General features: G+C 71.3%; 105 protein-coding genes, 2 tRNA genes and 2 pseudogenes (1 of these 109 only partly in view). 58 read left to right on the plus strand and 51 right to left on the minus strand.

Features of this window, described 5'->3' with window-relative positions:
* Both BM085_RS24770 and BM085_RS24775 read right to left on the minus strand, forming a co-directional pair.
* Positions 1-711 carry the beginning of a serine hydrolase gene (locus BM085_RS24770; RefSeq protein ID WP_093889318.1) on the minus strand. The gene continues 723 nt to the left of window position 1, outside the view, so only the first 711 of its 1434 coding nucleotides appear in the window; its start codon is at positions 709-711; the stop codon falls past the left edge of the window.
* Between the two features lie 193 nt (positions 712-904).
* Positions 905-3448, minus strand: coding sequence for a penicillin acylase family protein (locus BM085_RS24775; protein WP_093889319.1), 2544 nt, complete (start codon positions 3446-3448; stop codon positions 905-907).
* A gap of 110 nt (positions 3449-3558) precedes the next feature.
* On the opposite strand from BM085_RS24775, the gene rraA reads away from it, so the two are divergent.
* Positions 3559-4038, plus strand: coding sequence for a ribonuclease E activity regulator RraA (gene rraA / locus BM085_RS24780; RefSeq protein ID WP_093889320.1), 480 nt, complete (start codon positions 3559-3561; stop codon positions 4036-4038).
* 51 nt (positions 4039-4089) lie between these two features.
* Here rraA and BM085_RS24785 read toward each other — a convergent pair whose 3' ends face one another.
* The 8 genes from BM085_RS24785 to BM085_RS47470 all read right to left on the minus strand — a co-directional run bounded on the left by BM085_RS24785 (position 4090) and on the right by BM085_RS47470 (position 14615).
* Positions 4090-4566, minus strand: coding sequence for a GNAT family N-acetyltransferase (locus tag BM085_RS24785; protein ID WP_143121060.1), 477 nt, complete (start codon positions 4564-4566; stop codon positions 4090-4092).
* A 117-nt stretch (positions 4567-4683) separates the two neighbouring features.
* The gene (gene cysS / locus BM085_RS24790; protein ID WP_093889322.1) at positions 4684-6063 is read right to left on the minus strand and encodes a cysteine--tRNA ligase; all 1380 of its coding nucleotides are present in this window, start codon (positions 6061-6063) and stop codon (positions 4684-4686) included.
* A gap of 18 nt (positions 6064-6081) precedes the next feature.
* Positions 6082-7929, minus strand: a complete 1848-nt coding sequence (locus tag BM085_RS24795) for a sigma factor-like helix-turn-helix DNA-binding protein (RefSeq protein WP_093889323.1) — start codon at positions 7927-7929, stop codon at positions 6082-6084.
* Between the two features lie 49 nt (positions 7930-7978).
* Positions 7979-10036, minus strand: a complete 2058-nt coding sequence (locus BM085_RS24800) for a UvrD-helicase domain-containing protein (RefSeq protein ID WP_093889324.1) — start codon at positions 10034-10036, stop codon at positions 7979-7981.
* Positions 10037-10039: 3 nt separating this feature from the next.
* A complete protein-coding gene (locus tag BM085_RS24805; RefSeq protein ID WP_093889325.1) occupies positions 10040-12253 on the minus strand; it encodes a hypothetical protein in 2214 nt (737 codons plus the stop codon).
* Between the two features lie 111 nt (positions 12254-12364).
* Positions 12365-13141, minus strand: a complete 777-nt coding sequence (locus tag BM085_RS24810; RefSeq protein WP_093889326.1) for a class I SAM-dependent methyltransferase — start codon at positions 13139-13141, stop codon at positions 12365-12367.
* Positions 13142-13246: 105 nt separating this feature from the next.
* Positions 13247-14305: an ABC transporter substrate-binding protein gene (locus BM085_RS24815; protein ID WP_386445510.1), complete on the minus strand. Its 1059-nt coding sequence runs from the start codon at positions 14303-14305 to the stop codon at positions 13247-13249.
* Positions 14306-14396: 91 nt separating this feature from the next.
* Positions 14397-14615, minus strand: a complete 219-nt coding sequence (locus BM085_RS47470; RefSeq protein ID WP_051865014.1) for a putative acetyltransferase — start codon at positions 14613-14615, stop codon at positions 14397-14399.
* A gap of 109 nt (positions 14616-14724) precedes the next feature.
* On the opposite strand from BM085_RS47470, the gene fdxA reads away from it, so the two are divergent.
* From fdxA to BM085_RS24835, 3 genes are all read left to right on the plus strand, one after another.
* Positions 14725-15051 (plus strand): ferredoxin, encoded by a 327-nt coding sequence (gene fdxA, locus BM085_RS24825; RefSeq protein ID WP_031166663.1) that lies wholly within the window; start codon positions 14725-14727, stop codon positions 15049-15051.
* A 117-nt stretch (positions 15052-15168) separates the two neighbouring features.
* Positions 15169-16248 (plus strand): succinyldiaminopimelate transaminase, encoded by a 1080-nt coding sequence (dapC, locus tag BM085_RS24830; protein ID WP_093889328.1) that lies wholly within the window; start codon positions 15169-15171, stop codon positions 16246-16248.
* Positions 16249-16259: 11 nt separating this feature from the next.
* Entirely contained in the window at positions 16260-16928 is a 669-nt protein-coding gene (locus BM085_RS24835; RefSeq protein ID WP_093889329.1) for a DUF4178 domain-containing protein, read from the plus strand.
* Positions 16929-17033: 105 nt separating this feature from the next.
* Here the strand turns inward: BM085_RS24835 and BM085_RS24840 are convergent, their stop codons facing one another.
* On the minus strand, positions 17034-17858 hold the full coding sequence (locus BM085_RS24840; RefSeq protein WP_093889330.1) for a hypothetical protein: 825 nt from the start codon (positions 17856-17858) through the stop codon (positions 17034-17036).
* Between the two features lie 201 nt (positions 17859-18059).
* Between BM085_RS24840 and BM085_RS24845 the strand changes: the two genes are divergently transcribed.
* A complete protein-coding gene (locus BM085_RS24845) occupies positions 18060-18890 on the plus strand; it encodes a 2,3,4,5-tetrahydropyridine-2,6-dicarboxylate N-succinyltransferase (protein WP_093889331.1) in 831 nt (276 codons plus the stop codon).
* A 128-nt stretch (positions 18891-19018) separates the two neighbouring features.
* Here the strand turns inward: BM085_RS24845 and BM085_RS24850 are convergent, their stop codons facing one another.
* Positions 19019-19774: a MerR family transcriptional regulator gene (locus BM085_RS24850; RefSeq protein WP_093889332.1), complete on the minus strand. Its 756-nt coding sequence runs from the start codon at positions 19772-19774 to the stop codon at positions 19019-19021.
* 41 nt (positions 19775-19815) lie between these two features.
* On the opposite strand from BM085_RS24850, the gene dapE reads away from it, so the two are divergent.
* The 3 genes from dapE (at position 19816) to BM085_RS24865 (ending at position 22461) form a co-directional block, all read left to right on the plus strand.
* On the plus strand, positions 19816-20877 hold the full coding sequence (dapE, locus tag BM085_RS24855) for a succinyl-diaminopimelate desuccinylase (protein ID WP_093889333.1): 1062 nt from the start codon (positions 19816-19818) through the stop codon (positions 20875-20877).
* Positions 20878-21069: 192 nt separating this feature from the next.
* Positions 21070-21864 (plus strand): LOG family protein, encoded by a 795-nt coding sequence (locus BM085_RS24860; RefSeq protein WP_093889411.1) that lies wholly within the window; start codon positions 21070-21072, stop codon positions 21862-21864.
* 9 nt (positions 21865-21873) lie between these two features.
* A complete protein-coding gene (locus BM085_RS24865; RefSeq protein WP_093889334.1) occupies positions 21874-22461 on the plus strand; it encodes an LOG family protein in 588 nt (195 codons plus the stop codon).
* Here the strand turns inward: BM085_RS24865 and BM085_RS24870 are convergent.
* Complete coding sequence (locus BM085_RS24870) at positions 22438-22737, minus strand: hypothetical protein (RefSeq protein WP_143121061.1); 300 nt, start codon at positions 22735-22737, stop codon at positions 22438-22440. The two genes, BM085_RS24865 and BM085_RS24870, sit on opposite strands and share 24 nt — an antisense overlap.
* A 41-nt stretch (positions 22738-22778) precedes the next feature.
* On the opposite strand from BM085_RS24870, the gene BM085_RS24875 reads away from it, so the two are divergent.
* Positions 22779-23477 (plus strand): hypothetical protein, encoded by a 699-nt coding sequence (locus BM085_RS24875; RefSeq protein ID WP_093889336.1) that lies wholly within the window; start codon positions 22779-22781, stop codon positions 23475-23477.
* Complete coding sequence (locus BM085_RS24880) at positions 23474-24031, plus strand: DNA-3-methyladenine glycosylase I (protein ID WP_093889337.1); 558 nt, start codon at positions 23474-23476, stop codon at positions 24029-24031. Before BM085_RS24875 ends, BM085_RS24880 begins: the two co-directional genes overlap by 4 nt.
* Positions 24032-24218: 187 nt before the next feature.
* On the opposite strand, the gene BM085_RS24885 is transcribed toward BM085_RS24880, so the two are convergent.
* Together BM085_RS24885 and BM085_RS24890 are read right to left on the minus strand one after the other, a co-directional pair.
* Positions 24219-25004 carry an enoyl-CoA hydratase-related protein gene (locus BM085_RS24885; RefSeq protein WP_093889338.1) on the minus strand — a complete coding sequence of 262 codons (786 nt, stop codon included), beginning with the start codon at positions 25002-25004 and terminating at the stop codon, positions 24219-24221.
* Positions 25001-25801, minus strand: a complete 801-nt coding sequence (locus BM085_RS24890; protein ID WP_093889412.1) for a PaaX family transcriptional regulator — start codon at positions 25799-25801, stop codon at positions 25001-25003. Before BM085_RS24890 ends, BM085_RS24885 begins: the two co-directional genes overlap by 4 nt.
* A gap of 189 nt (positions 25802-25990) precedes the next feature.
* On the opposite strand from BM085_RS24890, the gene BM085_RS24895 reads away from it, so the two are divergent.
* Complete coding sequence (locus BM085_RS24895; protein ID WP_012894793.1) at positions 25991-26158, plus strand: DUF3117 domain-containing protein; 168 nt, start codon at positions 25991-25993, stop codon at positions 26156-26158.
* A gap of 176 nt (positions 26159-26334) precedes the next feature.
* Positions 26335-27810 carry a leucyl aminopeptidase family protein gene (locus BM085_RS24900; protein ID WP_093889339.1) on the plus strand — a complete coding sequence of 492 codons (1476 nt, stop codon included), beginning with the start codon at positions 26335-26337 and terminating at the stop codon, positions 27808-27810.
* Here the strand turns inward: BM085_RS24900 and BM085_RS24905 are convergent.
* Positions 27800-28450 carry an O-methyltransferase gene (locus BM085_RS24905; RefSeq protein ID WP_093889340.1) on the minus strand — a complete coding sequence of 217 codons (651 nt, stop codon included), beginning with the start codon at positions 28448-28450 and terminating at the stop codon, positions 27800-27802. The two genes, BM085_RS24900 and BM085_RS24905, sit on opposite strands and share 11 nt — an antisense overlap.
* 171 nt (positions 28451-28621) lie before the next feature.
* Here BM085_RS24905 and sigE point away from each other — a divergent pair, with 171 nt between their 5' ends.
* The 5 genes from sigE to BM085_RS24930 all read left to right on the plus strand — a co-directional run bounded on the left by sigE (position 28622) and on the right by BM085_RS24930 (position 33033).
* Positions 28622-29254 carry an RNA polymerase sigma factor SigE gene (gene sigE, locus BM085_RS24910; protein WP_031166687.1) on the plus strand — a complete coding sequence of 211 codons (633 nt, stop codon included), beginning with the start codon at positions 28622-28624 and terminating at the stop codon, positions 29252-29254.
* Between the two features lie 52 nt (positions 29255-29306).
* Positions 29307-29849, plus strand: a complete 543-nt coding sequence (locus BM085_RS24915; protein WP_093889341.1) for an anti-sigma factor family protein — start codon at positions 29307-29309, stop codon at positions 29847-29849.
* The gene (locus BM085_RS24920; protein ID WP_093889342.1) at positions 29846-30871 is read left to right on the plus strand and encodes a sigma-E factor regulatory protein RseB domain-containing protein; all 1026 of its coding nucleotides are present in this window, start codon (positions 29846-29848) and stop codon (positions 30869-30871) included. The genes BM085_RS24915 and BM085_RS24920 overlap by 4 nt, the downstream gene beginning before the upstream one ends.
* 96 nt (positions 30872-30967) lie before the next feature.
* The gene (locus BM085_RS24925; RefSeq protein ID WP_093889343.1) at positions 30968-32554 is read left to right on the plus strand and encodes a S1C family serine protease; all 1587 of its coding nucleotides are present in this window, start codon (positions 30968-30970) and stop codon (positions 32552-32554) included.
* 107 nt (positions 32555-32661) lie between these two features.
* The gene (locus BM085_RS24930; RefSeq protein ID WP_086578466.1) at positions 32662-33033 is read left to right on the plus strand and encodes a sec-independent translocase; all 372 of its coding nucleotides are present in this window, start codon (positions 32662-32664) and stop codon (positions 33031-33033) included.
* 141 nt (positions 33034-33174) lie between these two features.
* Here BM085_RS24930 and BM085_RS24935 read toward each other — a convergent pair whose 3' ends face one another.
* A complete protein-coding gene (locus tag BM085_RS24935; RefSeq protein WP_086578465.1) occupies positions 33175-34317 on the minus strand; it encodes an Mrp/NBP35 family ATP-binding protein in 1143 nt (380 codons plus the stop codon).
* A gap of 267 nt (positions 34318-34584) precedes the next feature.
* Between BM085_RS24935 and BM085_RS24940 the strand changes: the two genes are divergently transcribed.
* Positions 34585-35076, plus strand: a complete 492-nt coding sequence (locus BM085_RS24940) for a MarR family winged helix-turn-helix transcriptional regulator (protein ID WP_093889344.1) — start codon at positions 34585-34587, stop codon at positions 35074-35076.
* A 21-nt stretch (positions 35077-35097) separates the two neighbouring features.
* Here the strand turns inward: BM085_RS24940 and BM085_RS47475 are convergent.
* From BM085_RS47475 to BM085_RS24960, 5 genes and pseudogenes are all read right to left on the minus strand, one after another.
* A pseudogene (locus BM085_RS47475) lies at positions 35098-35235 on the minus strand (IS701 family transposase); the annotation flags it as partial.
* 58 nt (positions 35236-35293) lie between these two features.
* Positions 35294-35761 (minus strand): hypothetical protein, encoded by a 468-nt coding sequence (locus BM085_RS24945; RefSeq protein ID WP_093889345.1) that lies wholly within the window; start codon positions 35759-35761, stop codon positions 35294-35296.
* Positions 35762-35884: 123 nt separating this feature from the next.
* Positions 35885-36508 (minus strand): annotated as a pseudogene (locus BM085_RS24950) (transposase); the annotation flags it as partial.
* Between the two features lie 34 nt (positions 36509-36542).
* Positions 36543-37043 (minus strand): DUF1003 domain-containing protein, encoded by a 501-nt coding sequence (locus BM085_RS24955; RefSeq protein ID WP_093889347.1) that lies wholly within the window; start codon positions 37041-37043, stop codon positions 36543-36545.
* Positions 37036-38277: a magnesium transporter MgtE N-terminal domain-containing protein gene (locus BM085_RS24960; RefSeq protein WP_245789657.1), complete on the minus strand. Its 1242-nt coding sequence runs from the start codon at positions 38275-38277 to the stop codon at positions 37036-37038. Before BM085_RS24960 ends, BM085_RS24955 begins: the two co-directional genes overlap by 8 nt.
* A gap of 132 nt (positions 38278-38409) precedes the next feature.
* Between BM085_RS24960 and BM085_RS24965 the strand changes: the two genes are divergently transcribed.
* The gene (locus BM085_RS24965; protein WP_093889349.1) at positions 38410-39354 is read left to right on the plus strand and encodes an EamA family transporter; all 945 of its coding nucleotides are present in this window, start codon (positions 38410-38412) and stop codon (positions 39352-39354) included.
* Here BM085_RS24965 and BM085_RS24970 read toward each other — a convergent pair.
* Entirely contained in the window at positions 39329-39694 is a 366-nt protein-coding gene (locus BM085_RS24970) for a hypothetical protein (protein WP_093889350.1), read from the minus strand. The two genes, BM085_RS24965 and BM085_RS24970, sit on opposite strands and share 26 nt — an antisense overlap.
* 185 nt (positions 39695-39879) lie before the next feature.
* Between BM085_RS24970 and BM085_RS24975 the strand changes: the two genes are divergently transcribed.
* The gene (locus BM085_RS24975) at positions 39880-40821 is read left to right on the plus strand and encodes an HpcH/HpaI aldolase/citrate lyase family protein (protein ID WP_093889351.1); all 942 of its coding nucleotides are present in this window, start codon (positions 39880-39882) and stop codon (positions 40819-40821) included.
* Here the strand turns inward: BM085_RS24975 and BM085_RS24980 are convergent.
* The gene (locus BM085_RS24980) at positions 40811-41371 is read right to left on the minus strand and encodes a DUF6529 family protein (RefSeq protein ID WP_093889352.1); all 561 of its coding nucleotides are present in this window, start codon (positions 41369-41371) and stop codon (positions 40811-40813) included. The genes BM085_RS24975 and BM085_RS24980 overlap by 11 nt on opposite strands.
* The gene (locus tag BM085_RS24985; protein ID WP_093889353.1) at positions 41371-42048 is read right to left on the minus strand and encodes a hypothetical protein; all 678 of its coding nucleotides are present in this window, start codon (positions 42046-42048) and stop codon (positions 41371-41373) included. Before BM085_RS24985 ends, BM085_RS24980 begins: the two co-directional genes overlap by 1 nt.
* A gap of 415 nt (positions 42049-42463) precedes the next feature.
* Here BM085_RS24985 and BM085_RS44615 point away from each other — a divergent pair, with 415 nt between their 5' ends.
* The gene (locus BM085_RS44615; RefSeq protein ID WP_177245254.1) at positions 42464-45580 is read left to right on the plus strand and encodes a hypothetical protein; all 3117 of its coding nucleotides are present in this window, start codon (positions 42464-42466) and stop codon (positions 45578-45580) included.
* Here the strand turns inward: BM085_RS44615 and BM085_RS24995 are convergent.
* Entirely contained in the window at positions 45543-45947 is a 405-nt protein-coding gene (locus tag BM085_RS24995; protein WP_245789659.1) for an NUDIX hydrolase, read from the minus strand. The genes BM085_RS44615 and BM085_RS24995 overlap by 38 nt on opposite strands.
* Positions 45948-46036: 89 nt before the next feature.
* Between BM085_RS24995 and BM085_RS25000 the strand changes: the two genes are divergently transcribed.
* From BM085_RS25000 to BM085_RS25015, 4 genes are all read left to right on the plus strand, one after another.
* Positions 46037-46678 carry a DUF6758 family protein gene (locus tag BM085_RS25000; RefSeq protein ID WP_093889356.1) on the plus strand — a complete coding sequence of 214 codons (642 nt, stop codon included), beginning with the start codon at positions 46037-46039 and terminating at the stop codon, positions 46676-46678.
* 46 nt (positions 46679-46724) lie between these two features.
* Positions 46725-47336, plus strand: a complete 612-nt coding sequence (locus tag BM085_RS25005) for a MarC family protein (protein ID WP_086569763.1) — start codon at positions 46725-46727, stop codon at positions 47334-47336.
* Positions 47337-47468: 132 nt separating this feature from the next.
* Positions 47469-48185, plus strand: a complete 717-nt coding sequence (locus tag BM085_RS25010) for an MBL fold metallo-hydrolase (protein WP_093889357.1) — start codon at positions 47469-47471, stop codon at positions 48183-48185.
* Between the two features lie 6 nt (positions 48186-48191).
* Entirely contained in the window at positions 48192-49073 is an 882-nt protein-coding gene (locus BM085_RS25015; protein WP_093889358.1) for a RecB family exonuclease, read from the plus strand.
* 18 nt (positions 49074-49091) lie between these two features.
* Here the strand turns inward: BM085_RS25015 and BM085_RS25020 are convergent, their stop codons facing one another.
* From BM085_RS25020 to BM085_RS25030, 3 genes are all read right to left on the minus strand, one after another.
* Complete coding sequence (locus BM085_RS25020; protein ID WP_093889359.1) at positions 49092-50009, minus strand: oxygenase MpaB family protein; 918 nt, start codon at positions 50007-50009, stop codon at positions 49092-49094.
* A 101-nt stretch (positions 50010-50110) separates the two neighbouring features.
* Complete coding sequence (locus BM085_RS25025; protein ID WP_093889360.1) at positions 50111-50983, minus strand: alpha/beta fold hydrolase; 873 nt, start codon at positions 50981-50983, stop codon at positions 50111-50113.
* 120 nt (positions 50984-51103) lie between these two features.
* On the minus strand, positions 51104-52996 hold the full coding sequence (locus tag BM085_RS25030; protein ID WP_093889361.1) for a DEAD/DEAH box helicase: 1893 nt from the start codon (positions 52994-52996) through the stop codon (positions 51104-51106).
* Positions 52997-53365: 369 nt separating this feature from the next.
* Between BM085_RS25030 and BM085_RS25035 the strand changes: the two genes are divergently transcribed.
* Entirely contained in the window at positions 53366-54016 is a 651-nt protein-coding gene (locus BM085_RS25035; protein ID WP_031166731.1) for a ferritin-like fold-containing protein, read from the plus strand.
* Between the two features lie 517 nt (positions 54017-54533).
* On the opposite strand, the gene BM085_RS25040 is transcribed toward BM085_RS25035, so the two are convergent.
* The 3 genes from BM085_RS25040 to BM085_RS25050 form a co-directional block, all read right to left on the minus strand.
* Positions 54534-54764: a DUF3107 domain-containing protein gene (locus BM085_RS25040; RefSeq protein WP_086569751.1), complete on the minus strand. Its 231-nt coding sequence runs from the start codon at positions 54762-54764 to the stop codon at positions 54534-54536.
* A gap of 90 nt (positions 54765-54854) precedes the next feature.
* Positions 54855-55484, minus strand: coding sequence for a TetR/AcrR family transcriptional regulator (locus BM085_RS25045; protein WP_177245255.1), 630 nt, complete (start codon positions 55482-55484; stop codon positions 54855-54857).
* 60 nt (positions 55485-55544) lie between these two features.
* Complete coding sequence (locus BM085_RS25050; RefSeq protein ID WP_245789661.1) at positions 55545-55832, minus strand: hypothetical protein; 288 nt, start codon at positions 55830-55832, stop codon at positions 55545-55547.
* A 218-nt stretch (positions 55833-56050) separates the two neighbouring features.
* Here BM085_RS25050 and ku point away from each other — a divergent pair, with 218 nt between their 5' ends.
* Positions 56051-56932: a non-homologous end joining protein Ku gene (gene ku, locus BM085_RS25055; protein ID WP_093889363.1), complete on the plus strand. Its 882-nt coding sequence runs from the start codon at positions 56051-56053 to the stop codon at positions 56930-56932.
* A 350-nt stretch (positions 56933-57282) separates the two neighbouring features.
* On the opposite strand, the gene BM085_RS44620 is transcribed toward ku, so the two are convergent.
* Positions 57283-57612: a hypothetical protein gene (locus BM085_RS44620; RefSeq protein WP_093889364.1), complete on the minus strand. Its 330-nt coding sequence runs from the start codon at positions 57610-57612 to the stop codon at positions 57283-57285.
* A 291-nt stretch (positions 57613-57903) separates the two neighbouring features.
* Here BM085_RS44620 and BM085_RS25065 point away from each other — a divergent pair, with 291 nt between their 5' ends.
* From BM085_RS25065 to qcrB, 12 genes are all read left to right on the plus strand, one after another.
* Entirely contained in the window at positions 57904-58818 is a 915-nt protein-coding gene (locus BM085_RS25065; RefSeq protein ID WP_093889365.1) for an alpha/beta fold hydrolase, read from the plus strand.
* Positions 58819-58895: 77 nt separating this feature from the next.
* Complete coding sequence (moeZ, locus tag BM085_RS25070) at positions 58896-60077, plus strand: adenylyltransferase/sulfurtransferase MoeZ (RefSeq protein ID WP_093889366.1); 1182 nt, start codon at positions 58896-58898, stop codon at positions 60075-60077.
* 225 nt (positions 60078-60302) lie between these two features.
* Positions 60303-61037 (plus strand): hypothetical protein, encoded by a 735-nt coding sequence (locus BM085_RS25075; RefSeq protein ID WP_245789662.1) that lies wholly within the window; start codon positions 60303-60305, stop codon positions 61035-61037.
* Positions 61031-62353: a S8 family serine peptidase gene (locus tag BM085_RS25080; RefSeq protein WP_093889368.1), complete on the plus strand. Its 1323-nt coding sequence runs from the start codon at positions 61031-61033 to the stop codon at positions 62351-62353. Before BM085_RS25075 ends, BM085_RS25080 begins: the two co-directional genes overlap by 7 nt.
* A gap of 104 nt (positions 62354-62457) precedes the next feature.
* Positions 62458-63417, plus strand: coding sequence for a hypothetical protein (locus BM085_RS25085; protein WP_245789674.1), 960 nt, complete (start codon positions 62458-62460; stop codon positions 63415-63417).
* Entirely contained in the window at positions 63411-64643 is a 1233-nt protein-coding gene (locus tag BM085_RS25090) for a S8 family serine peptidase (RefSeq protein WP_093889370.1), read from the plus strand. Before BM085_RS25085 ends, BM085_RS25090 begins: the two co-directional genes overlap by 7 nt.
* 133 nt (positions 64644-64776) lie before the next feature.
* Positions 64777-65148, plus strand: coding sequence for a hypothetical protein (locus tag BM085_RS25095; protein ID WP_031166756.1), 372 nt, complete (start codon positions 64777-64779; stop codon positions 65146-65148).
* Positions 65136-65456 carry an MGMT family protein gene (locus BM085_RS25100; protein WP_093889371.1) on the plus strand — a complete coding sequence of 107 codons (321 nt, stop codon included), beginning with the start codon at positions 65136-65138 and terminating at the stop codon, positions 65454-65456. Before BM085_RS25095 ends, BM085_RS25100 begins: the two co-directional genes overlap by 13 nt.
* 172 nt (positions 65457-65628) lie before the next feature.
* Entirely contained in the window at positions 65629-68430 is a 2802-nt protein-coding gene (locus tag BM085_RS25105) for a CDP-glycerol glycerophosphotransferase family protein (protein WP_093889372.1), read from the plus strand.
* A gap of 328 nt (positions 68431-68758) precedes the next feature.
* Positions 68759-71914, plus strand: coding sequence for an ATP-dependent helicase (locus tag BM085_RS25110; RefSeq protein WP_093889373.1), 3156 nt, complete (start codon positions 68759-68761; stop codon positions 71912-71914).
* A 28-nt stretch (positions 71915-71942) separates the two neighbouring features.
* Positions 71943-75617, plus strand: coding sequence for an ATP-dependent helicase (locus BM085_RS25115; protein WP_093889374.1), 3675 nt, complete (start codon positions 71943-71945; stop codon positions 75615-75617).
* 239 nt (positions 75618-75856) lie between these two features.
* Entirely contained in the window at positions 75857-77488 is a 1632-nt protein-coding gene (gene qcrB / locus BM085_RS25120) for a cytochrome bc1 complex cytochrome b subunit (protein WP_093889375.1), read from the plus strand.
* A gap of 170 nt (positions 77489-77658) precedes the next feature.
* On the opposite strand, the gene BM085_RS25125 is transcribed toward qcrB, so the two are convergent.
* The gene (locus tag BM085_RS25125) at positions 77659-78513 is read right to left on the minus strand and encodes an alpha/beta fold hydrolase (protein ID WP_093889376.1); all 855 of its coding nucleotides are present in this window, start codon (positions 78511-78513) and stop codon (positions 77659-77661) included.
* A gap of 339 nt (positions 78514-78852) precedes the next feature.
* Here BM085_RS25125 and BM085_RS45330 point away from each other — a divergent pair, with 339 nt between their 5' ends.
* Together BM085_RS45330 and BM085_RS25135 are read left to right on the plus strand one after the other, a co-directional pair.
* On the plus strand, positions 78853-79233 hold the full coding sequence (locus BM085_RS45330; protein ID WP_218158815.1) for a PIN domain-containing protein: 381 nt from the start codon (positions 78853-78855) through the stop codon (positions 79231-79233).
* Positions 79234-79768: 535 nt separating this feature from the next.
* Positions 79769-80329 carry a hypothetical protein gene (locus BM085_RS25135; RefSeq protein ID WP_143121063.1) on the plus strand — a complete coding sequence of 187 codons (561 nt, stop codon included), beginning with the start codon at positions 79769-79771 and terminating at the stop codon, positions 80327-80329.
* A gap of 142 nt (positions 80330-80471) precedes the next feature.
* On the opposite strand, the gene BM085_RS25140 is transcribed toward BM085_RS25135, so the two are convergent.
* Positions 80472-81629 (minus strand): CU044_5270 family protein, encoded by a 1158-nt coding sequence (locus BM085_RS25140; RefSeq protein WP_093889378.1) that lies wholly within the window; start codon positions 81627-81629, stop codon positions 80472-80474.
* Positions 81626-82159: an RNA polymerase sigma factor gene (locus BM085_RS25145; RefSeq protein WP_093889379.1), complete on the minus strand. Its 534-nt coding sequence runs from the start codon at positions 82157-82159 to the stop codon at positions 81626-81628. Before BM085_RS25145 ends, BM085_RS25140 begins: the two co-directional genes overlap by 4 nt.
* Positions 82160-82291: 132 nt before the next feature.
* Here BM085_RS25145 and BM085_RS25150 point away from each other — a divergent pair, with 132 nt between their 5' ends.
* Positions 82292-82564: a hypothetical protein gene (locus BM085_RS25150; protein WP_218158816.1), complete on the plus strand. Its 273-nt coding sequence runs from the start codon at positions 82292-82294 to the stop codon at positions 82562-82564.
* Positions 82565-82669: 105 nt separating this feature from the next.
* On the opposite strand, the gene BM085_RS25155 is transcribed toward BM085_RS25150, so the two are convergent.
* From BM085_RS25155 to BM085_RS25170, 4 genes are all read right to left on the minus strand, one after another.
* Positions 82670-83194 (minus strand): DinB family protein, encoded by a 525-nt coding sequence (locus BM085_RS25155; RefSeq protein ID WP_093889380.1) that lies wholly within the window; start codon positions 83192-83194, stop codon positions 82670-82672.
* Between the two features lie 163 nt (positions 83195-83357).
* Positions 83358-83561, minus strand: a complete 204-nt coding sequence (locus BM085_RS25160) for a DUF397 domain-containing protein (protein WP_093889381.1) — start codon at positions 83559-83561, stop codon at positions 83358-83360.
* A 73-nt stretch (positions 83562-83634) separates the two neighbouring features.
* The gene (locus BM085_RS25165) at positions 83635-83838 is read right to left on the minus strand and encodes a DUF397 domain-containing protein (protein WP_093889382.1); all 204 of its coding nucleotides are present in this window, start codon (positions 83836-83838) and stop codon (positions 83635-83637) included.
* Positions 83839-83869: 31 nt separating this feature from the next.
* Positions 83870-84676 (minus strand): helix-turn-helix domain-containing protein, encoded by an 807-nt coding sequence (locus BM085_RS25170; RefSeq protein WP_245789664.1) that lies wholly within the window; start codon positions 84674-84676, stop codon positions 83870-83872.
* 849 nt (positions 84677-85525) lie between these two features.
* Here BM085_RS25170 and BM085_RS25175 point away from each other — a divergent pair.
* Positions 85526-86284, plus strand: a complete 759-nt coding sequence (locus tag BM085_RS25175; protein WP_093889383.1) for an ATP-binding protein — start codon at positions 85526-85528, stop codon at positions 86282-86284.
* Between the two features lie 142 nt (positions 86285-86426).
* Here BM085_RS25175 and BM085_RS25180 read toward each other — a convergent pair whose 3' ends face one another.
* Genes BM085_RS25180 through BM085_RS25195 form a run of 4 tightly spaced genes read right to left on the minus strand, consistent with a single transcriptional unit; the run spans position 86427 to position 92087 of the window.
* Entirely contained in the window at positions 86427-87560 is a 1134-nt protein-coding gene (locus BM085_RS25180; protein WP_093889384.1) for an alanine racemase, read from the minus strand.
* Complete coding sequence (locus tag BM085_RS25185; protein ID WP_093889385.1) at positions 87557-89182, minus strand: IucA/IucC family protein; 1626 nt, start codon at positions 89180-89182, stop codon at positions 87557-87559. Before BM085_RS25185 ends, BM085_RS25180 begins: the two co-directional genes overlap by 4 nt.
* The gene (locus tag BM085_RS25190; RefSeq protein ID WP_093889386.1) at positions 89179-90897 is read right to left on the minus strand and encodes an IucA/IucC family protein; all 1719 of its coding nucleotides are present in this window, start codon (positions 90895-90897) and stop codon (positions 89179-89181) included. The genes BM085_RS25185 and BM085_RS25190 overlap by 4 nt, the downstream gene beginning before the upstream one ends.
* The gene (locus BM085_RS25195; protein WP_093889387.1) at positions 90894-92087 is read right to left on the minus strand and encodes an ATP-grasp domain-containing protein; all 1194 of its coding nucleotides are present in this window, start codon (positions 92085-92087) and stop codon (positions 90894-90896) included. Before BM085_RS25195 ends, BM085_RS25190 begins: the two co-directional genes overlap by 4 nt.
* A 271-nt stretch (positions 92088-92358) precedes the next feature.
* Between BM085_RS25195 and nudC the strand changes: the two genes are divergently transcribed.
* Positions 92359-93336, plus strand: a complete 978-nt coding sequence (nudC, locus tag BM085_RS25200; RefSeq protein ID WP_093889388.1) for an NAD(+) diphosphatase — start codon at positions 92359-92361, stop codon at positions 93334-93336.
* Here the strand turns inward: nudC and BM085_RS25205 are convergent, their stop codons facing one another.
* The gene (locus BM085_RS25205) at positions 93337-93573 is read right to left on the minus strand and encodes a mycoredoxin (RefSeq protein WP_093889389.1); all 237 of its coding nucleotides are present in this window, start codon (positions 93571-93573) and stop codon (positions 93337-93339) included.
* 141 nt (positions 93574-93714) lie between these two features.
* Positions 93715-94800, minus strand: a complete 1086-nt coding sequence (locus BM085_RS25210) for an alpha/beta hydrolase (protein ID WP_093889390.1) — start codon at positions 94798-94800, stop codon at positions 93715-93717.
* A 179-nt stretch (positions 94801-94979) separates the two neighbouring features.
* Here BM085_RS25210 and BM085_RS25215 point away from each other — a divergent pair, with 179 nt between their 5' ends.
* The 5 genes from BM085_RS25215 to BM085_RS25235 all read left to right on the plus strand — a co-directional run bounded on the left by BM085_RS25215 (position 94980) and on the right by BM085_RS25235 (position 98969).
* The gene (locus tag BM085_RS25215; protein ID WP_093889391.1) at positions 94980-97049 is read left to right on the plus strand and encodes an ATP-dependent DNA helicase UvrD2; all 2070 of its coding nucleotides are present in this window, start codon (positions 94980-94982) and stop codon (positions 97047-97049) included.
* On the plus strand, positions 97046-97912 hold the full coding sequence (locus tag BM085_RS25220; RefSeq protein ID WP_031171313.1) for an acyl-CoA thioesterase: 867 nt from the start codon (positions 97046-97048) through the stop codon (positions 97910-97912). The genes BM085_RS25215 and BM085_RS25220 overlap by 4 nt, the downstream gene beginning before the upstream one ends.
* 114 nt (positions 97913-98026) lie before the next feature.
* Complete coding sequence (locus BM085_RS25225; RefSeq protein WP_093889392.1) at positions 98027-98326, plus strand: hypothetical protein; 300 nt, start codon at positions 98027-98029, stop codon at positions 98324-98326.
* A gap of 127 nt (positions 98327-98453) precedes the next feature.
* Positions 98454-98723: a WhiB family transcriptional regulator gene (locus BM085_RS25230; RefSeq protein WP_093889393.1), complete on the plus strand. Its 270-nt coding sequence runs from the start codon at positions 98454-98456 to the stop codon at positions 98721-98723.
* Positions 98724-98813: 90 nt separating this feature from the next.
* Positions 98814-98969, plus strand: coding sequence for a hypothetical protein (locus BM085_RS25235; RefSeq protein ID WP_177245249.1), 156 nt, complete (start codon positions 98814-98816; stop codon positions 98967-98969).
* A 202-nt stretch (positions 98970-99171) separates the two neighbouring features.
* On the opposite strand, the gene BM085_RS25240 is transcribed toward BM085_RS25235, so the two are convergent.
* Entirely contained in the window at positions 99172-100509 is a 1338-nt protein-coding gene (locus BM085_RS25240; RefSeq protein ID WP_093889395.1) for an ABC1 kinase family protein, read from the minus strand.
* A 64-nt stretch (positions 100510-100573) separates the two neighbouring features.
* A complete protein-coding gene (locus BM085_RS25245; protein WP_093889396.1) occupies positions 100574-101674 on the minus strand; it encodes a ThiF family adenylyltransferase in 1101 nt (366 codons plus the stop codon).
* Positions 101675-101858: 184 nt separating this feature from the next.
* Between BM085_RS25245 and BM085_RS25250 the strand changes: the two genes are divergently transcribed.
* The 3 genes from BM085_RS25250 (at position 101859) to BM085_RS25260 (ending at position 103897) form a co-directional block, all read left to right on the plus strand.
* Positions 101859-102644, plus strand: coding sequence for an enoyl-CoA hydratase/isomerase family protein (locus tag BM085_RS25250; RefSeq protein WP_093889416.1), 786 nt, complete (start codon positions 101859-101861; stop codon positions 102642-102644).
* A 141-nt stretch (positions 102645-102785) separates the two neighbouring features.
* Entirely contained in the window at positions 102786-103301 is a 516-nt protein-coding gene (locus BM085_RS25255; protein WP_012894728.1) for a M48 metallopeptidase family protein, read from the plus strand.
* A 14-nt stretch (positions 103302-103315) separates the two neighbouring features.
* Complete coding sequence (locus BM085_RS25260; RefSeq protein WP_245789666.1) at positions 103316-103897, plus strand: DUF2064 domain-containing protein; 582 nt, start codon at positions 103316-103318, stop codon at positions 103895-103897.
* A gap of 138 nt (positions 103898-104035) precedes the next feature.
* Here the strand turns inward: BM085_RS25260 and BM085_RS25265 are convergent, their stop codons facing one another.
* The 3 genes from BM085_RS25265 to BM085_RS25275 all read right to left on the minus strand — a co-directional run bounded on the left by BM085_RS25265 (position 104036) and on the right by BM085_RS25275 (position 106964).
* Positions 104036-105031, minus strand: a complete 996-nt coding sequence (locus BM085_RS25265) for an endonuclease/exonuclease/phosphatase family protein (protein WP_245789668.1) — start codon at positions 105029-105031, stop codon at positions 104036-104038.
* 83 nt (positions 105032-105114) lie between these two features.
* Positions 105115-105660 carry an NUDIX hydrolase gene (locus tag BM085_RS25270; RefSeq protein WP_093889399.1) on the minus strand — a complete coding sequence of 182 codons (546 nt, stop codon included), beginning with the start codon at positions 105658-105660 and terminating at the stop codon, positions 105115-105117.
* Entirely contained in the window at positions 105657-106964 is a 1308-nt protein-coding gene (locus BM085_RS25275) for a zinc-dependent metalloprotease (RefSeq protein WP_093889400.1), read from the minus strand. Before BM085_RS25275 ends, BM085_RS25270 begins: the two co-directional genes overlap by 4 nt.
* A gap of 79 nt (positions 106965-107043) precedes the next feature.
* On the opposite strand from BM085_RS25275, the gene BM085_RS25280 reads away from it, so the two are divergent.
* The 6 genes from BM085_RS25280 (at position 107044) to BM085_RS25305 (ending at position 113601) form a co-directional block, all read left to right on the plus strand.
* Positions 107044-108117, plus strand: a complete 1074-nt coding sequence (locus tag BM085_RS25280) for an NAD-dependent epimerase/dehydratase family protein (protein ID WP_093889401.1) — start codon at positions 107044-107046, stop codon at positions 108115-108117.
* A gap of 130 nt (positions 108118-108247) precedes the next feature.
* Positions 108248-108673: a molybdenum cofactor biosynthesis protein MoaE gene (locus tag BM085_RS25285; RefSeq protein WP_093889402.1), complete on the plus strand. Its 426-nt coding sequence runs from the start codon at positions 108248-108250 to the stop codon at positions 108671-108673.
* A gap of 83 nt (positions 108674-108756) precedes the next feature.
* A complete protein-coding gene (locus tag BM085_RS25290) occupies positions 108757-109803 on the plus strand; it encodes a YlbL family protein (RefSeq protein WP_093889403.1) in 1047 nt (348 codons plus the stop codon).
* A 409-nt stretch (positions 109804-110212) separates the two neighbouring features.
* Entirely contained in the window at positions 110213-113131 is a 2919-nt protein-coding gene (locus BM085_RS25295; RefSeq protein ID WP_245789670.1) for a UPF0182 family protein, read from the plus strand.
* A gap of 74 nt (positions 113132-113205) precedes the next feature.
* Positions 113206-113279, plus strand: a tRNA-Met gene (locus BM085_RS25300).
* A gap of 248 nt (positions 113280-113527) precedes the next feature.
* Positions 113528-113601 (plus strand) — tRNA-Met (locus BM085_RS25305).
* Positions 113602-113620: the final 19 nt, after the last annotated feature.

Consider the following 113620-nt stretch of genomic DNA (forward strand, 5'->3'; position numbering starts at 1 on the left):
CGAGGAGGTGATCGAGGCGTCCATGTAGGCGCCGACGGTGTTGCTGCTCGGGCCACCGCACAGCGAGCTGATCGCCGTGGGCTGGTAGTCGTAGGTGTCCTCAAGCTTGATCTCGCCCTTGTCCACCAGCCGCAGCACCCCGAAGTTGACCATCAGCTTCAGGACGGAGGCCGGGTAAGGGAGCATGAAGTCGATTGGCGCGTGCTCCCGTGCCGGCACCACGTCGACGGTTCCCTTGCCCTGGTTGGCATACCATCCGGCGTCGTCCCACTGCCGCCATCGCACTTGGTCGGTGTGGAAGTTCTCGTCCACCGGCACGACGATCCCGCGCGGATACTGCGGGCTCATCAGCACGGTGCCTGACGACACCGGCCGGCCCCGCCGGTCCAGCTCCAGCACCGTCACGTCGAGCTGCGGCTGCTGGACGATCGGCTTGGGGTCGGCGGCCTCCGCGAACAACCGGGCATAGTCGCCGGCTGTCTTCGCATCCTTGTCGACCACGTCAGCGAGCGTCCGGGCCTGCGGGGATCCCGGCGGGGCCAGGTCGAGGACCTGCTCGAAGCGCAGCTCGGTCATGACGTTCTGCAGGAAGCCGGCCACCTCGCCGCCGTCGGTGGCCTGAGCGGGCGGCATCGCGGCGCCCAACAGCATCGAGGTGGCGGCCAGTGCGATGGCAGCGCGTTTACTCGTTGTAGATCGGAAAATTGACATGCTCCAAGATCATAGTCAGCGGAAGCTCCGCATTTCAGGCATTTTGATCTTCTGGGCCTCAAATAGGTTCATCGGGCCGGATGTCTGTCGAGGGGGCGTTCGTGCCGGTGGAACAGGCCCGCGCGGTCTGGGCGGGGGCCGGCCGGGACCGCGCGGACCCGCGGGACCTCGCCGTCGGCGAGGTCCCGCACCCTCAAGGCCTGAGGACCAGGGTGTTCCTGGCGGCCTTCTTGATCGACTCCTCCCGGGCGAGCATGGGGGTGGTCCTCCCGCCCGCCCAGAGCGGGGCCTGGTCCCAGTAGTTGTCGTGGAAGGCGTGACCCGACGCGCCGGTCAGGTTGATCCACTGGGACCTGTCCGGGTCCGCCAGGTCGACCACCATCCGCATGGACGGCAGCCAGCCCACGGCGTAGTCCTCCTGGACGTCCCAGCCCGCGGCGTTGACCGCGTCGTCGTTGCCGCTCACCGGGAGCGGGCCCCGGTTGAACAGCCACTCGACCGGGCCGATCCCGGAGGTGCCGAAGGTCTGGTTGGTGAGCGTCAGCGCGTGCAGGTCGCCCCAGCGCCAGGCCTTGACATCCGGGCCGAGGCGGGCGTTCAGCTCGTCGTAGGCCATGGCCATGGCCCGCCGCAGCATGTCGTCGCGGGTCTCCGTCCCCGAGGTCCGCGCGTCGTCCCAGAAGGGGTCGCCGGGGTTGTCGAGCATGACGCGGACCACCTCGAACCAGCGGTCGCCGCCGGTCGGCCAGGCGCTCTCCGGCAGGTCGTCGTTGAAGGTCTCGACGAGCAGGTGCCGCCAGACGGCGTTGAAGTACATCGCCGGGCTCGACCCCGCGCCCTGGGAGTAGTCCCAGGTGCGCAGCAGCTCGCGGGCGTCCCCGGAGGCCCCGGCGACCTTGAGGGCCATCAGCTTGGGCACCAGGAACTGGGCGAAGCCGTTGTGGGTGTCCTGCTGCACCTCGCCCATCGTCTCCGCGTCGACCTTGCCCTTCCTCAGCTCGGTCTGGAGGCGGTCCAGGATGCGCTGGGAGCGGTAGCCGTACGCCCAGTCCTTGGTGAGCATGTGCGGGTAGCGCTCGGGGTCGATGGCCGCGTTGTTGGCGGTCACGATGTAGCCCTCGGGCGGGTTGTAGACGCTGGGCAGCTCGTTGAAGGGGATGTTCGACTGCCAGGAGTACTCGCCGGTCCAGCCCGGCACCGGCCAGGTGCCGTCGCCCCGGGTCCGCACCGGGATCCGGCCCGGTGCCTGGTAGCCGATGTTGCCCTTGGTGTCGGCGTAGATCAGGTTCTGCGCGGGCACGTCGAACCTGCTCGCCGCCGCCCGGAACTCCTGCCAGTCCTGCGCGGCGTCGAGGGCGAAGATCGCGTCGGCGCTCCTGCCGGGATCCAGCGCCGTCCACTTCAGCGCGACCGCGTCGGCCTTCTCCTGGAAGGCCGTCGCCGCGCCGGGCAGGGTGTCCTTCACGTTCTCCATGACGTCGGAGAGGATCGGGCCGTGCATGGTCTCCCGGACCGTGAGCCGGACCGGGTCGCCTCCCGCCACCTCGATTGTCTCGGTCCTGGTGGTGAGCGGCTTCCAGTTGCCCATGAACAGGTAGGAGTCGTCCTTCACCCGCTCCAGATACAGGTCGGCGACATCGGGACCGAGGTTGGTGAAGCCCCAGGCGATCTTGTCGTTGCGCCCGATGATCACGCCGGGCACCCCGGAGAAGGTGAACCCGGTGACGTCGAACGGGCACTCGGCGCTCTTGGTGCGACAGTGCAGCCCGGCCTGGTACCAGACCGAGGGCATGTTCGCCGACAGGTGCGGGTCGTTGGCGAGCAGCGGCTTGCCCGAGCCGGTGTGCTTGCCGCCGACCACCCAGGAGTTCGAGCCGATGCCGTTGCCGCCCTTGGGGTCGCCCATCAGGCTCGGCACCGCCCGCAGGGCCTCGGCCGTCCGGGTCAGCGCGCCCGTGTCCGGCCGTCCGGTGCCGGTGTCCACCTGGCCGGTGTCCGCGCCGGGCTCGACGTCCTGGTCGAAGCCGCGCCGGGTGACCGACCCCTGGGTGACGATCGGCTGGTGGGTGTCGAAGGGGTAGCCGGGCCAGAGCTGTTCGACCCGCTCGCGGGGCAGCATGCTCGCCGCGAGCGCCCGGCCGATCTCGTCGGACATGTTGGAGCGCAGGTCCCAGGCCATGGCCTTGAGCCAGGACAGGGAGTCGACCGGAGTCCACGGCTCGGGTTCGTAGCCGAAGTTGGTGAGCTTGAGGACCGCGTAGTCCAGGCTCTTGGCGGTGAAGCCCTGGTTCTGGTCCATCCAGGAGTTCACGCCCTTGGCGTAGGCGTCGAGGTAGTGCCGGGTCTGTTCGGTGAGCATCGGCAGCTCGGCCTCGGCGACCCTGCGCCAGCCCATGGTCCGGATGACCTTGTCCTCGACGAGCGTCGCGGCGCCGAACATCTCCGACAGCCGCCCGGCCGTCACATGCCGGCGGAAGTCCATCTCGAAGAACCGGTCCTGGGCGTGCACGTAGCCCTGGGCGAGGAACAGGTCGTCGGAAGAGTCCGCGTAGATATGTGGAATACCTGTTTTATCGCGATATACAGTGACTTTTCCTGTCAGACCATCCACTTTGAGCTCGCCCGCGAGCTGCGGGAAAGAGGCGCGCACCGTCCACACGCCCACCCCGGCGAGAACCAGCCCGAGCACCACGAGGACGGTGAACGCCCGTGCGAGCCATTTGAGCGGCCGGGGCATCCAGGCATACGGCCGGAACCTCACAAAGACCTCCTATGCGACGTGATCGAACAAGTTTGGCAGCACCCCGGAGGCGAAACGCCGATTGCGCGTTCGTCAGAATGCGACGCATGGAGTTCACGACCGCCGATCTCATCGACGCCCACGGCGACGTCCTCGACAGCTGCCTGACGCAGTTCCGCTCATACGGCCTGCGTCCGCGCTTCGCCGGGCCGATCGCGACCATCCGCTGCCTGGAGGACAACGCCCTGGTCAAGCAGGTCCTGGCCGCGCCGGGTGAGGGACGCGTGCTGGTCGTGGACGGCGCGGGTTCCCTGCGCACCGCCCTGATGGGCGACCTGATCGCCGCCTCCGCCGTCTCGTCCGGCTGGTCCGGCGTCGTCGTCAACGGGGCAGTCCGTGACACGGTCGCCCTGGGCGGCCTGGACCTGGGCGTCAAAGCCCTCGGCTCCAACCCCCGTAAGAGCGCCAAGGAGGGCGCCGGCGACCTCGGCGTCCCCGTCACCTTCGGTGAGGTCACCTTCGTCCCGGGCGCATGGCTCTACAGCGACGAGGACGGCCTCGTCGTCAGCCCGCGTGCCCTGCTCTGAGCCCGCGAGCCCCGGCGGGACGGCGCTGTCCCGCCGTACACGGGCCGGAGGCTACAGGGCGGTCTCCAGCACCACCGACCGCGCGGCGAAGCCGTTGCGCTCGTAGAAACGCACGGCCGCCTCGTTGCTCGCGTACGCCGTCACCCCGGCGTACCGCGCCCCGTGGTGGCGGGCCCACGCCCTGAACTCCTCCACCAGGTCGGCCCCGATCTTCCGGCCGCGGTGGGCGGGCCGCACGTAGATGCTGCCCAGCGTCGCCACCGTGATCGGACGCATCGGGGTGGGCCCGGACAGCCGGCCGGACAGGTGGCCGATGATCCGGCCGCCGGCCTCGGCGACCATCACCAGGCGGTCGGGGTCGTCCAGCGCGCCGGCGAACCAGGCCGGGCCGTGCTCCGCGGGCCAGCTCGGGTCGAGGGTGAGGTCACGGGCTCCGGCGTCCTCGGCGAACAGCGCGGAACTGCAGGCCACTACCCCCTCCAGATCCGCAACCGTGGCAGGCCGTACGACAACGCCAGTCTCACTCATGATCGGGACGGTATCGGCCGCCACCGACATTAAACGCGATCCGCCCCTACGTCCTGCTGAAACATGACCATTCCATGCTGGATCGGCGAGGCCGGCGCCCGCCCGCCGGGGCGGGGACTACGACCAGGTCTGGCCCTCGGGGGTGTCGGCCACCCGCACGCCCAGGGCGGCCAGCTCGTCGCGGAGGCGGTCGGAGACGGCCCAGTCCCTGGCGTCGCGTGCCCGCAGGCGCCGCTCCAGCAGCTCGGCGGCGCCCGGCGGCAGGCTCCTGGCTCTGCCGATGTCGGCTGACAGGTCCAGCCCGAGGATCTGGTCCAGATGCAGGAACGCCTCGAACCGGGAGCCGGGCGCGATCGAGTCGTCGCGTTCCAGCTCCCGCAGGAGGCGCAGGGCCAGTGGGGTGTCGAGGTCGTCGTCGAAGGCGGCCTCGATCCGCGCGACCCGCTCGGCGGGCATCGGACGGCTCGGCGTCTCCGACCACTCGGCGACGTGGGAGCGCCAGCGCCGCAGGGTCCTGTCGGCGGCCCGGAGCGTGTCCCAGGTGAGGTTCATCTGCTGGCGGTAGCGGTGCTCCAGCAGCGCCAGCCGTACGGCCAGCGGATCCAGACCCGCGTCCACCACGTCCTGGAGCAGCACCACGTTGCCGGTGGACTTGGCCATCTTGCGCCCGTCGAACAGCAGGTGCTCCCCGTGGACCCAGTGCCTGACCACCTCGTGGCCGGCGGTGGCGTCGGACTGGGCGCGCTCGTCCTCGTGGTGCGGGAAGCGCAGGTCGATGCCGCCGGTGTGCACGTCGACGCGCTCGCCGAGGAACCGCAGCGACATGGCCGAGCACTCGATGTGCCAGCCGGGGAAGCCGCGGCCCCAGGGAGCCTCCCAGGTCATCTCGTGGTCCGAGGGCTTCCACAGGGCCCAGTCGGCGTGGAAGCGCTTGCGGGGGTCGACGCCTTCGAGCCGGTGGCCGGGCTTCAGCCGGTCGAGCCGGTTGCCGGAGATCTCGCCGTAGGTCGGGAAGGAGGCCGCGTCGAAGAAGACCGACCCGTCGGGGGTCGGGTAGGCGTGCCCCTTCTCGATCAGCTTGGCGATCATCTCGATCATCAGGTCGATCGTCTCGGTGGCCCTGGGGGAGTGCTCGGGCGGCCGGATGTTCAGCGTGGCGGTGTCGGACAGGAAGGCCGTCTCGTAGAACCGCGCGATCTCCAGCCCGGTCCGCCCCTCGGCCCGCGCCTGGAGCAGGATCTTGTCCTCACCGCCGGGGTCGATCTCGGCGTCGTCCACCAGATGCCCGACATCGGTGATGTTCCGGCAGGCGACCACCCGGATCCGCTGCCGCTCGCTGACCCGCCTGATCAGGTCGGCCAGCACGTACGACCGGAAATTGCCGACATGGGCGTAGCGGTAGACGGTGGGCCCGCAGGTGTACATCCGCATGGACCGGGCCCCTTCGGGGAGGACCGGTCCGACCTGGCGGTTCCGTGTGTCATACAGCCGTAGCATGCCTCGACCCTATTCTCCTCAGCCGGAGCCCTCCAGGAAGGCGAGGATCTCGCGGTCGCCGCGGTCGCGCAGGCGGGCGATGACCTCCTCGCGGGTGCAGCCGTCGGCGAGGCCGATCCGGGCGCCGATCAGGCGGAGACCCTCGGCCTCGGAGGCGACCGGGGCGGTGTAGCCGATCAGGTAGAGGGCCCGGTTCAGGGCCGGGAGGCCCGGGGACGCGGCGGGGAGGTAACGGGTCAGCAGCTCGCCGCCGTCGGAGACCGTCAGGAAGACGTGGTCGCCCTCGGAGGCGTTGGAGGCGACCAGGATCGGCCGGATGGACCCCATGGTCGGCTGGTTGTGCCAGCTGATCACCACGTCGCCGGACGGGGTGGAGGCGGTGAGCTGGCCCCCGGGGGCCATGCCCAGGTGCGCGGCGAAGCCGGTGGGCAGGGGGGAGCCCGAACCGCGCAGGTGCTCGGCGTTGACGTCCACCCGGTGCCACCAGCGCCCGTCGCGGCTGCGGAAGCAGCGGCGGGTCGCCGAGACGTCGCGGCGGGGCTGGTAGTCGGCCTGCTCGGCCCCGGCGACCCGGATCCACCCGCGCTGCGTGCGCTCGAAGCCGGGCCCGCCCGCGTAGGCGCGGACCGAGCTCTCGCTCACGTCGTAGCGCGCGGTGAGGTTCGTCACGATCGTGTTGACCGACGCCTCGCCGTTGGACCGCTCGATCTCCCGGACGATCATCTCCCTGATGCCGAGGTACTGCTCGCCGCCCCAGCGGGACAGCCCGTACTTGTTGCGGTCCAGCCGCAGGAACCGGTCGTCGGCGGTGAGCTGGTTGCGGATGCCGACGAGGCTGTAGTCCTCGCCGATGCGCTCCTGGATCTCCTCGGGGGTCAGCGCGTTCCCGGCCACCGCGAGCACGGCCTCGGCCTTGTCGTTGACGCTGCGCGGCCAGGGCACCACGTGGCCTTCGAGGACCCGGAGCTGGGGCACCGCGATGAGCCACCGCTCGGCCACGTCCTCGCGGATCCCGAGCTGGCTGACCAGCGTGACGGCCTCGTCGAGGGGACGCGGCCCGTCGGTGAAGAGCTGCCGGGTCTTCTCCCGCAGCTCGTCGGAGCCGCCGGCCACCAGCCAGCCGTCCACCTGGTCGTAGCCGCTCAGCAGGGTCCGCACGAACCGCCAGGCCGGGATGCCCAGCGTGGCCATGTCGGTGCGGTGCCACGGCACCGCCGCGGCCAGGTCGTCGGCCGGCACCGCGGAGCCGAGCCGGCCCCGCAGCCAGGAGACGTGGGCGACCAGCGGCGCGGCGTCCTCACTCGCCAGCCAGGCCTCGACGTGGTCGCGCAGGTCGCGCTCGATCTGCCGGATGCGTTCCCTGGTCACCGAGAACCGCTGGGCCAGGTCGTCGAGCGTGGCCCGCTGCGAGGCGTAGAGGCGGTCCCTGGCGATGGCGCGCTGGCGCTCGTCCAGGGTGGCGAAGACCTCGTCGATCAGCTCGGGCAGCGGCCGGTCCGGCCGGGAGGGACGGACCGGGGCGACGCTCTCCTCGGTGACGGGTTCGAGCAGCCGCTCCAGCACGCCGGTGAACAGCTTGTGCACCACTTCCCGGCCGAGCCCCTCGGGGGTGCGGACACTCTCCGCCGGGTCGGCGAACCTGAGCAGGGGCAGGATGTCGCCGAGCATCAGATGACCCCAGCACGCCAGGGCGAGATCGGCGAGACGTCCGGCGACCTCTGAGGTCCCGATGGTGGAGCAGGCCCGGTCCAGCGTAAGTGCCTGCCACCACGCCTCTGGGAGACGGGGGTCGGTTGCGATCGGCGCTACCTGGCCGGGAGAGGTCCAGCGCAGGGGTGGCGCGATGTCGCTCAGGCTGAGGTTCATTGAGGTCCAACCGGCAAAGGGGAATATATCCGCAGTTCAGAGTATGTGATCAGGTGGGAAGGAAGGGACTGGCTCGCCCGGAGTAGGAGACATAGAGCAGCTCCCTCGCCCGGGTGCAGGCCACGTACAGCAGGCCGCGCTCACGCTGGAGGTCGTGTGCCCGGGCCGAGGGATCCTCGCCGGCGGGGGTCAGCGATTCCGGGGGCGGCACGATCCCGTCGGCCACGCCGATCACGGCGACCCGCCGGAACTCCAGTCCCTTCATGCCGTGCAACGTCGTCACTCTCACCCCCAACTCGCGCAGGGCGGACCGGGCATCGCGCACGAGGCCGGCGGTCCTGGCGGCCACCCCGATCTCGCGCGGCGGCACGCCGTCCTCCACCCACTGTCCCACTTGTGCGACCAGACCGGTCAGCTCTTCCTCCGGTGAATCGTAGGCTCGGACCATCGGACGGTGCCCGTGCCGGGTGGCGTGGAAGCCGTACAGTTCCTGGACTCCCTTCACCAGTCCGTCGGCGGGTCCGCCCCCGCGCAGCCGTACCCCCCAGGAGAGGATCTCCTGAGGAAGCCGGTATGACACCTGAAGTCGCCGCTGGATCGCGTCGATTCCCACGGAGCTCAGTGTGACCCGCGTGTCGAAGATGCGCTGGTGCGGGTCGCCCACGATGAACAGGTCGTCGCGGGCGTGCGGCACCGCCGCGCGCAGCAGCCGCCACTGCGCGGGGTGCAGGTCCTGCGCCTCGTCCACCACGATGTGCCGGTACGGCTCCCGCCTGGGCGCCGTCTCCTCCAGCAGGTCGCCCGTCGTCTGGCCCAGGAGCAGCGACGCCTCGGCCGCCAGCTGGAGCAGGGTGCGCTTGCCGCGCTCCCGCAGCTCCCCGGTGACGTGCTCGACGGCCCGCCAGACCGCGGTCCGCTCCGGGGCCGTGAGTTCGACGCTGCGGCCGGGACGCGGGGCGCTCAGATACTCCTCCAGGGTCCGGAGGTTCTGCGCCAGCACCACCTGCTCCCACTCGCGCAGCAGGAACGCCGGGCTGTGGCCGCTCTCCGTCTCCCGCCAGAGCTCGGTCATCTCGGTGGCGCCGACCAGCGCGGGCGAGCGCCCCTCGGACTCGGAGACGATGCGGTGGGCCAGCCGGTCGACGTTGCCGACCTCGACCCGCCCGCGTGCCGCCTCGTCCTCGATCAGCAGGTCGAGCCGGGCGGCGAGGTCGGCGCTCAGCCCCTGGGAGAAGGTGACGAGCAGGACCTGGCCGGTGGCGCGCCCGGCCAGGAAGGCCGAGCGCTGGAGGGCGACGAGGGTCTTGCCGGTGCCCGCGCCGCCGGTGACCAGCATCGGCTGCTCGTAGGACTCCCAGCGGGCCAGCCGGTGCTGGGGCGGGTGCAGGAACACGCACCAGCCGGGCGCGTCGAGCACGTGGTTCAGCTCGCGCGGGCTGCCGACGAAGACGGCCCGGTCCGGACTGCGCAGCAGCGCGGCGGCGAAGTCCTCGGGGTCGACCGGGTCCCCGGTGGCGGCGACCGCGCGGCAGGCCTCCAGCTCCCGCCAGGCCCCGGTCATCGACTCGCCCCTGGCCAGCGCGGCCAGCGGCGCGTACTGCGTCGGAGGCAGCAGCGGCTCCAGCGCCGCCAGGATCAGCTCGTCGGTGATCTGCCGGGCGAGCGGCAGGAACCGCCTGTCGATCCCCAGCTCGGCCAGGTCGGTGTCACAGGTGTCGGCGAACAGCCGCGCCGGGGAGGACTCGGCCGCCCTGCGTACGGCGGGCTCCACCCGGTCGAGCGCCTCGGCGTCCCACATCTCGATCACGCCCAGCGCGGTGTTGACGCCGAACCGGTACCGCCGTGCGTAGGCCCACGCCTCGGCGTCCGGCAGCACGGTCAGCAGCCAGTAGACGTCCCGCTGCTTGACCACGACACCGCGATGGCCCGCGCCCAGCCGGAGGGTGACGGTCCGGGGGTCCCTGGCCCCCCTGACCCGCTCGGGGTGCGGCGCGCCCGCCACGTTCTGCATGAACCGGCGTACGGCGACGACGGCGTCCCGGCGCACCGGCTGGGCCAGGGCGCCGAGTTCCACCGGGAACTCCGGGGCGATCGCGAGTCGGGGCATCGGCTAGGCCAGCAGGGACAGCAGATCGCGGTCCCCGCGCTCTCGCAGCCGGCTGAGGAGGTCGGGCAGGCTCACCTGGCCGGTCATGCCGACCCGGGTGGCGATGACCCGGCCGGCCTGCTCCGGGGTGCCGCCCGGCGCGGTGTAGCCGACCAGCCGCAGCGCCTGCGCCGTCGCCTCCACCCCCTTGCCCGCGGCCGGCAGGTGCCTGGCGCGCAGCACCCCCTCGTCGGACAGCGTCAGGAACAGGTAGCTCCCCTGTTTGGCGCCCACGTCCGTGAGGAGCGTCCTGAGCGACTCCACCACAGGCCGCTCCTGCCAGCTCAGGGTGAGCTCGCCCACCGCGCTGTTGACCGTACGGCTGCCGCCGGGCGACATGCCGAGGTAGGCGGCGAACCCGCTGGGCAGCGGGCACTCGGCTCCCTGGATGTGCTCGGGGGTGACGTCGATCCTGAGCCACCACCGGCCGTCCGGCTGCCGGAAGCAGCGCCGGGTCAGCGAGACGTCCTTGAGCGGCCGGAACGGGCTCTTGCCCGGCTCCCCGTCCGGCCCCCCGCCGCGGGCGCCGGCCGCCGGCCGCTCGGCCTTCCCCGGCTTCTCCGCCTTCTCGGTCTTCTCGGCCCTGTCGGCGCTCTTGGCCCGCTCGGACCCCTTGGCCTTGGTCGCCGAGCCGTTCGCCCGCTGGGGTGGTCGCTGGGGTGGTCGCTGGCCGGCGCCCAGGATGCGGAGCTGGGGGACGTTCTCCAGCCACTCCTTCGAGACCTCGGGGTGGATGCCGAGGGAGGTGACCAGGGCGAGGGCCTTGGTCATCGTCAGCGGCGGCTTGGCGCCGCTGATCACGTCACGCGTGTGGTGGCGCAGCTCGGCGATGTCACCCTCCACCAGCCACTCGTCGACCAGGTGGTACTCGGGGAGGCTGGCCAGCACGAACTGCCAGGCGGGCACGTCGAGGGAGTGGAGCTCAAGGGAGTGCCAGTCGGCGGCCGTGATCAGGCGCGCCTTGGGCGCGGCCTTGCCGAGGACCCGCTTGACCTCGGCCAGATGCTCCCGGTACGGCGCGGCCTCCTCCGAGCCGAGCCACGCGCTGAACCGCAGGCGCAGGTCGTCCTCCAGCTCGCGGATCACCTCGGGCTGCACCGCGAAGAGCTTGGCCAGCGCCTCCACGGTCGCCGGTTCGTCGCTGAACAGCCTGTTCTGCGCGATGGCCCAGCTCTTGTCCTCCAGGTTGGCGAAGGCGCCGTCCACCAGCGCGTGGACGCTCTCGGCGGGCCGCCCGGCCTCCGCGCCGCCCGCGCCGCCCGCCGCCTCGTCACCCGCCTCCTCGCCGTCCGCCGCCTCGGCCTCCAGCGCGGCCCGTGCGGCCGGTACGGACGCGGCCGGCGCCGCACCGGGGTCCGGGCCGGGCTCCGGGCGGGGCCGGGGCTCCGGACCGGCGGAGGCGTGCTCGGCGCCGTCTCCCGGGCCGTCCTGCGGGTCGTCCTGCGGATCGGTTCCCGGTCCCGGTCCGGTGCCGGTCTCCGGGCGGGACCCGGCCGGGGCCGACCCGGCGGGAGCGGCGTCCGGCCACTCCGGCACCGCCTGGAACGGCGCCTCGGGCCCGCCCACGACGGCCCCCGGCACCGCGGACGGGGACGGCGTCTCCGGACGCGCCGCGACGGCGGCGGCCGCGGCCGCGAGCCCGAAGGCCGCCTCGCGCGCTCCCGCCCCGTTGGCGGCCGGGCTCTCGCGGTCCACGGCCACCTCCTCGGTCCCGGTCCTGGAGCCGGCCACGGCGGGCGCCATCGCGCCGAACCCGGCGTCGGCACCGGCGCCGGGGTGGGCCAACCGGTGAAAGACCGCCGAGAACAGGACGTTCAGCACGGGGAAGGGCTGGATGAAGGGCTGGTCGCGCAGCTCGTGGCCGGTGAGGGAGAGGAGGCCGGACCAGGAGCCGGTACGGTCGAGGGCGATGGCCGTACAGGGCTCGTCGGCCTCGTCGGGATCCAGGACGTACAGGGCGGGGAGCACGTCGCCCAGGGCGGCGGCAGGCCAGTGCTCCAGGGCGATCCGGGCCAGGATCTCGGCCAGCTCGTCCGGATCCAGCACGGCGAGCACCCGGGCCATCGGCAGGCTGCGCCACCAGGCGTCCGGGAGGTCGGGCTGGTCGCGCAGGAGTGGGATCGTGGCCGCGTCGCTCCAGCGCAGCGGCGGCACGAGGTCACTCAGACAGAAGTTCATCCGTTCCCTTCACCAGCCCCTCAAGCCGCCCGAGTCACTCCACGTCGCCGGGGAACGAGACTCATGGAACAGACCATAGTCTGGCAAATCGCCCCGGCGCATCGGGTCTCGTCAGCGGCGTACGGCCGCGAACCGGAGCCGCACGTAGTCGGCCATCCAACCGGTCTCCCGGCGCAGTGCGGGCGCGGCCAGCTCGTTCACCCGGCGCAGCAGCGATTCGACCAGGTCTGCGGGCACTCCCTGAAGCAGCGACCCGGCGAACATCCGCACCCAGTCCGCCGCTCCGTTGGGGCATTCGTCAAGCGGGGTCGGCCGGTCGAAGTATTCCAGCAGGCGGACGACGAATCCGCCCTTCTCCAGCCGCGTGGCGTACTCGGCCGGGGTCGGGAAGTACCAGGGGAGATCGGGCTCGCGCAGCCCGTGCTCCCGCCACGCGGTGGACAGCGCCGCCGTCAGCGCGGAGCAGTTGCCCGCGCCGCCCATCTCGGCCACGAACCGCCCGCCGGGGATCAGCGCCTCGCGCACGCTGGATATCACCGCGTCCGGCTCGCGCCCCATCCAGTGCAGGGCGGCGTTGGAGAAGACCGCGTCGTACGGCTGGGCGACCGTGAAGTCACTGCCGTCGCCGACGATGAAGTCCAGCCCCGGATACTGCGCCAGGGCCTTCTCGATCATCGCCGAGGATCCGTCGATCCCCAGGACGCGGGCCCCCCGGGAGGAGATCTCGGCGGTCAGCACCCCGGTGCCGCAGCCGAGGTCCACGATGCGTTCCCCTGGCTGGGGGTCGAGCAGCTCGACCAGGGGCGCGCCGTGTGCCGAAACGTATCCGAAGCCGCTGTCATGGGAGCGAGCGTTCCACCTCGTCGGGCTCGGGGCGTCGTATCGCAAGACGATCAGCTCACATTCCGAGACGCCACGGCCTCTTATCGGTGCTCTCCAGACACTTTAGAGCCTCCGAGATGTCGCGACATGTCAGTCCCAGCAGCCTCAGGCCTATCTGGTCTTTCCGTTCCACGCGCGGTGGAGATATGCCTTGGCGGCGTCGATCTCCGCGATGTTCAGCATCACCGGCGTGGCGGTCGTGGCGGGAAGCCTGGCGGCGAGTTCCTTGTCCAGCGTGCCGCGCATCTGGAGGGCCTCCATCCGGGCCGGGCGGGCGTAGCCCTTGAGGAACAGGTTCTGGCCCCGGTCGGAGAAGAGGAACTCCTGCCACAGCCGGGCGGCGGCCGGGTGCGGAGCGTTCTTGCTGATGGCCTGGACGTAGTACGAGCTGAGCACCGCGTCACCCGGGATCGCGACCTTCCAGCCCGCCCGTTCGGCGTTGTCGTAGTCCCAGTCGAGGACGGCCGAGGCCGTCCGCTCCGACGCCGCGAAGTTGCCCGCCTTCCTCAGGCGCTCGAAGAACTCCACGCCCCGCTTCGCCTGGGGCTCGCCGCGGCTGAGCGAGGCCGCCATCACCGCGTTGAAGGCCGCCGCGGTCTGGCGCGGGTCGCCGGGCAGCGCGACGCTGTAGCCGGGCTTGAGCAGGTCGCCGTAGGAGGTCGGGGCCGCGACCTTGCGGGGGTCGTAGCCGATGGACATGTAGCCCCCGTACCCGGCGTACCAGCGCCCGGCGTTGTCCTTGACGTCGTCGGGGATGTCCTGCCAGTTCTGCACCTTGTACGGGGCGAAGGCGGCGGCGTTGGCCACCGCGACCTCCAGGCTCAGGTCGAACACGTCGGGCTTGAGCCGGGCCGCGGAGTCGATCTCCTGCTTGCTGCTCGCGTCCGGCTCCAGCTGGTCGACCTTGATTCCGTACTCTTCGGAGAAGGCGTCGATGATCTCGCCGTAGTTCACCCAGTCGCGTGGCAGCCCGACCACGGTGAGCGCGCCCTCCTTGCGGGCCGTCTCGACGAGGTGCTCCATCGTCGAGAAGCCCTCCTGCAAGGAGGCCGCCTGGGGCTTGACCGGCGGGAGTTGTCTGTTCGGAGTAGCCGGGGCGCCGCACCCGGCGATCGTGGCGGTGAGGAACACGGCGGCGGCGGCACTGATGCGTACGGTCACGCGACGCATACTCCATGCGACGATCGGGTGGATCGAGGAGGCGCGGCCTTTCTTGGTGAACGGCTTACGCCCGGCATGCCTTGGGAGGGCACCGGCGCGGTCAGCCTGGGACGACCTTCGCCGCCGCGAGCGTCTCCTGGGGGATCTCGACCAGGGTGCCGTCGCGTTTACGCACGCCGAGCACGCCGTCGCGCCAGAATTCGAGCTCGCCCACCGCGTCGCGAAACCCTTCTGGGACCCGTCGTCGAGTGGTTACTCTTTTGCCCACGTCAGAAGGGGTTATGGTGATATTGAGGCGAGCGCCGAGGCCCGGGTTCACCGTCTTTTGCCCCCTCCCGTTTCAGTCATTTGGCGGGCACGGCAATACTAGGGCGTAGCAACCCGCGGTCGAAGTCGTGCCTAGGTGCGTAAAGAAGAAGGAGCCCGAGGTGACCTACGTCATCGCGCAGCCTTGCGTGGACGTCCTGGACAAGGCGTGCATCGAGGAGTGCCCCGTCGATTGCATCTACGAGGGCGAGCGCATGCTCTACATCCACCCTGACGAGTGCGTGGACTGCGGTGCGTGCGAACCCGTCTGCCCCGTTGAAGCGATCTTCTACGAGGACGACCTTCCCGACCAGTGGAAGGACTTCTACAAGGCGAACGTGGACTTCTTCGAGGACCTCGGGTCGCCCGGCGGCGCATCCAAGGTCGGAAAGATCCACAAGGACCACCCGGTCGTCGCGGTCCTGCCCCCGCAGGCCGAGAGCCACTAGCGGCCCGTGCCGCCGGGCGGGGAGCGCGTAGCGCGCCGTCCCCGCCCGGCGGCGTCCACGGAGAAGACGTCTTTCCCCTCCCGGCGCGGTGGGGGACATGCCTAGCGGGGGAGAGCTGTGATCGGCCTGCCGGATTTCCCATGGGATCGGCTCACGCCGCTTAAGGAGCTGGCGCGGTCGCATCCCGGCGGGATCGTCGACCTCTCGGTCGGCACGCCCGTCGACCCGGTGCCGGCCGTCGTACGGCAGGCGCTGGCGGACGCCTCCGACAGCCCGGGCTACCCGCTCACCTACGGCACCGAGCGGCTCCGCTCGGCCGCCGCGGGCTGGCTGCGACGCCGGCACGGCGTGACCCTGGACCAGGCGGACGTGCTGCCGCTGATCGGCTCCAAGGAGTTCGTGGCCTGGCTGCCGACGCTGCTCGGCATCGGTTCCGGCCGGCGCGTGGTCTTCCCCGAGCTGGCCTACCCCACCTACGACGTGGGAGCCCGCCTCGCGGGCGCCGAGCCGTACGCCACCGACGGGCTGCTGGCGCTCGGGCCCGAGCGGGTGCCGCTGGTCTGGGTGAACTCCCCGTCCAACCCGACGGGCAAGGTCCTGCCGGCCGAGCACCTGCGCAAGGTCGTCTCGTGGGCGCGCGAGCACGGCGCGGTCGTGGCCTCCGACGAGTGCTACATCGAGCTGGGCTGGGAGGAGCAGCCGGTCTCGATCCTGCACCCGGAGGTGTGCGGCGGGTCGCACGAGGGCCTGCTCGCGGTGCACTCGCTGTCCAAGCGCTCCAACCTGGCGGGCTACCGGGCCGGGTTCGTCGCGGGTGACCCGGCGCTGATCCGGCGGCTGCTGGAGGTCCGCAAGCACGCCGGCATGCTCATGCCCGCGCCGGTCCAGGCGGCGATGGCCGTGGCCCTGGACGACGACGCGCACGCCGAGGAGCAGCGCGCCCGTTACGCCGCCCGCCGGGCGGCGCTCCGCCCCGCCCTGGAGGCGGCCGGCTGGGAGATCGAGCACTCCACCGCGGGCCTGTACCTGTGGGCGTCCAATGGCACGGACTGCTGGAAGCAGGTGCGCGCATTGGCTGATAAGGGGATTCTGGTGGCACCCGGTGACTTTTATGGAGAAGCCGGTGGCGGACATATCCGAATTGCCGTGACCGCGAGTGACGAACGCATCAGTGCGGCGGTCCGCCGCCTCCAGTAGGATCGCGCGGCATGACCCCTGAGGTCGCCGCGATACTCGGACTGAGCGCAGTGACGCTTGTTCTTCTGCTTGGCGCGTTCTTCGCGACCACGCGTCAGGACAGGAAGCCGCGCAAGGCCGAGCCGCCCGGCGATATCCCCCGCCAACCGGCCGAGGTCGCGCCGCCGCCTCAACCGAGCGCGGGCCATGTCGGCATCGACTACCCCGATCCCCGCACGATCAAGGTGGGCGACACGATCGACTGCCAGAGCGTGCGGACCCGCGTCCTGGGGGCGATGTACCTGTCGTGGCAGGGAAACCAGTGGACGGAGTATCTGCTCGACGACGGCACCCGCCGCTACCAGTGGCTGTCGATCGAGACCCGCGCCGGTCTGAACCCGGGTGACCCGCCCCACCTCGAGGTGCTGCTGTGGACGCCGGTGCCCACGCAGGGCATGATCCCGGCCAAGACCACGCTGAGCGTCGAGGGGGTCGAGTTCTTCCCGGTGGACCGCGGGACCGCCGCCTTCCGGGGGGAGGGCGTCACCTCGATGCCCGAGCGGGGCCTGCTCGACTTCGCCGACTACCGGGCCGCCGACGGCCGCCTGCTCTGCTTCGAGCGGCTCCAGGGTCAGCCCTGGAGCTCCTCCTACGCCCAGCCGCTGCCGCCGGGCTCCATCAAGATCGAGAAGAAGGGCTAGGCCGTTCTCCGCACGGGTGACATCGTCGCGGGTCAGATGCTACGCAAGATCCAAAACTGCACGTAGTCGTCCCAGGTCAACTGGGATCACGTGCGGAATGCAGGGCTAGGAGATCTCGACCTTGCCCGCCGGGGCCCCGGTGTCGGCCCGCCATCCGTCGTCGCCGCGCACCGGTGTCCAGCTCCGGCCGTTGTAGCGGACCTGCCGCAGCCCGAACTCCTTGGCGTGGGCGACCGACCAGCCGGACATCAGCCAGCCGTGCTTCTGCGAGGTGGCGTTGAGCGTGGTCCCGGAGCCGAGCGCGCGGGCGAGCTCCTGCCTGGCACCGGCCGTGCCGGAGACGGGCGTCTTGCCGGTGGGAGCCGGGAACCAGCAGTGCACGGCCTGGGGCACCCGCCCGGTGAACGCCGCGGCGAGGATCTTCGCCTCCCCCTCGTGCTGGGCGTAGGCCGAGCCGTCGGCCGAGCGCTGCACCTCCTGGGCCGCCTCGTGGAGCGGCAGCTTCCGGTAGCGCTTCACCTTCACCAGCGCGGAGAAGAACTTGCCCGAGGAGTAGACCGGGTCGACGAGCTGCTCGGGCTTGCCCCAGCCCTGCGAGGGCCGCTGCTGGAACACCCCGACCGAGTCGCGGTCGCCGAACGGCAGGTTCAGCAGCTTGGACTCCTGGATGCCGGTGGCGTAGGCGATCACGACGGCCCGCTCGGGCAGCTTCCTGCGGGCGGCCACCGCCGCGATGACCGAGGCCACCTGGGCCTGCGGGATCTCCAGCTCCAAGGAGCCCTCCGGAGTGGTGATCTTGCACCCCTCCACCGGCTCGGTGAACGGCGTGACCCTGTTGAGCAGGGCGAAGATGCCCACGGTGATGCCCACCGCGAGCACGCTCACGATCGCGATGATCGCGATGACCCCTTTGGAGAATCGCCGTCGCACCCTGAAGAACCTACCGGTCCCTGGCGGGGGAAGAACCGCCGGAAATTATCGGTCGAATCTTGAAGTCGGACCGTCGCGCTCTGTTATCGTTCCACACGTTCTGTGGGCAGGGCCTGTCCGTCGCGACGCCCTGCGGCCTAGCGAGAAGCCGCTTCCTCCGGGGGCGGGAAGCGGCTTTCGTGTGGGAGCGGAGGAGCCACGATCCAGACCCATTCCAGTCCGCTGCCGGCGGCCGTCGACGAGCTGTGGGAGCGCAGGGCCGAGCTGGGCCCCGGTGACGCCGAGGCGCGGAGCGTCGTCGTCGGCGCCGTCGACATGCTCGACACCGGCAGCGCCCGGGTCGCCGCCGTCTCCTCCACCGGCGAGGTGGTCGTGGACGAGCGGGCCAGGCGGGCCATCCTGCTGGCATTCCGCGTGCTCGGCATGGCCAGGTCCCAGGTGGGCGACTTCCACCATCACGACCGCGTCCCGCTGAAGACCTCCTTCGACGGCGTCCGCGTGGTGCCCGGGGCGATCGCCCGCTGGGGCGCCCACGTCGCGCCCGGCGTCGTGCTGATGCCCTCCTTCGTCGACATCGGCGCCCACGTGGACGCCGGGACCATGGTGGACACCTGGGCCACGGTCGGCTCGTGCGCCCAGATCGGCAAGAACGTCCACCTGTCCGGCGGGGCCGGGATCGGCGGCGTCCTGGAGCCCCCGGACACGGTCCCGGTGGTCGTCGAGGACGACGCGCTGATCGGCAGCCGAGCGATGATCATGGAGGGGGCCCGGGTGGGCAGGGGCGCGGTGGTCGGCGCCGGCACCGTCCTGTCCGCCTCGACGCCGGTCGTCGACGTGCGGACGGGCGAGGAACTGGACCGGGGCCGCGTCCCCGACTGGTGCGTGGCGGTCGGCGGCACCCGCGACCGGGAGTTCCCCGGGGGCACCTTCGGGCTGCCCTGCGTGCTGGTGCTCAAGCGCCTGCGGGAGGGGTGGCGGCACGACAGGGCGGAGCTCGACGAGATCCTCCGCGAGCACGGCGTCAACGTCTGAGCCGCGGCCGGGGGCGGGGACCGCGCGGCGGGTGAGGCGTGACGGGATCACGCGGCGGGTGAGACGTCATGGAGCCGCGCGGCGGGTGCGACGTGACGGAGTCGCGCGGCGGGTGGACGTCGTGGGTGTCAGGGCGTGAGGAGCTCGACGACCCTGCGCTGGGCGGGTGACAGGGCCTCGACCATCATCGCGCTGAGCGTCTCTCCCGGCACGGTCCCCGCCGGGCCGCCGGGCCCGGCCGCAGCCCGGCCGCCGGCCGACACGGCGTCCATGAAGGGGCGCATCGCGTCGGCCAGCTCGGCGGCGAGCGCCGCGACCTCCGGGTCGCCGGGGGAGGCGTCCCGCAGCGCCTCGAACCGGAGCCCGATGTCCCACATCCGGCGCTGGAGCCTCTCGTCGCCCATCGACGTCCGGTAGACGCCGGTCAGCGCCTGGGCCGCCTCCGGCGCGGCCGCCTCCAGCAGGGTGATCGTCTCCCGCTCCCGCTCCAGCAGCGGGTGGGCGGGGAAGATCTGTTCCAGCTCGGCGAAGATCTGGCCCAGCTCCGGCGTCAGCGCCGGGTCGCGACCGGTGTGCATGAGCTCGGCGAGCATGGCCCGCTGCCGCCGGACGGCCTCCTCCTCCCTGGCCAGGTCGGCGTCCAGGTCCGCCAGCGCCTCGCGCAGGTCCTGCCTGGGGCTGAGCACCCGGCCGATGTCGGGAAGGCTCATGCCGAGGGCCGCCAGCCGGCGGATCCTGATCAGGCGGACCACGTCGGCCATGCCGTACAGCCGGTAGCCCGCCGCGGTCCGCGGGGGCTCGGCCAGCAGCCCCACCTGGTGATAGTGGCGGATCGTCCTGGTCGTGACGCCGGCCAGCGCGGCCAGTTCGCCGATGCGTAACACATCTTCCAGTAAAGCCCACGGCCGGGGATAAGGTCGCGAGCATGAGTACGCGTCTGGATCTCACACAGGACGTCGGGGCGCTCACCGCGCGGATCGTCGACGTCGAGTCGGTCAGCGGCGACGAGAAGGCCCTGGCGGACGCGGTCGAGGAGGCCCTGCGACCCCTCCCGCATCTGAACGTGCATCGCGACGGCGAGGCGATCGTCGCCCGCACCGAGCTCGGCCGCGGCGAGCGGGTGGTGATCGCCGGGCACATCGACACCGTCCCGGTCGCCGGCAACCTGCCCAGCCGGGTCGAGGGCGGCCTGCTGTACGGCTGCGGCACCTCGGACATGAAGGCCGGCGTCGCGGTCGCGCTGAAGCTGGCCGCGGCGCTCCGGGCGCCGAGCCGGGACGTCACCTACGTCTTCTACGACTGTGAGGAGATCGAGGCCGAGCGCAACGGCCTGCTCCGGCTCAGCCGCAGGCACCCCGCGCTGCTCGCGGGTGACTTCGCGGTGCTCATGGAGCCCACCGACGGTGTGATCGAGGGCGGCTGCCAGGGCACGCTCCGGGCCCAGGTCACGACCCGCGGCAAGCGCGCGCACAGCGCCAGGTCCTGGCTCGGGGTCAACGCCGTCCACGCCGCCGAGCCGGTGCTCGCGATCCTGAACGCCTACCGGGCCAGGATGCCGGTGGTGGACGGGCTGGAGTACCACGAGGGGCTGAACGCGGTGGCGATCGGCGGCGGCGTGGCGGGCAACGTGATCCCCGACGAGTGCGTGGTGACCGTCAACTACCGCTTCGCCCCCGATCTGTCCCTGGAGGACGCCCAGGCGCACGTGAGCGAGGTGTTCGACGGCTTCGAGGTCCGGTTCACCGACGGGGCCGCGGCGGCGCGGCCGGGCCTGACCCATCCGGTGGCGGCGGCCTTCCTGGAGGCCGTCGGCGGCACCCCGAGGGCCAAACTCGGCTGGACCGATGTCTCGCTGTTTTCCAGCCTCGGGATCCCCGCCGTGAACTACGGCCCCGGCGACCCGAATCTGGCGCATCAGCGAGGGGAGTACGTCGCACTGGAGAAGATCATCGACTGCGAGCGCAGAATGCTCGGCTGGCTGGGCTGACCTGGGCAGACGCCGTCCGGGCGGCTGGGCATAAATGAAAGTGGCTTTCCTCGCCGGCCATTTGGCGGGGAAAGCCACTTTCAGTCCCGAGCAGCACCCTCGGCAGTTAGACGCAGGCTCCTCGAAATCCGGTTCCGTCTTTTCCCGGAGATTTTCCAAGATTTTTCCGAAGGCGGCGCTACGGTGACCGACATGAAGAAGACACGTCCCGAACGCCGTCAGGGAGCCGTCGTGGTCCGCGGCGACCTCGTCTCCGACTCCACCCATGACCAGCGACTTCTTGATCGCAGAGGCCCCGCCGACTGGCTGCACATGGACCCGTGGCGGGTGATGCGCATCCAGGCGGAGTTCGTGGAGGGCTTCGGTCAGCTCGCCGAACTGCCTCAGGCGGTGACGGTCTTCGGGTCCGCCCGGAGTTCCGCGGACACGCCCGAGTATGAGCTGGGCGTCCGGATCGGCCGGAAACTCTCCGAGGCGGGCTACGCCGTGATCACCGGTGGCGGGCCCGGCTGCATGGAGGCGGCCAACAAGGGGGCCAGGGAGGCGGGCGGGGTCTCCGTCGGCCTCGGCATCGAGCTCCCCTTCGAGCAGCACATGAACGAATACGTGGATCTCGGCATCGAGTTCCGCTACTTCTTCGTCCGCAAGACCATGTTCGTGAAGTACGCCTGCGGCTTCATCGCGCTGCCGGGCGGCTTCGGCACGATGGACGAGCTGTTCGAGGCGCTGACGCTGGTCCAGACGCGCAAGGTCACCTCCTTCCCCGTCGTGCTGGTGGGCACGGAGTTCTGGGGAGGGCTGCTCGACTGGATCAAGAACACCCTCATGCCCAGCGGCAAGATCTCTTCGGCGGACGTGGATCTCGTCCACCTCACCGACGACGTGGACGAGGCCGTACGGATCATCGTCGACGCCGACCGGAACAGGGTGGAGCGGCTCAGGGAGGAACAGCGGGCGGCCCGCAACACGGTCGGTGACGCCCAATAAGGTTTGCCCGTGTTCATCTGTGTATTCCTGGCATCGAGTCAGAAGATCGACAACAAGTATCTGGTCCTGGCCGAGGAGGTCGGCGCCGAGCTGGCCAGGCGGGGGCACACGCTGGTGAGCGGGGGAGCCAAGGTCTCCTGCATGGGCGCGGTGGCGCGGGCGGCGCGCGCGGGCGGGGCCCGGACCATCGGGGTGATCCCGCAGGCCCTGGTGGACATCGAGGTCTCCGACGAGGCGTCCGACGAGCTGATCGTCACCACCGACATGCGCGAGCGCAAGGGCGTCATGGACGCCCGCTCCGACGCCTTCCTGGTCCTGCCCGGCGGCATCGGGACGCTGGAGGAGCTGTTCGAGATCTGGACGTCGCGGACGATCGGCCTGCACGACAAGCCGCTGGTGCTCCTCGACCCGTGGGGCGTCTACGCGCCGCTGAGGACCCTGGTCGAGGGGATGCACGAGCAGGGGTTCACCCGGCCGGACGTCTTCGACGCGATCTCCTGGACCACCACGGTCGAGGAGGCGTTCCGGCACCTGGAGAAGACGACCACGCACCTGGTGCCCAGTGCCGAGGAGCTAGGCGAGGCCACGGCGGGTTAGCTCGGGCGGCCGCCGCCCGGCCAGGGACTCGGTCATCTCGACCGCCAGCCGTACCTGGGCGGGGCGGGTGGTGCGGAAGACCCAGGCGCCGGCCCAGGCGCAGACCGAGGCCGCGGCGAGCTCCGCGGCCTCGCTGCCGTCTCCGGTCAGCGCGGCGGGCGTGACGGCGACCGTGCGCCCGGCGCGGACGAGCTCCTCGATCTCGGCGATCGAGTGGGCCTCGGCCCAATCGGGTTCACCCGGTTCATCGGGAGCGAGTACCACGAGAGCTCTCATGCCGCGATCCTAGATCAGAGGAGTTGTGGCACGATTCGTATGTGCTGGTCGTACTCGCTCTCGCTGCCGTAGCCATCCTCGTAGGCGTGGTGGTGGTCGCCATGGGAGGAGGCGGCGAACTGAGCGAGTTCGCTCCCGACGTCCCCCCGCTGGATCTGCCCGCCGCCGGGCCGGTCGGCGCCGCCGACCTCATGGCCCTGCAACTCCCGGTCAGCCTCGTCGGTTATCACACGCAGAGCGTGGACGAGGCGCTGAACCGGGTCGTGAACGCGCTGGGCGAGCGGGACACCAGGATCGCGGTGCTCGAACAGCGGGTGTCGGAGCTGCTGGCGAGCAGGCTCCAGGCCCGCCAGGAGATCTACGCCGGCCCGCTGACCGCCCCGCGCACCGAGCACGAGCCCGAGGGGCCCGCGGAGTTCCCCGAGCTGTCCGAGGCACCGCCGGAGTCGCTCGCCGCCCGCGACGGCGACGGTGAAGACGTCCGTGGGGATGACGGCGCAGACGTCCGGGAGGGCGTCCGTGAAGACATCCGCGACGGCGCCCGGAAGGATGTCCGGGAGGGCGACGGCGAAGACGCCGGGGACGGCGGTCGGGAGGACGGCCGGGCGGACGCCCGCGAGGGGGACGGCGATCGGGAGGACGGCCGGGCGGACGCCCGCGACGGCGGTCGGGAGGACGTCCGGGAGGACGGCCGGGGGCGCGACCGGCTGGGCGTGCCGGACGCGAAGGAGATCCGATGACCGAGCCCGCGCAGCCCGTCCGCTGCGGCTGGGTGAGCTCGGCCCCCGACTACGTCGCCTACCACGACGATGAGTGGGGCCGCAGGGTCGAGGGCGACGACCGCGTGTTCGAGCGGCTCACCCTGGAGGCCTTCCAGTCCGGCCTGTCATGGATCACGATCCTGCGCAAGCGGGAGAACTTCCGGGCCGCCTTCGCCGGGTTCTCGATCCCGGCCGTGGCGGCGTTCGACCAGTCCGACGTGGACCGCCTGCTGGCCGACGCCGGCATCGTCCGCAACCGGGCCAAGATCGAGGCCGCGATCGCCAACGCCAGGGCCGCCCTCGACGTCGGCCTGTCCGACCTCGTCTGGAGCCACGCCGACCCGGCCTCCCCCGTCCCGAAGACCCTGGCGGACGTGCCCGCCCAGACTCCCGGCTCCAAGGCGCTCGCCAAGGAGCTCAGATCGCACGGCTTCCGGTTCGTCGGCCCCACCACCGCCTACGCGCTGATGCAGGCCATCGGCCTGGTCAACGACCACCTGTCCGACTGCTGGGTGCGCGACGCCGGCAGGTAGCGCCCCCGGCGGGCCGGCGGTCTCCCGGTCAGCCCCGCCGTGCCCGAGCCGTGTCCGAGAGCGGTGCTCCGAGTCGTGTCCCGAGGGCCGTGCGCCGAGAGCGGTGCTCCGAGCCGTGTCCGAGAGCCGTCCCCTGAAGCCGTGCACCGAGAGGAGAACGGCCGCCCCCATGATCGGCCGGACGGGGCTAGCGGCCCTCGAAGACGGGGCGCTCCTTGTTGAGGAAGGCGCGGGTGGCGTTCAGATGGTCGGCGGTCTTGGCGCAGGCGTCCTGGAGGTCGGCCTCCAGGGCCAGGGCGTCGGCCAGGGAACCGCTCGCGGCGGACTCCAGCGCCCGCTTGGTGGCGGCGTAGGCGCTCGTCGGGCCCTGTGCCAGCCGTACGGCCAGGGCGTGGGCCGCGGCGGCCAGCTCGTCGGCGGGGACGACCTTGGAGACGACGCCGAGCTCCAGCGCGCGGGCCGCGTCGAAGGGCTCGCCGAGCAGCAGGAGCTCGGCCGCGCGGGCCGGGCCGACCAGGCGCTGGAGCGTCCAGGACGCGCCGGAGTCCGGGGCCAGGCCGATGCCGGTGAAGGCCATCGCGAACTTCGCCCTGTCGGAGGCGATCCGCAGGTCGCAGGCGAAGGCCAGGGAGGCGCCCGCGCCCGCGGCGACGCCGTTCACCGCCGCGACGACCGGCTTGCCCATCTCGGTGATCGTGCGGATGATCGGGTTGTAGTGCGTGCGCACGGTGTCGTTCAGGCCCCGGCCCGCCTCCAGGTTGGCGGCGTGCTCGTTGAGGTCCTGGCCCGCGCAGAACGCCCGGCCCGACCCGGTCAGCAGCACCGCCCGTACGGCGTGGGCCTGCGAGGCCCTGGTCAGCGCCTCGAGGAGGTCGGCCTTCGCCCGCACCGTCAGCGAGTTCATCGCCTCCGGCCGGTCCAGGGTGATGGTGGCGACGGCGTCGTCGCCGACGGAGTAGAGAACGTCGTTCAACGGAGAGGCTCCTTCTGGGGCTCGGTCAGATGGCGGTCGACGAACGCGGCGGCGGCGGGGAGCAGGCGGGCCGCCTCCTGCTCGAAGTAGGCCCTGGCCTTCTCACCGGGCCAGCCCGGCGGCAGGAGGTCGGCGGGGAGCCCGGGGTCCCGGAACAGGAAGTTGCGCCAGCCGTGCAGCAGCCTGCTCCGGGTGGCGAACACCCGGTCGTCGGCGGCGTCCTCGGGCAGCGCGCCGATCAGGTCGACCGCCCGGGACAGCCACTCCTCGTAGGCCGCGCCGATGCCGTCCAGATCCCAGGTCCTGGCGACCAGCGCCCTGGGGTCGCCGTCGAGCACCGCGTCGAACCGGTCGGCGCGGACGCCCTCCCCGGCGAGGAGCGCGCCGAGCTCGGGGGAGGGGCGCGGACCTATCCAGGTCGTCTCCGACAGCGGGGCGTAGCCGAGGAAGGCCAGATCGGCCTTCAGCCGCTCCCGGCGGGGCCGCTCGCGCACCGGTCCGACCACGAGTATGTGCCACCGGCCGGTCCAGGTGATCGTCCCAACTCGGTAAATTCTCAGCGCCGTCTCGTCGAGACGGCGCACGCACCTGGGGGTGACCTCGTAGCCGGGCCCCTGCGGCAGCCGGGCGGGGGTCAGCCAGCCCTGCCGGACCATCCGCGAGACGGCGGTACGGACGGCCGGAGGGGCGATATCCAACGGTGCGAGCAGGCGGACGAGGGCGGCTACGGACGCGCGACCGCCTCGGGACCGCAGGTGGTCCCCATACAGATCGAAGAGAGCGGCACGGGCGTTCACGAGGACAAGTTTGGTCGTCTGAAGGGTCTCGGACAACGGTCTTGATTGCCCGATGAGTCGATGCTGAGGCTGATCGTTCCCATTCCGAGCGCGGAGACGGGATAATAGGACATCACAGAAGACGTGAATGCGTCGGCCACCCTCGGGTCAGTCGGAGATCCGGAGCCCGAAGCAGGAAGGGATACACGCATGGCGGCTATGAAGCCGAGGACCGGTGATGGTCCGCTGGAGGTCGTCAAAGAAGGCAGGGGAATCGTCATGCGGGTCCCTCTGGAGGGTGGCGGCCGGCTCGTCGTCGAACTCTCGGCGGACGAAGCCAGCGCCCTTGGTGAGGAATTGAAGAAGGTCGTCGTCTGATCCCGATCTGAGACACAGCGGTGTAGCCGGGCCTTATCTGATCTTGCTTGGAGAGCATGACACCCGCCATGGCCCACGCGACCGCGACCGATGAACACGGCCCTGGCCGCCGGACCGCCCTGTGGCGGCTCGCGCCAGGGCCGTAGTGTTCTTCCCGGATGATGACTGGAGTTCGCATGCCCATATCTCCCTATCTGCTGCTGCCCCGCGCCCCCTACGGGCGGGGCCTGTCCGCCGCGGCCTCCCCGGCCCCCTCCGGGAGCGGTGAGGCCGCCGAGGCCCCCGTCGCGGAGGACGCCCAGCTGTTCGCGGTCCCCTTCGCGGCGGACCTCGCACCCGAGGTGGACCTACCGCTGCCCGCCGCCGCGCTGCTGGCCCACTACGAGGCCAAGGGCGAGGCCGGCGAGGTCGTCGAGGTCCCCGTCGCGAACGGTGAGACCGTCGGCCGGATGCTGCTCTACGGGATCGGCGACGGCTCGGCCGGCGCCCTGCGCAAGGCCGGCGCCGCGGTGGCCAGGCGGGGCAAGGGCAGAGACGCGATCAGGATCGTGCTGCCCGAGGGGCCGGTGGCCGCGTTCGTGGAGGGCGCCCTGCTGGCCACCTACACCTTCCGGATCGGCGAGGCGAAGTCCCCGCCGGTGGCGGTGGTCGAGTTCGTCGGTGACGGAGTCGAGGCCGAGGTCGCCAGGGGCGAGGTGATCGCCAAGGCCGTCTCCCTCGCCAGGGACCTGGCCAACATGCCCTCCTCGGTGAAGACCCCCGCCTGGCTCGCCGAGCGCGCCGCGGAGCAGGGCGTCACCGCCAAGGTGTGGGACGAGGAGGAGCTGCGCGCCGGGAGGTTCGGCGGCATCGTCGCCGTCGGCCAGGGGTCGGCCAACCCGCCGCGCCTGATCCGGCTGTCCTACGAGCCCGAGGGCGCCACCGGTCACGTCGTCCTGGTCGGCAAGGGCATCACCTACGACACCGGCGGCCTGTCGCTCAAGCCGACCGAGGGCATGAAGTTCATGAAGACCGACATGGCCGGCGGCGCGGTCGTCATCGCGGTCCTGGGCGCGCTGGCCGCCCTCGGCGTGCGGGTCAGGGTCACCGGCCTGATCGCGGCCGCGGAGAACTCCTTCTCCGGCACGGCCCAGCGTCCCTCCGACGTGATCACCCAGTACGGCGGGCGGACCGTCGAGGTCCTCAACACCGACGCCGAGGGGCGCCTGGTGATGGCCGACGCGCTGGCCTACGCCGACGCCGAGCTGGACCCGGACGTCATGGTGGACATCGCCACGCTGACCGGGGCCATCGGCATCGCCCTGGGCAAGGACCTCGGCGCCGTCTTCGCCTCCGACGACGACCTGGCCGCCGAGCTGGCCGGGGCGGGCGAGAGCACCGGCGAGCGGCTCTGGCGGATGCCGCTGATCGACGACTACGTCCCGGCTCTCGACTCCAGCGTGGCCGATCTGGCCAACATCGAGGTCGGGTCGTCCTACGGCGCGGGTTCCATCACCGCGGCGCTGTTCCTGCGCGAGTTCACCGGCAAGCGGCCGTGGGCGCACCTGGACATCGCCGGCGTCGGCCGCAGCGGCGTGGACGAGGGCATCCTCAGCAAGGGCGCCACCGGCTACGGCGTGCGTCTGCTGCTGGAGTGGCTGTCTAGTCGGTGAGTTTGATGGCGGCCAGGATGCCGTCGCCGAGGGGCATCATCAGCGGGCGGAGCCGTTCGTCGGAACGGACCAGCTTGCCCAGCTCCCGCACGGCGACGGTGTCCGGGTCGCGCTGCGCCGGGTCGGCGACCCGGTTGTTCCACAGGGCGTTGTCGAAGACCACGATCCCGCCGGGACGCAGCAGGCGGACGGCCTCGGCCAGGTAGTCGCCGTACTCCTGCTGGGCGCCGTCGCAGAAGACCAGGTCGTAGCCGCCGTCGGACAGGCGGGGGAGGACGTCCAGGGCGCGGCCGGTGATCAGCCGGATCCGGCCGCCGGAGAAACCGGCCTGGGCGAAGCTCTGCCGTGCCAGACGCTGGTGCTCCGGCTCCACGTCCACGCTGGTGAGCGTGCCGTCCTGGCGCATGCCGCGGAGGAGCCACAGTCCGGACACACCGCAGCCGGTGCCGATCTCCACGACCGCACGGGCGTTGACGGCCGTGGCGAGGAAGCAGAGGGCGGCGCCGCCACCGGGCAGGATCGGGGGCGCTCCCACCTCCGCTCCGCGCTGACGCGCGGTGAGCAGGATCTCGTCCTCCGTGTGGAATTCCTCGGCATAGGCCAGAGTGGCCTCCAACGGACTTGTCGGCGTCTCTGCCATCGGCCTCTCCTCCCGCTTTCTCCGTACACAGTCATATAGGCACTGGGTCGCAGCCTAAGGGAGGCAGGCCCGATCGGGAACTCATGTCGCGCCCGGTGCGTTGCACGGTTTAAGCGGCCTTTGCCGGTCCTGAAGGTAGTGAGTGCGCACGAAGGGACGAAACCAGGCACTATGGCGATAGCGGTGGTCCCGGAGAGAGGAGTGCTGGTGGAGGAGTCCGACCACCAGACGGAAGCTCCCATGCCCGACTGGACGCCTCCCACCTGGGAGGAGGTGGTCAGGAACCATTCGGCGCGGGTGTACCGGCTGGCCTATCGGCTGACCGGCAACGTGCACGACGCCGAGGACCTCACACAGGAGGTCTTCGTCCGGGTCTTCAGGTCCCTGTCGAACTACACCCCGGGCACCTTCGAGGGGTGGCTGCACCGCATCACCACCAACCTGTTCCTCGACATGGCGCGGCGCAAGCAGCGAATCAGGTTCGAGGGGCTCGCCGACGACGCCGCCGAGCGGCTGCGCGGACGTGAGCCGTCCCCCGCCCAGGCGTACGACGACAGCCATCTGGAGCCGGACATCCAGGCGGCGCTCGACGCGCTCGCGCCGGAGTTCCGCGCGGCCGTCGTTCTGTGTGACATCGAGGGGCTGTCCTACGAGGAGATCGCCGCCACGCTCGGCGTGAAACTCGGCACGGTCCGCAGCCGCATCCACCGCGGCCGGGCGCAGTTGCGTGAGGCGCTGGAGCACCGCGCGCCCCGTGGCGACCAATTCCCCCCGACCATCACCCGCGGGGAGGAGTTCGCATGAGAAACCACAGTCATGACGAATGTCACGACGAGCCGCTTGGCAAGGAGTGGGCATGAGTCATCTCGGAGAGCGTGTTTCCGCACTGGTAGACGGTGAGCTGAACCACCATGAGCGCGACCGCGCCCTGTCGCATCTGACCTTCTGCGCAGCCTGCCGGGCCGAGGTCGACGCCATGCGGGCGCTGAAGAACCGGTTGCGATCCCTGGACGGGCCCGCCATGCCCGCCGACCTGACCATGTCGCTGCTGCGGATGTCCGAGCCCGGCGGCCCTTTACCGCCGCGTGAGCGGCCTTTCCCGATCTCGTCGGCCTCGCGGACGTTCGGCGGTGCGCCGATCCCGAGCATGCACAGCGTGGCGCCGCCGGACAACCGGCCGCGCGGCCGTGCCGGGGGAGGTCCCCGCCGGACGAGGAGGGCGGGTTACGTCGCGGTGGGCGTCGCCTCCGCGGCCGTGGCGATCGGCACGCTGTTCGTCGCGGGCGGCTCCGGCCCCAGCCCGCGTGTCGTGCCGCCGGTCGACATGTTCGCCAACCAGCACAGGAACACCGCGCCCTACGGAGGGTCGGCGACGCCGACCTTCTCCCCCACTCCGTGATCAGGCTGCCCGCCACCCTCGTTCTCGCCGCTGTCATGCTGCTGGGGCTGGTGGTGGGCAGTCCGGCGCACGCCGCCCGGCCGGACGAGCCCGAGGGCGACGACACCGGCCTGCACCTGCTGCGCGAGGCCGCGATCGCGGGCCGCACCCGCGGATACTCCGGCACCCAGTACGTCACCACCTGGGGCCGCTCCGGCTCCGGCGCCGTCTCCTCGGTGCTGGAGGTCCGCAACGTCCCCGGTGCGGGACTGACCGTGCACACCCAGCCGTCGGGCCTCGTCCAGAGGGTGGACCCCGGCACTCCCGCCGGCGGCATGTCGACCCCGTCCGAGACCATGCTCGAGGTGCTGGCCCGCAACTACCGGGTCATGGCCGCGGGCGGGGGGCGCGTCTGCGGCCGGCCGGCCCGTCTGGTCCACGTGGTGCGCGCGGACGGCACGGTCGCGGCCCGCTACTGGCTCGACGAGGCCGGAGGGCCGGTGCTGCGCCGCGAGCTCCTCGACGGTCACGGCAGGGTCGTCCACGCCGGGGCCTTCGTCGATCTGACCCTCGATCCGGCGCGGAAGGCCGCCGCTCCCGTGTCGGCCGCCGGCGGTCTCGACCTGGGGGAGACGCCCGGGCTGCTGGCCCGGGGCTGGCGTTTCCCCGCCGCTCTGCCCGGTCGTCTGGAGCTGTTCGCCGCGCACGACGCATCTCCTGGATACTTGTATCTGGGATATTCGGATGGCTTGTCAGTTGTGTCGGTTTTTGTCCAGCCCGGTGTCCTTGATGAGGAACGGCTCCGGGGATGGCATGCTCGGCAACGCAACGGGCATACGATCTGGATCCGGGACTCAGCCGAGCAGGAGACGATCTGGGCGAGTGGGGGTCATGTCTACACCGTCTTCGCGGACGCTCCGGCCGACATGGTCGACGCCGCCGTCGCGGCGCTGCCGCACGAGCCGGTGCCCGCGCCCGACCTGTGGACGCGGCTCGGCCGAGGGGCGGATCGCCTCCTGTCCTGGGTCAACCCCTTCGGGTAAAGGCGCGCTTTACATCTCTCGTATCCCGCTCACGGGAGGATTGCCGGGGCGTCCCTGTGAGCGGCCTCATACGAGGCAAGGAGTGGTGAATATTCGATGACCGACGAGACCCGTACCCGCGAGGCGCACGGTGCTGAGGGGCGTACGCCGTCGGACTTCACCGACGACAGAGGCCAGGCCTCCGAGCCCTCCCGTCCGGACTTCCTGCCCGCCGAAGAGGCGGTCCCCTCCCACGGCGAGCAGCCCCGCGACGACGGCTGGAGCCAGCTCGGCGGGCCGCCGGGCCGGGGCCGGTGGGGCCAGGCCCCGCAGGGCGGTCCCCAGCAGCCCCGGCCCGACGACCGGGGCGGGCAGCCCGGCCCGGGCGCTCATCCCGGCGAGAGCGGCTGGGGTGACCCGTCGGGCAGGGCGCGCCAGGACACCGCGGTCTTCGGCCCGCCGGCCGGTCCGCCCCCTCCGCCCTCCCAGGCGTTCGGCATGGGCCCCGGCTGGGCGCCGCCCCCAGGCGGCTACGCGGGCTCAGGCTACGCGGGCGCCGCGGCGCCCGGCCGGCGCGGGCCGCGCACCAGCACGCTGGTCGTCCTCGCCGTGGTGATCGCGCTGCTGGCCTCGACGCTGGGGAGCCTCGGCACCTACCTGCTCACCCGCCCCTCCGTCTCGGACCGCGACCCCTCCTTCAGCCTGGGGAAGGCGCCGACCGGCTCCAACTCCCGGCCTCCGGACTCGATCGCCGGAGTGGCGGCCAAGGTCCTGCCCAGCGTGGTCTCGCTGGCCGTCGACGGCGGCACCAGCGCGAGCACCGGCTCCGGCTTCCTGATCAAGGGAGGCTACGTGGTGACCAACAACCACGTGGTCGCCGCGGCCGCGCCGGGCGGTGAGATCCAGATCCAGTTCAGCAACCGCAAGTCCACCTCCGCCCGGATCATCGGCCGTGACCCCGAGTCCGACCTCGCGGTGGTCAAGCCCGAGGAGACCTTCGGAGCCCCGGAGATCAGCCTCGGCAACTCCGACAACGTGGTCGTGGGCGACCCGGTCGTGGCGATCGGCTCCCCGCTCGGCCTGGTCGGCACCGTCACCTCCGGCATCGTCAGCTCGCTCAACCGCCCGGTCCAGGCGGGGGAGGAGAACAGCTCCGACACCACCTGGCTCAGCGCCATCCAGACAGACGCCGCCATCAACCCCGGCAACTCCGGCGGCCCGCTGGTCAACGCCAACGGCGAGGTCATCGGGGTCAACTCGGCGATCGCCACACTCGGCAGGTCGGCCGGCGGGCAGAGCGGCAGCATAGGTCTCGGCTTCGCCATCCCGGTGAACCACGCCCGCCGCATCGCCGAGGAGCTGGTCACCACCGGCGTCGCCAAGAAGTCGCGGATCGGCATCACCATCGACCAGACCTATCAGGGCGCCGGGGTCCGCATCGACAGCGAGGTCAAGCAGGGCACCCGCCCGGTCGAGCCGGACGGCCCCGCCGACAAGGCGGGTCTCAAGCCCGGTGACGTCATCCTGGAGGTCAACGGCACGGTGGTGCAGGACAGCACCGAACTGATCGCGCTGATCAGGAACAAAGCCCCCGGAGAGAAGCTGTCGATCAAGTTCCAGCGCGGCGGTCAGGAGAAGACGGCCACCGTGACCGTCGGCGCGGCCGCGCAACCCACGTCCACACCCACACCCCGGCCTTCCTGACCAGCGATATGGTCGGGTGCGTGCTTGGGGTTGGGGGCATTAGTCTGGAAGCTCTCCGGGTGTATGCCCGGGGAGCCGCCCTAGCGTTGTCCCGGTAGGAGATCACCGTGTTCGGACTCGGCTGGCCTGAGATCGTGGCGCTGGTGGTCATCGCCCTGCTCGTCTTCGGCCCGGAGAAACTTCCCCAGGCCGCCGCCCAGGCGGGCAAGACGCTGCGCAACCTCCGCAACATGGCCAACAACGCCAAGACCGACCTGCAGGCCGGGCTCGGTCCCGAGTTCGCCGACTTCGACCCGGCGGACCTCAACCCGAAGAACTTCGTCCGCAAGCACCTCACCGGTGAGCTGGAGGACGACTGGAACCGCCCGGCGGCCACCGTGGCGGCCGCCGCCCCGATGGCCGCCGACTCCTACGCGGCCGAGGCGGCCGGTGAGCTCGGATACGGCGAGCTCCCGCCGTACGACTCGGAGGCGACCTGAGCCCGGCGAGATCCCGTCCCGGAGCCGTGGGCGGGCGGGCCCGATGAACGGCGAAACCGGAGCCGCGGGCGGCCCGGCCCGATGAACGGCGAAAGAGGCGCCCTCCTTCACGGAGGGCGCCTCTCGTCGTGCCGGGGGAGCCTAGCGGCCCCGGGTGGGGGAGATGCCGAGCTGCATGCCCTTGAGGCTGCCCGACTTCTTACTCAGACCGGCGGCGATACGGCTCAGCTCGGCGGCGGCCGGGGCGTCGGGGTCGGTGAGCACCAGCGGCTTGCCCTCGTCGCCGCCCTCGCGCAGCCGCATGTCGATCGGCACCTGACCGAGGAGCGGCACGCGGGCGCCGAGGGTGCGGGTCAGCGCGTCGGCCACGGTCTGGCCGCCGCCCTCGCCGAAGACGGAGATCCGCTCGTCGCAGTGCGGGCAGGGCAGCCAGGACATGTTCTCGATGACGCCGGCGATCTGCTGGTGGGTCTGCACGGCGATCGACCCGGCGCGCTCGGCCACCTCGGCGGCGGCCTGCTGCGGGGTGGTCACCACGAGGATCTCGGCCGACGGCATCCGCTGCGCCACCGAGATCGCGATGTCGCCGGTGCCCGGGGGCAGGTCCATCAGCAGGACGTCGAGGTCGCCCCAGTAGACGTCGGCGAGGAACTGGTGCAGCGCCCGGTCCAGCATCGGACCGCGCCACACGACCGGGGTGTTGCCCTCGGGCTTGAACATGCCGACCGAGATCACCTTGATGTCATGCGCCACCGGCGGCATGATCATGTCTTCGACCTTGGTGGGGCGCTCGGAGACGCCGAGCATGCGGGGGATGCTGTGGCCGTAGATGTCGGCGTCCACGACGCCGACCTTGAGGCCGTTGGCGGCCATCGAGGCGGCCAGGTTGACGGTGACGGAGGACTTGCCGACGCCCCCCTTGCCGGAGGCGACCGCGAAGACGCGGGTCAGCGAGCCGGCCTGGGCGAAGGGGATCTCCTTCTCGGGGCCCTTGTCGCCGCGCAGCTTGGTCTGGAGCGTCTTGCGCTGCTCGGCGCTCATCACGTCCATCTCGACCTGGACGCCGCGCACACCGTCGATCTTGGAGACCGCGCCGGTGACGTCACGCGTGATGGTGTCCTTCATGGGACAGCCCGACACGGTGAGGAAGATCCCGACACGGACCGTCCCCTCGGGCGAGATGTCGACGCTCTTGACCATGTCGAGCTCGGTGATCGGCCGACGGATCTCAGGGTCGTTGACGGTCGCGAGAGCGGCCATCACCAGTTCCGGGGTAGGTGCCATCGAAGTGTCGGCACCAGGCCGTCACCCTGCGGCGACGGGAGGATGCCGTCCCTCCTTGTCTATGTGTCCAGGCGTTCTACGGGCAGGGCTTGTCCGTCGCAGCGCCCATGTGGCTGAGCGAGAGGCCGCTCCCACAGGAGAGCGGAGGAGTCACGGACCCATGGTATGAACCCAGGGGCCATGGGAGGAATTCCGGCGCCTGGCCATGACGGTCAGACTCGGACAATTCGCTGTGTAGATGCGCGTGCAACGTTCTAAGGTTACTCCGTGACCGTGACCGTGGCAGCAGGCGAGTCGAGAGAGGCCATCAGCTCGCAGGAGCTGGCGGTCTGGCGCATGCTCCAGCGGGCCCAGGTCCGCATCACCCGGGTTCTGGAGGCCGACCTGCTGGTCGAGCACGATCTGGCGCTGGCCTCCTACGACGTGCTCACGCAGCTGTCGGAGTCGCCCGACCGGCGGCTGCGGATGAACGACCTGGCCGACCGGGTGCTCCTGTCGCGCAGTGGCCTGACCCGGCTCGTCGACCGCCTCCAGCGCGACGGCCTGGTCGAGCGCGAGGCCTGCGCCAGCGACGCGCGGGGCCTGTTCGCGGTCCTCACCGACGACGGCGCCGTACGGCTGGCCGAGGCCACGCCCACCTACCTGCGCGGCGTCCGCGCCCAGTTCCTGGACATCCTCGACGCCGGCGAGCTGCGCCAGTGCGCGGCGATGCTGAACAAGCTCTTCCCCGCCCCGGCCGACGAGGAGCTCCCCGCCTAGTACTCCAGTGACACATCGCGATCATGGTTGGGATCTGCGCTGGTAGTGGCAGTGTCGGGCGGTTGTCTGATGGCGACGCCGCCAGTCTGACCAGCGCAGGGGGTACGTGATCGTGTGGGTCGTGGTCAAGATGAGCGCGGCCGGTAACCGCCGGATCTCTCACCAAGCGTCACTGGAGTACTGGATGGTCACCCCACGGGGTGGCGGACGGAGCGCGTCACGGGCACTTCGCGCGCATCTTGGGGCTCCAGCCGTTGTGGACGACGTACTTGCGTCCTGCGTAGTAGCTGACCTGGCCCTGCAGGCGGTAGGTGAAGATGGTCCCCCGCTTGCAGCCCTTGTACAACGTCTTCTTGCCGGCCCCGTACCAGGAGGCGCTGGAGATGTTCTGCCAGCCCCACGCGCGCTTGCGCTGAAGCATGATCTTGACGCGCTGGTTGCTGGAGCAGCCTATCGCCCAGCCGGTCGCGGCCACGTGTCCCTTGCGCATCTCCGGACGGTACACACGCACCTCACGACAGGACATCGCCGTCGAGCCGGCCGCCGCGGCGGCCGTGGTGACGGTGGTGACGGTGGTGAGGGAGGTCTGGGCGCTGGTCTGGACGGAGGCCTGCGCGGGGGCGCCCGCGGTCAGAGCCGCGGCGGCGACCGCCGCACCGACGACCATCGTGTTGAACGTTCGCATCGGGTTCTCCTTGGTGCTCGTCGTACTGGACACCGCGAAGGTAGCCAGGCCGATGTTGAGAACCTGTTGAGAACCTGTTGAGCGAACGATCGGCTGGTTGTTCTGTCCAGTGACACATCGCGATCATGGTTGGGATCTGCGCTGGTAGTGGCATCGGCGGGCGATGGCCTGATGGCGGCGGCGCCACTGTGACCAGCGCAGAATCTCCGCTATCCGGCGGGGCCGACTGCGCATGAGTACGGCCGGCAGACGGCGGATCGGCAACCACCGGTAACCGGATTGATCGACGTCGATCCGTGCCCACGCCCAGGCGTAGATCCGGTGCCCCTTGGCGCCGCGCCCGGCGCTGTAGCGGTGCCAGTGCCCGCTCTCCACACGCGCGGCGATCTCGGCCGCGGTCAGATCCGCACCCTCCAGACTCGCCCGCCGGCTACCCACGATCGCCGGCACATACCCCACTTCGCGTTCTTCCAGCAGGCGGCGCAGCCGGGGGTCTTGCCCATAGACCTCATCTCCCGTCACCCAGGACGCTTCGATCCCGGCCTCCAGCGCGGCGGTGATCATCTGCGCGGCCAGCACGGGCTTGGTGGCGAAAACGGCCTGCTCGGGCACGCCGGCCGCTCGGCACCGGGCGGCATCGGCCAGCCAGGTGCGCTCGGGCAGATACAACCTGCGGTCGATCAACGCCCGCCCGCGCGGGCAGGTATAAGCCAAGAACACGCCGACCTGGCCGTCTTCATGCGACCCCACCTGCCGAAGATCGCGAAGTGTCACTGGAGTACTAACCCGTCTCCCCGGAGCGGGGCGCGCCCGACGGCGCGTAGGGCTCCTGGAGCTCCTCCTGCAGGCGCTGCAGCTCCGAGCGGATGTAGTCGCGGGTGGCCACCTCGCCGAGTGCGATGCGCAGGGCCGCGATCTCCCGGGTCAGATACTCGACGTCGGCCTGGTTGCGCTCGGCCGCGCCGCGGTCGAGCTCGTTCTGGATCCGGTCCCGGTCGTCCTGCCGGTTCTGGGCGAGCAGGATCAGCGGCGCGGCGTAGGACGCCTGGAGCGAGAGGATCAGCGTGAGGAAGATGAACGGGTAGGGGTCGAAGCGCAGGTTCTCCGGGGCGAAGACATTCCACAGTGCCCAGACCGTTACGAAGACGGTCATGTAAACCAGGAACCTGGCGGTGCCGAGGAAGCGGGCGATCTGCTCCGACAGCCGCCCGAAGGCCTCCGGGTCGTAGTGCGGGCGCAGGCGCAGGCCCTGCTGCCTGGGCTGGTCGAGCCGCTCAGTCATGATCGGCCTCCGGCCCGTGGTCCCGTTCGCGCCAGTCGTCGGGGAGCAGGTGGTCGAGTACGTCGTCCACGGTGACGGCGCCGACCAGGCGGCCGACCTCGTCCACCACGGGCACCGCCATCAGGTTGTAGGTGGCCAGGTAGGAGGTCACCTGGTTCAGGGTGAACTCGGGCTTGATCGGGTCGATGGAGGTGTCCATGATGCCGCCGAGCAGCGCGGACGGCGGCTCGCGCAGCAGCCGCTGGAAGTGGGTGAGGCCGAGGTAGCGGCCGGTGGGCGTCTCGATGGGCTGCCGGGTCACGTAGACCTGCGCGGCCACCGTCGGGGTGACGTCCCGCTGGCGGATGTGGGCCAGGGCCTCGGCGACCGTGGCGTTCGGGGGGAGCACCACGGGCTGGCTCGTCATGATGCCGCCCGCGGTGTCCTCCGGGTAGACCAGCAGCCGCCGCACCGACGCGGCCTCCTCCGGCTCCATCAGCGCCATCAGCGCCTCGGCCTGCTCGGGCGGGAGGTCCTGGAGCAGGTCGGCCGCGTCGTCGGGGTTCATCTCCTCCAGCACGTCGGCGGCCCGGCTCGGGGCGAGCCGGCTCATGATGCCGATCTGGTCGCGCTCGGGGAGCTCTTCGAGCACGTCGGCCAGCCGTACGTCGTCGAGGGCCGCGGCCACCTCGACGCGCCGCTTGTCCGGCAGCTCGTGCAGGGCGCTGGCCAGGTCGGCGGCGCGCATGGTCTCGAAGGCGACCAGCAGGTTGGCCGCGCCCTGGTCCTTCTGCACGGCGCCGAAACCCTTGACCTCGGCCCAGTCCACGATCCTGGTCGGGCCGCGCCGCCGCAGCCCCAGGCCTGATCCGCCCTTGACCACCGCCACCTTGGTGATCGTCCACTCGGCGCGCCGGTTCTCCTCCATGGCCAGGTCCAGAACCGTCATCCGCTCGCCCTCGACCTCCACCACCAGGTCGAGGATCTCGCCGATGGCCAGCGTCTCCGTCGCCCGCTGCTCGAAGCGGCGCACGTTGATCTGGCCGCTGAAGACGACCGAACCGGCCTCGATGCCCCGGACCCGGGTGATGGGCAGGAAGACCCGCCGCCGGGGCTGGACCTCGACGACCAGCCCGTGCACGCGCGGCGGGGTGGTGCCGGCGATGGCCACCACCACGTCCCGCACCCGCCCGATCTGGTCACCGGCCGGGTCGAAGACCGGGGTGCCGGCGAGCCGTGCGATGAAGATCTTCACATTTGAAGCGTAGGTGGCGTCCCGGCGGCGCCGGTTCAAGGCACGCTCACATTTCGGACGCCCCCTTGCTGGGATCCGACCTGTCGTGACAGCATCAAAAGGACCATACGGTAGTTACATGGGTGGTGTCTTATGAGGCGTGCCGGTCTGCTGATCGCGTTTGCGTCGTCCTGGTGTTTCGCCTTCTCCGGGCCCATGGCCAAATATCTGGGCGCCGCGGGGCTGGCTCCGCTGGAGTCGGTCTGGGTGCGGATGGCGGGGGCCGGGCTGCTGCTCACCGGCGTCCTCGCGGTCGTCAGGCCCCGGGCGCTGCGCATCCCGCGCTCGCGGCTGCTGTTCTTCCTGGCCTACGCCGTGATCGCGGTCGCCGGCGTGCAGGCGCTGTATTTCGCGGCGATCACCCGGCTGCCGGTGGGCGTCACCCTGCTGATCGAGTTCACCTCACCGGTGCTGGTCGTGCTCTGGGTCCGGTTCGTCCGCCGGGTACGGCTGCCGCGCGCGGCCTTCGTCGGCGCCGTGGTCGCGGTGATCGGGCTCGGCATCGTGGTCGAGGCCTGGTCGGGCCTGGCCCTGGACCCGGTGGGTCTGCTGCTCGCCTTCGGTGCGGCGGCGTGCTGCGCCGGATACTTCCTGCTCAGCGACGGTTTCGGCGACGACGTCGACCCGCTCGGCCTGATCGCCTGGGGCCTGCTGGGCGCGGCCCTGGTGCTCGTCCCGATCTCCCAGCCGTGGGGCATCCCGTGGACGGCGTTCACCCGGACCGTGGCGCCCGAAGGCGGCCACGCCCTGCCGGCCCTGGCTGCGGTGATCTGGATGATCGTGATCGCCACGGTCGTCGCCTACATCCTCGGCGTCACCGCGGTCCGCCGCCTGTCGGCCGCGATCGGGTCCACCGTCGCCTCGCTGGAGGTCATCGCCGGTGCGGTGATCGCCTGGATCCTGGTGGGAGAGGCGCTCGGGCCCTTCCAGATCGCCGGCGGCCTCATCGTCCTGTCCGGCGCCTACCTGGCCCAGCGGGCCACGGCCGTCATGCCGGCCGCCCCGGTGGAGGTCAGGGAGCCGGTTCGCGCGGGGTGAGCCGTACCACCTGCGACCGGGCGGCCCAGCGGTCCGTCAGGCCCGCGCCGTCGACGGCGTTGAGCCGCTCCTTGGCGAGCGCCGCCACCGCCTCGGCGGACTCCGCCTGGTCCACCACCTCGACGGAGGCGTCGAAGACGACCAGCCGGCCGCCGTTGTCCTTGCTCCGGAGCGTCACCCGGACCTCGCCGGACTCGGCGAGGCCGGGCAGCGACTGCTCGCCGCCGCCGGTGACCACGTAGATCGCGCCGTCGTGCCAGGCGTGCCAGGCCAGCCGGGGCCGGTCCAGCGAAAGCCACAGGACCCCCGACTTCTTGGCGCCCTCTTCGATCACACCCATGAGACGAATGTACGGCCTGCGCCCTCCCGGAGCGGAGGGTGCGGGCCGTACGCGGTCACCGGATCAGCGGCCGGAGAGCTTTCACGCCGCCGCTGCCGCCGGCGGCGGGCCGGCCACGGGCGCGATGCCGCGGACACGGGAGCCCGGCCTGTCATGAGGGACGGGGCGGCCGCTAGCGTGTGCCCATGCGCTCGCGACGTTCGTGCCTGGCGGTGCCGGGCAGCAACCCCCGCTTCCTGGAGAAGGCCCAGGGCCTGCCCGCCGACGAGGTCTTCCTCGACCTGGAGGACTCCGTCGCGCCGCTCGCCAAGGAGGGGGCGCGCAAGAACATCGTGGCGGCCCTGCGCGAGGGCGACTGGTCCGGCAAGACGCGGGTCGTGCGGGTCAACGACCTGGGCACGCAGTGGACCTACCGGGACGTCATCGAGGTGGTGGAGGGCGCGGGGGAGTTCCTCGACTGCCTGATGCTGCCCAAGGTGGAGGACCCGACCCAGGTGGTCTGGCTCGACACGCTGCTCACCCAGATCGAGAAGGCCAACGGCCTGAAGGTGGGCGGGATCGGCATCGAGGCCCAGATCGAGAACGCCCGGGGCCTGGTCAACGTGGACGCCATCGCCGGCTCCTCCAGGCGCCTGGAGACGCTGGTCTTCGGTCCCGCCGACTTCATGGCCTCGATCAACATGCGGACCCTGGTGGTCGGCGAGCAGCCGCCCGGCTACACCGAGGGCGACGCCTACCACTACATCCTGATGCGCATCCTGATGGCCGCCCGCACCCACGATTTGCAGGCCATCGACGGCCCCTACCTGGCGATCAAGGATCTGGACGGCTACCGCCGGGTGGCCGGGCGGGCCGCGGCGCTCGGCTTCGACGGCAAGTGGGTGCTCCACCCCACCCAGGTCGAGGCCGCCAACGAGGTGTTCTCGCCGTCCCAGGAGGACTACGACCGCGCCGAGCTGATCCTCGACGCGTACGAGTACTACACGACGGTCGAGAAGCGCGGCGCGGTCATGCTCGGCGACGAGATGATCGACGAGGCGTCCAGGAAGATGGCGCTGGTGGTGGCGGCCAAGGGCAGGGCGGCGGGCCTCGGGCGCACCACCGCCTTCACCCCGCCTACAGCGTGATCCCGATCGTGGTGAAGAACCACAGCGAGGAGGTCAGCCAGAGCCCGGTCAGGGCGGTGAACGCCAGCCCGCCCAACAGCGGGAGGGTCCAGCCGGGCAGCCCCCGCCTGGGCAGCGCCAGCATCTTCGCCGTGAACACGCCGTAGAAGAAGCAGCCCAGCAGCGAGTGGATCATCACCCGGGGCGCGTCGAACTGGGCGCCCAGCGCGTACAGGCAGTGGAACGCCACCGGGACCGTCAGCAGGAACGCCGCCCGGCCCGACCAGCGGTGCAGGGTGCCGATCCACGGCGCCGCCAGCTTGATCCGGCCCCACATGACCAGGGCCGAGAGAAGCTGGACCACTCCCAGCGCGAACGCTCCGGTCGTGAGCCAGGCCTTCATGGCCAGCGGCCCGGAGAAGCCGGCCGGGCCGATCGCGTACCCGGTGGGCAGGTGGACGCGGCCGTACACGCCCAGCCCGACGGCGATCAGGCCGCCCGCGGCGAGCGGCACGAGCAGCGGGGCGAGGTTCTGCCGCCCCGGGATCCGCGAGACCTGTGTGTCAGTCATCAGAACTCCCCAATGAACTCGTCGACGTCCTCGGGCTCGACGACCTGGCCGTTGACGGCCGCGTTCCCGCCCGGCTCCGGGATCGCCACGTCGGCGGGCTCGCCGTCGACGAGGGTCAGCCCGACCCGGCTGCCGTCGTCCAGATAGATCCAGCCGGCCCGTACCTTCGCGCCGCGGACGACCGCGCTCGCCCGGTAGAGCCCGGAGGGCTTCTTCACGGTGGGCGCGCCGAAGTCCCACCGCCTGCCGCCGAACGCCAGCTCCCCGGCGGCCCGGCCCCGGCCGAGCCGGGCCACGACGGAGGCGCCGCCCGGTCCGGACAGGACGACCCTGCCGTCGGCGGCCCTGCCCCGGAGCCAGGCCTCGACCCTGCCGTCGCAGAAGTAGGCGATCGCCTTGCCGTCGCGGACGGAGATGGCGATGAGCCCGCCGTTGCCCTTGACCCGCCCGGCGTAGTCGGCCTTCGCGGGCGTGGGCCCGGCGGTCCCGGTGGCCTCGGGGGTGGCCCGCGCCCGCGGGGCGGCCGGTGTCCGCGAGGCGGTCGCGACCGCCTCGGCGGGGACGTCGCGCGCGTCGACGTTCCGCGCCGCCGGTGTGGTGATGACGCTGAGCGCGCCGAGTACGACCGCTGTCGCCGCTCCGGCCGCCAGTGTGTGGACGGGCCCCAGCCGTTTCATCGTCTGCTCCCCGGGGTGGTGGTTTCCTCCCGTCAGGTGTACGCCCGCCGGGCGCGGGCGTCTGTGAACAAATCCGCACAAGGACGGAAGTCATCCGGGAGCCGGGTGTCCACCCTGTGGACCGCGATCTCGGAATTACAGCGGCAAACAGTGATAATTCCGGCACTGACCCGATAAATCTGACTAGAGAGGTCTCGTCATCGCGGCTTCGACGTGTTGCTCTTGACTGTGTACGGCCAAGCCTCGATCACCCGGCAGATGGCAGGTGATCGTTCCGACGGAACGGGGTAGTAGTAGGGTCGCGTGCGATTTGCCGCTCCCGTAGGGGGTTGCGGCAGAGTGTCACGGAGACGGCTGGAACGGTCCGGGGTGGTGACCCCGGACGCAAACGGGCTTCCTACAGGAGGTGCTGAGCGTGGCCTCGGGCCCCCACGACCCGCGCTCGCGAGAGTGGCCGGCGGACGACGGCGGCCTCCGCGACGACGAGACGCCCCCGATCAGGTCCCAGGAGCCCCAGGAGTCCCCGCCGACGATCCAGCACTCCCCGCCCGGCCCCTCCGACGACAGTCCTCGGGGCCTCCCGCTGGCCTCCCCCTGGATGCTCCCGCCGTTCGCCTCGCCCACCCCGGACGACAGCGAGCCCCTCCAGGCCTGTCCCGAGGGCCTGGGCGGCGAGCGCCGCCGCCCCCACACCCAGCCCTACCCCTCCGCCTCCGGTCAGCCCTCCGCCGCCGGGGCCGGGCATGAGGACCCCCTGCCAGGGCGCCCGCCCCGTCGGCGGACAGCGGACCGACCGGACCTGCTGGTCGCCTCCGGGCCGCCGCGAGAGTCCGGCAAACGCCCCCGGCCGGACCTGCTGGTCGCCTCCGGGCCACCCCGCGAGCGCAGGGACGAGACCCGGCCCGCCCCTCCGGACGCCTCCGGACCGCCACACGAGTCCCCAGGTGAGACGTACGGGCCCGACGAGACGTACGGGCCCCGCGACGAGACGTACGGCCCCGGCGGTGAGATCCCCGCGACACCGGAACCGGGGCCCGGCCGGCCCGCCGTACCGGTTCAGGACGACTTCGAGCCGGTGCGCCGGGTGGGACGCCCTCCGGAGGGCCGGCCGGCCCGTCCGGACCTGCTGGTGGCCCAGGGCCCGCCGGGCAGGCGGGGGCCGAACGGCGGGCGGCACCACCGCACCGCCCCCGCGCCCTCAGCCATGCGCCGCTCCAGCCCGACCAGGCGCAGGCGCGGCCGTGGCCTAGTGATCCCCTTCCTCATGGTCCTGGTCCTGACCGTCGCGGTCGGCGGCGGCCTGGTGCTGTGGGGATGGGTGAGCGGCCCCTTCACCACCGGACTCCGACTGGTCGGCGACGAGGCGCACTCGGGGGACGCGAACTTCGTGCCGTCGCCCGGCGTCGGCGGCGACGGATCGAGTCAGGTGCTCAACGCCGTGGCCTCGGTGGGCACCGTCATGGTCGCCGTCGGCAGCGACACCACCAGCCCGGTCCCCCGGCCGCTGTTCCTGGTCTCCCCGGACGGGGGCGGCACCTGGCGGCTCGGCAAGGTGACCGGGCCGATGGGCTACGGCACGGGACCGGCCACGGTGGGGCTGGTGGCGGGCGGCGACGGCCGCTGGCTGGCCGCGGGGAACGACCTGCTCGGCGCCGGACGCGGCCTGTGGACCAGCGCCGACGGCCACAGCTGGAACGCGGTGGACCCCGGCGTGCTGGAGGCCTTCGCGGCGGGGGACAAGATCATGGACCTGGCCAGGACCTCCTCGGGCTTCGTCGCGGTGGGGACGACCGTACTCCCGGACGGCACCACTGGAGCCGTCGCGTGGGTCTTGTCCGACGAACGGGGCTGGGACCGGGTGACCACCGGGAAGGACGGCCTGCCGGACGGGACCCGGGGTCTCAAGGCGGTCGCCGCCAAGGGCGACGCCGTGGTGGCGCTGGGCGATCCGGCCCCGGGCGGATCCACCCCTGTCATCGCGCGCTCGACCGACGGGGGCAGGACCTGGCTGCGGACCGAGGCGTCGCGGGCGGCCGCCGTCCCCGGGCCGGGCGCGCTGGCCGCGGCCGCCGACGGGTTCGTGCTCGTCCCCACCCAGCGGAGCAGCGGCAAGGGCGAGGTGGAGGTCTACTGCTCGCCCCAGGGCGCCGACTGGACCCGGTGCGGCACCATCGGCGGCCTGGCCCCCGACGGCTCGGGCGTCAAGCGCCTGGCCTCCTCCTCGACCGGGGTGGCCGCCATCATCGAGTCCGGTTTCGAACGCTATGCCGTCTACACCAGCAAGGACGGCCATGACTGGAACAAGTCCACCGACCTCGGCCGGATGCCCGGTTCGCTGCGGGCGCTCGCCGTCTCCGACGAGGGCACGCTCGTCGTGGGCGGCGACGAACGCGCCGCCGACGTGGACAACCGCCTGGTCCTCATCACCGCGCCCAAGGGGGGCCGGGCACGGACGGTCCCCCTGAGCGGGATCGACGGGCTCGCCAGGGCCGCCCGCGAGACCGCCAGGGTGGCCGCCGGGGGAGGGAAGTTCGTCGCCGTGGGCGCCGCGTCCGGCGACGCGGGGATCTGGACCAGCACGGACGGTGAGAGCTGGCAGGCCGGTGGCCCGGTACAGGTCCTCGGCGGCTCGCGGCGGCAGGCGCTCAGCGACGTCGCGCAGAGCCGGCGAGGCTGGCTGGCCGTGGGCAGCACCATGACCGACGCCTCCTCCACCGAGCCCCTGCTCGTCACCTCCGCCGACGGCGCGAACTGGCGCAGGGTGCCCGTCCTGGGCGCCCTCGCCCCGGCCGCCGAGCACGACTTCCTCGCCCCCCACGCGGTCGCCGCGGGGCCGTCCGGCTACGTCCTGGCCGGTGAGGACCGCGGCCCGGCCGGGACCGTCCCGGTCGTGTGGTTCTCGCCCGACCTGAAGCGCTACACCAGGGCGGGCAAGCTCCCCGCCGGCGGCGGCGGGGTGCGGCTGCACGACGTCTCGGCGACCTCCTCCGGGTATGTGGCCGTCGGCGGCGCCGGTAACGCGGAACACGAGACCGGCGTGGTCTGGGTCTCGGCGGACGGGGTCGACTGGACCGCGCGCAAGCCGGTCCTGCCCCCCGGGGCGACGTCGGCGGGGTTGCGGCACGTGGTCCTGCACGGCGGCCACGTCGTCGCCGCCGGCACCGCCCGGACCGGGGACGGCCTCCGGGCCTTCGGCGCGGTCTCGGCGGACAACGGCACGACGTGGGAGTTCTCCTGGCTCCCCGCCGACCAGGCGGCCGCCGTACAGGATCTGGCCGCGACGGAGGAGGGCGTGGTGGCGGTCGGCTGGCAGGGACTGCCCGGCGAGGGCGACAGCGTGGCCTGGACCTCCGAGGACGGGCTGGACTGGCAGCGCCACACCCCCACCCAGGACAGTCTGGGCGGCGACGGCGCCCAGTGGCTCGGCGCGGTGGCGGTCGCCGGCGGCCAGGTCGTCGCCCTGGGCAGGTCCACCACCTACGACGCCGACCACCTCACGCTGTGGCGTTCCACCCTGACCGCGGCCCGATGACCGCCCATTCGACCAGGGCCTCCAGCAGGCCGGGGGCGAGCGGGAGCCGTACGAGCTCCTCGTGGGTGAACCACCGGGCGTCCACGGCGTCGTCCCCGGCGGCGAGCGTGCCGCCGGAGACCTCGGCCAGATAGTCGCGGATCTCGTAGACGAGGCCGCCCGGTCCGGAGTGGTCGGCGGTGCCGGCGAGGCGGCCCGCGGTGACCGTCAGGCCGGTCTCCTCCAGCACCTCGCGGACCACCGCCTCGGCGTCCGGCTCGCCCGGCTCGACCCGGCCGCCGGGGACGGACCAGAGGCCCGCGCCGGGCGGGTGCCCGCGGCGGATGAGAAGCATCCGCCCGGAGCCGTCATGGATGATCGCACCCACACAATTTACGCGCACATTGACAAGATTACGGCCCGATAACGCGGTGCGCCCTTGACGGACGGGCCACTGACAAAGCACCGTGGGTAGGCGTGAGAGCCGCGCCTGTATGCCCGCGGTGTTTCGGCCCGCTCCGTCCGCCGAGCGCTTGGTCAAGCGCCTGGCGATGTGGTCCGCACGGTGACGTCCTGCCACTGCAGCCGCCGAGACGCCCCTCCTCCGCCGCTGTAGAGGCGATCAGCCGAAACGCCCTCGTCCCCGCCTGGCTGCCGTGGCCCCTGCCGCAGGGCTGGCTGGTCACCGGGCTGGCCGAGGCGGGTGACGAGCGCAGTGGCGTCAGGGCCACCGTGATCGCGCTCTCCGGCCCCTCTCTCATCCCCGGCCCGGCCGACCTGCTGATCATCGCCGAGGAGCCGGGGGTGGGCCTGGGGGCGGGGTTCGCCGGTCTGGAGGGCACCGATCCGGGCACGGGGTTCGACGAGGGGCCGCCGCACGCCAAGGTCGAGATCAAGGGGCATCCGGCGGCGCTGTGGTGCGTCGCGGCCGCCCCGGACCGGGCGGTCTACGCCGGTGAGGCACTGGGCAACTGGCTGTGGACGGTCGTCTGGCCGGCCGAGGCGGGTTACCTGATCACCCTGGCCGAGCTCTCCCTGCGTGACCTCCGAGATCAGGACCAGGCTCTCGACCTGCCCTTCGGCGCGTTCTCTCCGCGCCTGGGCGGCGAGGACGCCTGACCCGGCACCGACCACTCCCCTCACGACGGCTCAAGGGGAGTGCGCGTTGGACGTCCAGTTCTTCGTCGAGGCATTCGTCACCATGTTCGTGATCATGGACCCGCCCGGCATCATCCCGCTCTTCCTGGCCTACACCCGCGGCCGCACGGAACGGCAGCGCACGCGGATCGCCTGGCAGGCGCCCATCGTCGCGTTCTGCCTCATCGTGCTCTTCGCGGTCTTCGGGCGGGCCATCCTGGGATACCTGCACGTCGAGGTGGCGGCCATGCAGATCGCCGGAGGCCTGCTGCTCCTGCTGGTCGCCCTGCAACTGCTCACCGGTGAGACCGGGCCGCCCCCCGACACGATGAAGTCCAACGTGAACGTCGCGCTGGTCCCGCTCGGCACCCCCCTGCTGGCCGGGCCGGGAGCCATCGTCGCGACGATCGTCTTCGCCCAGCAGGCCGGCCAGAAGAACGGCGGCATCCTGGCGCTGGCGCTGGCCATCGCGGCCGTGCACATCCTGCTCTGGGTGTTCATGCGCTTCTCGGTGACCATCCTGCGGGTCATCAAGGAGAACGGCGTCGAGCTCGTCACCCGCGTCTCGGGCCTGCTGCTCTCCGCCCTCGCCGTGCAGCTCATCATCACGGCGATCCGCACCCTCCTCGCGACGGGATAGCGCCGTCCGACCCGCTATTGGCCTGAAACGGGCATTGGGCAGTGATTAGACGGGCGAATAGGGTGAATGGGGAGACTATCCGTTACCTGTGCTCGAACCGCAGGGTGGAGCGAGGCAGTAAAGTTCAGAAGCGTGACAGCGCGTATCGAACGAGTGGTGACCGAGGGCGTCGTCGATGTCGACGGCGCCGAGCACAAGGTCGAGAACAACACCTGGATCCTGGGTGACGATGAGGAGGTCATCGTCATCGACCCCGCGCGCGACGCGGAGAAGATCCTGGAGAAGGTCGGCGAGCGGGAGGTGCTGGCCGTCGTCTGCACCCACGGCCTGCCCGACCACGTGGGCGCGGCCATCGAGGTGGCGGCGCGCGACGAGGCCGTGGTGGCACTCCACCCCAAGGACCGGCCGCTGTGGCGGCTGACCTGGCCGGACACCTGGCCGGACATCGACATGGAGGACGAGGGCGTGTTCGGCGTCGCGGACGTCGAGCTGGAGGTCCTGTCCACCCCCGGCGTCTCCCAGGGCGGCGTCTCGCTCTACTGCGAGGCCCTCGAAGCGGTCTTCACCGGCAAGTCCCTGCAGGCCGACGGGCCCGGCAGGATCGGCGGGGAGTATCCCGCGCTGGCCGACCAGCTCACCGCCATCGGCGGCCGGCTGTTCACCCTGCGCCACGGCACCCGCGTGCTGCCCGCGCACGGTGAGGAGACCACCATCGGCGCCCTGGAGTCGCAGTTCGACGCGTGGCTGTCGGGCTCGCTGACCCGTGGCGACGTGATCGAGAAGACCGAGGGCCCGCTGAGCGACGGGACGCGGGCGGCCAAGATCAACCTGAAGCTCCTCGACGAGTAGTCCTCCGTGGACCAGCTCCCCCTTGAGGGCATGCCGCGGCGGCTGTACTCCTGCACGCCGTCGCGGCTGAACACCTGGCTGGAATGTCCCCGGCGGCACCGGTTCACCTACATGGACCGGCCCTCGCCGCAGAAGGGCCCGCCCTGGGCGCACAACAGCGTGGGCGTCAGCGTGCACAACGCCCTGGCCGCCTGGTGGCGCGAGCCGTACGCCCGGCGGACGCCGGTGACGGCGGCCGTCCTGGTCACCCGCGGATGGATCAGCGAGGGCTTCCGCGACGCCGAGCAGTCGGCCGCCTGGCGTGACCGGGCCGGCGAGATGACCGCCGGATACGTCGCGAGCCTCGACCCCTCCGACGAGCCGGTCGGCGTCGAGCGGACCGTGGCCGCCAAGACCTCCGTCATCGCCGTCTCCGGCCGCGTCGACCGGCTCGACCGGCGTGGCGACGAGCTGGTCGTGGTCGACTACAAGACCGGCCGCCGGCCCCTCACCGCGGACGACGCCCGGTCCTCGCTCGCGCTGGCCGTCTACGCCGTCGCCTCCTCCAGGGTGATGCACCGCCCGTGTCACCGGGTCGAGCTCCACCACCTGCCGACCGGCACGATCGCCGAGTGGGAGCACACCGACGCGTCCCTGGCCCGCCATCTGAGCCGGGCCGAGGACATCGCGGTCGAGGCCTCCGACGCCGAGGACCGCTACCGGGACTGGTCGGGTACGGCACGCACCAGGGGCGCCGACCGCACACCGCCCGGTGTCCCCCCGGAGATCGACGCGCTCTTCCCGCCCAAGCCCGGCCCCCTCTGCTCCTGGTGCGACTTCCGCAGGCACTGCCCGGAAGGGCAGGCGACCGGGGGTGACCGCCTGCCCTGGGACGGCCTGGCCGACTGACCCCGGGCACCCGCGGGCTCAGGCGGCCTGCGCGACCCCGTCCGGCCAGCGGCGGGGGTCGGTCAGGCCCTTGAGTCCCTTGCTCAGGTCGTAGCCCGCGGCGTCCAGGCGCGTCCGGGCCCCGGTGAGCATGTCGCGGGTGGAGGGCATGAACGCGCGGTCGTGCACGGTCTCGGGCACCGAGTTCATGCCCAGCCGGAAGGCCTTCAGCGCCGCGCTCACGGTGCTCCGGGGCACGTCGGGCAGCACGCCGTACAGCTTCCTGGCCCATTCGGGCAGCGAGTAGTAGCACAGCGCGCCGAACGGGAAGTAGGCGGGCTTGCCGGGGGTGAGCATCCGGAGCTCGGCGGGCAGGCGCGGCCACAGCAGGAAGCGCACCGTGGAGGCGGACTCCGGGGTCACCTTCAGGCGGGGCCGTATCCCGGCGAAGTAGTCGTCCATCTCCGCCGTCGAGCCGGGCACGTCCTCGGCGTGCAGGCCCACGTAGGTGGCGCTGCGGCGCTGCTCGGCCAGGTAGCGGTCGGCCTGGCGGTCGGTGAGGCCGAGGCCCGCCCGCCGGGCGACGGACAGGTAGGACGAGACCTCGGCGCAGTGCACCCAGAGCAGCAGCTCGGGATCGTCCACGCGGTGGGTCCTGCCGGTGTCGGGGTCGTCGATGCGCAGCCGGCGGTGGATCCCCCGGACCCGGCGGCCGATCTCGTCGGCCTCCGCCGGGCTGCCGAACGTGACCCGGCCCACGAAGTCCGCCGTACGGCGGAGCCGTCCGAACGGGTCCTCCTGGAAGTTGGAGTTCTGCCAGACCCCGCGCATCGCGAGCGGATGCAGCGCCTGGAGCATGAGGCCCCGGACCCCGCCGATCCACATGGAGCGGTCGATGTGCACCAGCCAGGTCGCGGTGTGCGGGGGCTGGACGACGATGTCTTCGATGCTCGCCATAGTAAGTAGATGATTACACGGCATTCGACGGGGCGTCCAACAGGGGGGCGCGCAACGGGGAAAGCGCTGGTCCGGGCGCCTCCGGGCCGGGCCGGGAGGCCTCAGCCCAGCAGGCGTGCCTCGGCCGCGTTCCAGAACCGGGTGAGCGCGGCGGCCGTCGTCTCCGGGGCCTCCACCGCGGGGGAGTGGGCGGCGCCGGGAACGACCACGCACTCGGCGTTCAGCCGGTCGGCCATCTCGGACTGCACCATCGGCGGCCAGCCGTCGTCGTGCTCGCCGTACAGGACCAGGGTGGGGACCTCGACCTGGGTGAGCTCGTCGCACCGGTCCGGCGTGGAGAGCACCTGCTCCGTCATCGTGGTCATGCCGGTCGGGGAGTTGGCGAACAGCCTCTTGCGCAGGAACGCGATGATCTCGTCCGGCACCCCGGCGGCCAGGGACTCCGGCTCCATCCGGGTGTGCCATATGTGTTCCAGGCCGAACTCGGGCAGCTCCGCCAGCATGGTCCGGCCCGCGCGCTCGCGCACGCCGACGATCGAGGCGGGGCCCGAACTCATCAGCGTGTAGGAGGCGAACTTGGTGCGGCCGTCGATGACCGCCTCCCGGGTGACCAGGCCGCCGAAGGAGTGCCCGACCAGATGCAGGGGCTCGCCCCCGCCGATCGTGTGCGCCAGGACGTCGATGTCGTTGCCGAGCGCCGCGCAGGTGTAGGCGCGGGGATCCTCAGGGCCGCCCGTCTCGAACTGCCCGCGCATGTCGACCGCGATGACCCGCCGTCCCGACTGGGCCAGCGTCTGCAGGACCGCGATGAAGTCCTCCTTGCTGCCCGTCAGGCCCGGGACCAGCAGGGCGGGCCAGCGCTCGGGGACGCCGCTGACAGGCATGGCCTCCAGAACGGCGAAGGCGCCCACCGTCGTGTCGACCTGACGGGATCGGACGCCAGGAGGCAGGGTCAGAAATCGCGGCGTACTCACGTGGCCCCACGATACCTCTCTTGGTGACATGGCTCTGTGCGTCTGTGACATGGCTCTGTGCGTCCCAGGACGCGAAAAGGGGCGCCACCCTGCGGTCGCGCCCCTTTTTCTTTGGTACGGCTAGCTCGGACGGCGTGGGCCCCGCTGCTGGCCCCTGCTCGGCGGACGCCGGCGGCTCTGCGCCCTCTCGGAGGCCGCCGACGGGGCGATCTCGTCGTCGTCCGTCGCCAGGTCGGGCGACTGGAAGATCACCGAGAACGGGCTCGCCGGAATGATCTTCTCCGGCTGCGGCCGGGGCGCGGGCGCCTCCGCCACGGGCTCGTCGTCCCAGTGACCGTCCACGGACTCATCCTCCCACTGCGGAACCTCGGCCACCGGCTCCCGCCTGCGGCGCGACCTGTCGGCCTGCTCCGCCACGGGCTCCCTGCGCGCCTGAACCCCGGTGCCCTCGGTGAGGCTCACCTCCGGGTTCAGCCCGGCCTTCCGGGTCCGGCCCCGGCGGGGCGCGGTCTCGGCGGGCTGGTCGTCACGGTTGTCATCCTTAGGAGACGTCACGTCCACCTCCACCTCGGTGAGCTCGACGACGGGGCTCTGGATCTCCTGCTCCGTGACCGGAACCGGGGTCTCCTCGGCGGCACGGCCGGTGCGTGCGCGGCGACGCCGGGTCTCCTCGACCGGTGCCGCCTCGGCGACCGTCTCCTCCCGCACGTTCTCCACCGGCTCCGCGGCGTCCGCGCCCGTACGGCCGCCGCGGGTGCGGCGGCGCTCCCGGGGAGTGCGGGCGGGGCGCTCGCGTCGTTCGTCCCGCTCCTCCTCGCGTCCCCTGCGGGGACCGCGGGAGCGGACACGGCCGGTCTCGCCGAGGTCCTCGACCTCTTCGGCGGCCAGGCCCGCCCGGGACCGGTTGGCGTGCGGCAGCACGCCCTTGGTGCCCTCGGGGATGCCCAGGTCGCTGAAGACGTGCGGGGAGGTCGAGTAGGTCTCGACCGGCTCGGCGAAGTCGAGCGAGAGCGCGTTGTTGATGACCTTCCAGCGAGTGAGGTCCTCCCACTCCACGAAGGTCACCGCGACGCCGGTCTTGCCCGCCCGGCCGGTGCGGCCGATCCGGTGCACGTAGGCCTTCTCGTCCTGCGGGCAGTCGTAGTTGACGACGTGCGTGACGTCGTCGACGTCGATGCCGCGCGCCGCGACGTCGGTCGCGACCAGCACGTCGATCTTGCCGTTGCGGAAGGCCCGCAGAGCCTGCTCGCGCTGGCCCTGGCCCAGGTCTCCGTGAACGGCCGCGGCGGCGAAGCCGCGCTCCTTGAGCTGCTCGACGACCATGTCGCAGGCGCGCTTGGTCTCACAGAAGATCATCGTGAGTCCGCGCCCGTCGCACTGGAGCAGACGGCCCACGATCTCGATCTTGTCCATCCGGTGCGCGCGCCAGACGAACTGGGTCGTCTGCGGCGTCGCCTCGGCCTCGGCGTCGTTGTTCTCGGCCCGCACGTGGGTGGGGCGGGTGAGGTAACGCCGGGACAGGGCGACGATCTCGCCCGGCAGGGTCGCGGAGAACAGCATCGTCTGCCGCTTCTCCGGGATGAGCTTGATGATGCGCTCGATGTCGGGCAGAAAGCCCAGGTCGAGCATGCGGTCGGCCTCGTCGAGGACGAGCACGTCGATCTGGCCGAGGTCGAGGTGCTTCTGCTTGACCAGGTCGAGCAGGCGCCCGGGGGTGCCGACGATCACGTCGACCCCCTGCTTGAGCGCTTCGACCTGGGGTTCGTAGGCGCGCCCGCCGTAAACGGTGAGAATCCGCGAGCCGAGCTTGCCGGCGGCCGTCACCAGGTCTTCGGTGACCTGGACGGCCAGCTCGCGGGTCGGCACGACGACCAGCCCGCGGGGCTTCTTGCGGTTCTTCCGGGGCTTGCCGACACGTTGCAGCATCGCCACGCCGAAGGCGTAGGTCTTGCCGGTGCCGGTGCGCGCCTGGCCGATGATGTCCTGGCCGTTGAGGGCCAGGGGGAGTGCCATCTCCTGGATGGGGAACGGCGCGATGATGCCCTCGGTCTCGAGGGCATCGGCGATCTCCGGTGTGACTCCGAGGTCTCGGAACGTCGTCAGCTTGGCCTGCCTAAATTCTCCGGTGAAGGCAGTCCTGCCGGGACCACGGGCTGAAAAAATTTCCCCGTGCCGGGTCCTCGCGGAAGGGCCAGCCCTCTCAATGTCATCAGCGACCGCTGCGGCATGACGCCGACTTCGGGGGCTTCCGGGAGCAGATCTCCCGGATTGACACAGTGCGGTCGCACTTTCTCAGAGCAGTGTACTCGATACCACAACGCGGAACCGATTTCTTAGTATTCCTGGTGAATCGCTGGGCGTGTCAACTCGTAGGCTGCCTGCATGAGTGATTCCCCTGCCGGTGTCGGCGACCTGCTCGGCGTCCTCGCCTACGCCGAGCTGACGGCGTTCCTCCGGCTCGCCGAGGACGCCACGCGGCACGCCCCCTCGCTGGCCGACCGGGCCGCCCTGGGCGACCTGGCCGCGACCGAGTACGCCCACTTCCGGCTGCTCCACGACCGCCTCGCCTCGCTCGGGATCGACCCGGAGGAGGCGATGGCCCCGTTCGTCGGGCCGCTGGACGACTGGCACGCCCAGACCACGCCGGGAGACTGGCTGGAGGCTCTGGTCAAGGCCTACGCCGGCACCGGGATCGCGCTCGACTTCTACCGCGAGGCCGCCGCCCACGTGGACGCCGAGACGCGGCGGCTCGTGGAGGAGGTGCTCGTCGACGAGGGGCGGTCGCAGTTCGCCGTGGAGCGGGTCGGCGCGGCCATCAAGGAGGACCCCACGCAGAGCGGACGGCTGGCGCTGTGGGCCAGGCGGATGGTGGGGGAGGCGCTCAGCCAGGGGCGGCACGTGGCCGAGGCCCGGCCCGAACTCGCGAAGCTGCTGGTGGAGGCGGCGGGTGAGGACATCACCCGGATGTTCGCCCGGCTGACCGAGGCGCACGGCCGGCGGATGGCCGCGATGGGGCTGACCCCGGGGCCGTAGCGCGTGTCCGTGTCCGTGGCGGGGCTGTGGCGCGTGAGCGGAGCCGCCGAGCTCGTCGCTGCCTCGCTCCGCGCCTGGGCCGGCGTCCGGGCCTTCCGCGGCGGGGCCGGCCGGGGGCCGGATTCCACGGACGGGAGCCCCGCCGGGCGGAGATCCGGTCCGGCGTACGGCGGCGCGTGCGGGTCTCCGGGAGAGCGGGTCTGCTGATCGAGCAGCGTGAAGGTGCCAAACGGTTGTACCGTGCGAGACATGAGGGCCTCGCGCCGCTACGGCAGTTCCTTGACGAGATGTGGGCCGAACCGCTGGATTTCGCGCGCTGTGTTACGCAGGGGCGGCGCGGACTGTCCGGCCATCAGTCTGGAGCGGCACCGCGTCCGCCGGGCCCGCCGTCCGCACGGCTGCGCCCTGGGCGAACGCGAGGGATGTCGCGGGGACTGAGCCGGCGCCGTGCCCCGTCCCCCCCGGACCCGCGCCATGGCCGATGGGGGACGACGGCCTGGCGCGAGCCCTGAGATCTCTAGAGGGTGCCGCCGAAACCGACGGGCCGGGCCTCCTCCTCGCCGATCTCGATGAAGCCGAGCGAGGAGATCGGGACGAGGACTCTGCGGCCCTTGCTGTCGCTGATGCCGAAGATGCCCCGGTCCGCGGTCAGGGCCTTGCCGAGCTCCTCCTCGACCTGCTCGGCCGAGAGGTCGGTCTCCACTACAAGCTCACGGTGCACGGAACGCACGCCGATTTTGATTTCCATCGTGCTCCCTTTCGACGAGGGTTGCTCGTCCCATGGTCGCCCCAACGGCGGCCCGACGCGCCGGTTGATCGCGTCAAGCGAACAGATGCGTCAGTGCTCGGCGTTCGTACGGGGGAAACCTGAGATGCCGCGCCAGGACAGCCGGGCGATGAGCTGGGTGGCGGCGTCCTTGGGGATGGAGCCGTTGCTGCTGATCCAGTAGCGGGCGCTGACCTCGGCCATGCCGACCAGGCCGACGCCCAGCAGGCGGGCCTCGTCGCTCGAGCAGCCGGTGTCCTCCCGGATGACCTGGCTGATCATCTCGGCGCTCTCGCGGAGGTTGCGCTCGATGCGCTGGCGGACCGGGGCGACGTTGCGCAGGTCGGACTCGAAGACCAGCCGGAACGCCTCGCCCTGGCCGGAGACGAAGTCGAAGAAGGCGCCGATCGCGGCCTGGACGCGCTGCTTGTTGTCCGTGGTGGAGGCGAGGGCGTCGCGGCAGCGGGCGATCATGTCGTCCACGTGCAGGTCGAGCAGGGCCAGGTAGAGCTCCTGCTTGCCGGGGAAGTGCTGGTAGAGCACCGGTTTGCTGACCCCGGCACGCTCGGCGATGTCGTCCATCGCGGCCGCGTGGTAGCCGTTCTCCACGAACACCTCCTGCGCCGCGCTGAGCAGCTGGCGGCGACGGGCCATCCGGGGCAGCCGGGTGCCCCGGGGCTTGGCGTCCGGGGTAGCGGTCACGGGGTTCTCCTTGCGGGTGCTCCTGGTGTCTTGAATCATCCTACGCGCGGGTAACCCGGGTCAGCGGTAGTCGTCCTCGTCCAGCGCCACCGTGCGGCTCTGCTCGGCGGTGTCGGCGGGATCGGCCTCCAGGGGGATGTGGTCGGGCCACTCGGGGCCGTCCTCGTCCACCGGGCGGTGCTGCTCGGCCACGTCGGCCTCGGGCACCTCGGCCGAGATCTCCTCGTCCGCCGGGCGGTGCTGTTCGGCCACGTCGGCCTCGGGCACCTCGAGCCCGATCTCCTCGGAGCGGGCGTCCTCGGGCTCCTCGCCGTGCAGGCTGTCGTCGCGCACATCCATCTCTGACATCCGCTCTGCTTCCGTTCTCCTGCGAACACCGGACATCGCCAAGCGTACGGCGTCGCGTCCCGCCGGCTGAGAAAGGCACGGCATCGGATCCGCCATGACGGGTACCTGCCCCGTTGGTGAGTGTTTACATCCACCTGACACTGCTTCCGAACGTGTGTGCGAAACTCGATGGGAAGCTCGAAGGCAGCTCGAAGGCAGCTCGAAGGCAGGGAGACGCCATGCGGAGCATCTGGAAAGGCACGGTCTCGTTCGGGCTGATCACGATCCCGGTCAGGCTGTTCACCGCGACCGAGCGCCGCGACGTCACCTTCCACCTGGTGCACGGGGAGGACGGCGGCCGGATCAGGTTCCGCCGGTTCTGCCAGGCGTGCGAGGAGGAGGTGCCGTTCGCCGACGTGGCCAAGGGCTACGAGTTGCCGGGCGGCGACATGGTCGTGCTCGACGGCGACGACTTCGAGGACCTGCCGCTGTCCACCTCGCGCAGGATCGAGGTGCTCCAGTTCAGCCCGGCGGACCAGATCGATCCGGTCCTGCTGGACAGGGCCTACTACCTGGAGCCGGACCCCGTGGGGGTGAAGCCGTACGTGCTGCTCCGTGACGCGCTGGAGCGCTCGGGGCTGGTGGCGGTCGTCAAGGTGGCGCTGCGGCAGCGCGAGTCGCTCGCGGCGCTCCGGGTCCGGGAGGGGGTCTTCCTGCTGGAGACCATGCTCTGGCCGGACGAGGTGCGCCCGGCGGACTTCGCGTTCCTGGAGGAGGGCGTCGACGTCAGGCCCCAGGAGGTGCGGATGACGGAGTCGCTGATCGAGACGATGGTCGCGGACTTCGACCCCTCCGCGTACAGGGACGGCTACCGGGAGGCGGTCCAGGAGGTCATCGAGGCGAAGATCGCCGGCAGGGAGATCGTGCCCGCCGAGGCGCCGGTCGAGGAGGGGCCGCCGGCCGACCTGATGGCCGCGCTGCGCGCCAGCGTCGAGGCCGCCAAGAAAGAACGCCGGGGCGCGGCTCCGGCCAAGGGAAAGGCCGCCGCCGAGCCATCGAAGAAGGGCGGAGCCGGAGGGGAAGAGGCTCCCGGCGGGCGGAGGACCGGCCGTCCGGCGTGAAAGCGGTGCCGGCAATCCGGGTTCCGCAGAATGGGGGCCCCATGGATCGGACATTCATGGGACCCCCACCCGGAAAAGCGGAAAAGAACAGCATCTCGCGCCGGCTGAGAATCGGATATTCGAAATCACCTTTGAAGTGCCCGTGTTCCCTGTGTGGTCACGGTCCCCTGTGGGGGACCGTGACCCCAGCGAACACGGGCACCCTGCTCCCCGCCGTGGGCCCGAAGCTCATGCCCCGCCGTGGGCCCGGAGCTTGCGACAACGGTGGATCGGGTCGTGTGCGGTCATCTGGCTCGACCGCGCACCGCGCTCAGGTTCGAGCGCCCCGGTCCGGCGTCCGGCCGTGAAGGCTAGACGTTGTTGTTGTTGTTGTCGTTCTGGGCGTCCTCTTCGTTGTTGTTGTTGTTGTTGATGTTGATGTTGAACTTCTGGTGGTGACGGCGGTTGCTCCAGTGGTTGTGACGACGGTTGCAGCCCCAGCCGCCGCCGCAGCGCCAGCGGCGGTTGCAGCCGCAGCTGGCCCAGCCGAAGTTGGTCTGGAACGAAGCGATGGAGGTGGTGTTCGTACCGACGGTGGCGCCGGCGCTGGTCGCCGTGGTCGCGGCGCCCATGCCGACGGCTCCGCCGGCCATCGCCGTGCTGAGCGCGAGACCTGCCATGACACTCTTGAGCTTGGGCATTGCGTTTCCCCCTTGAAAGGATCGGTTGCCCCGTTTTCAACATTTTCCGGAGTGATCGAAAAATGTCCGGGATGGCCGCTAATGGGCCGTCCCTGGTTGTCTTGATTTCCTCGCATGTCGGGTGACAAACGGAGATTGGCGCGTTTTGCTCTCTGCATATCGCTTTATTGACGATGTAGTACTTTGATGGTGAGTTTTGAAATGAAATGCCTTTAATGTCGCATTTGTACGCGGACTGTCCGGCGGGGACTATCGTCAGAGGGAAGCCGAACGAGGAACGAGGGAGGGCGCGTGAGTGTCGAGCCGATTCCGAGCTGGCCCGGCGAGCTGATGGATCTGGAGGGGCGGCGCGTCCACGTGCGCTCGACCCCGCCCGGCCCCTCGGAGACCGCCGTCTACGTGCACGGCCTCGCGGGCTCGGCGACCAACTGGACCGACCTGATGGGCGAGCTGTCCGACGTGGTCACCGGCCACGCGATCGACCTGCCGGGAGCCGGATACTCCCCGGAACCACCCGGCGGCGACTACTCGATCGACGCCCACGCCCGGACCGTCACCGCGCTGATCGACCGGATCGCCGGCGGCCCGGTCCACCTGTTCGGCAACTCGCTGGGCGGCGCCGTCTCGGTGCGGGTCGCCGCGACCCGGCCGGACCTGGTCCGCTCGCTCACGCTCATCTCGCCGGCCCTGCCCGACCTGCTCCCCAGGTACGGCCCGGCACGGGTGGCGCTGTCGGCGGTGCCGAGACTGGGTGAGTGGGCCGCGACGCAGCTGAGCGCCCTGCCCGCCGAGCGCCGGCTCAACGCCACGCTCGGCATGTGCTACGCCGATCTCGGCCGCATCCATCCGGAGCGGCTCCGGGAGGCGGCCGAGGAGCTGCGCCGCAGGGACGGCCTGCCGTACGCGGCGGCCGCGCTGGTCGGCTCCGCGCGGGGCCTCGTCGCCGAGTACTTCAGGCGCGGCGCGGAGAACCTGTGGCGGCAGGCGGCTCAGGTGACCGCGCCCACGCTGGTCGTCCACGGGCGCCACGACCGCCTGGTCAACCCGCGCATGGCCGCGCGGGCCGGGCGGACCTTCCCTCACGTGAGGCTCGTGCTGCTGCCCGACGCCGGGCACGTGGCGCAGATGGAGCTGCCCGGAAGGGTGGCCCGTGAGGCCCGGCGTCTGATAGGTGAGACTGCCCCCATCCCGATTGGGAATGACTGAGGCATCGCATTAGGTTGTGAGTGGTGCGTGCTGTGCTCAGCCGTACTCTCAAGACCCCCTGAAACGGGAGCAGAACTGTGTCGTTGCCACCGCTGGTAGAGCCGGCAGCCGAGCTGACCGTCGACGAGGTGCGCCGCTACTCGCGCCACCTGATCATCCCCGACGTGGGCATGGCCGGGCAGAAGCGCCTGAAGAACGCCAAGGTGCTCTGTGTGGGCGCCGGCGGCCTGGGCTCTCCCGCCCTGCTGTATCTCGCCGCCGCGGGCGTGGGCACGCTCGGGATCATCGACTTCGACGTCGTCGACGAGTCCAACCTGCAGCGTCAGGTCATCCACGGTCAGTCCGACGTCGGCCGCCTCAAGGCGGAGAGCGCCGCGGCCAGCGTCAAGGAGATCAACCCGCTGGTCGACGTGGTCGTCCACAACGTGGCGCTCACCACCGACAACGTCATGGAGATCTTCTCCCGGTACGACCTGATCGTGGACGGCACCGACAACTTCGCCACCCGCTACATGGTCAACGACGCGGCCGTGCTGCTCGGCAAGCCGTACGTCTGGGGCTCGATCTACCGCTTCGACGGCCAGGCCAGCGTGTTCTGGGCCGAGCACGGGCCCTGCTACCGCTGCCTCTACCCCGAGCCCCCGCCCCCCGGCATGGTCCCCTCCTGCGCCGAGGGCGGCGTGCTGGGCGTGCTGTGCGCGTCGATCGGCTCCATCCAGGTCAACGAGGCCATCAAGCTCCTGGCCGGCATCGGGGAGCCGCTCGTCGGCCGCCTGATGATCTACGACGCCCTGGAGATGAACTACCGCTCGGTCAAGGTCCGCAAGGACCCCGAGTGCGTGCTCTGCGGCAAGAACCCGACGGTCACCGAGCTCCTGGAGGACTACGAGGCGTTCTGCGGCGCGGTCTCCGAGGAGGCACAGGAGGCCGCCTCCGGCTCCACGATCACCGCGACGGACCTGAAGGCCATGCAGGACGCCGACGACAACATCTACGTGATCGACGTCCGCGAGCCGAACGAGTACGAGATCGTCTCCATCCCCGGCGCGGTGCTCATCCCCAAGGGTGAGTTCCTCAACGGGGCCGCGCTGGAGAGGCTCCCGCAGGACAAGCGCATCGTCCTGCACTGCAAGTCCGGCGCCCGGTCCGCCGAGGTCCTGGCGATCGTCAAGAACGCCGGCTTCTCCGACGCCGTCCACGTGGGCGGCGGCGTGCTGAGCTGGGTCAAGACGGTCGACCCGAGCCTGCCGAGCTACTAGTCGCCCACGGCCGGCGCCCCGCGGAGCACCGCTCCGCGGGGCGCCGCGTCATTGCGGGGCGCGGCCGGGTGACGGCGGCCCGCGGGGCGGCCACCCGGGCCACCCGGGCGATCCGGGCCGGACGGACCTGACACCCCGCTTTCCGTATCGTCAAATACTTTCCAACACGTCGGATCCGGACGGAACGGCGGATGACCCCCTCCTCTCCGCATTAAGGTCGAGGGCGTGAATGAAGTCCCAGGTCAGCGGCGGCCTGCCTGGCCGACACTGGTCGTGGCGTCCGCGCTGACGCTGCTCTGCGCGGTGGTGGCCGGGGTGGCCGCCGGCACCGCCGGGACCGAGCTCACGCGCGGCCCGAGCCAGGCGGAGCTGGACAGGGCCGCCGCCGGTGAGATGGCCCTGCGCTGGCAGGTGTGGCCCGCCGGGAGGGTCTTCCCCGAGACCATCAGCTACGCCGCCGAGCAGGGCGGCGAGGAGAAGGCCCGCCGGGTGGGCATCTCGCCGGAGACCCGCTGTGACAGGGGCGTGGACGCCAAGCTGAGGAAGGCGCTGCGGCGGGCGGGCTGCCGGGGCATCCTGCGCGCCACCTACATCGACGCGCTCCAGGGCGTCGTCGTCACCGTCGGCGTCGCGGCCTTCACGGGGGAGGCGGGCGCGGCCGCCGCCAAGGCGGCGCTGCCCAGGGCCGGCCGTCCCTCGCCGGGCCTGCGGGCGCTGGCCTTCCCGGGCACGGTCACCGACCGGTTCACCGCCGCCGGACGGCAGAGCAGCCTGGTACGGCAGGCCGGGCCGTACGTGGTGATGACCACGGTCGGGCAGATCGACGGGCGTCCCGCCAAGGCCGTGGGGGAGCAGCGGCCGGCCATGTTCGCCTTCACCGGCGACATCGCCGACAGGATCCTCGCCGACCTGTCCACGCCCGTACGGCCCGACTGCGTCTCCGAGGAGTGGCGGTGCTGAGGCGGGCGGGGGTGGCCGGGGTGCTGGCCATGATCGCGCTGGGGGCGGCGCCCGCCGCGCACGCCGACGACGTGCGGGGCAGCCAGCACCAGGTGCTGCGGACCCTCGACCTGCCCGGTGCCTGGCGGATCTCCAAGGGCGGGGGCGTGACCGTCGCGGTGCTGGACTCGGGGGTGGATCCGGCCCATCGCGACCTGGTGGGCTCGGTGACCGAGGGCAAGGACTTCACCACGGGGGCCAACCCGCCGGGGGTGGCTCCGCTGCGGCTGCACGGAACCTACATGGCGTCGCTGATCGCCGGGCACGGGCACGGCCCCGGCGGAGCCGACGGGGTGATCGGTGTCGCGCCCAGGGCGCGGGTGCTGTCGGTCCGGGTGATCCTGGAGGACGAGGAGCCGGGTTTCCGCGAGTTCAACACCGCCGAGCGGTTCGAGGACGTGGTGGCCAGGGGCATCAGATACGCCGTGGACCAGGGTGCGGACGTGATCAACATGTCGATCTCCAAGGAGCTGGCGACCAGGGAGGAACGGGCGGCGATCCGTTACGCGATCTCCCGGGGGGTCGTGCTGGTCGCGGCGGCGGGCAACGAGGGCGCGGGCAAGCCCGACTCCACCGGCTACGCCCCCTACTCCTACCCGGCGGCCTTCCCCGGGGTGGTCTCGGTGGCCGCGGCCGACCGGGGGCTGCGCAGAGCCTCGTTCTCCAACTGGAACCCCTCGGTCCTGGTGGCCGCGCCCGGGGTGGACATCTTCGGCGCGGGCCCCGGCGACGAGTACTGGGTCGGCCGTGGCACTTCGCAGGCGTCCGCGCTCGTCTCCGGCGTCGCTGCACTGATTAAAGCGAAATATCCAGAAATGTCGCCCGCGCTGGTCGCGCAGGCGCTCACCGCCGGGGCGAGCCGGCGGCCGACCGGAGGGTACGACACCGGCATGGGCTTCGGCGTGGTCAACGCCCCCCGGGCGCTCGCCGAGGCCGCCAGGATCTCCCGCCACACCCTCACCGCCACGGGACCCGGCAGCCATGATCCCGCCCGCCCGATGGGCGGGGGGGTGGAGCCGGTCCAGGTGGTCCACCGGGACCAGCGCAAGATCACCACGTACGGAGGGGTGGCCGTGGCCGCCGGATTCGGCGCGGTCGTGTCCCTGGTGGTGATCGCCGTGTCCGTCGGCCGGACCGCCCGGTCGTCGGACGGCCCGGCGGAGAGCGTCGCGACCGGCCCCGTGGACGGCCCTGCGACCGGTTCCGGGAACGGCTCGGCGGACGGCCCCGTGGACACGTCGGGGCCCCTCGGTCCCGGTTCCCCGGCCGCACCCTGAGGGCCTGGAGGCCGCGGACGCGAGACGGAATCCCGTACGGACGGTGACAGCATAAATACGCTGCGACGATATGGCGGCAGAGCCCTGCAACGTAGCATCGAAGTATGTCGAAGCCGGAGCGGTCACAGGAGCCGGGACGGCGCAGGGACGCCTCGGCGTCCCCTGCTCGTGACGGCTGGCCGCCACCGGGTTCCTGGACGCCGCGCGCGGGCGGCGCCCGGGTGCGCCGCGCGCCTCCGTCGGGCACCGGCGCCCGGCGGGTCCGGGTGCGGGCCTGGTCGGCCGCGGGCCGCGACCGCCTGGCGGCCGAGCGCGCCGAGCTGGCGACCCTGGAGCAGGGGATCCGGTTCCGCACGATCTTCCTGATCCTGATGGGCACGATCCTGGCGATCGCCGCGAGCAACGTGCTGACCGGTGCGGTCGGACTGTTCCGCGAGACCGCGGCCCGCCCGCTCACCGCCGCCGAGCAGGCCCGTTACATCAAGGACGACATCGCCAGGCGCTGGCAGGCCTGGTCCACCGACCTGGTCTTCCCCGAGGAGCTGCAGTACATCGGCCTGGGCCGGGCCCAGCAGTACGCCCGGCGGGTCGGCCTGGCCCCCGAGACCCCCTGCAGGTCCGGCACGGACGCCTCGACGGGCTCCGTCCTCGCCCAGTACGGCTGCCGCACGCTGCTGCGGGCCACCTACGTGGACCAGACGTCCACCTTCGTCATCACCGTGGGCATCGCGGTGCTGCGGGACGAGGAGACGCGGATCGCCGCGACCGCGCAGCTCCCGGTCGACGACCGCGTGGGGGTGCGGCCCGTGGCGTTCCCCGGCACGGCCAGCGAGCTGTTCGGCGCCGCCCAGCGGCAGCGCAACGCCTGGATCCCGGTCGGTCCCTACGTCGTCTTCTCCACCGCCGGTTACAGCGACGGACGCACCCGTCAGTCGATCTCCCCGGAGGAGATCCTGCACAGCGAGCTGTGGCCGGCGGCGCAGGCGGTCGCCGGGCGCATCGCCCGCGCCCTGGGTGACGAGCCGAACGCCGTGCCGCAGTGCACCCAGGGGAACGTGTGTTGAGGCGGCGGTTCTGGGCGGCGGGCGCCCTGGTCGGGCTCTCCCTGACGGTCTCCGTCCCGGTGGGCGCGGCCGACGTGCGCGAGGAGCAGCGCTGGGTGCTGGAGGCGATGAACGTCGAGCAGGCCTGGAAGACCACCAGGGGGGCGGGCGTCACCGTGGCCCTGGTGGACGGCCGGGTGGACGGGGCCGTCGCGGAGCTGCGCGGCCGGGTCGTCTCCGGTCCCGACATGGGCTCGGCGCAGCAGGCGGGCGGCAGGCCCGCCGCGGCCTGGCACGGCACGGCGATGGCCTCGCTCATCGCCGGGGCGGGCAGCGGGAGCGGCGGCCTCCTCGGGGCCGCCCCCGAGGCACGGATCCTCTCCCTGCCGCTGGTCCTGCGGAGCGGGACGGAGGGCCGGGCCGGCCTGCCGGACGCGGACCTGCGGACCCGGACCGACAGCCCGCTGGCCCGCGCGATCCGCTACGCCGCCAACCACGGGGCCAAGGTCGTCAGCATGTCCCTGGGGGCCTACGGGCCGCACAAGGCCGAGCGCGAGGCCGTCTCCTACGCGCTGTCCCGCGGGGTGGTGCTGGTGGCGGCCGTCGGCAACGACGGCGCCTCCGAGTACGCCCTCGACAACGCCACCTCCTTCTGGAACTTCCCCGCCGGATACTCCGGGGTCATCGGGGTGGGCGCGGTCGACTCGACGGGCCGGCCGGCCACGTTCAGCAGCGACAACCTGTCGGTGCTGGTCTCCGCGCCGGGAGTGGACGTGCCGGTGGTGACCCCGGGCGGCGCCTACGGCTCCTCGGAGGGGACCAGTGCGGCGACGGCGCTGGTGGCGGGGGTCGCCGCACTCATAAAAGCTAAATATCCGGATATCTCGCCGCATCTGGTGGCGCAGGCTCTCACCTCGACCGCCACGTCCGCCCCCGTCGCCGGATACGACGACCACGTCGGCTTCGGCGTCGTCGACGCCGGCGCGGCACTCGCCAGGGCGGGAGAGCTGATGAACCGCACGGCGCCGGCGACGGCGCCGGCGGTCAAGCACTTCGGCGCGGGCCCCCTGCCTCAGGAGCCCGCCCGGCCCGGCCCGGAGCCGTTGCGGCTCTGGCTGTACGGCGCGGGCCTGCTGGGCGGGCTGCTGGCGTTCGGAGGAGCCGTGGTGCTGCTGAACCGGCGGTCGGAGCAGTCCGCCCCGGCGCCGGGAGGGCCGATGACGGGGCAGGGGTGGCCGTGGCCGTGAATCCGGGCCGGGGAAGGACATGGCGTGAGTTGAATTCGATTGGAACGCGTTTTGGACACTGTTCGGACGCGGTGGGGTCGCTGACGGCCCCGATGGTTCGAGGACCGTCAAATATTCGCTAAGGTCGCCCGTCATGGGGTACGAGTTGCGCGTGGAGCGCCCTGCGCCTCTCGCCTTCGCGGAGCTCGCGACTGTGCTGGGGCAGGCGGGGTTCGAGTTCCGCGGTTCACAGGAGGCGGGCGAGGTCCTGGCCCGCCATGGTGAAGGCGTTCATGCCATAGCCGTCTGGAACGGCGGCGGCCTGTCCGGCACGCCCGGATCCGACTGGCAGGTGGCCCAGCTGGCACGGGTGTCGGCCCTGCTGGGCGCGCGCCTGGTCGGAGAGGACGGGGAGTCCTACGCGATCCGTGACGGCCTCGTCGAGCAGCTGAACGGCTCCGCGGCCTACGAGTTCGGAAAGATCGACGAGATTCTCGCGGCCGGGCCGGCCGTATGGAGCCGGTAGGCCACCCGCCCCCCTATGCGGAGCGGGTGCTCGACCTGGTCGAACGCATCCCGCGCGGCAGGGTGATGTCCTACGGCGACATCGCCGAATACCTCGGGGAGGGGGGTCCCCGCCAGGTCGGGAGGGTCATGTCCACCTGGGGCGGCGGTGTGCCCTGGTGGCGTGTCGTGCATGCCGACGGCACCCCGCCGCCGGGCCACGAGCAGAGGTGTCTGACCAGGTGGCGGGAGGAGCGGACCCCGTTGAGGGGCGCCCGCGCCGACATGCGCGCGGCGAGATGGGACGGAGCGCCGGAAAGCACGGCGTAACCCGCTTCGGCGCGGCACACTAACATGGCCTAGGACAGCGCTCTGTCCGAAAGGCGGTGCCTCCCCCATGGCCACCGGCGCCACGCCCGCGCGATCCGGCGGCGATCCCGTCGCCGACCGTCTACGGGCTGTTCAAGATCTCTGTGACCGGGGAGAACCACTCGAATCCATCGTGGCGGCGGTGCTGGCCGAGGGGCTGACCCCGGCCGAGCGCCGCAGGTTCGACGCCGACGCCCTGGCCGGCCCCCTCGGTTCCCGGCTGGACCTGGCGGTCAAGCGCGGCGCCGCCCGCCGGCGCGAGTTCGTCACCCTCTTCAAGCCCTACATCGCCGGTGTGGACGCGCGGGTCAAGCGTGATCTTCCGGTGGCCCGCAGGATCGCCTTCCACCTGGTCGAGCATCGGGAGGTGGACGACCTCGCCGACGGCGACGCGCTGCAGAAGATCGCCGCGGCCGCGGCGGAGCCGTCCAGGCGGGTCCGCAGGAAGCTGCGCTGGTATGCGGACCTGCCGTTCCAGGACGAGCTGCCGGAGGCCATGTTCCGGCTGCGTGCCGCCGACCTGATCCCCATGACCCAGGTCGAGGACGTCTCCTGGTCCGGCGGGCGGCTGCGGATCAGCGGCCACGCCTACCTGGCCGGGCTCTCGGTCCGCGGCCCCCGCTTCAACCGGGCCTCCGTCGTGCTGCGCGGCCCCCGCTGGCTGCCGCCGGTACGGCTGCGCACCCGCAGGGTCCTCCACCCGGAGGCCACCTACGGCGCCCAGGAGGCCGGCTGCAACTACGACTGGTCCGGTTTCACCGCCGAGCTGCACCCGTGGTCGCTGCGCTGGCGGGCGGGCGTGCGGGCCGCCGTGCGCGGCGGCAAGCGGCTGCTCCGCCACCGGGCCGTCGTGCGCGACACCACCACCTGGCGCGCCGAGATCGTGATCTGGAGCCGGGGCGCCCGCGCCACCGGCCTGCTCCGCGGCCCCTCCATCGGCCGCACCGAGCGTCCCCGGGGGCTGGATCTCGGCCGCGGCTGGTGGGCCCGCCCGGTCTGGACCTCCGACCGCGCCCTCCAGGTCGTGCTGCAGCCCACCCGGGCCGAGCTGACCGGGGTGCGGCTGGACGGCGACCGGCTGGAGCTGACGGTGTTCCTGCCGGGCAGGGGGCAGGGCAAGGGCCACGCGCGCCTGGACGGCCACCGGATGTCGGCCGACTTCACCCCCGTGGAGGGGGGCACCGAGGTCGTCGTGCCGCTGGCCGTACCGTCGCTGCTGCAGGAGCGTGACGGCGGCCGGCTCTGGATCGAGCCCAAGGGCGACCCCGCGGCCGCCGTCATGCTCGGCCGGGCCGCGGAGAGCCGTTCGGTCGTCGGCGAGCGGGAGATCACCGTGCTGGGCGACCGGCGGGACCGGGTGATCGTCTCCGCGCACCGGATCCGCCCGGTCGTCTCCACGGCGACCTGGGGCGAGGACGGCGTGCTCACCCTCGAAGGCTCATACCCCGGCTCCGGGCCGGCCGAGCTGACGCTCCGGCACCGCACCGGACTGATCCACACCGTGGCGTTGGAGCGTGCCGACTCCCGTTTCTCGGTGCGGTTCGCGCCCGCCGCGATGCCCCGCTTCGGGGAGAGCGTGCCGCTGGGCAGCGGGAGCTGGAGCTGGAGCATGGCGGTCCGCGACCCCTCCGGGGAGATCGTGCCGCTCCGCGTCGACCACGCCATCCTCGACTCGCTGGACGAGGATCCGAAGATCCGTGACGGCCGGGAATACCGCCTGATCTCCACCCGGTTCGACGTGCCGGTGCTGACCGTCGCCGAGGACCTGCCCGACGACGAGAGGGGCGCCGGCGGCCTGTACGCGCTGCGGCGCTCGTTCTACCCGGCCGAGCGGGCCCGCGAGCTGAACGACGCGACCGTCTACGTCGCCTACGACGGGCGGCAGTACGAAGGCAACGTCCGCGCGATCTACGAGGAGCGGATGCGGCGCGGCGACGACCGCGAGCACATCTGGGTGGTCAAGGACGGGGCGTTCACGCCCCCGGCCGCGGCCGAGCTCGGGTTCGGCTCGGACGTCCGGCCGACCGTGGTCCGCGCGGGCAGCCGGGAGCACTACGCCGTGCTCGCCCGCTCGCGGCACGTGGTGACCAACGGCTTCCTGCCGCCGTGGTTTCGGGCGCGCGAGGACCAGATGGTCGTGCAGACCTGGCACGGCAGCCCGCTCAAGCGCCTGGGCAACGACCTGCCGCACATGTCCCGCGATCCGAGGCCGCCGGCCTGGCACCGGCAGGCCGTGGAGGTGCGGGGCTGGGACCTGCTGGTCTCGCAGAGCCCGTGGGCGACCCCGATCCTGCGCAAGGCGTTCGGCTACCAGGGCGAGGTCCTGGAGAGCGGCTATCCCCGCAACGACGTGCTGTCCGCCCCCGACAGGGAGGAGCTGGCCGCGCGGGTGCGCCACCGGCTCGGCATCGCCGAGGGCGTCAGGGTGGTGCTCTACGCGCCGACCTTCCGCGACTACGACCGTAAGAACGCCTCGCTCCGGCTGGACCTGGCCGAGGCGCGGCGGGTGCTCGGCCCCGGCTACGAGTTCCTGATCAGGGCGCACTCGATGCAGGCGGCGCCCAACATGCCCCAGGGCCTCGGGCGGGACGTCACCACCTATCCGGACATGGCGGATCTGTTGCTGATCGCCGACGTGCTGATCACCGACTACTCCTCCGTCATGTTCGACTTCGCCGCGACCGGGCGGCCCATGCTCTTCTTCACCCACGACCTGCAGCGCTACTCGGCCAAGCGCGGCCTCTATCTCGACCTGGCCGCCGAGGCCCCCGGGCCGCTGCTGGCCACCGGGGCCCAGGTGATCGAGGCGGTCCGGACGATCGACGAGGTGAGCGCCGCGCACGCCGAGCGGTACGACCGGTTCCGGCGCGTCTACGCTCCCCGCGACGACGGCAAGGCGACGGCCCGGCTGGTCGACCACGTCTTCGTCTCCTGAGTCCGGACGGGGCGGGGCCGGGCCCCGGCGATCAGATGGCATGCGTCACTGTGCGATCCCTTTCGCCGGAGCGCGGTGCCGGACCGGCAGGGGCCGTGCCCGGCGCCACGCCCGGCCCGCACCGGCCTGAGCTGGGCGTGCGCTCGCACCGGTCATCGGGGGGAGCCGGGACCGGCTGGTCATCCGGCTGATCGAATCGGGGGGTTCGCCATACCGCGCATCCGGACTCGGCACGATCATCGTCCGGGATCTGGTGGAATGGCGAGTTGTGAGTGGCCAGAGCTGGCGTTTGGTGCGTCGTGAGGGTGCGGGGAGAGCTGTTGCCCCTGTGCTCGACGAGCATCAGCGGGCGGTGGTGGCCCACAAGAGCGGCCCGCTGCTCGTGCTCGCGGGGCCCGGCACCGGCAAGACCACCACGATCGTGGAGACCGTGGTGGACCGGATCGAGCGCCGCGGCGTGGATCCCGAGCGGGTGCTCGTCCTCACCTTCAGCCGCAAGGCGGCCGAGGAGCTGCGCGAACGCATCACCGGCCGGATGCGCCGCACCACCCGCACGCCCCTCGCCCTGACCTTCCACAGCTACGCCTACGCGCTGCTCCGCCGCGAGGCCGTGCTCGCCGGGGGCGTGCCGCCCCGCCTGCTGACCGGCCCCGAGCAGCTCCTGGAGGTCCGGCGGCTGCTCCACGGCGAGCTGGAGGACGGCGCCCCGCACTGGCCGGACGACATGCGCGAGGCGCTCAAGACCCGCGGCTTCGCCCAGGAGCTCCGCGACTTCCTGTCCCGCGCCGCCGAGCGCGGCCTCGACGGCGACGAGCTGGTCGAGCTGGGCCGCCGTCACGGCCGCGCCGACTGGGTGGCCGCCGGGCGGTTCGCCGACCGTTACCAGGCCAGGTTCGACCTGGACATGGAGCCGGTGCTCGACTATTCGGACCTGATCCGCACCGCCGCCGGCCTGCTCGCCGATCCCGAGGTACGGCGCCGCGAACGGGCCGCCTACGACGTCGTCCTCGTGGACGAATACCAGGACACCGACCCGGCCCAGGAGTCCCTGCTCCAGCGGCTGGCGGGGGAGGGCCGCGACCTCATCGCGGTCGGCGACCCCGACCAGTCGATCTACGGCTTCCGCGGCGCCGACGTGCGCGGGATCATGCGCTTCCCGGAGCGCTTCCCCGGGGCCGACGGCGAGAACGCGCCCGTCATCGCCCTGCGCGTGTGCCGCCGCAGCGGCTCCGAGCTCCTGAGGGCATCGCGCCGTGTGGCCGCCCGGCTGCCCGCGACGCCGGGCGGCGCCGCGCACCGGGACCTGCGGGCGCTGCCGGACGCCGAGCCCGGTGACGTCCGGGTGCTGGTGACCGACGGGGCCACGCAGGAGGCGGCGGTCGTCGCCGACACGCTCCGCCGGGCGCACCTGCTGGACGGGGTCCCCTGGTCGCGCATGGCGGTGCTGGTGCGATCGGCCACCCACCAGGTGCCGTTGCTGCGCCGCGCCCTGGTCACCGCCGGGGTGCCGGTCGTGGTCGGCGGCGGCGAGCTGCCGCTGTTCCAGGAGCCGGGGGTGCGGCCGCTGATCAGGCTCATCCAGGTCGCCCTCCATCCGGAGACCCTCGACGAGGCGATGGCCGAGGAGCTGCTGACCGGCGCGCTCGGCGGCACCGACATGGTCGGTGTGCGCCGCCTGCGCAGAGCCCTGCGGATCGCCGAGCACGAGGCGATGACGCACCCCGACGAACGCGACATGGTCGACCACTCCGGCGAGCGCGACGTCGCCGGGCCGCGCTCGTCGGGCGAGCTGCTGGTCGCGGCGTTGAAGGACGTGCGGGAGCTGGTCCGGGTGGAGCCGCACGTGGCGCTGCCCGCCGAGCGCCTCGCCAAGCTCATCTCCGGCGCCGCCGAGGCCGTACGGCAGGGCGGCACCGCCGAAGACGTGCTCTGGACCGTCTGGCAGGCCACCGGCCTGGCCGAGAAGTGGACCGGCGTCAGCGTCACGGGCGGGTTCAGGGGGACCATGGCGGACCGCGACCTCGACGCGGTGGTGGCGCTGTTCGACCACGCGGCCAGGTTCGTCGACCGGCTGCCGCACGCGGGTGTCGAGGTGTTCGTGGACGACCTGGTGGCCCAGGAGATCCCCGGCGACTCCCTCGCCGACCGCGCCCCCGACACCGACTCGGTGCGCATCCTGACCGCCCACCGGTCCAAGGGCCTGGAGTGGGACGTCGTGGTCGTCGCCGGCGTCCAGGAGGGCGCCTGGCCGGACCTGCGGCTGCGCGGGTCCATCCTGAGCACCGACGACATGGTCGCCAGGGCCGAGGGCTCCGAGCACGAGAACCCGGCGGCCGTCTCCGCCGCGCTGGCCTCCCAGCTCCTGGCCGAGGAGCGCCGCCTGTTCTACGTGGCGGCCACCAGGGCCAGGAGCAGGCTCATCGTCACCGCCGTGGGGGGCGAGGACAACGAGGAGCGGCCCTCCCGCTTCCTCACCGAGCTGGTCCCCGGGGCGACCGAGGAGGCGGCCGTCGACGAGCGCTCCCGCTGGCTGAGCATGTCCGCCCTGGTGGCGGACCTGCGTTCGGCCGTCTCCGACCCGACCCGGCCCGCCTCCCTGCGCCGGGCCGCCGCCGCGCACCTGGCCAGGCTCGCCACCGAGGGAGTGCCCGGCGCCCACCCCGACGAGTGGTACGCCCTCACCCCGATCTCCGACGACCGCCCGCTGAGCTGGCCCGACGACGTCGTGCGCATCTCGCCCTCCGCGGTCGAGAACTTCACCAAGTGCGGCCTGCGCTGGCTGCTGGAGACCTCCGTGGGGGCGAGCGGCACCGACGCGGCCCGGGGGCTGGGCACGGTCATCCACGCGCTGGCCGTGCTCGCCGCGACGGGCATGCCCGCCGAGGACACCCTCGGCAAGCGCCTGGACGAGATCTGGCACGAGCTGGACTTCGGCGGCGTCTGGTACAACCGCAAACAGCGCCAGGTCGCCGAGCAGATGATCTCCAAGTTCGTCCGCTGGCACCAGGACAACCCCCGCGAGCTGGTCGGCCTGGAGGAGGCGTTCACGGCCATGGTCTCCGAGGGCGTGCAGATCAAGGGGCGGGTGGACCGGGTCGAGCGCGACGCCGAAGGCCGGGCCGTGATCATCGACATCAAGACGGGGAAGAACGGGCCGAAGGACGCCGAGATCGAACGCCACCCCCAGCTGGGGGTCTACCAGCTCGCCGCGCTGCTGGGAGCCTTCCAGCGGCACGGGATGACCGAGCCCGGCGGCGCGGCCCTGGTCCAGGTGGGCGACGCCGCGGGCAAGAAGGACGCCAAGGAGCAGGCCCAGCCGCCCCTGTCGGAGGACGCCGACCCCGGCTGGGCGCGCGACATGGTCGACACCGTGGCGCTCGGCATGTCCGGGCCGTTCTTCCAGGCCAAGGTCAACGACGGGTGCCGCACCTGCGCCGTGCGGGCGAGCTGCCCGGTCAGCAAGAACGGGGACCAGGTGTGCTGAGCCGTACGATCCGCGGTGGGGACGCCCCGTGCTGAGCCCGATCCAGCTCGCCGCCAAGCTGGGCATCCTCCCCCCCACCCCCGAACAGGCCGAGGTGATCGAGGCCGGCCTCGAACCCATGGTCGTGGTCGCCGGAGCCGGGTCGGGCAAGAGCGAGACCATGGCCGGGCGGGTCGTCTGGCTGGTGGCCAACGGCCTGGTCCGCCCCGAACAGGTGCTCGGCCTGACCTTCACCAGGAAGGCCGCCGGCGAGCTGGCCATCCGGGTCCGCGAGCGGCTCAACGGCCTCGTCGCGGCCGAGCAGGTCCCCGCCGAGCTGCTGGAGGGCGAGCCGACCATCTCGACCTACCACGCCTACGCGGCCAGGCTGGTCACCGACCACGCCCTGCGTGAGGCGCTGGAGCCCACCATGCGCCTGGTCAGCCCGGCCGTCTCCTGGCAGCTCGCCGTGCGGGTGGTCAGCGCCTACGACGGGCCCATGGAGCAGATCGAGTGGGGTCCGGCCACCGTCACCCGGGCGGTGCTGGAGCTGGCCGGGGAGCTGTCGGAGCACCTGCGCGGCCCGCAGGACGTGCGGGAGATCGGCGCCTGGCTCGCCGACCGGTACGGCGAGCTGCCCGGCTCGCCCACCCTGCCCCAGCGCAGGCCGCTGGCCGTCCAGCGGGCCAGGGAGCAGCTCCTGCCGCTGGTCGAGGCCTACGACCGGCTCAAACGGAGCCGTGAGGTCGTCGACCACGGCGACCAGATGGCGCTGGCCGCCCGGATCGCCGCCAAGCACGCCGAGGTCGGCGAGATCGAGCGGGGCCGGTTCGCCGTCGTCCTCCTCGACGAGTACCAGGACACCAGCCACGCCCAGCTCGTCCTGCTCCGCTCGCTGTTCGGCGGCGGTCACCCGGTGACCGCCGTGGGCGACCCCTGCCAGTCCATCTACGGCTGGCGCGGCGCCTCGGCGGGCAACCTCACCCGCTTCCCCCGCGACTTCACGACCGCCTCGGGGGAGCCCGCCCCGGTCCGCCGTCTGTCGATCAGCTTCCGCAACGGCGACGCCGTGCTCGACGTCGCCGCCCGGGTGCAGCTCCCGCTCCGGATGGAGGCGCGGGAGGTGCCGGTGCTGGTGCCCGGCGGCAACCGGATCGAGCGCGGCCGGGTGGTGTGCGCCTTCCACGAGACCGCCGACGACGAGGCGGCGTGGGTCGCCGACGGGATCGCCAGGGTGCTGGGCGCTGAGAGCGCGCCCGACGGCATGCCGTGGGGCGAGGGCGAGCGGAAGAAGGCCAAGCAGAGCGCGTGGGGCGGCCCGCAGTGCCTGCAACCGCACGACGTGGCGATCCTGGCCCGCAAGCGGTCGCAGTTCCCCGCGCTGCGCCGGGCGCTGGAGGAGCGGGGGATCCCGGTCGAGGTGGTCGGCCTGGGCGGCCTGCTGACCGTGCCGGAGGTCTCCGACATCGTCTCCACCCTGCGCGTGATCTACGACCCGACCGCGGGCGACGCGCTGGTCCGGCTGCTGTCCGGTCCCCGCTGGCGGATCGGCCCGGCCGACCTGAAGGAGCTGGGCGAGCGGGCGCGCGAGCTGAACCGTGAGACCCGCGAAGGCGGGTCCCTGGCGTCCGACCCGCTGGACCAGGTCGTGGCGGACATGGCCGAGGAGCGCGGCAGCCTGATCGACGCCCTCGACGAGCTGCCCGACCGTCCCGAGTGGCAGGACCTGTTCTCCCCCCTGGCCCGGGTACGGCTGCTCGCCATGGCGCAGGAGCTGCGGATCCTGCGCGCCCACACCGGCCAGCCGCTCCCCGACCTGATCATCGAGATCGAGCGCAGGCTCGGCCTGGACATCGAGGTGGCGGCGCGGGGGACGGCCATCGGGCCGTTCGCCGCCCGGGCCGACCTGGACGCCTTCCTCGACGCCGCCGCCCGGTTCGCGGGCGACTCCGAGGATCCGACGCTGGGCGCGTTCCTGGCCTTCCTCAAGGCGGCCGACGAGGAGGAGAACGGCTTGGACGCCGGGCGGGTGGGGGAGAGCAACAGCGTCAAGCTGATGACCATCCACGCCTCCAAGGGCCTGGAATGGCCGGTCGTCGTCATCCCCGGCATGTCCCAGGCGCTGTCCAAGGCCGGCACCCTGACCGTCGGCACGATGTTCCCGGCCCGCCCGACGACCAGCCCCAAGTGGACGGACAACCCGCGCAAGCTGCCCTACCCGCTCCGCGGCGACGCCTCCGACCTGCCCCGGCTGGGCGGGCTGAGCAAGGAGGAGCTGGCGGAGTTCGACGAGCGCTGCCGTGACCGCGATCTGCTGGAGGAGCGCCGCCTGGCCTACGTGGCCGTCACCCGCGCCCACTACCTCCTGATCGCCTCCGGCTACCGCTGGGGCAGCGCGGCCAAGCCCCTGGAGCCCTCCGACTTCCTGGTGGAGATCCGCGAGACCTGCGGGCGCGTCTCCGTCTGGGCGCCCGAGGCCGGCGAGGGCGCCACCAACCCCCTGCTCGCCGAACCCGCCGAGGCCGTCTGGCCCGTCACCCCCGACGGCCTCCGCTACGAGGCCATCCAGGATGGCGCGTTCATGGTCGAGGCGGCTCTCGCCGCGCTCGCGGACCTCGCCGGGCAGAGCGGCGACCCGGCCGCCTCCCGCTCTCGGGACGGTGCCGCCGAGACTCCCGACGCCGAGAACGTGCCCTTTTTCGATTTTTCCGACGTCCCCTTCCCCGACGTCCCGCCGGAGGGTGAGGAGGTGCCCTTCCCCGAGGGGCCCGAGGACGAAGACGTCCTCTTCCTGGACGCCCCAGACTTCTTCGACGACCCGGACGACGAGGAGGGTGCCTCTCTCGCCCGGCAGGATGTCCCGGCCGAGGCCGTACACGAGGGCGGGCGCGTGCCCGAGGGGGAGCCGGGGCAGGGGAGCGGGCGCGTGCCCGAGGAGGAGCAGGGAGCGGGGAGCGGGCGCGTGCCTGAGGGGGAGCCGGGGCAGGGGAACGAGCGCGCCGGTGCCCTCGCGGACCTGCGCGGCTGGGACAGGGAGCGGGCGAAGGCGTGGGAGCGCGACACCGAGCTCCTGCTCAGGGAGCGGGCCGTGAACCGGCGGCGCGGTGGCAGGCAGGTGGAGCTGCCCACCCATCTGACCGTCTCGTCCCTGGTCACCCTGGCCTCCGATCCCAAGACCCTGGCCCGGCAGGTCCGCCGTCCGGTGCCCAGGAAGCCCACCCCGCTGGCCCGCCGGGGCACCTCCTTCCACCGCTGGCTGGAGTCGCGGTGGGGGCAGCAGCGGCTGCTCGACGAGATGGAGCTGCCCGGCTCGTCCGACGGTTTCGAGGAGACCGACATCCAGCTCGACCAGCTGCGTGACCGGTTCGAGGAGAGCGAGTGGGCCGGCCGGGAACCGCTGGACGTCGAGGTCCCCTTCGAGACGATGATCGCCGACCGGCTGGTCCGGGGCCGGATGGACGCGGTGTTCGAGCTCCCGGACGGCCGCTACGAGGTCGTCGACTGGAAGACAGGCCGGCGTCCCGAGGGTAAGAAGGCCGAGGCCGCCGCGGCGGTCCAGCTCGCCGCCTACCGCCTGGCCTGGTCCCACCTGGCGGACATCCCCCTCGACCAGGTGAGCGCCGCCTTCCACTTCGTCCGCCTCAACGAGACGGTCAGGCCGGTCAACCTCCTCGACGAGCGGGGCCTGATCAGGCTCATCGAGTCGATCCCCGCCCTCGGCTGACCCGCAGAGACAGCGGGAAAGCTCTCGGCTGACCCGAGGAGGCAGCGGGGAAGGGGGAAGCTCCTCCTCGTCGCCGGTGCTCTTGTTTTCGGTCCGGCCGCCGGTCTTTGCCTCGATCTACCCATTGCCACGGATGATGAGAGATACCTGGTCATCCACGGCGGACTTCGCCGTTCCACCCGGTCCCGGTTTCTGGGAGAGCGGCGTCGAGGCCGAGGTCCGTGAAACGGAGGGCGCGCATGAGCAGCGGAACCGTTCCGAAGCCCATAGCGAGCACAAGCAGCTTCATCGACGACCGCATCGGCGCGGGGAACTTCCTCAAGCGAAATTTACGGAAGATCTTTCCCGACCACTGGTCGTTCCTGCTGGGCGAGATCGCGCTGTACTCCTTCGTCATCCTGCTGCTGACCGGCACGTTCCTGACCTTCTTCTTCAAGCCCTCCATGGGTGAGGTCGTCTACGACGGCTCCTACGAGCCGCTCAAGGGCGTCATGATGTCCGAGGCGTACGCCTCGACCCTGCACATCAGCTTCGACGTCCGCGGTGGTCTGCTGATGCGGCAGATGCACCACTGGGCCGCCCTGCTGTTCGTCGCCGGGATGATGGTGCACATGCTCCGGGTGTTCTTCACCGGTGCGTACCGCAAGCCGCGTGAGCTCAACTGGCTGATCGGTGTCGGTCTGCTGACGCTGGCCCTGTTCGAGGGTCTGACCGGCTATTCCCTCCCCGACGACCTGCTCTCCGGCGCCGGTCTGCGGATCACCGAGGGTGTGATGATCTCCCTGCCGCTGGTCGGCACCTGGATCACCTTCTTCCTCTTCGGCGGCGAGTATCCCGGCGAGGACGTGGTCTCCCGGTTCTACTCGATGCACATCCTGCTCATCCCGGGCATCCTGCTGGCGCTGATCACCGCTCACCTCATGTTGATGTGGGTGCAGAAGCACACGCAGATGCCGGGCAAGGGCCGCACGAACACCAACGTGGTGGGGGCTCCGTTCTACCCGGCCTTCATGGCCAAATCGGGTGCCTATTTCATGTTCACGTTCGGCGCCATCGCGCTGCTGGGCACCTTCGCCCAGATCAACCCGATCTGGCTGTTCGGTCCCTACAGCCCGGCCGACATCTCGGCGGGTTCCCAGCCTGACTTCTACATGGGATTCCTGGAGGGCTCGCTCCGCCTGATGCCCGCCTGGGAGATCAACGTCCTGGGCTTCACCCTGCCGATGAGCGTGCTGATCCCGGCGCTGCTCCCGATGGGCATCGTCATGACGGGCCTGGCCCTGTATCCCTTCATCGAGCAGTGGGTCACCGGGGACCGCAGCGAGCACCACATCGCCGAGCGTCCCCGCAACAACCCGCACCGCACCTCGATCGGCATCTCCGCGGTCACCTTCTACGGCATTCTGTGGCTGCTGGGCGCCAACGACGAGATCGCGGCGTTCTTCCACGTCTCGCTGAACTGGACGACCTACGTCGGCCGGGTGCTGATCTTCGCCGGTCCCGCGCTCGCCTACTTCATCACCTACCGGATGTGCCTGGGCCTGCAGCGCCGCGACGCCGCGGTGATCGGGCACGGCGTGGAGTCGGGCGTCATCAAGCGTCTTCCTTCGGGTGAGTACATCGAGGTCCACGTTCCGTCGAACGAGGCCATCGAGGCGCACATGCGCGGCAAGACGGCGGTCCCGATGATCACCGACGTCGACGTCGACGGCATCCCGCCCAAGGGGATGCGCGGCCCGCTCGGCAAGCTCCGCGCCAAGCTGAGCAAGGCCTACGGCGGGGAGAAGATCCCGCTCGACGGTGAGCACCCTCACGAGGAGCACGCGGCCGTCGGCTCGGACGTCGAGAAGGACAGGTCACTGCCCTCCTGACCGGTTCCGGCCGGGGCCTGTCGTCATCGCTCCGAGGCGGGTGAACGACGAGTCGACCATCTCTCCGATTCCTACCTGGTCGATTTCCTGGGATCAGGGAAGTCTCGGACCCCAGGTCTCAAGGTTCCTGCTGTCCCGTACGGCCCCGCCCCGGACAGGCGGCCGAGCCGTCAGGACAGGAAGCCGGTGACGGCGTCGAGCCACGCGCGGGGTTGGTCGATGTGGGCCATGTGGCCCGCTTCCTCGATCACCACGGCGCGGGCGGTGGGCATCAGCATGGCGGTCTCCTCGGCCAGGGACGCGGGGAAGATCATGTCCTGCCGGCCGTGGAGCAGGAGCAGTGGGACGCCGAGCGCGGCGAGCCGCTGGGCCGCGTCCCGGTGACGGGCGCCGGGCAGGGTGCCTGCCTGCCAGGAGCGCATCCACTCGGCGGAGAAGTGGACGTCCGCGAGGCGGTCCAGGTAGGCGGGCAGCGCTTCCGGACGCCAGACGTTCGCCCCGGCTCCGGCGATCGCCGCCGCGCGGGTGAGCTCCGGACCGGACAGTTCCGGATCCGACCACACCGCGGCCTCCGGGGCGCGCCGTTCCTCACGCTCGCGCCGGCCGTCGAAGGCGCCCGGAGGCACCGGCAGGACGCTGCTGGAGGCGATGATCAGCCGCCGGACGCGCTCGGGAGCGGCCAGGGTCAGCCGTTGGGCGATCAGGCCTCCGTAGGAGAACCCGAGGACGTCGGCCCGCGCCGTGCCGAGCGCGTCCAGCAGGGCGACGAGGTCATCGGTGGCCTCGGCCGGGGTGTACCGGTCGTGGGCGAGGCCGCGGCTGGAACGTCCGCAGCCGCGCAGGTCCGGCAGGACCACCCGGTGCCGGCCGGCGAGCTCCGCGAGCGGCTCGCGCAGGTAGGTGTGGTCCCAGTCGGGACCGCCGTGGATCACCAGCAGCGTGCGCTCGGCGGGCCCCCGGCTCCGCGCGACGAACAGCTCCACGGCGGGCTGAGCGGACACGGCCACGAGACTCTCGCTGAACATCCGTCCACTATGCCAACCTTTCTCGCCGCCTACCGCCTGGCCTGTTCCTCCTGTCCGTCGTCCCCTGGACCAGGTGAACGCGGTCTTCCACGTCATCCGCCTCAACAAGATGGTCCGTCCGGTCAATCGTCCTCGACGAGCCGGCCTGGTCAGGCTCCTGGAGCTGATCCCCGCCCCGAGGAGAACAGATGACGGGGCAAATTTCCAGAGCAAACGCTTGAGAACGCCATCTGTGGTTCGAGGGAACGACGGGCCTGTGATCTCCTGATCTCTCCGCGCTCGACAGAGCATCCCGTCGACCACTGGGACCAGAGAAGTCCCGGACCATACACTGAGCACATGACCGTACGCGAGCAAGCACACCGCCTGCTCGACGCGGTGCCGGAGGACCGACTTCCGGATGCCATAGAGCTGCTACGCCAGTGGGCTGAGGTGGAGCGCGGCGAACGCCCCCGTCGCCGGTTCCGCACGACTGCAATTTTCGATGGCGAATCCGATCTCAGCGAACGCGCCAAGGAAATCATCCGGAGCACCTCAACCGAGCTCAATCGGGCCGCCGACCTGGTGGAACAGTACTCCGACCTGCCACTCGGTACCGCCGACGCGTTCGTCATCGCAGTCGCCGAGAAGTTCCACGCGGTCAACATCGCCACCATTGACCGCCGCCACTTCAGCATCGTGCGCCCTACGCACGTACCCGCCTTCAATCTGCTGCCGTAGCCACCGTGCATCGGCTTTCTCTCTGCCACTGGCTGCCTCTGGGCACTTCACAGCTCGAGGCCATCCGGCTGGGGCAACCGAATTCGCCGTCCGGCTCGTCACTCACCGCCTGACCTGGTCCCAACCCCGGTACCAACCGGAGCGCCGTGTGGTCTCCGGCGTCGTCGTCATGGCGGCGCGCTTCATGCCGGGAACGGTAGGAGACGGCTTTCCGTCTCCGCACGGGTGCGTCGATCACCGCGGAGCCCGATATCGGGCGGAAACCGGGTCCCGTTAACCGACTCGCCGTTCTTGACGCGGCTGGCGAAGGCATGCCATTGGTCGTTTCCGGAGCCGGACCGGCCACCGGCGGCATATGTTCCGCACAGGCCCGCCGTATTCCATCGGACGGCGTCGGCCACGGTGAGGGAACCGCGGGCGGAGGTTCTCGTTCCGGCGAATGGCCGAGCTTCTTTCCCGGATCCTTGTAACCGCATCAAGGGCGAAACCCTGTTTTGCCCTTGAATGGCTGAATTTATTTTCGTAGCCTCGCATTGTGAGGGATGAGCGCAGACATGAATGGGGGCGGCGCGAGGAGGCTCGGCTGGCATTCCGGGAGGCCGGAAGCGAGGTGCGCTGGGCCAAGGGCCGCTATGGTCAGGCGCAGCAGGCATTCGATGAGGGAAACGGATCGCCTGCCGAATTGGCGCGGGCACGGCAGGCGTGGATCTGGGCGTTGACGGAGTGGGTAAGAACGCTGACCGTCCGGGAAGAGGTCCTTGACGGAGGCCGCCCTGCTGTGGATGCCGGAGCGGATGTCCTTTCCTCTGGCGCCGACCATTCGGCCCTCACACTCGATGAAGCGCACCGGCGGGTCGAGGCCCTGTCAAAGGAATACGACCGCATTCGCCGGAGCAGAAGCTTTCCCGCCGAAGTGACTTCGGCGCGGCGCGCGTGGAGTGAGGCGCTGAAAAGGTGGGCGCGCGTTCTCATCTCCCAGGAGGAGTCCCGGGACCGCGCGCGGATCGCCGTCCGGGAGAACCGGGATCTGATCGGCCTGCCCGTGGCCGGAGAAGACGGGCCGCCGTACGGGAGGACGGGCCGTCGTACGGGGTGAGAAGGGCGGCGAGGGCGGGGGCGGGGCCGCTGGCCGTTCAGGGCGCGATGGCAGCGGCCCAGCGGGTGATCACCCTTCCATCGCCAGGGCGCGAGCCCAGGCCCCGGTGTTGCGGATGGGGCCTGGGCCGGGGACGGAGGGGTCAATCGCGCTTGGCGGGCAGCGACGGCTTGGCATCGGTCCAGCCCGTCTGCTGGTAGGCCGTGAAGCTGGTGGTCTTCGCGGTACGGCCGCCGGTGAGCTCGACCGTGGTCGTCGTCGTCCTCGCGAGCAGCAGGCCCGTCGCGGGGTCGATCACCAACGCGACCTCGAGGGCGTTCTTCCGCCCGAAGTCGGGAGCCACCTGATAGCCGAATGCCTCGCCCGTGCGGCCCAGCGGATCCTTCACCCTGCCCAGGGACTTCAGCTCGGGCATGGTGGCCAGGATGCGGTAGGCGGAGGCGCGCACGGCCGGTGAGGCGGGCAGATCGAAGACGATCTCCATGCAGGCCCCATGCAGGGCCGCCTCCAGCGATCGCGGGTCCCGCGGGGAGTAGCCGGCCTTGGCCTGGGCGGTGATGAGCTGTCCAAGATAGGCGCGCAGCTCCCGCTCGCCGCTCGGAATGCGGCGGATCTCGTCCCAGGTGAGGGGATCGCTGGCCAGCAACCCGCCCGAGCCCTTCCACTTGCCGCGCAGCCGTGAGGCCGTCTTCTCCTCTGCCTCGGCCCGCACCACCTCCGACGAGTCGCCGGCTCCGATCGGGTACTTCCACCGGGTCGGCGAGCCTGCCTTCCGCCAGGCGGTCTGATCCTCAGGGGTGAGTGGCTTCGCGCCGAGGGGTTGCTTGATCCACCAGCTCTGCGCCCCGGGTCGGCGCGCCAGCCATTGGTCTTTGGAGGAAAGCCGTCTGATGACGTAGCCGTGATCCGGCGAGATCACGTCCCTGCCGGAAACCGTGCTGGTACGCCAGTATGCGCCCGACACGGGTGCCTTCGTGGCGGCGACGGCGGTGGCGGCGGCCAGCAGCATCTGGCGCGCCGACGGCTGCGCGCCGGGCGAGGCCGCCGGCGGAGGGGCCGGCCGCTGCTCGTTCGGCGCCGCCACCATGGTGACCACCAGAACCGTGGCGGCCACGCTCGCCGCCGATGCCAGCCACGGCACCGGCCCGCGCAGCCACGTGGCGCGTGGCCTGCCGCCCCGCCCCGGCGGCTCGGACATGATCGATGCCAGCAGCGTCTGGGCCCCCGCTCCAGACACCTGCCCGGCAGGCTCACCGCTCAGGTCGTCGTCGTGCACTCTGGCGAGATCATCCAGGTTCACAGTGCGGTCCTCTCGAAGAGCGGAAGGTCGATCCCCGCGCCGTCCAGGGCGCGCGCGAACCGCTTGCGCGCCCGGTGCAGCCGGACGCGTACGGCGTTGCGAGTGATACCGAGCGTGCGCGCCACCTGCTCGGTGTCGAGCTTCTCCCAGGCGACCAGCGACAGCAGCTCCCTGTCGTCGTCGTTCAGGCCCCTGAAGACCTGACCGAGCTGCGTGTACTCGGCCGGTGGCGGCCCAGCCAGCGCCGGGGAGGCGGCGATCTGCTCGCGCAGCGCGGCGGTGCGCCGCTCATGCCGCCGTTCGCCACGGCGGTGGTTGGCGAGCGCCTTGCGGGCCACGCCGTACAGCCAGAGCCTGGCCTCGTCCCCCGGCGGGATCTCGTTGATCCGCCGCCATGCGACGGCGAACGTCTCGGCCACCACGTCGGCCGCGTCGTCGGGATCCTGGCACCGGCGCAGGACGTACCCGAGTATGGGGCGATAGGCATGTTCGTATATCTGTACGAACCGGCCGTGGGGATCGGATCCCATCCGGCCTCCTCACATGGATCATCGGTCATCCGTCCATGTCCGGAATCTCGGAAGCATTACCGGTCGCCGACAAGTTTCCGAGGTCCAGCCGAGGGCGCCGAACGGGCCGGGCTGCGCCCACCGGCCGCCGCCGTGGCCCTGCAGAAGCCGGCGGCCGTCAGAGTCGCTTCCTTCGACCGTGAGAAACACACCTACACCCTGCTCGACGACACCTTCCGGCTGGCCGTCCAGGCGGAGGTCAGGGTCGCCGGGCGAGCCGGCGGGGACGGAGCGGGCTCCTACTTCCGGCGCGGCCGACTGACCTCCATCCCGGGCAACAAGGAAGTGCGCAGCGATGGCCAGGCACACAGGTACGCCGGCCAGTGCCTTCAAACGAGTTCGCGGCTGCGGCAGCCTCAGGTCTGACAGCCGCCAGCGGGTGAGCACGCATAGCTACTGGACCGTGAGTCCTGCGCAAAGATCGTGCCCCTGCTGGTCGGCCGGGTTCGACCAGCGGGGTGGGTGGTCGTGTCAGGCGCGGGCGGCGTACAGGTGGCGTACGTAGCCGATCTCGGCGACGTTCTTGGTCAGCTCGACGCTGACCCAGCCGGCCACGTTCGCCAGCGTCTCGTCCTGCCCCCACAGCCCGGCGGTGCGGTCGGTGGAGTCCAGGTCGGCGTCGGTGAGCTCGCTCAGGCGGGCCCGCCAGTCGTCCCTGAGGCCGCGCAGCCAGTCGGCGGCGGCCGTAGCGCCGCCCGGCCAGGTGATCTCCTCGCGGGGTGGGGCGCCGTCCCCGAAGCAGTGGCCGAGGGTGGTCGTCCACCAGAAGCCGATGTGCCAGGTGAGCCAGCCGATGGTGAGGGTGGGCACGGGGTCGGGTTCGGGCACCTGCCAGTCGGCCGTCCAGCGGCCGTCGTCCTGGCGGTGGACGGTCCAGCAGCCGGCCGCCGGCTCCCACAGGCACTGGGCGTCGTCGAGGTCTTCGAGGTGGTATTCGAACAGCGCCCAGGCGGTGTCGAGCTGCCGGGTCAGAAGATCAACACGAGGTACGGTCATGGGCAGGGAGTCTGGCAGCGTCCCCGCCTGCGCTTCCATCGAATATCCGGTACCGCGTGCCGAGACGGCTCAGCGGGGGGCGGCCCGGTGGCCGCGTCACATCCGGGGGTGCCGACGATCGACGGCGGCGGCATGGAGGCCTTCGGTGAAAAGCCCCGCCTCGTCAGCCGAACTCGCCGCCCTTCACGCCGCCGACGAACGTCTGCCACTTATCGGGGGTGAAGCGCAGCATCGGCCCGTCCGGGTCCTTGCTGTCCCGTACGGCCCAGCCACCATCGGGCAGGCTGGCCACCTCGACACAGTTGTCGTTGTTGGTTCCGCTGAGGGTGCTCCTGTACCAGGCGAGATCCGAGCTGCTCTGATCCACTGTCTTTTGCCCATCCCTTGAGTTGATCCGTGAGTTTCGCCATGTGCCGGGCCGACTCGTCTGATAATTTCAGTCAGTCGAATTTGCCGTCCTTCACGCCATGGACGAATTCCTGCCATTCATCTGGGGTGAAACGCAGCATCGGCCCGCCTGGGTTCTTGCTGTCTCGTACGGCCCTGCCGCCGTCGGGAAGTTCTGCTACCTCTACGCAATTGCCGTTCTGGCTGCTGTAGGTGCTCTTGTGCCAGTTCAGATGAGAGAGTTCATGGTGGCTCATCTTGCAACTCCTTCTCCGTCTGAGCTCTAGGTTAAGCTTCGGCTGCTCGCTTTACCATACCCATGGAGTCGTCTGGCGACAGAGCTGTGGCGCGTAGCCGATCAAAGGCAAGGGTGTATCGGGAAACATCTGCATGCTGTTCGAGATAGAGGTCGCCGGCAAGGGTTTCGACGTACACCACTTGGGCATCGGCTTGCTCTGGGAAGCCGAAGATGACGAAGGGGCCGGTGGTGCCTGGGTGGGAACCCACGCTGAACGGCACGACTTGCAGAGTGGTTTTTCCTTCTTCTGCGGCAGTGACCAGATGATGCAATTGCTTACGCATGATTGTCGGGTTGCCGACGACACGATGAATGGCGGCCTCATCAATGATGGCCCACAGGCGGGGGCGATCTTGCCGAGTAAGAATCTGTTGACGGATAAGGCGAACTTCTACACGTCGCTCGATCTCATCATGTCCCAGTTCTTGTGCCCCGCCTTTGATCAATGCTCTGACATAGTCAGGAGTTTGAAGCAGGCCGGGGATGACTATGGGCTCGAAGTTGTACAGCGACTCGGCTCCGCTTTCAAGTCCGATGTAGACCTCGTACGGACTCGGCAGAACATCGCGGAAAGAATGCCACCAGCAAGGCTGGCGGGCTTCGCGGGCGAGTTGCATGAGGCTGTCGCGCTCAGGGCCAATGACCCCGTAGAGGTCAAGTAGTTCGCGGATGCTACGAGGCTGAGGCAGGGAACGGCCGGTCTCGATGCGAAAGATGGTCGAAGGTGACCATTTCAGGCGGCGGGCGACTTCCTCGCGGGTCAGCCCGGTGGCATCGCGACGGTTGGCCAGTTCCACGGCAAGTCGACGGGCCCGCACGGTTGGGCTCTGGCGACGGACACCGTTGTGGCTCCCGGACATGACGTGGCTCCCCTCGGTTGCGCTCATCCGTAAGCATCGTTGCTTCCTCACAAGCACTATTGCATCTTACTCAGAGTTAGTGCACTATTACGCAAGGTTGCCATCGTCGCGCAGCTCTCGGGGATGGTCAGGAAATGTGATGGGGGCCTGGACGCAGGCGAACGTCCCAGCACAACAGCGTTTAGGCGCGGGCGGGTCGGACTGCGAATGCCGACGCCAGCTAAAACCGGGCACATGTCGGCGTTGCTGCCGCGTGTCGCTATAACTGCCAAGTTTCGGCAGGGCCAACACCCTGCAAAACGGGCGGAGTCCGCCAGGTGCTACCAACACCTGACGGACTCCTTGAACCGGACTACGGAGGTCCGATCCCATGGTCAACTTTACAAGGGCGATCCGGCTCATCCGGATGCGCTTCGATGCCGACCGGCCGCCCACGCCGCTGGGCTGCCGCTGGTGCGGCCACTCGCCGTATGCTCACGACGATCGGTGCCTTCCCCACCAGCCGCGACATGACTACGACCGGCCGACTCAAGCCCAGTTCCGGGCGCGGTTGGCGGAGTGGTGGCGGCTGGGATTCGCGCGGCGGATGTCCTCGGCGGCGCCGGTAGGTCCGCCGGGGAGGATGACGTCATCCGATGCCGTTCCGAGGGAAGCGTCTGGCCAGGGCCTTCACTCCCGGTCCGAGGAGATGATGATCGCCGGATCACCTGGCCGTCACCCGGACGGTTCTCCTCCCGCGAGACATCGCGAGCCGTACCCTCACGAACACCATGCCCGGAGGGCCGCGTGAGCGGGCGGCACCGGAAGGGATCGCCCGCCGTCCAGGTGGCTCGCCGGGAGTGGGATCGCGATCAGCGGTCGCAGGCCGCCCGGCTCGATCAGGCCGAGGCGGGCTGGACGGTGATGTACGGCGTGGGCGGGCGCCGGTTCTACGCCATCGCCACCACACGGGCTCCGGAGCCGCAGGTCGTGGAGGCCCGTACCGCCGAGGAGTTGCACGAGCTGATCCGCGGGACCGGGCCGGCGGTGCCGCCGCCCGCCGTACTTCACCGTCACGGACAAGGAGCCTCGATGATCGCAAGCACCCCGGACGGCCTCCGGACCGTGGGCTGGGAGCTCCCCCGCGACCCGGCGATCACCCATGAGGCCCGCAGGACGGTGCGCGAGACCTTCACCACATGGAGGCTGCCGTCCGATCTCGTCGACGACGCGGTGCTGGTCGTCAGCGAGCTGGTGACGAACGCGGCGGTGTACGGCGGGCCGCCGGTCCGGCTGTCGCTGTGGGCCACGCCCGAGGGGATCTGTGTGCGGGTCACCGACCACGGTCCCGGACGGCCCCACCGGCTCGACCTCGGTCAGGACGCGACCTCCGGCCGAGGACTCGCGATCGTCGAGGCGCTCGCCGACCAGTGGGGCGTCATCCCCGTCCGCGACAAGGTCGGCAAGACGGTGTGGGCCGCGTGGCGGCTCCCCTGCGGGCGATCCGGCGCGCCCCGCACCGCCGATTGCGCGGACCCGCTCCCGCGCTCTCGCCTCCGCGTCTGATCCCGCCCGCCCGCCCGCCGGCCGTTCCCGGAACCGGGTGAGCGCCGCTCGCCCCACGTGTTCCCGCGAGACCACACGCGTCCCGCAAGACCACACGTGTTTCCACAAGGCGCAGGTGCTCCCACGGGTCGCGTGTGGCCGCTCACCCGTAGTGGAAGCCGGGTTTGGGGTGCATCAGGAAGTCGTGGTGGGAGATGTTCCAGGCATAGGCGCCGGCCATCGCGAACTCCACCACGTCCCCTACGGCCAGGCGCACCGGCACCCGGTGGGCCAGGACGTCCTTGGGTGTGCAGAGCTGGCCGACGATCGTGACCGGTTCGCCCGGCGGCAGTACGGCCAGCGGCTGGGAGTGGCCCTTGGTGGCCGGGGTGCGCAGGTGGTGGGTGCCGCCCGCGACCACCGCGAACAGCTCGCCGTGGACCCGCTTGACGTCGATCACCCGGGTCACGTACCGCCCGCAGTAGACGGTCAGCGCCCGTCCCGGCTCGATCCGCAGCACTTCGCCGGGACGGCGCAGCCCCGCCAGGCCCTCGCCGTACGAGCGCCAGTCGAACCGCGCGTCCGGGTCGGCGTACGACACCGCCATGCCGCCGCCGAGGTTGATCTCGGTGACGCCCAGCCCGCGCGCGTACGCCAGCACGGCCGCCGCCAGCTCCAGCAGCGCGGGCGCCTCCAACCCGCTGGCCAGGTGGGCGTGGATCCCGCGCAGCCGTACCGCTTCCTGGTCGGACAGGAGCGTCACGCATTCGGCGATCCCGCCGGGGTCCATACCGAACGGGGTCGCGCCGCCGCCCATGGCCAGCGACGCCCCGGCCACGGGGACGTCGAGGTTGACCCGGAGCAGCACGTCGGCGCGGCGTCCCGACGCCAGCAGGCGGCGCAGCTCGCCGGGGCTCTCCACGTGCAGCCGGGTGACGTCGCCGAAGAGCTCCGCGTCGGTCTTCCCCGGGCCGCCGAGGGCCACGCGGGCGCCGGGGAACAGCCCGCGCACGTGCGCCAGCTCCCCGCCCGAGGAGACCTCGAAGCCGTCCACGTGCCGCGCGAGCACCCGCAGCAGCTCCGGGTCGGGGTTGGCCTTCACCGCGTAGTACAGCTCGATGCCCGGCAGCGCGGCCCGTACGGCCGCCGCGTGCTCGTCGAGGGAGGCCAGGTCGTAGACGTAGGCGGGCAGGTCGTCCGGTGTCAGCCCGGCCGGGAGCGGGCCGTCCGGGACGGGGGCGACCACAGCCGGTCTGTCCGTGATCGAGCTGTCCGTGATCGGGTCGTCCGGGGTCATGCGAGCACCGCCAAAGGGTTGGCCACCGGTACGTATCCGGCCGAGCGGTCGGCCGAGCGCGCCCACCGGACCGAGAGGTTGGCCTTGGCGGGCAGCGGCGCCCCGGCCAGCAGGTCGGACAGCGGCTGCGGCCACCCCACCGAGTCGGCGTAGCCGGCCAGCACCTCCCCGGCCGCCGCCCACAGCTCCCGCGTGGACCCGGGCCCGGCGAGGGAGGCGGCGATCTCGGCGAGGTGGTTGACCATCAGGCAGTAGACCACCCGGTCCCAGCCGCCGGCCGCGTCGTAGGTGAGGGCCTCGGCGACCCGTTCCGGCAGGCCGGACAGGTCGTGGCGGCCGGCGACGAGCTTGGTGCCCTCCATGTCGCGGAAGACGGCCTCCACGGGCAGCCCGGCCTCGTCCACGCCGATCAGGACGTTCTGCAGATGGGGCTCCAGCACCACGCCGTGGCTCAGGTAGGCGTCGAGCACCGGCGGCGCGACCCGTTCCACGTAGGCGCGCCACCAGCGCACGGGCTCGGCCGGAGGGTCGCCCGGAACGGCCGGCGCTCCGCTCGGCAGGGGGGCCACCGGCCAGGAACGGCATGATCCGCGCGGGGACGCCGCCGCCAGGGCTCCGCTCAGCAGGGGGGTCACCCCCGGGCGGCAGACCGACCACGGGCTCGTACGGATGATCACGCCCAGCCCCTCCAGGAGCCGGGTGCCCAGATCGGCGGAGCGGTAGCCGGGTTCGGGGAGCCAGCGGGTGCCCGGAAACCTGGCCGCCAGGTCCTCGAACACCGGTCCCAGGCGCCGGGTCAGCTCGACCGCGCCCGCCAGCTCGTACCAGGAGTTCTTCCTGACGCAGTTGGTGATCCGCACGTCCAGGCTGAACTTCAGGCACCGGTCGATCCGCGGCTCGTAGACCGTGCGGACCGACGAGGTGGGGACCGCCGTCCGGGAGCCCTCCCCCAGGTCGATCAACCGCCCGTCGGCCAGCGGGGCGGCGAGTTCCGCCGCGAGCAGGTCGAGCTGCCACGGATGCGCGGGCAGCGGCGTGTAGCCGTGCGGCACCGGGCCGAGCCCGTCCAGCGCGCCGGTGTCGCCCGCCTCGGCCAGCACGTCGTCGCGGACGCCGAGCAGCCGGAGCGGGAAGCCGGCGTGCGCCTCGGGGGCGTAGCGCAGCCAGTCGGCGCCGCCGCGCGCCTTCGGGCTGGGGTGGAACGGATGCCCGAACACCAGCCCCTGCTCGGAGGCCAGCCACGGATCCGCCGGCGGCGCGGCGTCCCGCCGGACCGAGAGCAGCGTCGCCATGGCGGTGCGGCTCGCCTCCACCTGCGCCGCGAACTCCTCGTTGCTCCCCCCGAGCTCGGCCTCGACGAGCCGGACGAGCAGGTCCACGGAGAGCGGCTGCCAGCAGCCGCGTTCCAGCCACTCGGGCGGCCCCTCGAACCGCAGCGCGAGCCCGCCGTGCGTCCGGACCCGCAGCAGGGTGCCGGCGACGCGCAGCAACACGTACGGCTCGGCGGGCCAGACCTGCCCGCGCGGTCCGGCCACCTCCCTGACACAGCACCGCAGCAGTGCCGCCAGCGACGCCTCCTCGGCGACGGCGGCTGGAGAGGAGTCGAGCGCGAGGCTGGTCATGGCGTCCTTCGCATGATCACGTTCTGCAGGGCCTGAGGTGGCTGGCGCAGGTAGTTGGGACCGCTGGTGCCGTAGAACTTGTTCACGTCGCGCGCCCCGGTCCGCGCCTTGTCCACCAGGGTCCCGGCGGTGATCATCGATTTGCCGACGAGTCGGGCGGCGTCCAGGGTCCTGGCCCGCAGCAGCCTGGCCATCGGGTCGTCCCCGTACTCGGCCAGCGCCTCCCGGAGCGCGTCGCGGACCAGCCGGGAGGCCTGCGGCGACGGCAGCGCGCCGAACGTCACCGCCGCCGCCGCCAGGTGCAGGGTGATGGTCACGAACACGTCGGCGAGCGCGTGCGGGTCGTCGGTCAGCATCCGCGCGTCGGTGAAGCCCGGCACCGCGAGTCCGGCCGCGCGCAACCGGTCCGGCGAGGTCAGCAGCCCGTCGTTGTCCTTGACCAGCAGCCTGGCGGGACCGTCCCCCAGCACCAGCGAGAGGTTCTGCTGGTGGGCCTCCAGCGCCGTGCCGTACCGGACGAACAGGCGCACATGGAAACCGGACAGCAGCCGCAGGTAGTCGGTGAGCAGCCGCGTCACGTCCCCGCCGTACCACCGTCCGGCGATCTCCTCCACGACCAGCCCGCCGCCCGGCAGGGGGGCGGGCAGCGCGGCCACCGTGACGATCTCACCCGGCGGGAGGCGGCGGACGAGCCAGCCCAGGTACTCGTGGCCCGCGTGGCCGTAGGTCTGCTCGTCGGCGAGGAGCACCCCCGGGTCGGGCATCTCGCGCAGCAGCCGTTCGGCCCGCGCTCCGTCGGCCAGCGTGTCCGGTCTGATCGACCTGCGGTTGCGCAGCCCGAGCGTGCTGGTGGCCAGTGGCAGCTTCAGGTGCGTGGCCGGGTCGATCACGACCGTGCGCATCGACAGCGTGGGCCTGACCTCCAGGTACGGCTCGGACCCCATGATCGCCCAGGGGATCCGCTCGACCTCCGGGACCGTCAGCGGATGCACCGGGAACAGCACGTGCGTCCCGGCGAGCTCCCGGGGCAGCCCGGCCGCCGGGAAGTCCGGCGCGAACGGCATCGCCGCCCCGGCCGCCCGCTCCCGGGGCACGGCCGCCCAGCGCAGTGCGAAGACGGGCGCGAACTCCGGCGCGTAGGCCGTCAGCTCCTCGTCCGACAGGCCCGCCCGGCAGCGTGCCGTCGGGTAGACCGGATGGTCGACGGAGGCCGCCAGCGTCTCGTAGCGCACCGCGCCGAGCCGCCCGCGGGTCCGGCCGGCGGAGGGGGCGTCGTGCCCGGGCAGGAGGGAGCCGTGGTCCGGACGGGTGTCGGTACGGGAGCCATGGTCCGGACGGGCGATGAGGGAGTCGCCGCCCAGCCGGGCGAGCACCTCGTCGCGGCGGGCGTCGTGGAGGCCGAGGGCGCGCAGCGCCTCATGGCACTCGCGGGTGAAGGCCTCGACCCCGGCGGCGTCGGCCGGGTCGGAGATCTGCCTGAGGGCGCTCAGGACCTCCTCCAGGCGGAGCGCCTCCTCCGGGGCCACCACGAAGTCCTGGAACAGCGAACCCGGCGTCAGCCGTACCCTGCGCCCTCCGGGCAGCAGCAGCGCGACGCCGTCCTTGCTCCGCGTCACCCGCCCGGCCAGGCCGCCGTAGTCCTCGCGCAGCAGCGCGTTCAGGACACGGGCCGACAGGTACGGCTCCCGCCCTCCCGGGGCGCGTCCGCCGATCATGCGATCACCCATGGGCTCTCGGCGGTGAAGGCCGCCAGGGCCGCGTCCACGTGGGCCCGGTCGGGGCCGATCGCGCGGACGATGCCCAGGTAGTCGCGGTTGGTGTGGGTCAGCTCGATCCGGTCGCCGACGGCGCGCAGCGGCCGGTGCCAGAGCCGGACCGGGCCGTCCGCCCCCGGCACGACCGCGCCGGGGGCGCCCACCACGGTCCCGGCCCGGTCCGCCACCAGGCTGAGCACGGTCCCGTGCGGCCCGGAGCCGCCCGGCGCCCGTCCGGGCCCGTTCCCGCCGGCGTGGCGCGGGCCGGGCAGCTCCGATCCCAGGTGGACGCCGAGGATGCGCTCGAACAGCGGGACCTCCAGCAGGCTGCCGACCAGGAAGTCGCAGTTGTCGCCGATCACCCGGTAGTTGACCTCGATGATCCGTGGTCCGGCGGACGTCATCACGTATTCGGTGTGGCAGGCCCCGAACCCCACCCCCAGCGCCTCCAGCGCCCGCAGCACATGGTCGCGCGCGGGAGGGGGCTCCCAGTCGAGCCGTTCCTCCACGAAGTGCGGCAGCGGCCCGAGCGTGGTCCGGAAGCCGCCGAGCACCTGGACGCTCCGCCCGTCGCCGAGCGTCTCCATCGTGTGCAGGGAACCGTCGAGATACTCCTCCACGACCAGCGTCTCGCCCGGCCGCCGGTCCCGGATCGCCCGTACGGCCGCCGCGAGCTCGCCGGCGTCTCCCACCAGCACGACGTCCTCGCTGGCCACGCCCTCGCGCGGCTTGACGACCGCGGGGAACGGCGGGTCCGGCGGCACCGGGTCGCCCGGCGCCAGCCGTACCGAACGGACGGTCTCGACGCCGGCCGCCGCCAGCCGGCGCCGGGTGAGGGCCTTGTTCTTGGTGGCGACGCAGGCGCGCCAGTCCTTGCCGGGCAGGCCGAAGTAGGCGGCGGCGAGGGCGGTCTCCGCCTGGATGTGGTCGGAGTTGGAGAAAACCGCGTCCGGCGTGTGATGGTGCGCGATGATGTCGATCACCGCTCGCGCGTCGCGTACGTCGCAGCGGAGCACCTCGGTCCCCGTGTCCAGATGGTGCTCCGGCCGGTCGGTCAGGATTGTGACGTCGCAGCCCAGGGCGCGTGCCGCCGGGAGGAACCCGTCCGTGACCGAGTCGGTCGGTTTGAGCGCGGTGAGGTACAGCCGCAATGCAGGGACCCCCGATATCAGGTAAGCCTAACCTAACCGGCTGTATCTTAGCCGGGTAGAGATCATCGCGCTGGCGTGATCGCGGATTCGGCGGCATCTCGTCGGCGGAGCCCCTCGTCCCCGGCCGCCCGCCGTCCCGGTCGAGGGATCCGGCGAGATCGTCCCGGGCCGCCCGCCGTCCCGGTCGAGGGATCCGGCGAGATGAGGGGACCCGGAGACCGGCCCTGTCCTGCGGCGTAAGATGTCCAGTCGGTCTGGGAGGCGGGACGACGTGGAGATCACCACACAAGAGGGACTACTGGGACCACTGCTGCTCGCGCGCAGCGCCATCGACCGCTCGGCGGCGCTCCGCGGCGACGCCGAGTGGCTCAAGCGGGCATGGGCGGACGGCGCGAGCCGGGTCGTGGTCGTCGACGACGGGCAGGCGCTGGTCCGGCGTGACGGGGACGAGGCCGCGCTGGTGCTGCTGCCCACGGCCGACGCGCCCGAAGGGGAGCGCTACCTGCTCGGCGTCGACGTCGACGGCATCGTCTACTTCGCCGTGTCGGCCTCGTTGGAGGGCGTCACCGGCGGAGACTCCTTCAACCGGATCGTCGCCCCGCTCGCCCCCTCGGCGTTGCGGGAGGGGCAGACTGTCGCCGCCGGGCTCCGCCAGGTGGGGTCGCTGCTGGGAGACCTGGACGCCGGCCTTCTGGTCTACGCGGTCGCGCTGGAGGCGTGGCATTCCACCCACGAGTTCTGCCCGCGGTGCGGCAGCCACACCGAGGTGCGGGCCGGCGGGCACGTGCGCGTCTGCCCCAAGGACGGCAGCCAGCACTTCCCCCGCGTCGACCCGGCGGTGATCATGCTGGTCCACGACGACGAGGACCGGTGCCTGCTCGCCCGGGGGCCGCAGTGGCCCGAGGGGCGGCTGTCGGTGCTCGCCGGTTTCGTCGAGCCGGGCGAGTCACTGGAGCACGCCGTGGCCCGCGAGGTGGTCGAGGAGGTCGGCGTGCACGTCGTCGACCCCCACTACCTGGGCAGCCAGCCGTGGCCGTTCCCGCGCAGCCTGATGCTCGGCTTCTTCGCGCGCGCCACGTCGACGGAGCTCGTCCTCGATCTCGAGGAGATCACCGAGGCGCGCTGGTTCAGCCGCGCCGAGCTGCTGGCCGCCCTGGAGAGCGGCGAGGTGCGCCTGCCGTCCGAGGTCTCGATCGCTCGCAGGCTGATCGAGACCTGGTACGGCGGGCCGCTGACCGGCGACTGGTGATCAGACGCTCAGCCGGGCCTTGACCTCTCTCACCGAGGGGTTGGTCACGGCCGTGCCGTCCTCGAACAGCACGGTCGGCACTGTCTGGTTACCGTTGTTGACGCTCATGACGAACTGCGCGGCGTCGGGGTTCCGCTCGATGTCGATCTCCCGGTAGGAGATGCCCTCCCGGGTGAGCTGGGACTTCAGCCGCTTGCAGGGGCCGCACCAGGTTGTGGTGTAAACAGTCAGCGCCATTTTGTGGAAATCCCCTCATGTGATGTTCGGCGCTCATTGGCAACAAAGTGAGAGCCGTTCATCTTCCCGCCGGTCAGCTGCCGGTCAGCTGCCGGGCTTTCCGCCGGTCAGCTGCCGGTCGGACGCCGGGCTTCTCGTCGGTCAGTGCAGTTTGGCGGAGATCCAGGCGTGCACCGTCTCGGCCACGCCGGGCAGCCGGTAGAGCGGCGAGCTGTGCTCGATGCCCGGCTCGGTCAGCACCGTCATGCTCACGCCGAAGCGGGCCAGGCGGTCGCGGAGCCGGATGCTGTGCTCCGCCGGCACGAACTCGTCCTGCGAGTGCACGCTCAGGACGGGCACGTCACCGCTGCTCGCGTGCAACGGCACTTCCATGCTGTTCCAGATCCTGGGGCACTTGTCCGGCTCGCAGCCCCCGGCCAGGCGGATGGCCGACTCGCGCAGCTTGCGCTGGTTGGCATCGATGGTGTCGGCGCCCTCGTTGTAGGCCGTGAGCGGTGAGATCACCGGGGAGATGCCGACCACGCCGCGCAGGCCGGGCAGCCCGCCGTTCTTGTAGGTGCCGGCGGCGGTGGCCAGGTGGCCTCCGGCGGAGAAGCCGACGACCACGTAGTTGGCCGAGTCGAAGCCCCACAGGAGGGCGTGCCTGCGCGCGGTCGCGATGGCGTCGAGCGTGTCGGTGCGCTGGGCGGGCCAGGCGGCGTCGGTGGAGAGGCGATAGTTGATGTTGAAGACCGTGTAGCCCTGCTCGACGTAGCTCCGGCTGATCGCGGTCATGTACTTCTTGTCCCCGGAGGACCACCAGCCGCCGTGGATCAGGAAGACGCCCGGATGCCCGACGCCGTCGCCGTGGTGCCAGACGTCCATCCGCTGACGGGCGTGCGTGCCGTAGGAGACGGTGTCGACGGAGACGTCCTGGAGCAGCGGGTCGGTGGCCGATGTCGAGGTCGGCGACGGCGACGGCGTCGGGACGGGGGTCGGGGTGGGCGTCGGGTCGCCCTTCCCGGCGGACGCGGTCCTGGCCGTGGCCGCGCGCCCCGCGGCGGCCACGGGTTTCACCGTCGCCGCGGCGGTCCGGGTCTTCGTGACGGAGGCGGCCTTCGCGGTCGCCTCGGCACCCGGCGGCGAGGGCGCCGAGGCCGCGTACGCCGTCGGAGACGCGTGCACCGCGGTGGATCCGATCACCAGCGCCGCCAAGGCGAGCGCACTCACGGTTACCGCAGTTCGCACGGGTATCTTCCTTCCCCCAGGGCACAGTTCGGTCCCCATTGTGGGGGAAACGAGCTTGTTTGTGCATCTCGGCGAACGACATAGGTTGACGGCGGCATGTTGCCAGAATGGGCGATGCTTGGCCACTGACTGGGAGGATGTTTTCATCCGGCCCGTTAATCGCGCGTGAAGGAGTCTCCGTGGAGCCCGACGACGTTCTGGCGGGGCTGGATCCCGAGCAGCGTGAGGTGGCACAGGCCGTCCGAGGCCCGGTCTGCGTGCTCGCGGGAGCGGGCACCGGCAAGACACGGGCGATCACCCACCGCATCGCGCACGCCGTACGCAGCGGAGTGGTCGACGCCCAGAGCGTGCTGGCCGTGACATTCACCACACGCGCGGCGGGCGAGCTCAGGCAGCGCCTGCGGCAGCTCGGCACCCCGGGGGTGCAGGCACGGACCTTCCACGCCGCCGCGCTGCGCCAGCTCACCTACTTCTGGCCGCGCGTCATCGGCGGCGACCCGCCCAGGGTGATCGAGTCGAAGCTCCCGCTGCTGATCGACGCCTGCCGTTCCATCCGGAAGAACCCCGACCGCTCCGAGTTGCGGGACATCGCCTCCGAGATCGAGTGGGCCAAGGTCACCCAGGTCGGCCCGGAGGACTACGCCGAGGCCGCCAGGAAAGCCGGCCGGACCCCGCCGGTCCCGGCCGAAGAGGTCTTCCGGCTCTACGACGCCTACGAGACGCTCCGCCGCGACCGGCACCTGGTCGACTTCGAGACCATCCTCGAACTCACCGCCGCCGTGATGACCGAGCACCGCGAGGTGGCCGCCCAGATCCGCCAGCAGTACCGCTACTTCGTCGTGGACGAGTACCAGGACGTCAACCCCCTGCAGAAGCTGCTGCTCGACACCTGGCTCGGCGGGCGCGACGACCTGTGCGTGGTCGGTGACCCCAACCAGACCATCTACTCCTTCACCGGCGCCACCCCCCGCTACCTGACCGGCTTCTCGGTCGAGCATCCCGCCGCCGCCGTGATCAAGCTCGTCCGCGACTACCGGTCCACCCCCCAGGTGGTCTCCCTGGCCAACCGGGTGCTCGACAAGGCCAGGACCCCGCACAAGCTCGCCCTGATCGCCCAGCGCCCCGACGGCCCCGAGCCCGTCTTCGCCGAGTACGACGACGAGCCCGCCGAGGCCGAGGGGGTGGCGCGCGCGGTGAAGAAGCTCGCCGACGGCGGCGTGCCGACCCGCGAGATCGCCGTGCTGTTCCGGGTCAACGCCCAGTCCGAGGTCTACGAGCAGGCCTTCGCCAAGGCGGGCGTCCCCTACCTGCTGCGCGGCGCCGACCGCTTCTTCGAGCGCCCCGAGGTCCGCCAGGCCGTCGTGCTGCTGCGCGGCGCCGCCCGCTCCGCGGCGGACGACGACGAGCTGGCCCCGACCGTCCACCACATCCTCGCCGGCATCGGCCTGACCCCCGAGGCACCCGGCGGCGGCAAGGCCCGGGAGAAGTGGGAGTCGCTGAAGGCCCTGGCCGACCTCGCCGAGGACCTCGCCGCCGAGGGCGGGGACCTGCCCGCCTTCGTGGCCGAGCTGGAGCGCCGGGCCAGCGAGCAGCACGCGCCGCCGGTCGAGGGCGTGACGCTGGCCTCGCTGCACGCCGCCAAGGGCCTGGAGTGGGACGCGGTCTTCCTGGTCGGCGTCACGGACGGCATGCTGCCGATCATCTACGCCGAGACGCCCGACCAGATCGAGGAGGAGCGTCGCCTCCTGTACGTCGGCATCACCCGGGCCCGTGCCCATCTGGCGCTGTCGTGGGCGCTGGCGCGTTCACCGGGCGGACGCCGCTCCAGGAGACCCTCCCGTTTCCTCGACGGCCTCACGGGCCGCCCGGCCGAGCGGAGCCGTGCCTCCTCGCCCGCCCCCAAGGACCGCCGGGCCGTCGCCGCGCCGGTGAGCTGCCGTATCTGCGCCAAGACCCTCGTCGCCGCCGCCGAGCAGAAGCTCGGCAGGTGCGCCGGCTGCCCGGCCGACTACGATGAGGCCCTGCTGGAGCGTCTGAAGGCCTGGCGTACCGGCGTCGCCAAGGAGACCAAGGTCCCGACCTACGTGATCTTCACGGACGTCACCCTGCAGGCGATCGCGGAGCGGGCGCCGACCTCCGAACAGGACCTGCTGGCGATCACCGGAATCGGACGCGTCAAACTGGACCGGTACGGCGAGGCGGTGTTCGCCCTCTGCCGCGCTGCCCAAGATCAGACGGAGGACGCGTGAACGAGGCGCTCAAGGAGCTGCTGGACCTGCTCGACCTGGAGCAGATCGAGCTTGACATCTTCCGGGGCCGTAGCCCCGAGGAGCGCATCCAGCGGGTGTTCGGCGGCCAGGTGGCCGCCCAGGCGCTGGTGGCGGCCGGCCGCACGGTGCCGCCGGAGCGCTACGTCCACTCGCTGCACGCCTATTTCATCCGGCCCGGCGACCCGGCGATCCCGATCGTCTACAACGTCGAGCGGATCCGCGACGGCCGCTCCTTCACCACCCGCCGGATCTCGGCCATCCAGCACGGCAAGGTGATATTCACCATGTCGGCCTCCTTCCACATCATGGAGACCGGTGTCGAGCACCAGGCCGCCGTCATGCCGGACGTGATCGCGCCGGAGAGCCTGCCCCTGTTCCAGGATCGGATGCTGGAGGTCGTGGGGGAGGACTCACCGTGGCGGGAGTGGCTGGCCAGGCCGCGCCCGGTGGACGCCAGGTATGTGACCCCCCTGACGTGGGAGGCCCACCGCGACCCGGAGCTGCGCGGCTCGGAGACGAACGTGTGGTTCCGCTACGACGCCGAGCTGCCCGACGACCCGCTGCTGCACGTGGTGCTCGCCGCCTACGCCTCGGACTTCACCCTGGTGGACACCGTGCTGCTCACCCACGGCCTGGCCTGGGGCGCCTCCAACGTCGCCGGGGCCTCGCTCGACCACGCGATGTGGTTCCACCGCCCCTTCCGGGTGGACGACTGGATGCTGTACGCCCAGGAATCGCCGTGGTCGGGGGCGGCCCGCGGGCTGGCGAGAGGCGAGATGTTCACCCGCTCCGGCGAACTGGCGGTGTCGGTGGTGCAGGAGGCCATGATCCGCGTGAGTTAGTGTAAAACTGCAGGTAGAAAATATGTTGCTCGTCCCTGGGGCCCGGGTTTAGGGTCATGGTCAAGCAAGTCGGACGGTCCTGTCCGACGATCCGCAAATGGAGGTGAGTCCGCTGTGAAGATCAACATGATGTCTGCCCAGATCGGGCTCGCTTCCGAGCGTCGTAACACCATCGTCCTGCCCTGCGGCAGTCGGGCCCTCCTCACGGTTGGCGCGGCCGCTCAGCTTCAGCAGGAGCAGTCTGTCCGCATCCAGATCCCGGCAGGCCACACGACCGCCCTGACCGCCTTCCCGGCGGCGGGCGCCCTGGCCGTCCCGGCTACCGATGCAGGCGGCTACGCACCGACCAAGCACGCCCGAAAGGGTGGCCTGCGCGGTCCGCACCCCTGGGGGCAACCTCCGGTCATAACCTGACCGAGAGGGAGAGCCTTCAGGCCGCGGATCCGCAACCAGGATCCGCGGCCTTCTTGTTTGTCCGCGTCATTCCTGACCCCCACCCAGAGGTAAACAAAGATCAACACCTAACAGAGAGGTGAAACAGATGGGGGCCCAGACGGTCATGGACCTGATCGACGAAGCCACAATCCCCTGTCGTACCGACCCCGACCTCTGGTTCGCCGAGTCTCCGGAGGACGTGGAGTTCGCCAAGGCGCTCTGCGGAGGCTGCCCGATCCAGCAGACCTGCCTGGCCCGCGCGCTCGAGCGCGAGGAGCCGTGGGGCGTCTGGGGCGGCGAACTCATCCTTCGGGGAGCCGTCGTTCCGCGGAAGCGTCCGCGTGGACGTCCCCGCAAGACTCCGCTCGCTGCCTGATCACCACCTGATCGACCCAAGAACTCGAAGTTCCTGAAAGGACTGCTTCCAATGACCCACTTCACCACCCGGAGCCTTGAAATGACGTCTATGCATGAAGAACTGGTCCGGGACCGAATACGGACGCTCCACCGCGAGGCGGAGGAGCAGCGTCTGGTCTCGGGCATCATGCGCCTGCGACGCGCCCGTCGTGGTGCGGAGCGCGCGTCCTCGCGCCTGCGCCACGCGCTCCTGCGCCTTGCCTGATCCGATCAGGATCACCGAGAGGTAGACGAATGACACAGAGGGGTGGCCCGTCCGAACGGGCCACCCCTCCGTGCTGTGTAGATCCGCGCCGCGCCGGCCGCCTCCCAGCCGCAGCCGATCACCCTCCCCGCCCTGCCTGCCGTCTGGCCGTGTCCTGCCCCGCCTCGCGTGGTCGGCCGTGTTCGCCTGGCCCGTGTCCGGTTCAGCTCGCGGCGACCGCGTGCTCCTCGGGGTCCTCCTCGGTGAAGCCGGGAACCCAGCGGATCACCTCTTCGCGGAAGCGGGCCGTGGTGCCGAGCTGGCAGAGCACTCCGACCCCGGCCGCGTGCACCCGGTGGATGAGAACGTAGGACACCGGCAGGTTGAGCTGGCGCACCACGTTGCCGGGGCGTAGGTCGGTGACCGTGGCCGCCTGGTGCTGCAGCCACTCCCGGCTGAAGGTGAACTCCTCGACCGCGGTCGGTTCGATGTAGGGGGAGAGGAAGGCCCGCAGCGCCTCCATGTCCACCTCGATGTGCGGAAGGATGAAACCCTCGTCCCGCAGGCCCTGGACCACGGTCGCCATGTCACCGTTGTTGAAGATGCGGGTCAGCTTCCCGAAGACCGACGGGTAGCCGTCCGGCAGCCGGTTGACGGCGCCGAAGTCGAGCACGCACAGCCGTCCGTCCTCCAGGACCCGGAAGTTTCCCGGATGGGGGTCCGCGTGCAGCATGCCGACCCGGGCGGGGGAGGAGAACAGGAACCGGACGAGGAGAAGCCCCGCGCGGTCGCGCTCCTCCTTGGTGCCGTCGGTGATTATCCGCGACAGCGGGGTGCCGTCCACCCACTCGGAGACGAGCACCTGCTCGTTGGCGGCGATGACGTCGGGGACCAGGAAGTCGGGGTCGTCCTTGTACTCCAGCGCGAAGGCGTGCTGGGCCTCGGCCTCGTGGAGGTAGTCGAGCTCCTCGACCACCCGCTCACGCAGCTCGCTGAGCACGGCTTTGATGTCGAGGCCGGGCAGCAGCACGCCGAAGAGCTTGCCGAGCCTGGCCAGCTGGGTGAAGTCGGACAGCAGTGCCTTGCCCGCCCCCGGATACTGGATCTTGACCGCGACCGTCCGGCCGTCGTGCCAGACGGCCTTGTGCACCTGCCCGATCGACGCGGCGGCGGTCGGCCTGTCCTCGAACGACTGGAAGTTCTCCCGCCAGTCGTCCCCCAGCTGCTCGACGAGAACCTTGTGCACGGTGGCGGCCGGCAGCGGCGGAGCGGCGTCCTGCAGTTTGGTCAGAGTCGCGCGGTACGGCCCGGCGACCTCCGAAGGCAGAGCGGCCTCGAAGATGGACAATGCCTGGCCGAGCTTCATCGCCCCGCCCTTGAGCTCTCCCAGAACTTTGAAGATCTGCTCGGCGGTGCGTTGCTGGATTTCCTGGGCGACGATTTCTGCGGGCTTGCCCCCGATCCGTTTTCCCAGCCCGAGAGCGGTGCGGCCGGCGAACCCGATAGGGAGGGCCGCCAGCTTGGCGGAGCGCGCAACGGCGCGGCGCGGAAGGTCACTCACCTTTGGTTTGCGGCGTGTCCGCCGTACAGCGAGACGCCGCTCCCTCCCTTCGGTGTGGTGTCTATCAGCGGCAGGTAGCCGACGCGACCATTGTTAGCGAACCCATGTCGTTTCGGAAGCAACGACATTGCGGATGAACACTCCAGGATCGCCGCTTCCATCTCCAATCAGGCAATACATCCATTGTGCCGTTGGTCACACTTGGCTCACCTCCGTCTAACAGAGCAAGCGCATGACCGGCCGCCACCGCCGCGACCAGCGTCGACATCACCGTGCCGCAGGCGATCTCCCCTGCGGGGAAGCCGCCCAGGCGGGCACTGACGACCGGCCAGCCGGGGTCGCGATCGCGTCGAATCAAATCTAGACACTGCAGGCAGGTGCTCTGCCCCGGCAGCACCATCGGGCCGACCGATCCCGAGCCCTCGAAGGCGGTCACCAGCAGGTGCGGAACCTTCCAGGCGACGAGCTCGCCGACCAGCAGGCCGTCCAGCGGCTCCACCGGCGCGAGGATCGCCAGGTCCGGCCGGCGGGCGCCGTCGGCGAGATGGGGCGCGCCGTCACCGGTCCACGCGGTGACCTCGGGCGCCAGGGCCCTGGCCATCGCCACCGCGCCGTCCTGCCTGCTCATCCCCACCTCGGCCCAGGTCAGCCCGCCGGGCACGACATCCCTGGGCCGGGCCGTACCGGGATCGACGACGCAGAGCCGGCCGACTCCGGAGGCGGCGAGCAGGGCGACGATCTGCGCGCCCACCCGTCCCGCCCCGTATACCCGCACCTGGGCGTCGCGCCTGCGCTCCAGCGTCGCGAGCCCGCCGTCGGTCGTGCCGGGGGAGAGGGAGAGCGCGTCCAAATCGGGCTGGAGCCGGTCCCGCGCGGCCATCGTGAGCGTGCGCAGCGGGCCGGGCGGCACCCCGGCGTCGTCCACCACACCCCGGCTGACCAGCAGGTCGAGCAGAGTCCGGCCGTGATCCTCCCCGATTCCCGCCTCGGCCGCGGCCGCCAGCACGCCAGGGAGGTCCCGCACGCCGTCCAGGCTCTCGACCCAGCGGCGGACCTCGGGTTCGAGATCGGCCAGCAGCACCGCGTGCCGGGGATGCAGACCGAACTGCAGGGTGCGCTCGTCGCGCGCGACCCTGCGCAACGCGGGCTTCAGACGTGGTCTCATGGGCCTGCCTTTCCTGGGAGCGTGCCGGCCGGGGCGTGTCAGCGCTCCGGCCCCCGCAAGATCCCACGCCCTCACAAGATCCCGAGCGGGTTTCCCATCGCCTGTGGATAACTCCCGCGCCCCCTGTGGACCGATGGCCTCCGCGTCCCCCGTGGGCGGATCCGCCGTGCACTACGCTCGCCGCATGAACGAGCTCTTGGTCGACCGGCGGGACGACGGCGTCGTGGTGCTCACCCTGAACCGCCCGGACCGGCGCAACGCGATGACCGACGGGATGACCGGGCAGTGGCGGCAGACGATCACCGACCTGCGCCGGGACCGCGACGTGCGGTGCGTGGTGGTCACCGGCGCCGGGAGCGCGTTCTGCTCCGGGGGAGACCTGTCCTGGCTCGCCGAGCGCGGCGTCGAGAGCGTGCCCGACCTTCGCGACAGGATGCTCGGCTTCTACCGCACCTGGCTGGCGATCGCGGACCTGGAGGTGCCGACCATCGCCGCGGTCAACGGCGCCGCAGTCGGGGCCGGGCTCTGCTTCGCCCTCTCCTGCGACCTGGTCTACGCCGCCGACGAGGCCAGGCTCGCCGTCCCCTTCACCTCGCTCGGCCTGCACCCCGGAATGGCGGCCACCTATCTGCTGCCCCGCGTCGCCGGGGTGGGGGTGGCCAGGGAGATGCTGCTGACCGGACGGACGATGCGGGGCGCCGAGGCGGCCTCGGCCGGGCTGGTCACCAGGGCGTTCCCTCGCGAGAGCCTGATGGCGGAGGTGTTGGAGATCGCGTCCCGGACCGCCGCCAACGCGCCCATCGCCACCCGGCTCACCAAGGTCGCCCTCGCGGGCGGCGGGCACGCGGACCTCGACGCCGCTCTGCGCTGGGAGTCCCTCGCCCAGCCGGTCACCATGACCTCAGCCGACATGCTTGAAGGGCTGACGGCACAGCGAGAACGGCGGGTCCCGCGATTCGGCAACTCCTGAGACAGGCGATATCCAGGTTAATTCGATAAGTCGCCGCCATAACCGATCGGTCTCGCTGAACAATCAACGAACGGGGATTGACCAGCCAGAACGTCTTCTGCCCTCTGGTGTGAATTCGTCATTCTCGGCTACCGTTCATATGTGCCCCCCGAGACAGTCGAGGTCCGTCGAAGTTCTCGTCGCAGGCGGACGGTTTCCGCGTACCGCGACGGCGAGAAAACGATCGTGCTGCTTCCCGCAGGATTGAGCAGCACCGATGAGGAGCAATGGGTACGGCGGATGCTCGACCGGCTCGCGGCCAAGGAGCAGCGCAGACGCCCCTCGGACGACGACCTGCTCGAGCGGGCCAGCGAGCTGTCCTCGCGTTATCTGGACGGCAGGGCGATGCCCTCAAGCGTGCGATGGGTGGACAATCAGCAGCACCGCTGGGGCTCCTGCACCCCCGATCACGGCACCATCAGGCTCTCCACGCGGCTGCGGGGCATGCCCTCGTGGGTGGTCGATTACGTGATCATGCACGAGCTCGTGCACCTGCTGGTGCCCAGCCACGGTCCTCGCTTCTGGGCGCTGGTGGAACACTATCCCAAGGCCGAGCGGGCACGAGGGTTCCTTGAGGGATTCTCCATGGCGGCCAACGGCGCCGCGGAGGAATGTTGACACAAGAGCGACTGGTGGCGGTTGTCGTCACCCCCTCGATCGCGGAAGCGACCCCACCGGGAGTCGACGCCGCCGCGTTCCTGACGGCTGTGGCCGAGGACACCTACGAGCTCGTCGCCGGGCTCGATTTCGTCTCGCCGGTCCTGGTGACGAGCGTGCCGGGGATGGAGGAGATCGTCTGGCCGGGGACCCCGGTCGTCGAGATCCCCGACCTGTCCGGGGAGGCCCTGGTCAGGGCCGCCTTCGCGGCACTGCCGTACGGCGGGCAGGCGGTCCTGCTGAGCGGCGACGCCCCCGACCTGCCTCCCCTGCTGATCGGCAAGCTCTTCCGCCGGCTCGGCCGGGCGCGGGTGGCCGTCTGCCCGGCCGCCGACGGCGGCGCCGTGGCGATAGCCGCCCACCTGCCCTACCCCGACTGGGCCGGGACGGGTTTCGACGACCACGACCCGGTCAAGGCGCTGCGCGCCGCGGCGCCCGGGCCCCGGACCGTCGCCACCGGGCCGGGCTGGCACCGCCTGCGCACCCCCGACGACATCGCACGGCTGGACCCCGGTCTGGAAGGCTGGGACAACACCCGGGCGCTGCTCTCGGCCTGAGCGGCCGGCCCGGACGGACACCCGGCGGCGGCCGGTGAGCCGGACGCCGCTCCCGGGGTGGGCCGCGTCAGGGCGCGGGCAGGCGCGGGTCGGCGGACAGGGCCCGGTGGCCGGACGCCGCTCCCGGGTCGGACCACGTCAGGACACGGGCAGGCGCAGGTCGGCGAACACGGCCCGGTGGTCGGTGCCGGGGACGGTGTGGACGCTGACCTCGTTCACCTGCACCCGCTGGTCCACGACCACGTGATCGATGGTGATGAGCGGCGGGATCCGCCTGTTGGCGGGCCAGGTGGGCGTGAGCCCCCGGCCGGCCCGGTCGGCCGAGTCCGCGTACCCCCGGCTCAGGAAGCGGCGCATGGCGGCGTGGTCGAGGCTGGCGTTGAAGTCGCCGGCGAGGATGCGGATCCTGTCGGGGACGGCCGGGGGGAAGGACTCCAGCGCCGCCGTCCATTCGCGTATGTGCTCCTCCATCGGCGCGTAGGGGTGAACGTCGACGATCTCGACGGGCTTGACGCCGGGCAGGGTGATCGTGGCGGCGGGCATGTTGTGCCCGACCGGCCGGAACATGCCCTCCAGCGCCTCCAGCGGATACCTGGCGTACAGGCCGCTGCCGCTCGCACCCGGGTCCGGGGCCAGCAGGCGGTGCGGCAGCAGCTCCCGGAGGCCGGCCGCGTCCAGCTTCTCGACCATCTCGGGGGTCAGCTCCTGCGTGCTCAGCACGTCCGGCCGCAGCCGCCGGACCAGGGCCGTCACGGTCCCGGGTTCGGCCCCGCCGAACAACATGTTGAGAGTCAGCACCCGCAGCGGAGTCCCGGCGGCCTCCGAGGAGCCGATGGCCCGGGGCAGAACGCTGGAGCCGAGCGCCGCCGCGGTGACCAGCGCGACGGCCGTGACCGCCCGGCTGCGGGCCAGTGCGGCCAGGACCACGGGGAGGAGCGAGCCCGCCGCCACGTACGGCGTGCCGGTCATGATCTGGGTGACCAGCGCCCCCCGCTCCAGCCCGGCCACCCTGGCCACGGCCCAGGCGGCGAACGGGGTGACCACCGCCCAGGCGAGAGCCCGGCGAATCCTCCGGCGCCGGCGCGGCGGTGTCACGATGGCGCCGCCCACGTCCCTGTCGGCTGTGATGTCCACGCTCACGATGCCCCGTCCCGCTCGTCACGCCAGTGAGCGGGACGATAACCAGGGGGGTGTGAGACGAGCGTAAAACGCCCCGGCTAGGAGGAGCGCAGAACCTCTCGCGCGCGGCGCGCCAACCGGCGGGTCGCCTCGTCGGAGAGCGCGGGGATCTCCTCCACCGGGAACCATCGCAGGTCGAGCGACTCGTCGCTGATCACGGCCTCGACATCGGCCGGGGCGACCGCGCCGTACTCCACGTCCAGATGGTGGCTGTGCGGCGGGTGGCACCAGACCCGGTGCCGGTCAAGGGCGAGCGGGCCGGGCAGCAGCCGCAGGCCGGGGATGCCGGACTCCTCGGTGGCCTCCCGCAGCGCCGTGGCCTCCAGCGAGTCGTCGCCGCGCTCGCAGTGGCCGCCCATGGGCAGCCACATCCCGGCCTTGGGGTGCAACGTGAGCAGCACCCTCTCGCCGTCGTGGGAGAGCACCGCGGTCGTGGCCGTCAGGTGGCCCGGCACGCACTCGCGCCACATCGCGTCCTCGTGGGCGGCCACGTGCCCCAGAAACTCCTCGCGCAGGAGCTCCTCCTGCGCCGTCGGCGCGACCCAGGCCGCGAGCACGCTCTGCGCGTGCGCGCGCAGGCTCACCCGGCGTCGCCCTTCCCGTCGCCCTTGCCGCCCTTCCCGTCCTCGTCGTCCTCGGCGGGAGGCTCCTCCCGCAGGGAGGCCTCCAGACCGGACAGGTCGAACTCGGGCTCTCCGCGGACGAAGCCCTCGGGGTTGCCGAGATCGTCGGCGGTGGGCATCAGGTCGGGGTGGCCCCAGACCGCGTCCCGGCCGTCGACGCCGCGGTCGGCCTCCAGCGCCTGCCACAGGGCCGCCGCCTCGCGCAGCCGGCGGGGGCGCAGCTCCAGGCCGACGAGCGTGGCGAAGGTCTGCTCAGCGGGACCACCGGTCGCCCTGCGGCGCCGTACGGTCTCCGCCAGCGCCGTCGACGAGGGCAGCTTGCCGGCGGCGGCGCCGTCCACGACCGTGCCGACCCAGCCCTCGACCAGGGCGAGCATGGTCTCCAGCCGCGCCAGGGCGGCCTTCTGCCGGTCGGTCTCCTCGGGCTTGAGCAGGTTGCCGCCGCTCAGCGCCTGCTGGAGCTGCTCGGGGTTGTTCATGTCCAGCCCGCGGAGCTGCTCCTCCAGGGCGGAGACGTCCACCGTGATGCCCCTGGCGTACTCCTCCACCGCGCCGAGCAGATGCGAGCGCAGCCACGGCACGTGCTGGAACAGCCGGTGGTGGGCCGCCTCGCGGAGGGCCAGATACAGCCGGATCTCCTCGCCGGGCGTCTCCAGGCCCTCGCTGAACGCGGCGATGCCGCCGGGCAGTAGGGCGGCGCTGTCGGACAGCGGAAGGCCGATGTCGGAGGAGCCGATCACCTCGCGGGCGAGCGAGCCGATGGCCTGGCCGATCTGCTGGCCGACCATCATGCCGCCCATCTGTTTCATCATGCCCATCAGCGGCCCGGCCATGGCCTGGGCCTCGGCGGGCAGACCGGCGGCGCCGAGGGTGCCGCTCATGGTCTCGACCATGCGGGCCGCGATCGGGTCGCAGAGCTGCCGCCAGACGGGAACGGTCTTCTCGATCCATTCCGACCGGCTCCACGCTTGCGGGTTGCTCACCCCGCTCGGAAGCGCGGTCGCCTCGTTCAGCCACAGGTCGGCGAGGTTGAGGGCGTCCACGATCTGACGCCGCTCGCCTTCCATGACACTCGGGTCGCCTTCGGCGGCCACGACGTGCCGTGCGATGTTCTTCGCCATGTCCCAGTTGACGGGACCGGAGCTCGGCGGCGCGGAGAGCATGTCTGCGAACTGGCGCATGGCCGCTGCGATCTGCTCCGGGTCGCCGAACATGGCGAACGGATTCTCGTTGGGGTCGTTTTCCCGACCTGGCAAGTCAGTCACCGCTCTACCTCGTGCAGGATGGAGGAGTCCACATCCGCCACGTTATCCGTCGCATGGCGGGTCAGTGCAAAGTGAGGCCATGGTGCCTACCTCAAAACGCCTCCGGCCCCCGGTCGTCGCCGTCACCGGCGCGGCCTCGGGAATCGGCCGTGCCTTCCTCGCGAAGGTCGCCTCGTCTGCGGATTTCCGCAGGGTCGTGGCCATCGACGAGCAGCGCGGCGACGTGCCCGACGTCACCTGGCGGGTGCTCGACGTCCGGGATCCGCTCTTGGCGAACCGGATCTCCGACATCGACGTGCTCGTTCATCTGGGGGGTGACTACGCGCTCGACGCCGACTCCGGAGAGCGACGCGCCTACAACCTGCGGGCGGCCCAGACGGTGCTCACCGCCAGCGCCGCCGCCCGGGTGCGCCGCGTCGTGCTGGTCACCAGCGCCATGGTGTACGGCGCGGCGCCCGACAACCCCGTCCCGCTGCCCGAGGACTCCGCGGTGGCCGCCGAACCCGACACCGGCATGGTCGGCGACCATCTGGAGATCGAGGCCCTGGTCCGGCGCTCGCTGCGCAGCCACCCCGGCCTGGAGGTGACCGTGGTACGCCCGGCCGCCGTGGTCGGCCCGGGCGTGGACAGCGTGGTGACCCGCCACTTCGAGGCGCCCAGGCTGCTCAGCGTCAAGGGATGCAGTCCCCGGTGGCAGTTCTGCCACGTGGACGACCTGGTCTCGGCGCTGGAGCTGGCCGCGCTCGGCACGGTCTCCGGGGTGGTGGCCGTCGGGAGCGACGGCTGGCTGGAGCAGGACCAGGTGGAGGGGCTCTCCGGCCTGCGCCGGTTCGAGCTGCCGGCCGGGCTGACCTTCGGCACCGCCCAGCGCCTGCACCGGCTGGGCATCACCCCGGCCCCGGCGACCGATCTGCACTACGTCGTCTATCCGTGGGTGGTCGACTGCTCGGCCTTGCGCGCGGCCGGCTGGAAACCGCTGTGGAGCAACGAGGCCGCCTTCGAACAGCTCCTGGAACTGCGCGAGGGCAGGCACACGGTCGTCGGCCGCCGCCTGTCCGGCAAGGAGGCGACGATCACCGCCGCCGGCGCGACCGTCGCGGTCCTCGGCACCGCCGCGATCGTCCGCGCCGCCCGCAAGAAGCGTCGCGTCTGAGCCTCCGGGCACGGCTCGCGCCCCGGGGACCCGCCCTCCCGGGGCGGGCGGGGCGGGGCGGCCCGAGGCCGGGTGCGGACGTCCTGCCGGGCCCGGAGAGCCCGTTTCCCGGGGAGGTACGCTCTCTGGCGTGACCGTCATCCGTTTGCTGGGTATTCGCGACAGTGCGCTCTCCGTCGACGAGGTGTACTCCGCCGTCGGTGACCACGCCGCGGGCGGCACCACGATCTTCGTCGGCACGGTGCGTGACCAGGATCACGGCAAGCCGGTTACGCGGCTGTCCTACTCGGCGCACCCCAGCGCCGAGGACGAGTTGCGCCGGGTGGCCGAGAAGGTCGCCGCGGACTTCCCGGTGACCGCCCTGGCCGCGGTGCACCGGATCGGCGACCTCGAACTCGGCGACATCGCGGTCATCGTGGCGGTCGCCTGCCCCCACCGGGCCGAGGCGTTCGCGGCCTCCCGGCAGCTGATCGACGATCTCAAGAGCGAGGTGCCGATCTGGAAGAACCAGCTTTTCACCGACGGTTCGGCCGAATGGGTCGGGGCCTGCGAGTGAGATCAGGCACAAGCCGTACGATCTGGAATATGACGACGCGTACGCACAGCTCCATGACCGGTCACACGGCATAGGCTTCCCCCATGTCCCGACGAGCGCTGACCTTGATGGTGGCCGGCTTCCTCACGCTCATGCTCGGCGTCGTCGGCGCCCTGCTGCCGGTCCCGTACGTCGTCCTGAGCCCCGGACCGACCGAGAACACCATCGGCGACGTCAAGGGCAAGCCGGTGATCAGCATCGAGGGACACCAGACCTACCCGACCTCGGGCAAGCTTAGCCTCGTCACCGTGGCCTACCAGGGGGGACCGGGCAACAGGATCGACCTGTTCAGCGCGCTCAGAGGCTGGGTCGACCCGACCGTCGCGGTCGTGCCGGAAGAGACGATCTTCCCGCCGACGAGCACGGCGGAGGAGGTCGAGCAGCAGAACACCCAGGAGATGACCAACTCCCAGGACGACGCGACCGCGGCGGCGCTGACCGAGTTGAAGATCCCCTACAACTCGGTCGTGAGCGTGGCCTCCGTCCAGAAGGGCCTGCCGGCCGACGGGAAGTTCAAGGCCGGCGACGAGATCGTCTCGGTGGACGGGGTGCCCGCGGCCGACCGCGAGACCGTCTCCGCGGCCGTCCGCAAGCACAAGGCCGGCGAGGCGGTCACCTTCACCGTCAACCGCGGCGAGCAGAGCAGGACCGTGGCGGTCCCGACCGTCGCGGCCAAGGACGGCACGCCCATCGTGGGCATCACCATGCAGATCAAATACAAGTTCCCGTTCAAGGTGCAGATCAACGTCGGTGACGTCGGCGGGCCGAGCGCGGGGATGATGTTCTCCCTCGGCATCATGGACAAGCTCACCCCGGGGGCGATGACCGGGGGCAAGGCGATCGCCGGGACCGGGACGATCACCCCGGAGGGCACGGTCGGCCCGATCGGCGGCATCCAGCAGAAGATGGTGGGCGCCCGCAGGGCCGGGGCCACGGTCTTCCTCACCCCGGCCGACAACTGCGCCGAGGCGACGAAGGCCATCCCCGACGGCCTCAAGCTGGTCAAGATCGAAACGCTCCACGACGCGGTGCAGGCGATCGACGCGGTCCGCACCGGCTCCGGCACCACGCCGAGCTGCCCCGTCGGCTGACGGCTTGAGCGAGGGCGCGGACCGCGCCGGGAGATCGGCGAGCGCGGACGCGGACCGAGCGGGAACGCCGGGGTGTGTGCGCGGGCCATGACCGTTGTGCCAGGGGACTGCGAACGCGCCCGCGGACCGAGCGGGAACGTCGGGGTGCGCGGACGCGGACCGTGACGGGGGCGCCGGGGAACGGAGCGGGGGATCGGCGTCCGAGCACACCGACCACGCGCCTGGGCACTGATCCGGCGTCTCGTACGTTGACAGTGGTGGACCCGAGACCTGTGGGGGTTGTGGCCGGACCGTGGCCAAGCGGCTGAGCACGACGGAACCCCTGCCGGTGTAGGTTTTCAAACACGGACCGTGCTCTTACGACAAGGGGTTGGCCTTGAGCTTCCGGACCCCCGGAGCCGGTAGGGCAATGCGCTTGCCCCGCCGGCCACGACTGCTACTTCCTGTCGCGATCGCCATCGTCGCGCTCGTTGCGTTGTTCTTCCTCTTCGCCGGTATCTTCACCGACTACCTCTGGTACGACTCGGTGAACTACACGGCGGTCTTCTCCGGCGTGATCGTCACACAGATCCTGCTCTTCATCGTGGGCGCCGTGCTGATGGTCGGTCTCGTGGGCGGCAACATGCTGCTGGCCTACCGGATGCGGCCGATGTTCGGCCCGGGGATGTTCGGCGGCGCCAGCGGCGCCGACCGCTACCGGATGGCCCTCGACCCGCACCGCAAGCTGATCTTCCTGATCGGCGTCGCCGTGCTCGCCCTGTTCGCCGGCTCGTCGTTCTCCAGCCAGTGGAAGACCTGGCTGGAGTTCACCAACGCCACGCCGTTCAAGGAGACCGACGCGCTGTTCGGCATGGACGTGTCGTTCTTCATGTTCACCTACCCGTTCCTGCGGATGGTGCTGAACTTCCTGTTCGCCGCGGTGGTGCTGTCGGCCATCATGGCGGCGGTCGTCCACTACCTGTACGGCGGCTTCCGGCTCCAGTCGCCGGGCGTGCACGCCTCACGGGCCGCCCGGGTGCACCTGTCGGTGCTGCTCGGCGTGTTCGTGCTGCTGAAGGCGGTCGCCTACTGGATCGACCGGTACGGACTGGTCTTCTCCGACCGGGGCTTCGCGTACGGCGCGTCCTACACCGACGTCAACGCCGTGCTACCGGCCAAGACCATCCTGGCGATCATCGCCCTCATCTGCGCCGCCCTGTTCTTCGCCGGAGTCGTACGGCCCGGCGGCATGCTGCCCGGCGTCTCCTTCGGCCTGCTGGTGCTCTCGGCCATCCTGATCGGCGGGGTCTATCCGGCCCTGGTCGAGCAGTTCCAGGTCAAGCCGAACCAGCAGGACAAGGAACAGGTCTACATCAAGCGCAACATCGACGCCACCAGGAAGGCCTACGGCGTCGACAAATCCGAGGTCATCGACTACACGGCGCAGGGTGACGCCAGCAAGGTCAACGTCACCGCCGACAGTTCGATCTCGGGCGTGCGGCTGCTCGACCCCAACCTGGTCGCCAAGACCTACCAGCAGAAGCAGCGTATTCGCGGCTACTACGACTTCCACGACCCGCTCGACGTCGACCGCTACCCGGATGAGTCGGGCAAGCTGCGCGACACCGTGGTGGCGGTGCGAGAGCTCACCGGCCCGCCGCGCGAGCAGGACAACTGGATCAACCGGCACCTGGTCTACACCCACGGCTACGGCTTCGTGGCCGCCCCGGGCAACGAGGTCGACTCGCAGGGCCTGCCCAACTTCGACGCCAAGGACATGCCGGTGACCGGCCCCCTGGTGCAGCGGACCGGGCTGAAGGAGTCGCGGATCTACTTCGGCGAGTCCCCGACGGCGCCCGAGTACGTCGTGGTGGGCGGTGACAAGAACCAGGAGCTCGACTACCCGGAGAGCGGCGGCACCGGCCAGCAGAACACCACCTATGTCGGCAAGGGCGGCGTCCCGGTCGGCTCGTTCCTCAACCGGGTTCTCTACGCGGCCAAGTACGGCGAGAAGAACCTGCTGCTGTCGAGCGACATCAACGACAAGTCGAAGATCCTCTACGAGCGCAACCCGCTGGACCGCATCGCCAAGGTCGCGCCGTTCCTGAGCCTGGACGACAACCCCTACCCGGCGATCGTCGACGGCAGGGTGGTCTGGATCGCCGACGCCTACACCACCTCCAACGCCTACCCCTACTCCGACAGCCGGAGCCTGGAGGCGATGACGCGGGACACCGCCACCGACCCGCGCCTGGTGGTGCAGCAGCCGCGCGACCAGATCAACTACATGCGCAACGCGGTCAAGGCCACGGTCGACGCCTACGACGGCACCGTCAACCTGTACGCCTGGGACGAGACGGATCCGATCCTGCAGACCTGGCGCAAGGCCTTCCCCGGCATCATCAAGCCGCAGAGCGAGATGGGCGACGGCCTCAAGCAGCACCTGCGCTACCCGGAGGCGCTGTTCAAGGTCCAGCGTGACGTGCTGTCCCGCTACCACATCGAGGACCCGAACGCCTTCTACAGCGGTCAGGACTTCTGGAACGTCCCGAACGACCCGTCGTCGGGCGAGCGCGACGTCAAGCAGCCGCCGTACTACCTGTCGGTCAAGATGCCCGACACGACGGCCCCGACGTTCTCGTTGACCACCACGTTCGTGCCGCGCCAGGGTCCGAACCTGGCGGCGTTCATGGCCGTGGACGCCACCCCGGGAGCGGACTACGGAAAGCTCCGCATCCTGCGGATGCCCTCCAACACCACGATCCCCGGCCCCGGCCAGGTGCAGAACAACTTCCAGAACAAGTTCTCCGGCGAGCTCAACCTGCTCGGCCTCGGCCAGGCGAAGGTCCGCTACGGCAACCTGCTGACCCTGCCGTTCGCCAACGGGCTGGTCTACGTCGAACCGGTCTACGTGGAGATCGCCGCGGCCTCCGGCCAGGAGCCGTATCCGATCCTCCGCCGGGTCCTGGTCTCCTACGGCGACAAGGTCGGCTCCGCCGACACGCTGGAAGCCGCGCTGCAGCAGGTCTTCGGAGCGGGCGCCGCCCCGCCGGCCAAGCCTGACGTCACCAAGCCGAACACGCCCGCCCAGCCGAGCACCGCGCTGAGCCAGGTGATCAGCGAGGCGCAGCAGGCCTACGAGAAGGCGCAGGGGGCCCTGGCGAAGAACCCGCCGGACTGGACCGCGTACGGCGAGGCGCAGAAGGAGCTGGAGAAGGCCCTGGAGAAGTTGAAGGGCGTCGCGGTCCCGTCGGCCACGGCCACTCCGGTCCCCTCGCAGAGCCCGACTCCGGCTCCTTCCGGAAGCCCCACACCAGCGGCGACGCCGACGTCCTCACCGAGTCCATAGGGGCTCACGGGGCCCAGCGAGCCGTCTGATTCGCGTCCACCGCCAAAGCCGGGTAGTCTTTAGACACACACCGACGCGGGGTGGAGCAGCTCGGTAGCTCGCTGGGCTCATAACCCAGAGGTCGCAGGTTCAAATCCTGTCCCCGCTACTGAAACAGAAGGACCGGATCTCCTCGGAGATCCGGTCCTTCTGCGTTGAGCGGGCTCCCCGACCCCATGGGGCCTTCCGCGTCAGGCGGGCTCTCCCGAGCCGGCCCGGTTCTCCGGAGCGGGGGGCTTCCGGCCTCGATCCGGTTCTCCGTGTTGACCGGGCCTTTTACGTTGATCCGGTTTTCCGTGTTGCGTAATCAATTTGCACTCCACCGCCGGAGCCCGGTAGTCTTTAGACACACACCGACGCGGGGTGGAGCAGCTCGGTAGCTCGCTGGGCTCATAACCCAGAGGTCGCAGGTTCAAATCCTGTCCCCGCTACTGTAACGAAGGCCCTGAT

It is taken from the genome of Streptosporangium canum, from assembly GCF_900113865.1.
Taxonomy (GTDB): Bacteria; Actinomycetota; Actinomycetes; order Streptosporangiales; family Streptosporangiaceae; genus Streptosporangium; species Streptosporangium canum.

Bases quoted from the DNA above. Each gene is read 5' to 3' on its own strand.
- BM085_RS24775 (WP_093889319.1), bottom strand. From the start codon at position 3,448: ATGCCCCGGCCGCTCAAATGGCTCGCACGGGCGTTCACCGTCCTCGTG.
- rraA (WP_093889320.1), top strand. From the start codon at position 3,559: ATGGAGTTCACGACCGCCGATCTCATCGACGCCCACGGCGACGTCCTC.
- BM085_RS24785 (WP_143121060.1), bottom strand. From the start codon at position 4,566: ATGAGTGAGACTGGCGTTGTCGTACGGCCTGCCACGGTTGCGGATCTG.
- cysS (WP_093889322.1), bottom strand. From the start codon at position 6,063: ATGCTACGGCTGTATGACACACGGAACCGCCAGGTCGGACCGGTCCTC.
- BM085_RS24795 (WP_093889323.1), bottom strand. From the start codon at position 7,929: ATGAACCTCAGCCTGAGCGACATCGCGCCACCCCTGCGCTGGACCTCT.
- BM085_RS24800 (WP_093889324.1), bottom strand. From the start codon at position 10,036: ATGCCCCGACTCGCGATCGCCCCGGAGTTCCCGGTGGAACTCGGCGCC.
- BM085_RS24805 (WP_093889325.1), bottom strand. From the start codon at position 12,253: ATGAACTTCTGTCTGAGTGACCTCGTGCCGCCGCTGCGCTGGAGCGAC.
- BM085_RS24815 (WP_386445510.1), bottom strand. From the start codon at position 14,305: ATGCGTCGCGTGACCGTACGCATCAGTGCCGCCGCCGCCGTGTTCCTC.
- BM085_RS24835 (WP_093889329.1), top strand. From the start codon at position 16,260: ATGACCCCTGAGGTCGCCGCGATACTCGGACTGAGCGCAGTGACGCTT.
- dapE (WP_093889333.1), top strand. From the start codon at position 19,816: ATGAGTACGCGTCTGGATCTCACACAGGACGTCGGGGCGCTCACCGCG.
- BM085_RS24860 (WP_093889411.1), top strand. From the start codon at position 21,070: ATGAAGAAGACACGTCCCGAACGCCGTCAGGGAGCCGTCGTGGTCCGC.
- BM085_RS24870 (WP_143121061.1), bottom strand. From the start codon at position 22,737: ATGAGAGCTCTCGTGGTACTCGCTCCCGATGAACCGGGTGAACCCGAT.
- BM085_RS24880 (WP_093889337.1), top strand. From the start codon at position 23,474: ATGACCGAGCCCGCGCAGCCCGTCCGCTGCGGCTGGGTGAGCTCGGCC.
- BM085_RS24895 (WP_012894793.1), top strand. From the start codon at position 25,991: ATGGCGGCTATGAAGCCGAGGACCGGTGATGGTCCGCTGGAGGTCGTC.
- BM085_RS24900 (WP_093889339.1), top strand. From the start codon at position 26,335: ATGCCCATATCTCCCTATCTGCTGCTGCCCCGCGCCCCCTACGGGCGG.
- BM085_RS24905 (WP_093889340.1), bottom strand. From the start codon at position 28,450: ATGGCAGAGACGCCGACAAGTCCGTTGGAGGCCACTCTGGCCTATGCC.
- sigE (WP_031166687.1), top strand. From the start codon at position 28,622: ATGGCGATAGCGGTGGTCCCGGAGAGAGGAGTGCTGGTGGAGGAGTCC.
- BM085_RS24915 (WP_093889341.1), top strand. From the start codon at position 29,307: ATGAGTCATCTCGGAGAGCGTGTTTCCGCACTGGTAGACGGTGAGCTG.
- BM085_RS24925 (WP_093889343.1), top strand. From the start codon at position 30,968: ATGACCGACGAGACCCGTACCCGCGAGGCGCACGGTGCTGAGGGGCGT.
- BM085_RS24935 (WP_086578465.1), bottom strand. From the start codon at position 34,317: ATGGCACCTACCCCGGAACTGGTGATGGCCGCTCTCGCGACCGTCAAC.
- BM085_RS24945 (WP_093889345.1), bottom strand. From the start codon at position 35,761: ATGCGAACGTTCAACACGATGGTCGTCGGTGCGGCGGTCGCCGCCGCG.
- BM085_RS24955 (WP_093889347.1), bottom strand. From the start codon at position 37,043: ATGACTGAGCGGCTCGACCAGCCCAGGCAGCAGGGCCTGCGCCTGCGC.
- BM085_RS24965 (WP_093889349.1), top strand. From the start codon at position 38,410: ATGAGGCGTGCCGGTCTGCTGATCGCGTTTGCGTCGTCCTGGTGTTTC.
- BM085_RS24970 (WP_093889350.1), bottom strand. From the start codon at position 39,694: ATGGGTGTGATCGAAGAGGGCGCCAAGAAGTCGGGGGTCCTGTGGCTT.
- BM085_RS24975 (WP_093889351.1), top strand. From the start codon at position 39,880: ATGCGCTCGCGACGTTCGTGCCTGGCGGTGCCGGGCAGCAACCCCCGC.
- BM085_RS24980 (WP_093889352.1), bottom strand. From the start codon at position 41,371: ATGACTGACACACAGGTCTCGCGGATCCCGGGGCGGCAGAACCTCGCC.
- BM085_RS24985 (WP_093889353.1), bottom strand. From the start codon at position 42,048: ATGAAACGGCTGGGGCCCGTCCACACACTGGCGGCCGGAGCGGCGACA.
- BM085_RS25020 (WP_093889359.1), bottom strand. From the start codon at position 50,009: ATGGCGAGCATCGAAGACATCGTCGTCCAGCCCCCGCACACCGCGACC.
- BM085_RS25030 (WP_093889361.1), bottom strand. From the start codon at position 52,996: ATGGCACTCCCCCTGGCCCTCAACGGCCAGGACATCATCGGCCAGGCG.
- BM085_RS25035 (WP_031166731.1), top strand. From the start codon at position 53,366: ATGAGTGATTCCCCTGCCGGTGTCGGCGACCTGCTCGGCGTCCTCGCC.
- BM085_RS25040 (WP_086569751.1), bottom strand. From the start codon at position 54,764: ATGGAAATCAAAATCGGCGTGCGTTCCGTGCACCGTGAGCTTGTAGTG.
- BM085_RS25050 (WP_245789661.1), bottom strand. From the start codon at position 55,832: ATGTCAGAGATGGATGTGCGCGACGACAGCCTGCACGGCGAGGAGCCC.
- ku (WP_093889363.1), top strand. From the start codon at position 56,051: ATGCGGAGCATCTGGAAAGGCACGGTCTCGTTCGGGCTGATCACGATC.
- BM085_RS44620 (WP_093889364.1), bottom strand. From the start codon at position 57,612: ATGCCCAAGCTCAAGAGTGTCATGGCAGGTCTCGCGCTCAGCACGGCG.
- BM085_RS25085 (WP_245789674.1), top strand. From the start codon at position 62,458: ATGTCGAAGCCGGAGCGGTCACAGGAGCCGGGACGGCGCAGGGACGCC.
- BM085_RS25095 (WP_031166756.1), top strand. From the start codon at position 64,777: ATGGGGTACGAGTTGCGCGTGGAGCGCCCTGCGCCTCTCGCCTTCGCG.
- BM085_RS25100 (WP_093889371.1), top strand. From the start codon at position 65,136: ATGGAGCCGGTAGGCCACCCGCCCCCCTATGCGGAGCGGGTGCTCGAC.
- qcrB (WP_093889375.1), top strand. From the start codon at position 75,857: ATGAGCAGCGGAACCGTTCCGAAGCCCATAGCGAGCACAAGCAGCTTC.
- BM085_RS25125 (WP_093889376.1), bottom strand. From the start codon at position 78,513: ATGTTCAGCGAGAGTCTCGTGGCCGTGTCCGCTCAGCCCGCCGTGGAG.
- BM085_RS45330 (WP_218158815.1), top strand. From the start codon at position 78,853: ATGACCGTACGCGAGCAAGCACACCGCCTGCTCGACGCGGTGCCGGAG.
- BM085_RS25145 (WP_093889379.1), bottom strand. From the start codon at position 82,159: ATGGGATCCGATCCCCACGGCCGGTTCGTACAGATATACGAACATGCC.
- BM085_RS25155 (WP_093889380.1), bottom strand. From the start codon at position 83,194: ATGACCGTACCTCGTGTTGATCTTCTGACCCGGCAGCTCGACACCGCC.
- BM085_RS25165 (WP_093889382.1), bottom strand. From the start codon at position 83,838: ATGAGCCACCATGAACTCTCTCATCTGAACTGGCACAAGAGCACCTAC.
- BM085_RS25180 (WP_093889384.1), bottom strand. From the start codon at position 87,560: ATGACCCCGGACGACCCGATCACGGACAGCTCGATCACGGACAGACCG.
- BM085_RS25185 (WP_093889385.1), bottom strand. From the start codon at position 89,182: ATGACCAGCCTCGCGCTCGACTCCTCTCCAGCCGCCGTCGCCGAGGAG.
- BM085_RS25190 (WP_093889386.1), bottom strand. From the start codon at position 90,897: ATGATCGGCGGACGCGCCCCGGGAGGGCGGGAGCCGTACCTGTCGGCC.
- BM085_RS25205 (WP_093889389.1), bottom strand. From the start codon at position 93,573: ATGGCGCTGACTGTTTACACCACAACCTGGTGCGGCCCCTGCAAGCGG.
- BM085_RS25230 (WP_093889393.1), top strand. From the start codon at position 98,454: ATGGGGGCCCAGACGGTCATGGACCTGATCGACGAAGCCACAATCCCC.
- BM085_RS25235 (WP_177245249.1), top strand. From the start codon at position 98,814: ATGCATGAAGAACTGGTCCGGGACCGAATACGGACGCTCCACCGCGAG.
- BM085_RS25245 (WP_093889396.1), bottom strand. From the start codon at position 101,674: ATGAGACCACGTCTGAAGCCCGCGTTGCGCAGGGTCGCGCGCGACGAG.
- BM085_RS25250 (WP_093889416.1), top strand. From the start codon at position 101,859: ATGAACGAGCTCTTGGTCGACCGGCGGGACGACGGCGTCGTGGTGCTC.
- BM085_RS25280 (WP_093889401.1), top strand. From the start codon at position 107,044: ATGGTGCCTACCTCAAAACGCCTCCGGCCCCCGGTCGTCGCCGTCACC.
- BM085_RS25290 (WP_093889403.1), top strand. From the start codon at position 108,757: ATGTCCCGACGAGCGCTGACCTTGATGGTGGCCGGCTTCCTCACGCTC.
- BM085_RS25295 (WP_245789670.1), top strand. From the start codon at position 110,213: ATGCGCTTGCCCCGCCGGCCACGACTGCTACTTCCTGTCGCGATCGCC.